97 protein-coding genes and 1 pseudogene (2 of these 98 running past the window's edge) are annotated in these 115,343 nt (G+C 53.3%); 62 read left to right on the forward strand and 36 right to left on the reverse strand.

Annotation, left to right across the window (positions count from 1 at the left end):
* From gltB to HG66A1_RS04540, 26 genes are all read left to right on the forward strand, one after another.
* Positions 1–2,146: the 3' end of a glutamate synthase large subunit gene (gltB, locus tag HG66A1_RS04415; protein WP_197996979.1), read on the forward strand. The gene continues 2,474 nt to the left of window position 1, outside the view; only the last 2,146 of its 4,620 coding nucleotides appear in the window; its start codon lies beyond the left edge, outside the window; it ends in the stop codon at positions 2,144–2,146.
* 110 nt (positions 2,147–2,256) lie between these two features.
* Entirely contained in the window at positions 2,257–3,765 is a 1,509-nt protein-coding gene (locus HG66A1_RS04420; RefSeq protein ID WP_145036975.1) for a glutamate synthase subunit beta, read from the forward strand.
* A gap of 529 nt (positions 3,766–4,294) precedes the next feature.
* A complete protein-coding gene (locus tag HG66A1_RS04425) occupies positions 4,295–4,939 on the forward strand; it encodes a macro domain-containing protein (protein ID WP_145181033.1) in 645 nt (214 codons plus the stop codon).
* Between the two features lie 97 nt (positions 4,940–5,036).
* Positions 5,037–5,423: a tetratricopeptide repeat protein gene (locus HG66A1_RS04430; RefSeq protein ID WP_145181034.1), complete on the forward strand. Its 387-nt coding sequence runs from the start codon at positions 5,037–5,039 to the stop codon at positions 5,421–5,423.
* A gap of 120 nt (positions 5,424–5,543) precedes the next feature.
* Positions 5,544–6,038: a hypothetical protein gene (locus tag HG66A1_RS04435; protein WP_145181035.1), complete on the forward strand. Its 495-nt coding sequence runs from the start codon at positions 5,544–5,546 to the stop codon at positions 6,036–6,038.
* Between the two features lie 72 nt (positions 6,039–6,110).
* On the forward strand, positions 6,111–6,764 hold the full coding sequence (locus HG66A1_RS04440) for a DUF4291 domain-containing protein (RefSeq protein WP_145181036.1): 654 nt from the start codon (positions 6,111–6,113) through the stop codon (positions 6,762–6,764).
* A gap of 76 nt (positions 6,765–6,840) precedes the next feature.
* Positions 6,841–7,170 (forward strand): hypothetical protein, encoded by a 330-nt coding sequence (locus tag HG66A1_RS04445; RefSeq protein ID WP_145181037.1) that lies wholly within the window; start codon positions 6,841–6,843, stop codon positions 7,168–7,170.
* Positions 7,171–7,204: 34 nt separating this feature from the next.
* On the forward strand, positions 7,205–7,648 hold the full coding sequence (locus HG66A1_RS04450) for a hypothetical protein (protein ID WP_145181038.1): 444 nt from the start codon (positions 7,205–7,207) through the stop codon (positions 7,646–7,648).
* A 95-nt stretch (positions 7,649–7,743) separates the two neighbouring features.
* Positions 7,744–8,283 carry a DUF5662 family protein gene (locus HG66A1_RS04455; RefSeq protein WP_232106751.1) on the forward strand — a complete coding sequence of 180 codons (540 nt, stop codon included), beginning with the start codon at positions 7,744–7,746 and terminating at the stop codon, positions 8,281–8,283.
* A complete protein-coding gene (locus HG66A1_RS04460) occupies positions 8,280–8,762 on the forward strand; it encodes a hypothetical protein (RefSeq protein WP_145181039.1) in 483 nt (160 codons plus the stop codon). Before HG66A1_RS04455 ends, HG66A1_RS04460 begins: the two co-directional genes overlap by 4 nt.
* A 51-nt stretch (positions 8,763–8,813) precedes the next feature.
* Complete coding sequence (locus tag HG66A1_RS04465) at positions 8,814–9,353, forward strand: hypothetical protein (RefSeq protein ID WP_145181040.1); 540 nt, start codon at positions 8,814–8,816, stop codon at positions 9,351–9,353.
* Positions 9,354–9,391: 38 nt separating this feature from the next.
* Positions 9,392–10,075 (forward strand): class I SAM-dependent methyltransferase, encoded by a 684-nt coding sequence (locus HG66A1_RS04470; RefSeq protein WP_145181041.1) that lies wholly within the window; start codon positions 9,392–9,394, stop codon positions 10,073–10,075.
* Positions 10,076–10,120: 45 nt separating this feature from the next.
* Entirely contained in the window at positions 10,121–10,837 is a 717-nt protein-coding gene (locus HG66A1_RS04475) for a dual specificity protein phosphatase family protein (RefSeq protein WP_145181042.1), read from the forward strand.
* Between the two features lie 85 nt (positions 10,838–10,922).
* A complete protein-coding gene (locus HG66A1_RS04480; protein WP_145181043.1) occupies positions 10,923–11,651 on the forward strand; it encodes a DUF4261 domain-containing protein in 729 nt (242 codons plus the stop codon).
* A gap of 33 nt (positions 11,652–11,684) precedes the next feature.
* Positions 11,685–13,076, forward strand: a complete 1,392-nt coding sequence (locus HG66A1_RS04485) for a DHA2 family efflux MFS transporter permease subunit (RefSeq protein WP_145181044.1) — start codon at positions 11,685–11,687, stop codon at positions 13,074–13,076.
* Positions 13,077–13,296: 220 nt separating this feature from the next.
* Positions 13,297–13,671, forward strand: a complete 375-nt coding sequence (locus tag HG66A1_RS04490; protein WP_145181045.1) for a hypothetical protein — start codon at positions 13,297–13,299, stop codon at positions 13,669–13,671.
* A 171-nt stretch (positions 13,672–13,842) separates the two neighbouring features.
* Positions 13,843–14,577, forward strand: coding sequence for an alpha/beta hydrolase (locus HG66A1_RS04495; RefSeq protein ID WP_145181046.1), 735 nt, complete (start codon positions 13,843–13,845; stop codon positions 14,575–14,577).
* Positions 14,578–14,616: 39 nt separating this feature from the next.
* Positions 14,617–15,012, forward strand: a complete 396-nt coding sequence (locus tag HG66A1_RS04500; RefSeq protein ID WP_145181047.1) for a hypothetical protein — start codon at positions 14,617–14,619, stop codon at positions 15,010–15,012.
* A 460-nt stretch (positions 15,013–15,472) separates the two neighbouring features.
* Positions 15,473–16,267, forward strand: a complete 795-nt coding sequence (locus tag HG66A1_RS04505; protein WP_197996980.1) for a DUF2314 domain-containing protein — start codon at positions 15,473–15,475, stop codon at positions 16,265–16,267.
* 17 nt (positions 16,268–16,284) lie between these two features.
* A complete protein-coding gene (locus HG66A1_RS04510; RefSeq protein ID WP_145181049.1) occupies positions 16,285–16,743 on the forward strand; it encodes an NUDIX hydrolase in 459 nt (152 codons plus the stop codon).
* Positions 16,744–16,835: 92 nt separating this feature from the next.
* Positions 16,836–17,129 carry a hypothetical protein gene (locus HG66A1_RS04515; protein WP_145181050.1) on the forward strand — a complete coding sequence of 98 codons (294 nt, stop codon included), beginning with the start codon at positions 16,836–16,838 and terminating at the stop codon, positions 17,127–17,129.
* Between the two features lie 66 nt (positions 17,130–17,195).
* On the forward strand, positions 17,196–17,627 hold the full coding sequence (locus HG66A1_RS04520; RefSeq protein ID WP_145181051.1) for an NUDIX domain-containing protein: 432 nt from the start codon (positions 17,196–17,198) through the stop codon (positions 17,625–17,627).
* Positions 17,628–17,679: 52 nt separating this feature from the next.
* A complete protein-coding gene (locus HG66A1_RS04525) occupies positions 17,680–18,120 on the forward strand; it encodes a hypothetical protein (protein ID WP_145181052.1) in 441 nt (146 codons plus the stop codon).
* 75 nt (positions 18,121–18,195) lie between these two features.
* Positions 18,196–18,783, forward strand: a complete 588-nt coding sequence (locus HG66A1_RS04530; protein ID WP_145181053.1) for a hypothetical protein — start codon at positions 18,196–18,198, stop codon at positions 18,781–18,783.
* 145 nt (positions 18,784–18,928) lie between these two features.
* The gene (locus HG66A1_RS04535) at positions 18,929–19,699 is read left to right on the forward strand and encodes a HEAT repeat domain-containing protein (RefSeq protein WP_145181054.1); all 771 of its coding nucleotides are present in this window, start codon (positions 18,929–18,931) and stop codon (positions 19,697–19,699) included.
* A gap of 131 nt (positions 19,700–19,830) precedes the next feature.
* Positions 19,831–20,628, forward strand: coding sequence for a phytanoyl-CoA dioxygenase family protein (locus HG66A1_RS04540; protein WP_145181055.1), 798 nt, complete (start codon positions 19,831–19,833; stop codon positions 20,626–20,628).
* Between the two features lie 908 nt (positions 20,629–21,536).
* Here HG66A1_RS04540 and HG66A1_RS04545 read toward each other — a convergent pair.
* The gene (locus HG66A1_RS04545; protein ID WP_145181056.1) at positions 21,537–24,005 is read right to left on the reverse strand and encodes an MMPL family transporter; all 2,469 of its coding nucleotides are present in this window, start codon (positions 24,003–24,005) and stop codon (positions 21,537–21,539) included.
* A 343-nt stretch (positions 24,006–24,348) separates the two neighbouring features.
* Between HG66A1_RS04545 and HG66A1_RS04550 the strand changes: the two genes are divergently transcribed.
* On the forward strand, positions 24,349–25,563 hold the full coding sequence (locus tag HG66A1_RS04550; protein WP_145181057.1) for a C45 family autoproteolytic acyltransferase/hydolase: 1,215 nt from the start codon (positions 24,349–24,351) through the stop codon (positions 25,561–25,563).
* Between the two features lie 86 nt (positions 25,564–25,649).
* Here the strand turns inward: HG66A1_RS04550 and HG66A1_RS04555 are convergent, their stop codons facing one another.
* Positions 25,650–26,531, reverse strand: coding sequence for an NAD(P)H-hydrate dehydratase (locus tag HG66A1_RS04555; protein WP_145181058.1), 882 nt, complete (start codon positions 26,529–26,531; stop codon positions 25,650–25,652).
* Between the two features lie 393 nt (positions 26,532–26,924).
* Here HG66A1_RS04555 and glgP point away from each other — a divergent pair, with 393 nt between their 5' ends.
* Positions 26,925–29,078 (forward strand): alpha-glucan family phosphorylase, encoded by a 2,154-nt coding sequence (gene glgP / locus HG66A1_RS04560; RefSeq protein ID WP_145181059.1) that lies wholly within the window; start codon positions 26,925–26,927, stop codon positions 29,076–29,078.
* Positions 29,079–29,387: 309 nt separating this feature from the next.
* Positions 29,388–30,260, forward strand: a complete 873-nt coding sequence (locus HG66A1_RS04565) for a sugar transferase (protein WP_145181060.1) — start codon at positions 29,388–29,390, stop codon at positions 30,258–30,260.
* On the opposite strand, the gene HG66A1_RS04570 is transcribed toward HG66A1_RS04565, so the two are convergent.
* From HG66A1_RS04570 to HG66A1_RS04580, 3 genes are all read right to left on the reverse strand, one after another.
* On the reverse strand, positions 30,217–30,705 hold the full coding sequence (locus HG66A1_RS04570) for a hypothetical protein (protein WP_145181061.1): 489 nt from the start codon (positions 30,703–30,705) through the stop codon (positions 30,217–30,219). The genes HG66A1_RS04565 and HG66A1_RS04570 overlap by 44 nt on opposite strands.
* A gap of 246 nt (positions 30,706–30,951) precedes the next feature.
* Positions 30,952–32,238, reverse strand: coding sequence for a Gfo/Idh/MocA family protein (locus tag HG66A1_RS04575; RefSeq protein WP_145181062.1), 1,287 nt, complete (start codon positions 32,236–32,238; stop codon positions 30,952–30,954).
* A 54-nt stretch (positions 32,239–32,292) separates the two neighbouring features.
* A complete protein-coding gene (locus HG66A1_RS04580) occupies positions 32,293–32,973 on the reverse strand; it encodes a DUF1080 domain-containing protein (protein WP_232102132.1) in 681 nt (226 codons plus the stop codon).
* 236 nt (positions 32,974–33,209) lie between these two features.
* On the opposite strand from HG66A1_RS04580, the gene mtnA reads away from it, so the two are divergent.
* Positions 33,210–34,298, forward strand: a complete 1,089-nt coding sequence (gene mtnA, locus HG66A1_RS04585; protein WP_145193697.1) for an S-methyl-5-thioribose-1-phosphate isomerase — start codon at positions 33,210–33,212, stop codon at positions 34,296–34,298.
* A gap of 21 nt (positions 34,299–34,319) precedes the next feature.
* Here mtnA and HG66A1_RS04590 read toward each other — a convergent pair whose 3' ends face one another.
* Complete coding sequence (locus HG66A1_RS04590) at positions 34,320–35,048, reverse strand: hypothetical protein (protein ID WP_145181063.1); 729 nt, start codon at positions 35,046–35,048, stop codon at positions 34,320–34,322.
* Positions 35,049–35,600: 552 nt separating this feature from the next.
* Here HG66A1_RS04590 and HG66A1_RS04595 point away from each other — a divergent pair.
* The 4 genes from HG66A1_RS04595 (at position 35,601) to HG66A1_RS04610 (ending at position 42,412) form a co-directional block, all read left to right on the forward strand.
* Positions 35,601–36,284 carry a hypothetical protein gene (locus tag HG66A1_RS04595; RefSeq protein WP_145181064.1) on the forward strand — a complete coding sequence of 228 codons (684 nt, stop codon included), beginning with the start codon at positions 35,601–35,603 and terminating at the stop codon, positions 36,282–36,284.
* Positions 36,285–36,738: 454 nt separating this feature from the next.
* Complete coding sequence (locus HG66A1_RS04600; protein WP_145181065.1) at positions 36,739–38,964, forward strand: type II and III secretion system protein family protein; 2,226 nt, start codon at positions 36,739–36,741, stop codon at positions 38,962–38,964.
* Positions 38,965–39,085: 121 nt separating this feature from the next.
* On the forward strand, positions 39,086–39,679 hold the full coding sequence (locus HG66A1_RS31840; RefSeq protein WP_197993819.1) for a hypothetical protein: 594 nt from the start codon (positions 39,086–39,088) through the stop codon (positions 39,677–39,679).
* 432 nt (positions 39,680–40,111) lie between these two features.
* Entirely contained in the window at positions 40,112–42,412 is a 2,301-nt protein-coding gene (locus HG66A1_RS04610; RefSeq protein ID WP_145181066.1) for a tetratricopeptide repeat protein, read from the forward strand.
* 26 nt (positions 42,413–42,438) lie between these two features.
* On the opposite strand, the gene dnaA is transcribed toward HG66A1_RS04610, so the two are convergent.
* The 4 genes from dnaA to HG66A1_RS04630 form a co-directional block, all read right to left on the reverse strand.
* Complete coding sequence (gene dnaA / locus HG66A1_RS04615) at positions 42,439–43,962, reverse strand: chromosomal replication initiator protein DnaA (protein WP_145181067.1); 1,524 nt, start codon at positions 43,960–43,962, stop codon at positions 42,439–42,441.
* 346 nt (positions 43,963–44,308) lie between these two features.
* On the reverse strand, positions 44,309–45,316 hold the full coding sequence (locus HG66A1_RS04620) for a GNAT family N-acetyltransferase (RefSeq protein ID WP_145181068.1): 1,008 nt from the start codon (positions 45,314–45,316) through the stop codon (positions 44,309–44,311).
* Positions 45,317–45,369: 53 nt separating this feature from the next.
* Positions 45,370–45,945, reverse strand: coding sequence for a hypothetical protein (locus HG66A1_RS04625; RefSeq protein ID WP_145037034.1), 576 nt, complete (start codon positions 45,943–45,945; stop codon positions 45,370–45,372).
* 6 nt (positions 45,946–45,951) lie between these two features.
* The gene (locus HG66A1_RS04630; RefSeq protein WP_145181069.1) at positions 45,952–46,584 is read right to left on the reverse strand and encodes an RNA polymerase sigma factor; all 633 of its coding nucleotides are present in this window, start codon (positions 46,582–46,584) and stop codon (positions 45,952–45,954) included.
* A gap of 588 nt (positions 46,585–47,172) precedes the next feature.
* Here HG66A1_RS04630 and HG66A1_RS04635 point away from each other — a divergent pair.
* Positions 47,173–48,360 (forward strand): aldose epimerase family protein, encoded by a 1,188-nt coding sequence (locus tag HG66A1_RS04635; protein WP_145181070.1) that lies wholly within the window; start codon positions 47,173–47,175, stop codon positions 48,358–48,360.
* Between the two features lie 39 nt (positions 48,361–48,399).
* Entirely contained in the window at positions 48,400–50,877 is a 2,478-nt protein-coding gene (locus HG66A1_RS04640; RefSeq protein WP_145181071.1) for a CehA/McbA family metallohydrolase, read from the forward strand.
* A 17-nt stretch (positions 50,878–50,894) separates the two neighbouring features.
* Here HG66A1_RS04640 and HG66A1_RS04645 read toward each other — a convergent pair whose 3' ends face one another.
* The 3 genes from HG66A1_RS04645 to HG66A1_RS04655 all read right to left on the reverse strand — a co-directional run bounded on the left by HG66A1_RS04645 (position 50,895) and on the right by HG66A1_RS04655 (position 54,022).
* Positions 50,895–51,152, reverse strand: coding sequence for a hypothetical protein (locus HG66A1_RS04645; protein ID WP_145181072.1), 258 nt, complete (start codon positions 51,150–51,152; stop codon positions 50,895–50,897).
* A 108-nt stretch (positions 51,153–51,260) separates the two neighbouring features.
* Complete coding sequence (locus HG66A1_RS04650) at positions 51,261–52,937, reverse strand: CehA/McbA family metallohydrolase (RefSeq protein ID WP_145181073.1); 1,677 nt, start codon at positions 52,935–52,937, stop codon at positions 51,261–51,263.
* Between the two features lie 182 nt (positions 52,938–53,119).
* Positions 53,120–54,022, reverse strand: coding sequence for a DUF1559 domain-containing protein (locus tag HG66A1_RS04655; protein ID WP_145181074.1), 903 nt, complete (start codon positions 54,020–54,022; stop codon positions 53,120–53,122).
* A gap of 449 nt (positions 54,023–54,471) precedes the next feature.
* On the opposite strand from HG66A1_RS04655, the gene HG66A1_RS04660 reads away from it, so the two are divergent.
* The gene (locus tag HG66A1_RS04660) at positions 54,472–55,368 is read left to right on the forward strand and encodes a phytoene/squalene synthase family protein (RefSeq protein ID WP_145181075.1); all 897 of its coding nucleotides are present in this window, start codon (positions 54,472–54,474) and stop codon (positions 55,366–55,368) included.
* 88 nt (positions 55,369–55,456) lie between these two features.
* Here HG66A1_RS04660 and HG66A1_RS04665 read toward each other — a convergent pair whose 3' ends face one another.
* Positions 55,457–57,376: a hypothetical protein gene (locus tag HG66A1_RS04665; protein ID WP_145181076.1), complete on the reverse strand. Its 1,920-nt coding sequence runs from the start codon at positions 57,374–57,376 to the stop codon at positions 55,457–55,459.
* A 437-nt stretch (positions 57,377–57,813) separates the two neighbouring features.
* On the opposite strand from HG66A1_RS04665, the gene sppA reads away from it, so the two are divergent.
* Complete coding sequence (gene sppA / locus HG66A1_RS04670) at positions 57,814–58,857, forward strand: signal peptide peptidase SppA (RefSeq protein ID WP_145181077.1); 1,044 nt, start codon at positions 57,814–57,816, stop codon at positions 58,855–58,857.
* Positions 58,858–58,897: 40 nt separating this feature from the next.
* On the forward strand, positions 58,898–59,731 hold the full coding sequence (locus HG66A1_RS31845; protein ID WP_197993820.1) for a tetratricopeptide repeat protein: 834 nt from the start codon (positions 58,898–58,900) through the stop codon (positions 59,729–59,731).
* A 24-nt stretch (positions 59,732–59,755) separates the two neighbouring features.
* Here the strand turns inward: HG66A1_RS31845 and HG66A1_RS04680 are convergent, their stop codons facing one another.
* Together HG66A1_RS04680 and HG66A1_RS04685 are read right to left on the reverse strand one after the other, a co-directional pair.
* Positions 59,756–60,688, reverse strand: coding sequence for an alpha/beta hydrolase (locus tag HG66A1_RS04680; RefSeq protein ID WP_145181078.1), 933 nt, complete (start codon positions 60,686–60,688; stop codon positions 59,756–59,758).
* Between the two features lie 122 nt (positions 60,689–60,810).
* Positions 60,811–62,640 (reverse strand): UbiD family decarboxylase, encoded by a 1,830-nt coding sequence (locus HG66A1_RS04685; RefSeq protein WP_145181079.1) that lies wholly within the window; start codon positions 62,638–62,640, stop codon positions 60,811–60,813.
* A gap of 351 nt (positions 62,641–62,991) precedes the next feature.
* Here HG66A1_RS04685 and HG66A1_RS04690 point away from each other — a divergent pair, with 351 nt between their 5' ends.
* Positions 62,992–64,062 (forward strand): hypothetical protein, encoded by a 1,071-nt coding sequence (locus HG66A1_RS04690; protein WP_145181080.1) that lies wholly within the window; start codon positions 62,992–62,994, stop codon positions 64,060–64,062.
* A gap of 335 nt (positions 64,063–64,397) precedes the next feature.
* Positions 64,398–64,610 (forward strand): hypothetical protein, encoded by a 213-nt coding sequence (locus HG66A1_RS04695; RefSeq protein ID WP_145181081.1) that lies wholly within the window; start codon positions 64,398–64,400, stop codon positions 64,608–64,610.
* 120 nt (positions 64,611–64,730) lie between these two features.
* Here the strand turns inward: HG66A1_RS04695 and HG66A1_RS04700 are convergent, their stop codons facing one another.
* Positions 64,731–64,934, reverse strand: coding sequence for a hypothetical protein (locus HG66A1_RS04700; protein WP_145181082.1), 204 nt, complete (start codon positions 64,932–64,934; stop codon positions 64,731–64,733).
* Positions 64,935–65,014: 80 nt separating this feature from the next.
* Here HG66A1_RS04700 and HG66A1_RS32770 point away from each other — a divergent pair.
* The 9 genes and pseudogenes from HG66A1_RS32770 to HG66A1_RS04740 form a co-directional block, all read left to right on the forward strand.
* A pseudogene (locus HG66A1_RS32770) lies at positions 65,015–65,209 on the forward strand (primase-helicase zinc-binding domain-containing protein); the annotation flags it as partial.
* 144 nt (positions 65,210–65,353) lie between these two features.
* Positions 65,354–67,693 carry a DUF3987 domain-containing protein gene (locus HG66A1_RS04705; RefSeq protein WP_232106753.1) on the forward strand — a complete coding sequence of 780 codons (2,340 nt, stop codon included), beginning with the start codon at positions 65,354–65,356 and terminating at the stop codon, positions 67,691–67,693.
* Between the two features lie 82 nt (positions 67,694–67,775).
* Entirely contained in the window at positions 67,776–68,201 is a 426-nt protein-coding gene (locus HG66A1_RS04710; RefSeq protein ID WP_145181084.1) for a hypothetical protein, read from the forward strand.
* Positions 68,202–68,340: 139 nt separating this feature from the next.
* Positions 68,341–68,565 (forward strand): hypothetical protein, encoded by a 225-nt coding sequence (locus tag HG66A1_RS04715; protein WP_145181085.1) that lies wholly within the window; start codon positions 68,341–68,343, stop codon positions 68,563–68,565.
* Positions 68,562–68,972, forward strand: coding sequence for a hypothetical protein (locus HG66A1_RS04720; RefSeq protein ID WP_145181086.1), 411 nt, complete (start codon positions 68,562–68,564; stop codon positions 68,970–68,972). Before HG66A1_RS04715 ends, HG66A1_RS04720 begins: the two co-directional genes overlap by 4 nt.
* Positions 68,973–69,379: 407 nt before the next feature.
* Positions 69,380–69,790: a hypothetical protein gene (locus HG66A1_RS04725; protein WP_145181087.1), complete on the forward strand. Its 411-nt coding sequence runs from the start codon at positions 69,380–69,382 to the stop codon at positions 69,788–69,790.
* 62 nt (positions 69,791–69,852) lie between these two features.
* A complete protein-coding gene (locus tag HG66A1_RS04730; RefSeq protein WP_145181088.1) occupies positions 69,853–70,221 on the forward strand; it encodes a hypothetical protein in 369 nt (122 codons plus the stop codon).
* Between the two features lie 89 nt (positions 70,222–70,310).
* Entirely contained in the window at positions 70,311–71,489 is a 1,179-nt protein-coding gene (locus HG66A1_RS04735) for a tyrosine-type recombinase/integrase (RefSeq protein WP_197996982.1), read from the forward strand.
* Between the two features lie 173 nt (positions 71,490–71,662).
* Positions 71,663–72,865, forward strand: coding sequence for a metallophosphoesterase (locus HG66A1_RS04740; protein ID WP_145181090.1), 1,203 nt, complete (start codon positions 71,663–71,665; stop codon positions 72,863–72,865).
* On the opposite strand, the gene HG66A1_RS04745 is transcribed toward HG66A1_RS04740, so the two are convergent.
* Entirely contained in the window at positions 72,862–73,893 is a 1,032-nt protein-coding gene (locus HG66A1_RS04745; protein ID WP_145181091.1) for an endonuclease/exonuclease/phosphatase family protein, read from the reverse strand. The genes HG66A1_RS04740 and HG66A1_RS04745 overlap by 4 nt on opposite strands.
* A 273-nt stretch (positions 73,894–74,166) precedes the next feature.
* On the opposite strand from HG66A1_RS04745, the gene HG66A1_RS04750 reads away from it, so the two are divergent.
* Positions 74,167–75,318, forward strand: coding sequence for a glycosyltransferase family 4 protein (locus HG66A1_RS04750; RefSeq protein WP_145181092.1), 1,152 nt, complete (start codon positions 74,167–74,169; stop codon positions 75,316–75,318).
* On the forward strand, positions 75,318–75,692 hold the full coding sequence (locus HG66A1_RS04755; protein ID WP_145181093.1) for a DNA polymerase ligase N-terminal domain-containing protein: 375 nt from the start codon (positions 75,318–75,320) through the stop codon (positions 75,690–75,692). The genes HG66A1_RS04750 and HG66A1_RS04755 overlap by 1 nt, the downstream gene beginning before the upstream one ends.
* A gap of 26 nt (positions 75,693–75,718) precedes the next feature.
* Here HG66A1_RS04755 and HG66A1_RS04760 read toward each other — a convergent pair whose 3' ends face one another.
* Positions 75,719–76,387, reverse strand: a complete 669-nt coding sequence (locus HG66A1_RS04760; protein WP_145181094.1) for a hypothetical protein — start codon at positions 76,385–76,387, stop codon at positions 75,719–75,721.
* A gap of 252 nt (positions 76,388–76,639) precedes the next feature.
* Here HG66A1_RS04760 and gltX point away from each other — a divergent pair, with 252 nt between their 5' ends.
* Positions 76,640–78,217 (forward strand): glutamate--tRNA ligase, encoded by a 1,578-nt coding sequence (gene gltX, locus HG66A1_RS04765; protein WP_145181095.1) that lies wholly within the window; start codon positions 76,640–76,642, stop codon positions 78,215–78,217.
* Positions 78,218–78,269: 52 nt separating this feature from the next.
* Entirely contained in the window at positions 78,270–79,961 is a 1,692-nt protein-coding gene (locus tag HG66A1_RS04770) for a glutamine--tRNA ligase/YqeY domain fusion protein (RefSeq protein WP_145181096.1), read from the forward strand.
* Positions 79,962–80,058: 97 nt separating this feature from the next.
* Here HG66A1_RS04770 and HG66A1_RS04775 read toward each other — a convergent pair whose 3' ends face one another.
* On the reverse strand, positions 80,059–81,210 hold the full coding sequence (locus HG66A1_RS04775; protein ID WP_145181097.1) for a hypothetical protein: 1,152 nt from the start codon (positions 81,208–81,210) through the stop codon (positions 80,059–80,061).
* Between the two features lie 600 nt (positions 81,211–81,810).
* On the opposite strand from HG66A1_RS04775, the gene HG66A1_RS04780 reads away from it, so the two are divergent.
* Positions 81,811–84,789: an MMPL family transporter gene (locus tag HG66A1_RS04780; RefSeq protein WP_145181098.1), complete on the forward strand. Its 2,979-nt coding sequence runs from the start codon at positions 81,811–81,813 to the stop codon at positions 84,787–84,789.
* Positions 84,790–84,795: 6 nt separating this feature from the next.
* Here the strand turns inward: HG66A1_RS04780 and mnmA are convergent, their stop codons facing one another.
* The 9 genes from mnmA to HG66A1_RS04825 form a co-directional block, all read right to left on the reverse strand.
* Positions 84,796–85,905, reverse strand: a complete 1,110-nt coding sequence (gene mnmA, locus HG66A1_RS04785) for a tRNA 2-thiouridine(34) synthase MnmA (protein ID WP_145181099.1) — start codon at positions 85,903–85,905, stop codon at positions 84,796–84,798.
* Between the two features lie 194 nt (positions 85,906–86,099).
* Positions 86,100–87,107, reverse strand: coding sequence for a cation diffusion facilitator family transporter (locus tag HG66A1_RS04790; RefSeq protein WP_145181100.1), 1,008 nt, complete (start codon positions 87,105–87,107; stop codon positions 86,100–86,102).
* 149 nt (positions 87,108–87,256) lie between these two features.
* Positions 87,257–89,314 (reverse strand): c-type cytochrome domain-containing protein, encoded by a 2,058-nt coding sequence (locus HG66A1_RS04795; protein ID WP_197996983.1) that lies wholly within the window; start codon positions 89,312–89,314, stop codon positions 87,257–87,259.
* 135 nt (positions 89,315–89,449) lie between these two features.
* The gene (locus HG66A1_RS04800) at positions 89,450–92,065 is read right to left on the reverse strand and encodes a DUF1549 and DUF1553 domain-containing protein (protein WP_145181102.1); all 2,616 of its coding nucleotides are present in this window, start codon (positions 92,063–92,065) and stop codon (positions 89,450–89,452) included.
* A gap of 100 nt (positions 92,066–92,165) precedes the next feature.
* Positions 92,166–94,616 carry a PPC domain-containing protein gene (locus tag HG66A1_RS04805; protein ID WP_145181103.1) on the reverse strand — a complete coding sequence of 817 codons (2,451 nt, stop codon included), beginning with the start codon at positions 94,614–94,616 and terminating at the stop codon, positions 92,166–92,168.
* Between the two features lie 123 nt (positions 94,617–94,739).
* Positions 94,740–96,038: a DUF1501 domain-containing protein gene (locus HG66A1_RS04810; protein WP_145181104.1), complete on the reverse strand. Its 1,299-nt coding sequence runs from the start codon at positions 96,036–96,038 to the stop codon at positions 94,740–94,742.
* Between the two features lie 426 nt (positions 96,039–96,464).
* The gene (locus HG66A1_RS04815) at positions 96,465–98,384 is read right to left on the reverse strand and encodes a CRTAC1 family protein (protein WP_145181105.1); all 1,920 of its coding nucleotides are present in this window, start codon (positions 98,382–98,384) and stop codon (positions 96,465–96,467) included.
* 38 nt (positions 98,385–98,422) lie between these two features.
* A complete protein-coding gene (locus HG66A1_RS04820) occupies positions 98,423–101,263 on the reverse strand; it encodes a tetratricopeptide repeat protein (protein ID WP_145181106.1) in 2,841 nt (946 codons plus the stop codon).
* A 157-nt stretch (positions 101,264–101,420) separates the two neighbouring features.
* Positions 101,421–101,831: a hypothetical protein gene (locus HG66A1_RS04825; RefSeq protein ID WP_145181107.1), complete on the reverse strand. Its 411-nt coding sequence runs from the start codon at positions 101,829–101,831 to the stop codon at positions 101,421–101,423.
* Between the two features lie 286 nt (positions 101,832–102,117).
* Between HG66A1_RS04825 and HG66A1_RS04830 the strand changes: the two genes are divergently transcribed.
* The 6 genes from HG66A1_RS04830 (at position 102,118) to HG66A1_RS04855 (ending at position 106,719) form a co-directional block, all read left to right on the forward strand.
* Positions 102,118–103,098, forward strand: a complete 981-nt coding sequence (locus HG66A1_RS04830; RefSeq protein ID WP_145037094.1) for a lysophospholipid acyltransferase family protein — start codon at positions 102,118–102,120, stop codon at positions 103,096–103,098.
* A 92-nt stretch (positions 103,099–103,190) separates the two neighbouring features.
* A complete protein-coding gene (locus HG66A1_RS04835) occupies positions 103,191–103,511 on the forward strand; it encodes a Rieske (2Fe-2S) protein (protein WP_145037096.1) in 321 nt (106 codons plus the stop codon).
* A gap of 27 nt (positions 103,512–103,538) precedes the next feature.
* A complete protein-coding gene (locus HG66A1_RS04840) occupies positions 103,539–104,198 on the forward strand; it encodes an HAD family hydrolase (protein ID WP_145181108.1) in 660 nt (219 codons plus the stop codon).
* 342 nt (positions 104,199–104,540) lie between these two features.
* Positions 104,541–104,759: a hypothetical protein gene (locus HG66A1_RS04845; RefSeq protein ID WP_145037101.1), complete on the forward strand. Its 219-nt coding sequence runs from the start codon at positions 104,541–104,543 to the stop codon at positions 104,757–104,759.
* A complete protein-coding gene (locus HG66A1_RS04850) occupies positions 104,759–105,316 on the forward strand; it encodes a hypothetical protein (RefSeq protein WP_145181109.1) in 558 nt (185 codons plus the stop codon). Before HG66A1_RS04845 ends, HG66A1_RS04850 begins: the two co-directional genes overlap by 1 nt.
* A gap of 44 nt (positions 105,317–105,360) precedes the next feature.
* Positions 105,361–106,719, forward strand: coding sequence for a glycerate kinase (locus HG66A1_RS04855; RefSeq protein ID WP_145181110.1), 1,359 nt, complete (start codon positions 105,361–105,363; stop codon positions 106,717–106,719).
* 4 nt (positions 106,720–106,723) lie between these two features.
* Here HG66A1_RS04855 and HG66A1_RS04860 read toward each other — a convergent pair whose 3' ends face one another.
* The 5 genes from HG66A1_RS04860 to ispF form a co-directional block, all read right to left on the reverse strand.
* Complete coding sequence (locus HG66A1_RS04860; protein WP_145181111.1) at positions 106,724–108,076, reverse strand: HD-GYP domain-containing protein; 1,353 nt, start codon at positions 108,074–108,076, stop codon at positions 106,724–106,726.
* A 250-nt stretch (positions 108,077–108,326) separates the two neighbouring features.
* Positions 108,327–108,947: a Holliday junction branch migration protein RuvA gene (gene ruvA, locus HG66A1_RS04865; RefSeq protein WP_145037109.1), complete on the reverse strand. Its 621-nt coding sequence runs from the start codon at positions 108,945–108,947 to the stop codon at positions 108,327–108,329.
* A 35-nt stretch (positions 108,948–108,982) separates the two neighbouring features.
* Entirely contained in the window at positions 108,983–109,513 is a 531-nt protein-coding gene (ruvC, locus tag HG66A1_RS04870; protein WP_232106754.1) for a crossover junction endodeoxyribonuclease RuvC, read from the reverse strand.
* A gap of 42 nt (positions 109,514–109,555) precedes the next feature.
* Positions 109,556–111,112, reverse strand: a complete 1,557-nt coding sequence (cysS, locus tag HG66A1_RS04875) for a cysteine--tRNA ligase (RefSeq protein WP_145037111.1) — start codon at positions 111,110–111,112, stop codon at positions 109,556–109,558.
* Positions 111,113–111,156: 44 nt separating this feature from the next.
* Positions 111,157–111,663, reverse strand: a complete 507-nt coding sequence (gene ispF / locus HG66A1_RS04880; protein ID WP_187782032.1) for a 2-C-methyl-D-erythritol 2,4-cyclodiphosphate synthase — start codon at positions 111,661–111,663, stop codon at positions 111,157–111,159.
* Positions 111,664–111,993: 330 nt separating this feature from the next.
* Here ispF and HG66A1_RS04885 point away from each other — a divergent pair, with 330 nt between their 5' ends.
* Positions 111,994–112,878, forward strand: a complete 885-nt coding sequence (locus HG66A1_RS04885) for a hypothetical protein (RefSeq protein WP_145181112.1) — start codon at positions 111,994–111,996, stop codon at positions 112,876–112,878.
* 84 nt (positions 112,879–112,962) lie between these two features.
* Here HG66A1_RS04885 and fbaA read toward each other — a convergent pair whose 3' ends face one another.
* Positions 112,963–113,994: a class II fructose-bisphosphate aldolase gene (gene fbaA / locus HG66A1_RS04890; protein ID WP_145037114.1), complete on the reverse strand. Its 1,032-nt coding sequence runs from the start codon at positions 113,992–113,994 to the stop codon at positions 112,963–112,965.
* Positions 113,995–114,410: 416 nt separating this feature from the next.
* Positions 114,411–115,343 carry the 3' portion of a hypothetical protein gene (locus HG66A1_RS04895; protein WP_145181113.1) on the reverse strand. Its footprint extends 1,944 nt past the window's final position, so 933 of the gene's 2,877 nt are visible here — the last part of the coding sequence; its start codon lies beyond the right edge, outside the window; it ends in the stop codon at positions 114,411–114,413.

Genomic DNA, 115,343 nt, shown 5'->3' on the forward strand with positions numbered 1-115,343 from the left:
GCCCGTTCTGCCTAACCCCGGTGTGTACCACTGGCGGGCCAACGGAGAAAAGCACTCCTGGTCACCGGAAAACATTGCCAACCTGCAGGCTGCTGCGAGCTCGGGCGACAAGAATGCTTACAAGCAGTTCGCGAAAGCTGTCAATGAAGAGACAACCCGGCAGTGTCACCTGCGTGGTCTGCTGGCCTTCAAAAAGCGGGAACCGATTCCGCTGGACGAAGTCGAACCGGTGACGGAAATCGTCAAGCGATTCTGTACCGGTGCGATGAGCTACGGTTCGATCTCGGCTGAATCTCACGAAGCCCTGGCGATCGCCATGAACCGCCTGGGTGGTAAGAGTAACACCGGTGAAGGGGGCGAAGATTATTCGCGCTTCAAGCCGCTGGATAACGGCGATTCCAAACGGTCGGCCATTAAGCAGATCGCTTCCGGGCGGTTTGGTGTGACCAGCTGGTATCTGACCAACGCTGACGAACTGCAGATCAAGATTTCTCAAGGTGCGAAGCCGGGAGAAGGGGGCGAACTGCCCGGGCATAAGGTCAATAAGATCATTGCTTCGGTACGTCACTCCACTCCGGGGGTCGGGCTGATCAGTCCTCCGCCGCACCACGATATTTACTCGATCGAAGACCTTTCGCAGCTGATTTACGACCTGAAGAACAGTAACCCCTCGGCCCGGATCAGCGTGAAGCTGGTATCGGAAGTCGGCGTGGGTACGATTGCTTCGGGTGTGGCCAAAGGTCATGCCGACAACATCCTGATCTCGGGAGCCTCCGGTGGTACCGGGGCCTCTCCGCTGACCAGTGTGAAGCACGCCGGTCTGCCCTGGGAACTGGGGATTTCGGAAACCCACCAGACGCTGGTGCTCAACGATCTCCGCAGCCGTGTGCGTCTGCAGACTGACGGTCAGCTGAAGACCGGTCGCGACATCATCATTGCGACTCTGTTGGGAGCCGAAGAGTACGGCTTCTCCACCGGGCCGCTGATTACCATGGGCTGTATCATGATGCGTAAGTGTCACCTGAATACCTGCCCGGTCGGGATTGCGACTCAGAATCCGGAACTGCGTAAGAAGTTCGCCGGTCAGCCCGAGCACGTGGTCAACTACTTCTTCCTGCTGGCAGAAGAGGCTCGTGAAATCATGGCTGAACTCGGATTCCGCACCATCAACGAGATGGTCGGACGCAGCGATGTACTGGAACTGGATGAAGGGGTTGCTCACTGGAAAGCGAAGCACCTGGACCTGACTCCAATTCTGCGACTGGCTGAAAAGCCACACGAAAACGTGGGTACTTATTGCACGATGGACCAGCAGCACGGTCTGGAAGTCGTGATTGACAACCTGCTGATCAGCGAGGCACAGCCTGCGATCCAGAATGGTGAGTCGGTCACCATCGATGTGAAACTCAAGAATACGGACCGGACCTTCGGTACGATGCTGAGCCACGAGGTTTCCAAGCATCATGGTGCAGAAGGTCTACCTGATGAAACGATTCACATCAACAGTAAGGGTTCCGCAGGACAGTCCCTGGGTGCCTGGCTGGCACACGGGATTACCATCGAGCACGAAGGCGATGCCAACGACTATGTTGGTAAAGGTCTCAGTGGGGGACGGATCATTATCTATCCGCCCGAGAATTCGACCTTCAAGCCGGAAGATAACATCATCGTCGGTAACGTGAACCTCTACGGAGCGACCGAAGGTGAAGTTTACATTCGCGGTCAGGCTGCAGAACGTTTCTGTGTGCGTAACTCCGGAGCGAAAGCGGTTGTGGAAGGAATCGGCGATCACGGTTGTGAATACATGACCGGCGGTCGGGCCGTTGTTCTCGGTGAGACCGGACGCAACTTTGCAGCCGGGATGTCGGGTGGTGTGGCTTATGTCTACGACCCCGAAGGTCATCTGCTGCAGAACAGCAATCTGGAGACCGTGGAACTGGAACGGCTGGAAGATGCCGAGGATATCGCCGAACTGAAAGAGCTGATTGACAATCATCGCAAGTTCACCGGTTCGACCGTGGCCAAAGCGATTCTGGATAACTGGGAAAACGAACTGGAACTGTTCAAGAAAGTCATGCCTGTGGATTACAAGCGGGCTTTGCTGGAAATGGCAGCTGAAGAAGCGGAAGCTGCCGCCAGCGTCTAGTGACAAACTGTGTTCCTGTCGCGTCTGAACCGCGTGACAGGAACGCCTTCCCAGGAGCATATTGCTTCTTCTGTATAAGAGCTAACACATTTTTAGAGTGAGATAGAACTATGGGTAAGCCAACCGGCTTCATGGAATTTGCACGAGAACTGGGTGCCGACAAAAAACCGGAACTGCGGATTCTGGACTGGAATGAGTTCCACGATCATCTGACCGATGAAGAGCTCAGCAACCAGGGCGCTCGCTGCATGGACTGTGGGATTCCCTTCTGCCACACCGGGAAAACCCTGGCAGGCATGGCCTCGGGTTGTCCGATTAACAACCTGATCCCCGAGTGGAACGACCACATCTACAACGGTCGCTGGCAGGATGCACTCGACAGTCTGCACAAGACAAATAACTTCCCGGAATTCACCGGTCGTGTCTGTCCCGCACCTTGTGAAGGGGCCTGCGTACTGGGGATTCACGAACCTCCGGTGACGATCAAGAACATCGAGAACTCGATTATCGATCACGCCTTCGATCAGGGTTGGGTCCAGCCGAGTCCTCCTAAAACACGTACCGGCAAGAAGGTTGCTGTCGTTGGTTCCGGTCCTGCCGGCCTGGCTGCCGCCGCTCAGCTGAATACCGCCGGTCACAGTGTAACCGTCTACGAACGCGACGACCGCATCGGTGGTCTGTTGATGTACGGCATTCCCAACATGAAGCTGGAGAAATGGATCGTACAGCGTCGTGTCGATCTGCTGGCTGACGAAGGGGTGGAATTCATCACCAATACTTCGATCGGCGTGGACATCACCGCGGATCAGCTGATGAAAGATTTCGACGCCGTCGTGCTCTGCACCGGTGCGACCAAGCCCCGCGATCTGCCCATTCCGGGCCGTGATCTGAAGGGTGTGCACTTCGCGATGGAATACCTGTCTAAGAACACGAAGAGCCTGCTGGAGTCCGGTCTGGAAAGCAAGCATTACGAGAACTCTCCGGTTGAGGGTTTCATCAACGCCGAAGGCAAGAAAGTTGTCGTGATCGGAGGTGGTGATACCGGTAACGACTGCCTGGGTACCGCGATGCGTCAGAACTGCGAAAGCCTGATCAACCTGGAAATCGTGCCTCAGCCTCCGATGGAGCGGGCCGCGAACAACCCCTGGCCTCAGTGGCCGAAGATCTTCCGCGTGGACTACGGTCACGAAGAAGCAGCTGCCGCGTTCGGTAAAGATCCGCGGATGTTCCAGATGTCGACCCTCGAATTCGTGGGCGACGGCAAAGGCAATCTGAAAGCGATCAAGATCTGCGAAGTCGACTGGTCCAAGCCGGTTGAGAACGGTCCTCCATTCAGCGTGGTTCCTGGTTCGGAACAGGAGCTCGAATGCGACCTGGTCTTCCTGGCACTTGGGTTCTTAGGCCCCGAGCATATCATCAGCGAGCAGCTGAGCCTGGAAACCGACGCCCGTTCGAACTTCAAAGCCGAGCATGAGCAGTACACGACGAACATCGACGGTGTCTTCGCCGCCGGCGACTGCCGACGTGGTCAGAGCCTGATCGTCTGGGCGATCAATGAAGGCCGCGGCGCCGCCCGTGAGTGCGATCGCTACCTGATGGGAGCCACCGAACTGCCGTAATGCTGTGGTGATAAACTGAAAAAAAGAAGCACTCCTGTTTGCGGACAGGAGTGCTTTTTTGTTGCGCCTGGGTGTATGGCGAACATGATTTTGGTTTCTGGTGTCCGTTAGGAACTGGCAATTCGACTACTGTGAATAAAAGGTGCCAGGGTGGCCTCGAATGCAATTCGAGGTTGTCGAAGACAACAGGAAACCGTCAGAGTATGCGTGTCGTTAAGGATCTGGGGCGATCCGTAGCGACTGTATCAGGCTTGTACAATTAAGAAATCGGAGTGCAACACGGTCAGTTTCCTGCTCGCTGCGCTCGGCCCGAATTGCATTCGGGCTCACCCATTATTTATTCGAAGTGAGCGGAATGGCGTCAGGTAGCGGTTTCTGATGTCAGCGTTGACCTTTTTACCGGCGGATATCGTCTTGCCGCTCATGGTGGGGACGCGTTTATGAATTGCCAGGGAAGATTGCACCAGAAAGATTGTCGCCAGGCGGGAGGACACATGGGTCCTCCCCTACTTTTTGAGGATGATCGTTGATGAATTTACCTGTGTCTGATTCGTTTCGACTGCAGATTCGGCTGTCTGCCATTGATGAGCGGCTGTACGCGGCCTGGCAGCGGTGGTGTGGTGATCTGCCGTTTGTTGAGGTGCAGCATGGTTCGATCTTCGAAGTCGCAGCGGATGCGATTGTGAGTCCGGCGAACAGTTTTGGTTTCATGGATGGCGGCATTGATCGGCTCTACCTGGAACGCTTTGGAACACAACTGCAGGATCGGGTGCAGGCACAGATTCGCATCGACCATGCCGGGGAACTGCTGGTGGGGGCCGCGACGCTGGTGGAGACCGGTGATGCAGAGATCCCCTGGCTGATTGCTGCTCCCACGATGCGGGTGCCGCTGCCGGTGGAATCGACGATCAATGCTTATCTGGCGGCACGGGCGATCTTTCTCTTGATTCGAGAAGGGTTGATTCCCGCGGGTGACTATGCAGGACAGCCGGTGCGCGAGCAGGTCAAAACGGTGTCGATCCCCGGGCTGGGAACCGGCGTCGGCAGGATGGACCCGGTGCGGTGTGCGAAGCAGGTGCGTGCGGCACTGGAAGATGTCGTACTGGGTCGATTTGAGTTTCCCGGCAGTACTTCACAGATCCGTAAGCGACATGACCGGTTATTGGGAAAGTGAGTGGAAGCAGTTTCCTGATGAAACAGGAATCCAGATGTTGTAGGATGTGCTCAGTTGAATCATAGATCAATAACTTACGGGATGAGTCAGGTGTGAGATGAGTGCGATTCAAGACGAACTGGATCGAGGAATTGCTCTGTGTGATCAAGCCTGGAGCGATATGTCGCTGTACACAGCAAACTACCTTGAGGCGATCGAGTGTTTTCATAAAGTCCTGGCGCTTGATCCACTGAATACTGATGCCTTGGTTAACCTTGGTTCTGCATTGTCGGATCTGGGTAATCAGCAGGAAGCATTGAAATACTACCATCGTGCTGAGGAAGCAGGCTCTGTTGATCGGAACCTGTTTTATAATATCGGGGTGGCGATGATGAATATCGATCAGTTTACCCGGCAGGAAGCACCGAAGTATTTCCAGCTGGCTGCCACCAAAGAGCCATCGAAAAATACACGGGAAGCGTATTTTGATCCGCACGCACATTGAAGCTCGCTGGTGTTGTGCAGATTTTCGAGTGGGGCTGATCACAGCAACCTGCTAATATCATTGCTGAAGTCGCATCACTAAAGACTCGGTAATTCATGTGAGGATTAACCAGATCAGATCATGGGACAATACTTTTTAATTGCCAATCAGAACAAACAGCAGTTCATTGATCCTTTCAGATTACCGGTAAGCGAAAAAATTTCAGCGCTGTTAAACAGTGATTTGATCAATACTCTGTTGCCCTATCTGATCGTTGGTTCGCAGAACAGACAGTATCTGAAGTTCAAAGAAGCCGGATATTATACACAGAAGTATCTGGGAGCCTGGTATGGTGATCCTGTCGATTTACTGGGAGATTATGATGAGGAAGAGCAGAGTTGGATTGTGCGGTCCGAGTATGAGAATATCAGTATAGAAATCTCAGCCATTGTATTTGAATTGAAACTGGATCTGATGTACCAGATTCTGGAAGAGACGGAATCAGGATCGAGATGCTGGCTGGAGTTAATTCGAGCGGTTGCGGATCTGGACCATCCTCCCGTTTCGTTATTACATGGGCTCAAAGAGCTCTTTGGTGGATCGTGGAAGGATGAGTTGTATCGCCGAATTGGATAATGCGTGGGAGGATCTTTGCACCATTATTATTCCCGTTCCGTTTTACGACCAAAGCCCAGGAAATGAAGACGAATGGTAAGTTTACCTACGGTCAGTTATCGGGAACAAATCAAAATCTGGCCGCAAAGCGGGAAACATATCTTAGCGCACTATGATGCGGAGACCATTGTGGTCTACCAGGCTTACAGCCCGGCGATTGGGAAGTTCGCCGCCCGGCGTGGATACTTCGGAGGGGATTTCAAGTACTCGCGGATGAGCTGGATTAAACCCAATTTCCTGTGGATGATGTACCGCAGTGCCTGGGGAACGTCACAGGGCCAGGAAGTGGTGCTGGGCATTCGTTTGAGGAAATCTTTTTTTGATGCGCTGCTGGACCAGGCGGTGGCTTCTTCCTTTCCCCGTGGAGACGGGCGATTCATAGATCAAACTGAATGGCAGCAGGCGGTGCAGCAGTCTGATGTGCGAATTCAATGGGACCCCGATCATGATCCTATCGGCAATAAGTGTGAGCGACGCGCGGTCCAACTGGGTCTCCGCGGCGCTGCTCTGGAAAATTATGGGAAACGGGAGGCACTGGAAATCATCGACCTGAGTGAGTTCGTAGCAGAGCAACGTCCCTTCGCAGCATCATGGGATCAGGGGGAGTTGCAGACGCCCGTCGAACAGGTTTACGTGCCGGAAGATCCAGAGATTGGGTTGAAGGTGGGAATTGAGTTGACGCGATAGGCTGTTTCTCTGAGTACTTCCTGTTCTGGTATTTATCAATGAGTTCACCCTGTTTTACTCGTTATAAGTTGAAATCATGAATGCTGAAGAAGCACGGGCTCTGATTTTGAGAGAAAGCACAGAAGGGATTGCTTATTCCACACGTTGGGGAAAGTATCCCGATCGCGCACATTTTTCTCAAATCATTGAGGCGATCCAGATTTTGCATCGGAACAATCGTGGTCAAAAACAGGTCGATCGGGAACTCTTTGCTGCCCTGTTTGTGATAGGAGATCAGGTGCAGGGAAATCTTGATGGTGCTATAAGTAAAAATATCGAAATACCCGCCTGGTTTCAGGAAGAGGGAATCGTCGAGTTAACCTCGGCACTGTATGCAATTTTTGAAGACCATGATGAATTGGAATAAATCTACACTCTGACAAGGAATGTATTACTCTCTGATGTCATATCAATTCAATGCGGTTTTTTCGTGTGAAGAATCTCTTATCAGTGAACAATATGAGAATGAGCAGTTCGTCATTCAAAATATCACCGATCATAAACTGAAAACCGGAATTCAATTCAAGCAGTATTTCGATCTGGAATTCAGGATGTCGATTGCTGTACTATCTCGGTTGGTTGGCTTGATTTCATGTTTTGAAATCACAGAGGGAGTATGGGTGCATCATGGTTCAACCCCTGATGGGAGACGAAGATTTATTGACGGAATGTTGTTTCGAGATTCTAACCTGCACCTTTCCACAAGGCAGTACTGCGAATCCGATGCGAGAAAAGTGAATCAAAGAGACGAGGTATGGTACTCACTCTTTGAATCATATGGTCTTTCTTTCAGTGATGTGTTCTCGTTCCCCGACATGTCCCGGGCGTTTTGGGGAAATCAGTGATTTTTAAAGTTGAATCGGACTGATTCTTTTTAATTACCTCTGAATCAAATTTTATTTTGAACGATTCCTGTTTCAATTAAAGTGAGGTAAGCACATTGCAAGAGCCGACGCCGGAGATGGTGACTTTCTATGAACGCCGGACGCGGGCGCATATTGAACGGGTGCGGCGGAATCTGGCGCTGCTGGCGGCGGAATGGGCGTGCGGGGAGGAACTGCTGGCGCGGGGTGAAGTGCATGATGCTTCCAAGTTTGAAGACGCGGAACGCGTGCCTTATATCTGGCTGACCGAATATCATCGCTGCCGGTGGCGGAACATTCCGTTTACTTATCCGGAGGGAATGGAAGCCCGCACGCAGGCGGCGGTGCGGCATCATGTGAGCCACAACCGGCATCATCCGGAATTCCACGACGATCCGAATGAGATGACCGACGTGGATCTGATCGAGATGGTCTGTGACTGGACGGCGATGTCAGAGGAGTTCGGTCAGGACGGCGGCAGTGCCCGGGGCTGGGCCATGAAGACCATCGGTGAGCGGGTCGCTTTTAATGATGAGAAGACGCGGTTCGTGTTTGAGGTGATCGAACAACTGGACCGGCTGCGGACTTGTCATGGTGCGGGGGATCTAAAGCGATGACGTCTCGGCCCAAATACAGTCAACTGGAGATCGAACGTCGCTGGCTGACCGATGAGCGGTTGCTGCCGGATCTGTCGACGTTGCCTGGGCGGCGGCTCATCACGGACAAATATCTGAGTCAGGGGCGTTTGCGATTGAGAAAGATCGAAGGGGGAGACGACGTTCAGTATAAGCTCTGTAAGAAATACGGGAAGTGCAGCGAGATTGTCGAGCCCATCACAAACCTGTATCTCACGGCAGAAGAGTATGAACTGCTTGCGGACCTCCCTGGTAGAATGCTGGTACGCCAGCGGTTTTTGTATCGTTACCAGGACGTTCCTTTCAGTATTAATGTTGTGGTTGGTAAAGACGTGCCAGTCATTGCAGAAGCGGAATTTGCCAGTGAAAGGGAGGCCAGAGAATGCGAGCCGCCTCCGTTTTGTACTGAGGATGTCAGTGGACGGATTGAATATGAGGCTGTCCGTATGGCTGTTGACTAGTCCCTTTCAGATTGAACCTGGGCTCATTGCGGTGTGAGGAATTTTACTTCGATGGACTTTGAAAAACTCTGGCCGGATTTAGAGTGGGTAATTGATGAACTGAAGGATGGCATGTCATTCTTTGAAGGGTACGTGACTTCGATTGCTCCGAACCGAATTGCAGCAGGGGTGTCAAAAATCGATGAGGCAGCAGTGCGTTGCGACTATCATCAGCATCTCTGGTCAAGTGTTGTCGTTCAAGCTGATCAAGTACAGGAATATTCGCCTGAGGAGTATGAGAAACGATTTCGCGAAGAGCAGATCGTTCTGTTTTATGTCGACTATGAGAAGAAGATCACAGGGAATACCTTTAACTTCAAACTTGTGATAGAGGAAAACGACGCTCCGTCGAGTACATCGCTGGAAATTCTCTGTTATGGAGAAGCTGTGCTCAATAGCCGTTCCCCTAAAGCTGCCGTCGAAAAAGTAATCCTGGAATGTTGCGATCTGTGTGAGTTATTCGAAGGTGATGCGCTCTTCATTGGACCTGATACGATTCATTATCCCCGAAGTAAAGATGACAAGCTGCAGGAGTGGACGCGGATTATATAGCTGGCTCCTGCTGATATTTAAATAGATACGAAAGATTTATGGCATTTACTCTGGAGCAGGTGGTTCCCTGGGGGCGTTCGTTTGAGGAATATCGGGCGATGTTTGACCTGGGGGAGGCGGATCTTGCGCAGCGGATTCTGGGTTGCGGGGACGGGCCGGCCAGTTTTAATGCGACGCTGACGCGGCAGGGGGGCGCGGTGGTCTCGGTGGATCCGTTGTATGCGTTCTCTGCCGGGGAGATCGGTCAGCGGATTGACGAGACATTCGTGACCGTATTGCAACAGACGCGGGAGAATGCGGGTGAGTTTGTCTGGGAACAGATTCGCTCGGTCGAAGAACTGGGAGAGATCCGCAGGGCTGCAATGCAGGAGTTTCTGGCTGACTATCCGACGGGGAAGGCGCAGGGGCGCTACCGGGAGGCGGCGTTGCCTGTGTTGCCGTTTGAGGAGGCTGCCTTTGATCTGGCGGTCTGCTCACACTTTCTGTTTTTGTACAGCGCGCACTTTTCCCTTGAGTTTCATCTGGCTTCCCTCAGGGAGTTATGCAGGGTGGCTCGCGAGGTGCGTGTGTTTCCGTTGCTGGAACTGGGGGCGAGACCGTCCCGGTATCGCGAACCGGTCGTGGCAGAACTGTCCGCGGAGGGTTATGATGTGCAGATCAGACGCGTGACTTACGAGTTTCAGAAACAGGGAAACGAAATGCTGGTGATTTCGGTTCCTTAATACTGAGAACCCGCCCGACAATCTTACTGTTTCAAGTTGCCCTGTATGAGAATTGGTTTTCTACTGCTGCTGATTGCGGTGCTGCTGGTGCTGGCTGCCGGGATGCACCAGGGGCTGTGGTGGCTGCTGCTCTGGCCTGCGTTCAGCTTTGCGCTGGTGGCGGCGGGGTATTTTGGTCTCGGTCCCCGGGTGTTTAACAAATCGGAAGCGGGGCTGGTGCCGTTGTTCAATCGGTGTCTGTTGTTTCCCTACCTGCTGTATCTGAACGGGGTCTGGCATGTGTCGCGGCTGTTGAGACCGGAGCCGCCTTTGAATCAGTTGACGGAGAACCTGTTTGTCAGTCGGCGTCTGTTGTCCCATGAGCTGCCGGCGGAGATTGTGCATGTGATTGATCTCACGTGTGAGCAGAGTGAACCACGGGAGCAGCGTTTGCGTGGCTATCACTGCTTCCCTATTCTGGACCGAGAAGCACCGTCGGTTGAAGCGTTATCTGAATGGATTTCCCAAGTCGCAGCGTTGCAGGAACCTGTATTGATCCACTGCGCTGAGGGCCATGGTCGGACGGGGCTGTTTACTGCGGCGCTGCTGTTGTATACCCGGCAGTGTGGGAGTGTGGAAGAATCGCTGCGTTTTATTCAGAGCCGGAGACCACTGGTGCGCTTGAGCGGAGCACAGCGTCGCGTGTTACAGACTTTTTATGAAGGGCTGGAAACCGCGGCACCATTACCGGTTGCAGACGAGTCGCGGAGTGACGATGATTGAACTCGCAGAGTAAATATTCCGGCTGAATATCTGTCTTAGCGCGAGGCAGCCGGGCAGAGGAGTTTTATCAGAGAGGAGTCAAGCGGTGGATACCATCGTCTGTATTCCGATGTCAATCAAAGGGCCGGAGGAACTGCTGCCGCTGGTTATGAATGAGACCGGGGGCAAGTACCTTTATGCCGGTTCCATTTTGATGTCGGTCGAACATAAATTCTCGGCGCATTGTGAATTTGGTGAGCACGATGACCAGATTTCCGTTGCCTTTCAACTGGGAGGGCAGGGCAGCATCAGCGGTGAAGATATCGCGACGCTGGATACGCATCAGTGTGTGCTGTACCTGATCTGGCCCAATGCGGGGCTGAATGAGTTGTACCGGCTGCATGCCTTGATCAATGTCTGCCTGGATTGTGGCGGGCTGGGTGTCAAATTCGAAAATTCGGGAGTCGCCCATTCAGCGGCTGACTGGCGGGCGAAAAACTTTGCTGAAGATACGCTGGACCTGTTGCAGTCGCATGTGATGCTGGTGGGCTGTGAGACGCATTTTTACAGCACCGGCATGCACATCTTCGGGATGCCCGATGCCGCGGTGCCTGCGAGTGTGGAGAATCGTGAGGCCGCTTTCCTGTTGACCGAGTTCAATCACTACCAGATGTGCGAGTCGCCTGTGTTTGAAGAGGGGCATACGTTTTCGACGAGTGCAGACGCGCCTTATTATCGCATCTCTCGAAAAGATGACTGGATCAATGCGGACGAAGAATGCTTTGCTAATCCATTCGGCAGGTATCTGCTGGAGCCACTGGACCTCCCGGCCTGAGACTGGAAAACTGTTGCTGATCCCATGAGTAAGATGACGACCACAGTTCCACGGATTCCTGTACTGACGTGGAAAATCTCCGCGGTGACTGGTGCCGGGGCCTTTATGGCGATGCTGGATTCTACAGTGGCGAATCTGGCAATCGAATCGATTCGGTCCGACCTGCAGTCAACACTGACTCTGGTGCAGTGGGTGGCGACCGGCTATCTGTGTGCCCTGGCAGTCTCACTGCCGACAGTAGGCTGGCTGGGCAAACGCTTCGGATATGGACGCACCTGGGCGGGGAGTCTGATTGCGTTTGTGCTCGCTTCTGCCTTTTGTGCGCTGTCTCCGGGACCGGTGAGCCTGATTATTGCGCGGGTACTGCAGGGCCTGGCGGGAGGCATTATGGTGCCTGCGGGGCAGGCGATCATTGGTTCGACGGCGGGAAAGAAAGAGCTGGGTCGAATTATGGGGCTTTTGGGACTGGTGATTGCGCTGGGGCCTGCCATCGGTCCCGCGGTGGGTGGTGTCTTGCTCGAAACGACTTCGTGGCGGTGGCTGTTCTGGATCAATGTACCACTGGGAATTATCACTCTGCTGGCAGCCCGTAATCTGGTGCCAGCTGGCGAATTGAATGAGGGACAGCGTCTGGACCGCTGGGGGTTTCTGTTGCTCAGTCTGGGACTGCCGCTTTTGCTGTATGGGAGTACCGAGACCGGCGTTTCCGGCGGTACGGTGTTAACCGTAGGAGCGATGCTGGGAGGTGTGGTGCTCTCAATGGCGTTTACGTTGCATGCCTTTCGCGCGGCGGATCCGTTGATCGACTTGCGTCTGCTGCGGAACAAGACGTTTACAACCGCCACGCTGACGACCGGATTGACCGGAGCGAATATGTACGGCGCGCTGCTTCTGCTGCCCTTGTATTTTCAGATTGAACTCGATCAGAGTCTGACGCGAACGGGACTGCTCCTGCTGGTAATGGGACTGGCCAGTGCGCTGGTACTGCCGGTGGGGGGGACCCTGACCGACCGCTACAGTGCCGGGCAGGTTTCCCTGTGGGGAGCGGTGCTTCTGTTCTGTTCGAGTCTGCCGTTTCTATATTCAGAGATACTGTCGCCACCGATTCTGTTTATCGCGCTGGCGATGCGGGGAGCCGGAATTGCACTGGCGCAGATGCCTGCGATGACAGCCGCTTATACGGCAGTGACAGCGGAACAGATGGGAGATGCGGCGACGCTGGTGAATATCACACAGCGGATCGGCGGGGCGGTAGGGGCGATCTGTATTGTGATTATGCTGCAACACATGGGACGGCAGACTGATTTGAGCCCCCATGTCTGGGCCAGCGGTGTGTTGACCGCGATTTCATTGCTGGTGGTGATCACGGCTTTCCGATTAAATCAGAATTTCTCCAATAAAGCCGAAGTCGAATCGAATAGCTAGCACTCCAGTCTGCGCTGATTCTGATCTGCGAGGTTTAGAATGTGTTGCAGGCCGTTTATCTCTCAATGATGAAAAGGTTTATGATAAGTCTGTGGGGGTGGATCGGTTGTGAAAGCGGAGCAGATCCGACTGAGGGGATTGTGCCTGTAATCTGATTGACCCCGGTCTAACGGGCGGGTACGATTTGAATCCGTAAATTTGTTCACATTAAAGGGTCGCTATGACAGAGCAGGCTGGAACCAGTTCCTGGTTGAAACGGATCAGAATATTTACGGGCTTACTGCTGATGGCACTGGCCGTCGGTGGGGCAGTGATGCTGGCGACCGCTGGTGGTATGAGTAGCGGCACGCTGGCCAGCGGGCGTTCGGTAACCGCACAGTCTGACAGCTGGAAATTAGATGCTACTTACTCGGGTGATACGGCGACCATCAAAACCGCGGGGTTTAACATTGAGGTGACCCCCGATCGACTGAATGTGGATCGGCAGCGGATCGCGTTTATCGACTCCAGGGCGAAATCGGTGGGAGTGAAAGTGAAAGCAAATGAAATTATCTTTCATGCGGATGGGAAGTGGGTGGCCACTTATCGCCGGTAAGGGTTCTGCAGTGACCTGACTGAGTGCCTCGTGGCTGGTGCCAAATACTATTGCAAATCCGGGAAGTTCTGTCATGATAATCAGACAGTTATCCGCCCGTGCTTCAGCCGCTCTGTCGTTTTTGTAACAGGCAGGTTGGTGTGAAGCGGATCCCGTTGAAAGAGCAGTACCGTGACTCCTGCGCCTCAGGTCATGACTTCCGCTGCTGGTGATTATTCCCGAAACCTCTGGCTGGTGCCGGGACCGCAGGACAGCGTGCATCCACTCTGTCTGTTTCTGGACGCCGAACATTATCTCCGTGATATGGACTGTCTGCCGCTGATCAGCAAGTTGATGGCGGGAGGGCAGATTCCTCCCCTGACGCTGGCGTTCGTTTCTCATGTCAGCAGCGAAGATCGCCAGCGGGATTATCTCTGGAACCCGCGTTACTCGCAATTTCTCGCGCAGGAAGTCGTTCCCTGGGTATGTGCCCGTTCCCATGCGCAGGCTGAGGGGAATCTCATCTGTGGTCTGAGCCTGAGCGGTCTGGCTGCGGCGCATGTCGCGTTTCAGTATCCCGGGCTGTTCAGCCAGGTATTGTGCCAGTCGGGTTCGTTCTGGTGGCTCGCACAGCAGGAACCGGAGCTGCCTGTGAATCATGCGCGGTTCTGGTTGAGCGTGGGGGATCAGGAGACCGAGACCGAGGTAACGCATCCCCCGTCAGGCCTGTACCAGGAAATTTCGCAGATCGAAGGCGTGGAGTGGGCAGCAACCGCGTTTCAGGATCAGGGGGCCACGGTGCAGTATCAGCAGTACAAAGGGGGGCATGCGATTGCACCCTGGCGGGCCGAGTTGCCTGCGGCGCTCTGCTGGTTGCTGGCGGCGCAGCAGGTGGATAACGGCGTACATTCGCAGGGGATTTCCTGAAACAGGAGGCCGAATCACTGAAACCGTCGCTGGATCAATATGAGTCGAGATAAAACAGCCCGCTGCCTGGAAGAGATGCTCGCTTTTTTTCTGCGGCATTGTGAGGATAGAGGTACGCTGGGAGAGCTGTATCTGATGAGTCGCGATTCCGAGAGCTGGTGCCGGGGGCATGAACTGCATCGCCGGATTCGCGAAAAGACACAGTCTGCAGAACGCAGCGGTGATCTCTTGGGAGAGGCGCAGTACACGTTTGAAGAATGTTGCGCGAAGACGTTTTATAATCTCTCTGATGCGATGGTGCCGTTTTCAGAGGACACGCCATTCTGGATTATTCCGCAGGGATTTCGCCTGGCACGGCGGCTGGAGCTGGAGAATCCGTACGCGTTTACCTCGCTGCTGAGTTCGGAACATGAGCTGGGGACGAAGTTCATGTGAGGGAATTCTGTGGATCTTGTGTATTGTGATCAGTTGCTCTGAGTATTGATTATTGTAGGGGCCGCCCTGTGTGGCGGCCCGCGGTGTCGATGTCGTGTGAGTGGAGCCGTTCGAAAGTGGTGTCTGGGTCCAATCGATGTCTGCTTCAGTTCAGAATGTCACCAGGCGGGCGGGCACGCAGGCGCCGCCCCTACGGATTTCCCTGCAGCGATGTCTGTTTCTACCAGCATGTATTCTCTGACAGTTTCCTGTTCGCTGCGCTCACCCCGAATTACATTCGGGGCCATCTATTGTGTTATCGATTGTTTGGTGGTCAGGCCGGTTTTCAGGAGATTTTCTTGCTTTGACGGTGAAATCGTGTCAGGATTGGTTTCATGACTGGCGGCACATGTTGATTTCGCTGTTCCCGAATCAGAAAAAGCGAGGGTGATCTGCGATGGGGCTTGAAGACAGAATTGCAATGAGCAAAGGCGATGATCCGGAGATGCTGGCTGCGAGTCAGCAGGCGCGGAAGACATTCAAGTATTTCTGGCGGGAGCTTTCGTGGGAACGGCGGCGGATCTTACCCGCGCTGGATTTCGCGGCGGTGAAAGTGGGTTTTGCCGATGAGGGGATGTCCCCCGACGATCCCGAGCTGGAACACATGTGGGTGAGTGATGTGGAGTGTAATGGTCGCGAGATTATGGGCACACTGAATAATGACCCCGAGTGGGTGACCAGTGTCAAAGCCGGGGATCCGATCTGCGAGCCGCTGTCAGCACTTTCGGACTGGATCTATTCCATCCGGGGGCGGGCTTATGGCGGGTTTACCGTCAACCTGATCCGTTCGCGGCTGCCTGCCAGTCAGCGACGTGCGCACGACAAAGCGTGGGGCATGGAGTTCAGCGAGCCCGATGAGATCGAGGTAGTGTATGTGCCCACCGAGCCGGTTGGTTTTCTGGGACGACTGCTGGGTAAGAAGCCGGTGATCGACCCGGAAGAGCGGAAGTTGAATATGCTGGAGCATCCAATGTGCATCAACATGGGAGATTCTCTGCGGGAAGCCTTGCAGCAATCCAAAGAGATGGTGTATGAAACCGATGACGAGGGCTGGACGATGCTGCACCGCGAAGCGCTGGCCGGCAATGGTCTGGTTGTCCAAATTCTGCTGGAAGCAGGTGCCGACCCGACTTTAAAAACCCCCGAAGGCGATACACCATTCACGCTGGCCAAACGCTTTGGCTGGCGACATGTGATGAAACTGCTGGAGAAGTGAGTCAGAAATAAATTCTCATGACCGATATTACACTGGATTTGAATAACTACCGCGTGAATCTGCGGGTGGCGGCGATTGTGCGTCGGGAGGATGAGGTGCTGTTGTGTCGGCCCGTGGATCGGCAGTGGTGGTATCTGCCGGGGGGGCGGATCAAGACGAATGAAGATTCACTGACCGCCATGCATCGGGAGTTGACCGAAGAGATTGGTCCGGGGTTTGAAGTGCTGCGTCCGGTGATCGCGGCGGAGAACTTCTTCGAACTGGAAGGACGGAACTTTCACGAACTGAGTACCTATTACGAAGTCGCCTGGCACGGCGAGGAACTGGCGGGGACAGAAGAGAACGAACTCGAAGTCTTTGAATGGTGTCCGCTGTCTAAAATCTCTGGCCTGACGCTTAAACCGGATTTTGTGATCCCGCGAATTCTGGAGCCGCGCACTGAACTGGAGTTGATTGTGCACAGGGAAAACCAATGAAAGTGACGGATCGCGAATGATTCCGCTTTCATTAGATTCTGACTGCAGCATCGTTTGATAAATGCATCAGGTGGGGAAAACAGGGACAGCGCATGAAAACACTGGCGGATATGACGTTTGAATATATCTGGCTCATGATGTTTGGGGACGAAGACCAAATTGCGCCGGACTATGCAGTTCAGCTGCAAGAATCACTCAGCCTGTACTTCAACGAAATGACGAGTGCTGAAAAATCAGCCCTCAGTCAAGCAGCGGAACGGGCCAGGGATTTTCTGTTAGCAGATCCAGACGAAAATGGTTTTACACCACAGGCACTCGTTAGTAATGAGCAAAGAGAGATGTTGGATGCGTTTATTTCAGGAGAAGCTTTTGAATCATTCCTTTAATTGATTCAGCAATCCAATGAAATGGCACGCTTCTGGTTTCACTTATATTTCAACTGTGTGTGAAAAATGAATTACCGCGATCGCGTGTTTACGTATATCACCTGTGAAGACGCGCTGCTGGTATTCGATCATGTTGCGGTGCCGGAGGCGGGAACGCAGATTCCGGGAGGCACCATTGAGGCGGGTGAAGAACCTGCCGCCGCGGCGCTGCGCGAAGCCCGGGAAGAGACAGGGCTGGATGCGTTTTCCACACCTCAGCTGATCGCCCGCCAGACCATTGATCTGAAACCGTTCGGAAAACGGGAAATAATTGATGCATGGTATTACCATGTGCAGTATGCTGGGGAGCGGACAGATCGCTGGCGGCATTGGGAACAGACGCCCGGAGATGGCAGTCGGCAGCCGATTCTGTTCGAGTTGTACTGGCTCCCGCTGGACGGGGAGATCAAACTGCACGGTGCGGACGGCTGGTACCTGGAACTGGTGCGAAGCAGCTAAGTGATCTCCGCTTGTATTCTTTGATGTCTGTCTATGAGAGGTCGTGATCTGGATGGATAAAGAACGAAAGAAGCTGCTCAAGAAACTGTGCAAAGCAGAAGTGGAGCGAAGGTCACAAGAGTTAAAGGATCAATTAAAGGCTGCCAATCCGGCTGACTTAAGTGATGCTGATGCCTGGATGGCGAACTACAAGACCGGAACCAGACGAGAGCAATGGCTCAGGAAAAAACTGCCCACGCTACACAAAAAACGCCTTGAAGAGCTCTTTGTTGTGCATCCCTGCAACAGTTCCGGATGGTTTTCTGCAGAAGGAAATTATCTTCAATGTGAGGACTGTGGTTCGGCAGTCCCTTCGGTTAGTCGTGCCAGATTGATTAAGTACACGGGATGCCGCTGCAGGAATATCATCTATTGGCGTTTTTTTCGCTGGCATTGTTGGAAAATCAGACGACGAGAGCGCGTGATCACAGTCAAATTAATTGGCCGGGGCTGAGCGCTGAATCTAATCCAGGGGACAGCAAGTCAATGGTTGAATTGCTGATCCGGTAATAGAAAAGGTATCTGAATCGTGGGTATGCATGTTGGTCTGATTGCAACAAAATCATCTGTTGCTGATTTTTTGAAAGTGTTTCCGCGGGTGTTTCCTCACCTGGAGATCGTGGATGCGGCGGGTGATTTCCCTGATACTGATTCTATCTGGGAATGGAAAGACACGCACGAGGAGTTTGTCCCCTCCAGTGAGTGGCGCAAAGACAACCCGGGAAAAACGGTGTATCTCCTCTGGCAGGATGGTCCCTGGACGTTATTGTTCGATCCCTCTTACCTTCTGCCATCCGCTAATAAGGAGCTGGCAGTATTGAGCAACGAGATGGGGCAGGTGCTCTCTTTCATTATCGAAACGACGGGTGGCTGTGCGTTTTTCTCGTGTTTTGAAAACGGAGAGTTGCGGCGTGAGGTGATCTATAATGATGCCACAATACAGGAGCAGGGAACGCCCCTCCCTCAAGAGGCTGGGATTGATATGTCTCAGTATTACATGGATGAGACAGAAGCGCTCTGGTCGGCATGGGGAATTTCGCCTGCAGAGAGACTGGCATCACCGCTTGGTTGTCAGGCGATCTGTGTCATCGATCATACGGATTACAGTGATCTGTAACGATGGGGAAGTCCGAGGAGGGCTGATCACCGATTGATGGTAGAAGTAATTTCTGCCGGGTTGGATGCTGCTGAAATCAAACGCACGGTACCGGGCGAAGTGGGGAAGCCCCACTGACTGAACTCTGAATCAACAAAGGTGTTGTATGGCTACTCGTTATATTATCGCATTGGTGGTCTTGCTCGCAGTGATTGTGGGCCTACAGATGTCAGGCGTCTTTCGATTTGCAGGGAATATTTATCGCGAATGGTCTCTGAAGAACGTTGAGCGCGGTGATGTGAAGGCACTCAAATGGAGTCGGGAGTATCTCGATTCCGATGAGATACAAATCCGCGCCGCGGCGGCATCGAGTATCGGAAGGATTGGTCAGGCAGATCAGGCAACACTTACTGACTTGATTAAGAAAGTCGAAAACGACGTCGCCCGGGTCGCCAGCTCTGCTGCCTGGTCATTGGGGCACATCGAACTCATGGAACCTGAAGGAAATCGTACCGCGTACCAGTCGGAAGTTGTAGCTGCGCTGATTCGCGGGTTGTCGCATCAGGATAAAAAAGTGCGGAGAAGTGCAGCGTACGCACTTTCCAATTATGGTATGCGGGGAATTGACGCGAGCCCGGCGATACCGGCCCTGGTGGCGAAACTCAAAGATAAAGGGGTGGGATATATGGCAACACGAGCCCTGGGTGAAATGGGAGCCAGGGAGTCATCCGCTGATATCGCTGTACTGCTGGAAGGTGAAAACGAAACTTATCAATATGAGGCAGGTGTCGCGCTGGCGAAACTGCAGCCGTTGCCCGAGGAGATCCAGGCACAGTTGGATAGGTTACTGAAGGCGCATGATGATATCCGCAGGGCGGTCGAGATAGAAGTTCCTGATTATCAGACTGCCGGTACAAAGCAGCCGGTAAAAAAATGAGAATGAGATAACTTAATTTCACTACTTTAATTTTCCAAATCGGAATTGTATGATAACGGCATGAGCCGGGCCGGATCTGGCGTGATTGATCCGGTGGCCGGTGCGTGTCTTTATGATCAGAGTTGGAAACCATGGCATCACCATCACAGTCCCTGTCCCAGGAGCGGCTGTCTGCGGAAGAAGTTGAGAAATTCGAGCAGGACGGCTACCTGATTTTTCGGAATCTCTGTCCCGAATCGCTGCGGCAGGAGATGCTGGCGGCGACGCAAGAGGGGCTGGCGCAGGTTGTGGAGCCGGTCGAGTATGAGGCGGACGTGGAGTATCCCGGTTCGCCCGCGTCGCGGCAGGTGATTGGCGGGGAGACCGTGCGGCGGCTGAAACAGGCGCACAGCCGGGGGATGAGTTTTACCGATCTGGTGAACCACCCGGCGATTGTCAATCGTCTGACACCACTCCTGGGGGACGACTACGTGATGCCGCTGGCGCACCATAACTGCATCATGACCAAGCAGCCGCAGTTCAGCAGCGATACGCTGTGGCACCAGGATATCCGTTTCTGGTCGTTCGAGCGGAAAGAGCTGATCAGTGTCTGGGTGGCACTGGGTGAAGAGAACCGGGAGAACGGTTGTCTGAAAGTGATTCCCGGAACTCACCGGATGGAATTCGGTCCCGAGCGTCTGGACGAGCGGATCTTTCTGCGTCCGGACCTGCCGGAGAATCAGGCTCTGATTGAGACCGGTGTATTGGCAGAACTGCATCCCGGGGATGTGTTGTTTTTCCACTGCCGAACCTTTCATGCAGCGACACGGAACTTTACCGATCAGCCCAAGTTCTCGGCCGTGTTTACGTTCCGGCCAGCTGATAATCCGCCGGTGCCTGGTTCGCGGTCGGCGGCGCTGCCGGAGTTGATTATTCATACGCCTCGCTGAGGCGCTGGCTGGTTCTGGTTTGGGCGTCTTGCTGCGCCCCTTCTTCTTTTCACTGGTGGTTGATGTGCGCTGGTGATGCTTCCTCTATGCGCGTTGACGCCGATCGGTATGATTTCCTGCGCTGTTTTCGATTCTGTGAGGGTCGAAGGAGTTGTTGCGCGGAGAAAGGCTGACGCTGGTTCTGGTACCGGCGGCTGGTTCCGTACCGCTCAGGGTAGGTGGGCGGACTGTGCTTCCCTTGGGACGTTGATATTGGTGGCAGGTCGCCAGGCGGGCGGACACATGGGTACCGCCCCTTGTATCTACTCTTGACTGTCTGCAGTTCTTTGATTTGATCGGCTGATTGTGTTGAATGGCAGCGGGGAGTCAAGACAGAATTTTGTCCCGATGTGGCCGGATTTTGTCCTGGTGTGTCGTGGATTTTGTCCTGGTGTGGCCGGGGTTTGTCCTGGTGTGCCGTGAACAAAGTGGGGAGAACATTTCGCATGGGTTCATATTGTTCCAGTGGAAACAGAGTGAAAAGCGGCGTTGTTTCAGGTGGAAACGGGGCACTGGTGTTGAATGTTCCAGTGCTCGCCAACCTGCCTCGCGCGCGAGCCAGAGGGAGTAGCATACGATTCGGGAGAGGCGAATCAAGGGGAGTCTGTTCAGCGGTGAGTGCGGGAGGTTCAGTGGTGATGTTATCAGGTCAGGGAGGGAGAGGTTGTGGAAACGCCCGTGATTTTATGCTGTGGGTTTCCAGGTCGCTGCGTGCGGTGCGAATTGTATTTGGGGGCTCCCGGTTTTGGGGGCGGTTTCTGGATCTTCGTCAACCGTGGTTACCGGCGGCTGGTGCCTTGCTGCTCAGGGGGATGTGTCATTTGAAACGCCGTCACGGGTTATCTTGTTTGGATTATCGCTCGGCGAAATTATTTGGTGTGGGAGGTATCGAGTTCGGGGCGGGGCTTGGTTTCCAGGAACTGGGCGGCGCCGAGGTACTTGCCCCAGGAGCCGAAGTAGCCTCGATAGAGCATGATCAGGTAAGCGGGAACGATGATGGGGCGGATGATGAAGGTATCAAGCAGAACGCCGAAGGCGAGGGCGAAGCCCAGCTGCTGCATCCCGACCAGGGTACCTGCCATCAGCGAGGAGAAGGTTCCGGCCATGATGATCCCGCAACTGGAAATGATTCCGCCGGTACTCTTGAGGGCGGAGATGACGCCTTCGACGGGGTCGAGGCGTTTCTGTTCTTCATCGATGCGGGTGATGAGGTAGATATTATAGTCTTCGCCGACCGCGATGAGGATCGTGAAGAGGAACATAGGCACTTTCCAGTCGAGACCGGCAAAGTTCTGCGGATCGAGTGCCCAGAAGACGGCGAAGGTAATGCCGAGTGTGACGAGGTAGCTGAAGAAGACACTCACGATGAGGTATGCGGAAATCGCAGGTCGTCTGAGCAGGATGACCAGGATGATAAACACGCTGGCGAGCACGAGGACATCGATGCGGGCCTGGTCCTGGTCGGTCACATTTTTCAGGTCGCTGATACTGGCGGTGGCACCGATGTAATACAGGTCGGTATTCCCTTTGAGTTTATCGGGGAGCCCTTTGTTGACGGCGGTCTTCACGCGTTCGAGCTGTTTCATGCTGTCGTGCGAGAAGGGATCTTTCTCGAGGATCAGGTCCATGCGGGTGACATGATGTTCGAGCTCGGGTTCCGAACTGACGTAATAATTTTTGATGAGCTTGATCCGGCTCAGGGCGCCGATCTTTTTGAGGCCAGTGAGGTTCCTGGCCTTCTCCATTTCGTCGGCGGCACCGATGCCGAACGGTTTGGTCATGTTGCGGATGTCAGCGATACCGAGCTCGTCTTTCTGATCGAGCAGGGAAGCGGTGAGCTTCTCGATGGCATCGCGGCCTTCCGCGTCGGAGAAGTTGATGTCGGGATTCTCGAACAGCAGGGTCAAAGGTCCGGTGGCACCGGCGGGGTAGTGTCCCTGGACGGCCTTGGTGCCGATGACGCTGGGGTCTTCACTGGGCAGTTCCGAAAGCAGACCGTAGCTCAGGTTGCCATAACAGGCGAGGCTGATCAATGCGAAGGGGAACAGGACCAGGAAGGTGGAGAGCCAGATTTTGCCGGGATTCTTAAGCAGTCCCTGCGAGACCGTTTCCCAGACAGAGCCGGCCCAGTTGCGCTGCATAAGCCGGGCCATAACGCTGGAGGGGGTGAGCCAGCCTGCGGAAATGGCGACGCGTTCATTGAAGCTTTGAGGCCAGTAAGCGAAGCGTCCCGCCAGGCAGAGCAGGGCAGGCGTGAGGGTCAGGGAGGCCATCAGAACGAAGGACAGGCTGAGGGCCATGGCGACACCGGCCTGCTGAAATTTACCGAACTGGGCGAAGACCATCATGCCGATACCGCACATGGTGGTACCTGCACTGGCGGCGAGAGCCGCACCGACGGTGGCAATCGAGTTAGAGATCGCTTCTTTAAATGTACATTCTTTTTCGAGTTCCTCGCGATGGCGGGCAATGAGGAACAGACAATAATCGACGCCGGCCCCGTAGAGGATGACGGTCACGTAGACTTCAATGCCGGAGAAGAGTCCGACCCAGCCCCAGTCTCCCAGGATCGCCAGTACGGAGAGGGCGATCTGTACGGAGACGAAGACGGTAAACAGCGGGATGAGTGCCAGGATCGGTGCGCGATAGATGATGATCAGGAGCAGGATCACGAGCAGCACGGTCCAGAGTTCGGTGGCTTCGGCGCTCTGGTTGGCAGCGCGGATCATATCGCGTCCAACGGTGGCGATACCGCTCAGCGAGATATCGAGTCCGGGCTCGATTGTCTGTTTGAATACTTCGTCATTCTGAATCAGGTTTTCGATACTCTCGACGGTCTGCGCGTTGCTCTGATCGAGAAATTCGGTCGAGAGTTCCACAATGACCAGCGAGGCTTTGTTGTCTTCACTCTGCAGCAGGTCGCCGATCGATTTATCGGTGTAGGTGCGGATACGGGAGATGTTCGATGTCAGGGTCTGACTGTTGTTGTCTTTGCGTTCGGTGGCAAAGCCGCCCTGTTCTTCCGCAATTTCTTCAAGCCGGGGTTTGAGTGTATCCTCAATGAATTTCAGGTCTTTGGGGCGGAGTCCCTGGTCGCCATGTTCGCGACGGACAACGAGCACGATGCTGCTGGCCAGGAGGTCATCGGGAAAGGCGCGTTTAAAGAGTTTCTCACCCTGCAGACTGGGCGAGTCAGCGGGCATGAACGCAAATTCCCCATTTTGCACAACGCTGGACCACTCGGGCGCAACGTAAGAGACACCGGCGACTGCCAGAATCCAGAAGACAAGAAAGACTTGCCAGTAGCGGACAACGGTGTTACCCAGAACTCGAAACATAGGGATTGCTAACAAGGGAGCTTAGGATGAGACGTAAATCAAGCCCGACAGCGACTCAGCTGTTGCTGAGGAGTTTTTGAAACCCCAGCCTGAACTGTAAGGTATAAACGGTAACTTACAGGGCTTTGTGTGGGTTAATCTTCACACATTCCGGTAGCCGTTTGCAAGTCCAAGGGGCTTTGATTTGTGATCAAGGCCTGAAAACTGAGTTTATGTTCATTTTTTAGTTGAGTTGGGAAAATAGATTTTGTAAGACTGAGTGATTCTGGCATAATGAGGCAGACCGGAATTCACTTCTTATCAACCACTTCCGATCGTTGTGACAAGAGCAAAGGATCTTCTCATGCTTCGTAATCCGCGCCGTTTAACAGGTATCAGTTTTCTTCTGTTTCTAGCCCTGATCTGTCTGTCAGCGCGACCCGCTGCGGCTCAGACGATTGCCCGCTGTGGTGATGGCTGGCTGGAAAAAGTGGATGGCTACCTGGTGTTGCATCTCAAAGGGACGCATTACGAAATGGGTTACCAGCAGGGAGTTCTGCTGAAGGAGCACATCCGCAAGAACATGTATAACCTGTTGAATGAGAAGGGGGATACGACGCTTGTGGATTTTGGTCTGGTGAAACTCAAACCCCGCCAGGCGATTGAAACGGTGATTCAGATCCAGAAACCGTATACGCCGCAGAAGTATGTCGACGAGATGCAGGGGCTGGCTGCGGGGGCGGAAATCGCTTACGAGGATGTACGGGCGACGAACTTTATCCCTGAGATGTTCCACTGCAGCGGATTTTCTCTGGCGAACACTGCGACGAAGGATGGCACCCTGTATCACGGTCGTGTGCTGGATTACGCGTGTGACTGGGGACTGCAGGATCATGCAGTGCTGGTCGTCGCAGAGCCGAAAGGAGGCATTCCATTTGTGAATGTGACCTATGCGGGATTCATCGGTTCGGTCACCGGAATGAATATGAAGTCAGTTTCGATTGGTGAGATGGGTGGTCGTGGACTCGGACACTGGGCCGGAGTGCCGATGGCGTTTCTGGTTCGCGAAGTTCTGGAGACAGCCAAAGATCTGGACGAAGCGATTGCGGTCTTCAAAGACAACTATCGCACGTGTGAATATTATTACGTGATCGCGGATGGCAAAACGAATCGCTCGGTCGGGATGGCGACCAGCTGGGAGAAAATGCAGGTGATTCAACCTGGCGAATTTCATCCGCTGCTGCCGAACCCCGTTAAAGATTCCGCACTGCTGTCTGCGGGAGACCGCTACCAGGAACTCTCGAAGCGGGTGAAGAATGGCTATGGCAAATTCACCGCTGAGTCCGCAATCGAGCTGATGAGCCGTCCGGTGGCGATGAAGTCGAATCTGCACAACGTTCTGTTTGAGCCGAAATCGACGAAGCTGTGGGTCGCGAATGCCAGCACCGATGGTCAGCCGGCTGCGAATCAGAAGTATTTCAGCTTCCAGTTATCGGAACTGCTGAAACGGAAGCCGGACGCGAATTCGCCCCAGTATCCGATGCCGGTTGCCCAGGAAGTCTCACAGAAGACGAAATAGGCCCGGTGCGTGTTTACTGGTGCCCGATGTTTCGCTTTTCGATTTCGTGTCGATCTGTATGATGCGCGGTGGCCGACGGCAATCGCTCACTCACTTGGCTGATTGGCGAGGAGTTCGTGCCAGGCATCGGGGAGGTAGTCGATCAGGTCAGCGGCGATCATGGCGGGTTGCGTCAGATCGTCAGCAGCCAGGTCACCGGCGAGGCCGTGCAGGTACGCTCCCAGTTGGGCGGCGTCAAAAGGGGGCAGTCCCTGACCGGCAAGGGAGGTGGTCAATCCGGTGAGGACATCGCCTGTGCCTCCGGTCGCCATGCCTGCGTTACCGGTTGGATTCACGGCGATGCGGGAGCCATCGGTGATGATGGTGCCTGCGCCTTTGAGGAGCAGGATGACCTTGTGCTGTCGGGCGAATTCCAGCGCATGTGATTCCCGGTCAGCGGTGATCTCTTTGATAGTGACTTTAGTGAGTCGCGAAAATTCGCCGGGGTGTGGCGTCAGAATTCGGGGGCCGGCCGGATCGGGGAGAGGTGAGTCTGCTGCGGCGAGTGAGTTCAAGCCGTCGGCATCGACAATTAATGGTTGTGTGAGTTTCTCATACAGGTGCAGCGTCAAATCGCGGACCCAGGGACGTTGACCACAGCCGGGACCGATGGCGACGGCGTCGAAACCGGACAACTGGTCGAGCAGATTTGAGCGGGACTCGGGAGTGAGTTGATCTTCGGAGTCCATCTCGAGCGGAATAGTGAGGTAACAGGGATTGACTGAGGCCACAATGGATTGAACCGAAACAGGAGTCGCGATGAAGACCAGCCCCGAGCCGCCCCGCAGCGCACCCATGCCGGACAGACAGGCCGCACCACTCATGCCGGGACTGCCGGCAATGATCAGAACTTTGCCGAAGGTCCCTTTATGTGAGTCAGTCATGCGTTGTGGCAGAGAGGGCAGGTCTGTGATGCGCTGAATATTCATATTAAAATCTTTCAAATCCGGCGGACCTGATTACAATGTGTTCGCTTTTCGTCAGCCTGAAACGATTCGAAATATGATCCAGGGCTGATATTGAAAGCATTGTAGCAAACCGGAAATCGGGGTGCAGGGGTTAGTCTGGGTTGGCTGGGAGAGACAGGTTGAGGCTCTTCATTTTCAGATCGCGTTAACCTGTTGAAAGATTGGTTGTTAAGGCTCCCAGACGACGTTGAGATCATTATACTTTGAATACCTTTTTTGAACGGACTACTTTATCTATCATAATCCAGAGATCGCAGTTACGCGATGACTCCGGGGGCAGCAGTCAATCAGTCCCGGGATCGTTCTGGAGGATGACGGACTCGCATAAATCGAAATCGATTGGATGGATCTTCAATGCCAAGCAAGAAAACTGTGTATGAGAAGCTATGTGACCTGGCCGGTAACCTGTGGTGGAGTTGGCAGCCTGACGTTACTCAGATTTTTCATCTGATTGACCCGGATCGATGGGCGGATTTAAACCATAACCCGGTGCTGCTGCTGGAAGAATACAGTCCTGAGCAACTGGAAAAGAAACTGAGCAGCCTGAGTCTGCACTCCCGCGTGAACGTGGCTTATCGTCGCTGGCGGGAGTATATGGAGCGTTCGGAGACCTGGGGTTCGACCAACGCGACCATTCTGGGGCACCGCTGTGCGGCTTATTTTTCCGCGGAATTCGGGATTCATGAATCGCTGCATATCTACTCCGGCGGTCTGGGTGTGCTCGCTGGTGACCATCTGAAAAGCTGCTCTGACCTGGGACTGCCCCTGGTTGCTGTCGGCTTGTTCTACGGCGAAGGTTATTTTTCACAGCACATCGACAAAGAGGGCTGGCAGCAGGAATCGTACACGGAAGCCAAGACCAAAAATCTGCCGATCTCTCCCGCTTACACTCCTGATGGTAAGCCGGTGATGATTTCCGTGGCGACCCGTTCGGGTGAGATTTTTGCGAAGGTCTGGCGAATTGACGTCGGTCGTATCAAGCTGTATCTGCTGGATACCGATGTGCCGGAAAACAGTGAAGAGGATCGGAACCTGACCGCGCGTCTGTATGGCGGCGATCAGCGGACGCGTATCCGTCAGGAAATCATGCTGGGTATCGGCGGTGTACGGGCCCTGGCAGCGATTGGAATCAGTCCGAGTGTGATTCACATGAATGAAGGTCACTCCGCTTTTGCACCGCTGGAGCGGATCCGTGGTCGGATGCACGAAGATGGTTTCTCATTCGACGATGCTTTGCGTGATGTCGCGGCTTCCTGCGTCTTCACCACCCATACTCCCGTACCAGCCGGACACGACCGGTTTGATGCAGGCCTGGTGGAAGAACATGTGGGACCGCTGGGAGATCAGCTGGGTCTCGACCATCATGCGTTGATGGGACTGGGACGCGTCGATCCACAGAATGAAGGTGAGACCTTCTGTATGACCGTGCTCGCGTTCAAGTTGAGCCGACTGGCCAATGCGGTTTCGAACCTGCACGGAGTGGTGAGCCGCCGGATGTGGGCATCACTCTGGCCGTGGCGGAGTGAAGAAGAAATTCCCATTGGACATATCACCAACGGGGTGCACATGCCGACCTGGCTGGCAGCTCCCATGCGTGTGATTTACGACCGTGTCTTGCCGACCAAGTGGTACTATCGAACCGGCGAAGCCAGCGTCTGGGCGGGTATTGAAGAGATTACCCCCGGGGATTTGTGGGAGACGCATCAGGCGTTGAAAAATCGTCTGATCATTTACGCCCGCGATCAGCTGGAAATCCAGGCACGGCGGCGTGGGACTTCGGAAGAAGAAGTAGGCCATCTGCGAAATGCACTGAACCCGGACGCGCTGCTGATCGGTTTTGCCCGTCGGTTCGCGCCTTATAAACGTGCGGACCTGGTGATGAAGGACATGGAAAACTTCCTGAAGATCATCGAAGATTCCGAGCGGCCTGTGCAGTTCATCTTTGCCGGTAAAGCACACCCCGCCGATGAACGGGGTAAGCAGATCATTCAGCGGATCTTCAAGCTGACCCAGGAACCACCGTTCCGTGGTAAGATCGTGCTGCTGGAAGATTATGACATCAACCTGGGACGTCACCTGGTACAGGGGGTTGACGTCTGGTTGAATAACCCGCGGCGTCCTCTGGAAGCATCGGGTACCAGTGGTCAGAAGGTGGTGTTGAACGGTGGCTTAAACTGTTCCATCCTGGATGGCTGGTGGGCGGAAGCCTTCGATGGCAGCAACGGTTTTGCGATCGGCGAAGGTCGGACACACGTCAACCAGGAGATTCAGGACGACCGCGACGGTGTGAACCTGATGCGGGTGCTGCGTGATGAAGTCATTCCGTTGTACTATGATCGGAACTACGATGACCTGCCTTTAGGCTGGATTCACCGCATGAAACGGGCGATCCGGACACTGGGCTGGCGGTTCAATGCGGACCGGATGGTGATGGACTATGCAGAGAAAATGTATCTGCCCGCCGCTGGTGGTCTGTCCAGCCAGATCAAGGGAGATTCCTCTCTGTAGACGGAACTGATCAATTCCACAGCCATAAAAATCGCTACAACGGTCACAGGAGAGATGATTATAATTTCTCCTGTGACCGTTTTTTTATTAGGATCTGACAAAGCTGAAAGTGAAAGGGGATGGACTCGTAAAATCTGTACTTCCCGGGAAACATGGGGGGCAATCGGGAGCTAATTTTAAAGTGAATCTAGTAATTCACGAACGGGCCGACGGCGAAAGCACGGGCAGGAAGTCAAAGCCAGCCAGTTGCTTATGAGGTAACAAGCCACGGCCTGCTCAAAATCTCCCGGTAGCAGAAAGCGTTTCCCCATGAGTTCAGTGCTGGCAAATCAATCAAAAACTCCGGTCAAAGGTACGATCCCACCCGGAGAACTTTCGGATCTGGTCAAGGGCTATCTGGATGTGGAACTGTGGCGTTCCACGGGATGGCTGACCCGGCTGCATCTGGAAGAGCCGCGCGTGGATGTACGGTGTCTGTCAGAGCGAACTCGGCTGATCAAGCGGCTGTTGGACATCTTCGTATCAGCGACGATGCTGGTGATCCTGTCGCCGTTACTGGTCACGCTGATTGTGCTGGTCAAGTTGTCTTCACCGGGTCCCGCCATCTTCAAACAGACCCGCGTTGGTCTGAATTACCGGAAGAAAAACAAAAACGATCGACGACAGGAACAGGTTGATCTGTCAGATCTGAACCTGTCCCGGGACCGTCGTGTTGCCGGCAATGACCGTCGCGATGAGCGCGGTTACGGGATGCCGTTCACGTTGTACAAGTTCCGTACGATGAGTGTGGATGCGGAAAAGAACGGCGCACAGTTCGCCGTCAAAGGAGATCCACGCGTGACGAAGCTGGGACGCTTCATGCGAAAGACGCGGCTTGATGAACTGCCACAACTCTGGAACGTACTCAAAGGTGAGATGTCACTGGTGGGGCCACGGCCGGAACGGCCTGAGTTCATCGAAGGCTTGAACAAAGAGATTCCAGGCTACATCGATCGGCTGGGCCTGAAGCCCGGGTTGACCGGAGTCGCTCAGATCGTCAACGGCTACGACAACAACGTGGAGAGCTTCCGCAGAAAGGTTTCTCTGGACCTGATGTATCTACAGAACTGCTGCATCTGGAATGACATCAAGATCCTCTTTAAGACGATCCGTGTGATTCTGACGGGGAGCGGGGCGCTGTAAGCGCAGCGGAATCTTTTCCATTCAGCGAATTCAGGAATCGACCTATTTCAGGCCAGTAGAGGAAGAGGAACGCACCGAGGAGCATGCCGAACGTCTGTCGGTTTAACTGTTCCCGGATGACTTCTGCTGGAAGGAGCCCCTGTTGCGTTGCCGTGGGGCTGAAACTATAAGCCGGGCCTGCAAGTAAAGAAAAGATAAACCAGCCGACTGTGATACCGATCAGCGAGAGCCAGAGTGAAGTTCGTTCTTTCCAACTGGCTACGAGAGTGGCGAGCAGAGCACTGGCGTAAATCACCCAGAAGCAGATGCTTTGATGACGGGTATCGATAACCGGCTTCTCTTGCCACTCTTGCAGGTGGTTCGTCCAATACTCGTGCGCGAGAAAGCAGCCCAGACCGGTGCCGAGAAGAATGCAGAGAGAGATCATGATTTTAGAGCGAAACATGCCGATCTGCTTTCATTAAAATCCTCTTTCATTTTAATGAATCGTTGTTTCGACTCCCAGTAAATTCATGCTGAGTACCGGATCTTCCCCCCGTTTTCTAAATGAACAGTGCAGCAACTTCAGCTTGAGCCGCTGGTGCCTTCGCGTAGAATGCGATGCGTTTTAAAATTGTGACGCGGCATTCAGCAAATAAAAAACGCCCTGTTGCCAGGGCGTGGGTGAAATCCAGTATCGCTGTGGCAGCGATCAGGTGGTTTCCGGGAAGTGGCTGAGTTCCAGAGTATTGGCGGGAGCCATCTTTTCGTTTTCGGTATCCCAGCCCATCATCTGTCCGGACCGCCATGATTCGTTGGCCATGTTGACGGCGACAACACCAGCCAGTCCGAGTTCAGTCGGGCAGTTGAGTGGTTCGCCATTGCGCAGATGGTTTTGCAGGTTCGTATGATGCAGCTTCGTATCTTCTGCACCCGACTTTTTGTGTTCCGCAAGGACTTTGCCGTCTTTATCTTTGGCGACCCAGCCTTCACGGGTGAAGTAGAGTGTGCCGCGATAACCGCGGATCAGGTGATCGATGCCCACCCGGTTGCTCATGGTACCCAGCACGTAAACGGTCATGCCCCGCGGGTACTCGCAGATCATCTCGAAATTGTCCGGCAGGTTGCGACCATCGTTCCACTGCCAGATTCCGCCCATCCCAACGACACGTCGTGGATAGAGCAGGTTACAGGCCTTCATGATGCGGGTGATGCGGTGAATGAACAGGTCGGTGCAGATACCGCCCGAATACTGACCATAGTTCCTCCACTCGAAGTAGTGGTGCGGGTTCCAGTCGATCTTCGGCGCTTTACCAAGCCAGGCATTCCAGTCGAGATCGGCCGGTTTGGGTTCATTGTCTTTCAGGCCGGGACGACGCCAGGGACCCTGATCGCCGTAACGACGCACGTATTCGATCTGGGCCTGCACAACCTGACCGAGCACTCCCTCTTCGATGGCCTTAGCCGCGGAAGAGTAAGAATCGTCAGACATGCCCTGCACACCAACCTGGATCGGCAGCTTCGTTTCTTTCTGCTTTTTGATGACAGCCTGAGCTTCGGGGATGCTGTGCGTCATCGGTTTTTCACAGTAGACGGCTTTGCCGGCGTCGAGGGCATCGATGGTCATCTGGGAGTGCCAGTGTTCCGGCGTCGCGATCGTGACATAGTCGATGTCCTTGATCTCGAGCACTTTCTGGTAGTCACCAAATGCGTGTTGTGCGCCGGTTTTGGTTTTGCCTTCTTCTGCCCGGGTTTGCCAGCAGTCTGCAACGGCGATCGCTTCGAGATTGTTCTTATCTTTGATCGCGTTGAACGTATTCATGTGGGCGTTGGCCATACCGCCCGCACCGATAAATCCGATGCGAATTCGATCATTGGCGCCCAGAATGCTGGCATAACTTTTTGCGGTCCAGGCCAGACCGGCGGCTGCGGCACCGCCGGTGCGGAGGAAACTTCTGCGCGTGACTTCGCTGGAAGCCGGTTGCTGTTCAGAGCTCATACGTACTTTTCCTGTTGTCGTGGGGGGAAGAATCAGGTTCCGTCTGGAGAGCGACTACTTGAGTTCTTTGATCCGGAAATCTTTGAACTCGATTTCGGCGCCATGGCCGCACAGACAGATATAGCCTTTGTCCCGTTTGAGACCGGGGTGATCTTTGTGATCAATCGTGCCATTCTTCTTGGCGTCTCCCATGTCGTAGTCCAGAATAACAGTGCCGTTGAGGGTCACTTTGACATGGTTGCCATTCACGAGAACTTCCTGGGTGTTCCATTCTCCCACAGGATTCAGATAGCCACGCTTGGCAGCAGCTGTTCCGTAGAGCGAACCGTGGTACTGATAGTCCTGCAGCTTGGCATATTTTTCGGCGGTGTTGTCCAGAATCTGGAGTTCTTTACCGGCATAGGCAGGGCTGGTTTTGGGTTTCAGGGGAACGTGGAAACCGATCCCGTTGTTGGCACCGGCGTCGAGTTTGAAATCAAAACGCAGTACGAAGTTGGTGTATTCTTTGTCGGTGAAGAGGTTACCGCCACTTTCTTTCTTGCTGATCAGCATGCCGTCTTTGACGAAATACCCGTCGGTCGCACCTTGCCAGCCATCCAGATTCTTACCGTTGAAGATGCTGACGAAATCGCTTTCGCAGTGTTCTTCAGCGCTCAGAGGTGTTGTCACGGAAACCATCAGACCGGCGATGGTCAGCAGAGAGAGGGTAAAGATTTTACGGGCAGTCAGAAGCATAGCGTTGATTCCTTGAATTCAGCTGTTATTCAGTTAAGCAGGAAGGAAAAATCCTGTGATATTTAAGGATCTTTAAAAAGGAGAGTGTTTTGAGCATACCAGAGACAGATTACCAGAATCAATGGAAAAGCTCGTGAAACCACAGGGTTTTTTGTTTGAGGTGATTTCGATTAGAATGCACTTCAGACGCTGCCTTTACGAATTAATTTCTCACATCTAATAGAAGACGAATGAATATGAATACCGAGCACGAGGCCGCTTCCGATGTCGCCACACTTCACTGGGTGGGTGGAACAGATGGATATCTGAAGATGATCGATCAGACCCTGTTACCGACCGAGTACAAAGAGATTGAATGTCACGATGTCGAAACGGTATGGGAGGCGATTAAAAGGTTGAGTGTACGCGGCGCACCAGCGATCGGGATCGCAGCCGCCTATGGTGTCGTCGTAGGTTTGCAGACGGACGCAGGCACCTCGCGTGCGGAATTTGATCAACGACTGAAAACCGTTGCTGACTATCTGGCAGGAAGTCGGCCGACGGCGGTGAACCTGTTCTGGGCACTTGATCGCTTGCAGAAGCTGGCTGCGGATTCAGCGGATCTGGACAGCGGTGACATGCATGCGCTGCTGCTGGAAGAAGCACGGCGGATTGAGGTCGAAGACTTGGAGATGTGTCATAAAATCGGTGAAGTAGGAGCGGCGCTGCTCTCTCCCGGTGATGGTGTGTTGACACACTGCAATGCCGGCGGCTTGGCGACTTCGGGTGGAGGGACGGCCCTGGCGGTCTTCTTCGAAGCGGCCAGGCAGGGGAAGGGAATTCACGTTTACGCGGACGAGACCCGTCCGTTATTACAGGGCGCGCGACTGACGACCTGGGAACTGATGCAGCGGAATGTTCCCGTGACTCTCATCAGTGACTCGATGGCGGGCTGGGTCATGAAAGAAGGCAAGATCCAGGCCGTGGTGACCGGAGCAGACCGGATCGCCGCCAATGGTGATTCCGCAAATAAGATCGGCACGTATTCCGTCGCACTGCTGGCAAGTCTGCACGATATCCCTTTTTATATCGCCGCGCCGTCAAGTACGTTCGACTTAAGCCTGGAAAGCGGTGCCGAGATTCCGATTGAAGAACGGCAACCGGAGGAGATCACCAACGGATTTGGCAAACAGACTGCGCCAGAAGGTGTTGATGTTTACAACCCTGCGTTTGATGTGACACCGGCAAAGTTCATTCGGGGCATCATCACCGAACGGGGACTGATTCAGCCTGTCACAACAGAGCAGGTGCTGCGTGTACTCAATTCAGAACCAGTACAGAGTTGAACCCGGGGTTGAAGTCTCTGATCAGCGATTAATGTAAACCGGGTTCTGGTTGTAGCCGGGAGCATTCGCTGGATACTGCGGCTGCATCTGCTGAGGCTGTTGCTGATATTGTTGTTGCTGGTACTGCTGCTGTGGGTACTGAGATTGCTCGTACTGCGGCTGCTGATACTGAGAAGACGACTGCGGGAAGTTGCGCGGTTGAGGCTGATATCCGTTCTGCGGCTGATAGTTGTTACTTTGCTGCTGGTACTGCACCGGCACCATGCCCCGCTGTGGTTGATAGTAGGATGAAGAGCTCTTCTCATCGATACGCTTTTCCTGGAACTCGCGTTTGCGTTTCTGGATTTCTTCGATGTCTTCCTCGCGAGGAGGCAGAGCGTAGTTCTTCCAGGCTGCCTGCTCATGGTATCGATTCCAGAAGTGCTGCGAGTAAGCCAGCTGTGGGGTAATTCCCCAGCCGTTAGCTGTCTGGGTCTGAGAAAGGACGTGCCGGTAGTTATAAGGCTTGAAGTAGTGATAACCACTGTAGGGGGAAATTTCCTGGAAGTAACCGTGCTGCCAGGGGTATTGCGAATCGAAGGGATAAAGTGGATCCCCAAAAATGCCGCCCGTGACTCCGGCGCTGGTCATAGGGGTACCTTCATTGTAGGGAACTTCAGTCATACCGTAAGCACCATAGGTCTGGTTGGGGAGCGATGGGTCACCGCCGACTGCGGCCGCGATTGCCAGAGCGAGAAAAGTGGTCGACATATTTGAAATTCCTCTGTGTGAAAAACAGAGTCCCTGTTTATCTGAAACCGTAATAATTGGGTGATTTCGTCAGCGCAAACTGATGGCGCTGGTATCTACTTTATCGGATATCGTAGCGGGCATACCTTCAGGTTCATCACAAAATTCACAGCGGGCAGATCACATACGCGCGCTACAACCTGAATATTTTCAAATCGGGTTAGAGTATCCAGTCAAACTGAACCGGCAGATTCTGCCGAAACCGGGGCGGGAACTCCTCAATTAATAGAGATTCCCGTTCAGGCATCAAAAAATGGTGTAGGTTTGAGTGTCATCGCGAAAAGCTCCCCGCTGGTGGGTTGCGCCACAATCAATCGAGCGGACTTGGAATGTTGTTCAGTTTCAGTGTGAATTTCTCAACCGGGATTTTTGGGAATGAACTGGAGTTTTTGGTGCTCATTCATAAATTGAATATAGATCTTTCAGGCACGTCTATTCGCAGGCGTGCCTGCTGACGAGCGATCATCATCATTGATGGTGTTTTTAATTACATACATGAGGTAGAAGAGACTTATGAAACCACATGCGAAAATATCATCTCTGATGTTGATGATCTGCATTTGCGCCAGCCCCTTATTTGCAGATGATGCACTTATTCCCGGCGCCGATCTGGGGAAAGCAGGGACTCTGCCACCACCACCTCCTCCGCGGGGAGTCGCTCCGCAGCCCGATCCGGCCGCGAATGTGCCCTCTCCTTATAATGCGCCCGCTCCCTATCACAATCTGCCACAACAACAGCAGCCTCAGGTACCTCCCCAGGTACAGCAGCAACAGCAGGGGAATTATCCCCCCGCAGATCCGGATGCGTTGACTCATCCCGTGCCAGGATATTCGGGAGGTCCCTACGTTAAAGGAGGCAATCAGTACTGGTTGCCCAACAACCAGGTGCCTCAGGTGGGGAGTCCTTATTACTATAGTGCGACACAGGGAGCCGGTGGAACCTATGGGATGACGAGCCCTCAGGTGGGAATTCAGGCCGGTCAGACGTGGTATGGTGGTCATGGCGAAGTGAACACAGGTCAGCAGAATCAGGCGTTGATGGGCAGTGGGGGGGATCCGTACACGCGGCACTTCGGCCCCGGTTTCTACCGCTCGAATGAATACGGCCACTACTACTTTCCGTCATACAGCTACCGTCGCCCCTGGTACAACCCGGGAGCACCCACTTACAACCGCGATACCAATTACCGTTGGTAAGTCTCTACTCAACGACAATTTAGAGTAACTGATTATGTTTTGATATCAGGCCCGGGTGGCGAATCCCGGGCCTTTTTTTATGGACTGTGATCTAAGGGTTTTCACTCAAACTTTCTGTGAGATCAGGAAATTTAACAGGAACCGTTCTAATCCCAATTTCATGATCAGCCGATACAAACAATACAATCTGGACTCTATCCACCCGAATTGCGTCTGCTGATACGTTAATTGGCAGTCCAAAATCACGTATTCTCGGAAGAGCGTGAGACGGTGGAATAGAGTGTAAATCATAAGCAGAAAGTAAGTTAAGGATAACTTGCTGGATAAAGATAAAGTTCTTACTGATTCTTCAACCTGGTTACAAGAACTCGCAGGTAATTAATTCCGGGCCGAGAAGTCACGTAAAACGCAAATACCTTTTTCCTCTTTGCAGGCAATAGGGGAGCGACTGCGGATGTACAAACAGAATTGCCATGGATCGGCATTTCGAAATAATGAAAAGCGACGTGCTCAGCTTGTTATGAACTGGGTTGCGTTGTTCTTCATCACTTTTTCGTCGATCGCTCATACTGCGTTTGCCCAGGGGCCATCCATGCGTCCGCTGCCACCCAGGCAGCCCGTAAATCAGTATGCTCCCGCAAATCAATATCAGCCTGCGAATCAATATGGTCCTGCTCCCATGCAGGTTTCCGCTCCCCCTGCTCAATCGTATCAACAACCGTCGTATCCACAACAGGTACCCGTTGCCCAGCAACCACAGGGTGTGATTTCGATTCAGGATGCGCATGCACCCAATGCTGGTCCACAGATTCAGATGGTGCAGGATACCGGGCGCATTACCCGCAAGCCGCTGCCGACTCAGATCCGTTCCACTCCCGGCATCTTCGACGAGATGGAAATCATCATTCGTCGCAGCCAGTTGATTATCACAAATTCGCGCATTCGTCGTTACGCAATTGCTGATCCTTCGATCATTGAATTCGTGACTTATTCCCCGACTGAAGTTTCGATCGTGGGTCTGGAGTTGGGAACAACCACTCTGACTCTCTGGTTCGAAAATGATGAAACGCCGATCACTTACCTGGTTCACACGATTCAGGATCCCAGCCTGGAAGGACAGCGACGGATCGACTACGGTAAGCTGGAACGCAAAATTGCCGTGTTGTTCCCCAACAGTAAGGTTTATCTGATTCCCCTGTCACGTAAGATCATCGTAAAGGGTCAGGCTTCTGATCCCACCGAAGCGGCGAATATCATGAATGTGATTCGTGGTGAAGTCATCAACTACGAAGGAAACCTGGGCGGGCCACAGCCTGCCGGTGTGGGAGCGGGTTATTATGGGGGAGGGGGTTATGGCGACGCACTTAACAGTTACGGCAATAACCTCTATGGATCTTCGCTGATTGTGAACATGCTGGAGATTCCCGGTGAGTTCCAGGTCATGATTCATGTGACCATTGCCCAGATCAATCGTACAATGATGCGGCAGTTGGGTGTTGACCTGAGTGTCCTGTTCGACGGTGGTCGTCAGTTTCTGGGATCAACGATGGGCGGGGTCCCTTCTACGCTGACTGGTATCTTTGAAGCCGGCGAGGTCAATGTATTGATCAACGCTCTGGCCGAGAATGGTACGACCAAGATTATGGCCCGACCGACGCTGACTGTTTTAAGCGGTCACTCTGCCAGCTTCCTGGCTGGGGGTGAATTTGCAGTGCCGACCATTGTCGGGGTCGGGGGAGCACAGGGAACATCAACGACCTTCCGCGGTTTTGGTACCTCAATCGTCGTCACACCGATCGTACTCGATAAGGACCTGATCCGGATGCGGATTGTACCTGAATACAGTCAGGTGAATGATAACAACTCGGTACAGGGGATTCCTGGACTGAACTCACGTCGCGCACAGACCACAGTCGAACTCCGTGAAGGCCAGACCATCGTACTGGCTGGTCTGTTTGGTCACGACACTACCACCGGTGTAACACGAATTCCCTGGCTGGGCGAAATTCCCCTGGTTGGAGCGTACCTCTTCAGTTCCAAGAAGTCGACTCAGGGTGAGTCTGAGCTCTTGATTACCGTAACGCCACAACTGGTACATCCGATGGAAGAGGATGAGGTTCCTCCCTATCCCGGGCATGAAGTTACCGTTCCCCACGACAAAGAATTCTATAAATATAACATGACCGAAGGTGCTCCCGATCGTGCCGTCTATCAGTTGCAGCCCTACGGTCGAGGAGCCGGACAGGGAATTGAGGTTGGTTACCAGCCATTCAATCCGTCTCCTGCTTCTCCTTACTATCCGCCGGAACAGACAGGCACCTATCAGCAGGGACCTGTGACACAACCGATTCCGCAACGGGGCGGTGGTTTTCCCACCCAGCCTCAGCAACCGGCTCAGTCACCAGGTCCGATCCAGTCGCATCAGCCTTTACCGCCACCACCGGCTCCCGGTGTCAGCGGGCCACAGGCACAGTCGACCGGGTTTTCAAGAAGAAACCAGGGACAACAACCGGGACAGCGTCGGTTCACACAAATGATCAAGGATCGCTTCCAGAATTCGGCTCCCGAGATGGACAGCCAGATTCAGCCAACCGGTTACATTGATACCCGCATGAGACAGCAGTCCGCAGAACCGCAGGGCAGCCGATCCGGATTTCCCTGGATTGGTCAGGGAAAATAAATTTCAGGTGAATGGGCAGGCACGTTTACCAGCAGCAAATCAGCCTGCAACATAATGATGGACCGTCAGCATTCATTGTTGTCGTTCATCACCAGATATTAAGTCGTAAGTACCGAGGGACATGATGGCCCGTTTCACGATAATACAAAAATGGATCCTTACTACCAGCTGTCTGATGCTGGTAGCTGGTTGCTGCCGCTGGGGTGGAGGCGGCAACTGGGGATTCCATAAACGCTCCCTGGCGATTCCGGAGGTCTATCCTCTGGGAAGCGTCAACCGTGCGCATTACCACACCATGGAATCGAATGCCGAAGCGGTTGACTTCATAATCAACCGGAACGAATTCGTCGAAAACAGTGCCGAACTGACCACGAATGGTAAAGATCATATTCTGGAAATTGGTGCCCGCATGCGCAGCACCCCGTACCCGGTTATTGTGGAACGCAGTGATAATAACTACGCACCAGAGCTGGATGCTTATCGTCGCCAGCTGGTCGCGCGGATCCTGACCGATCTCGGAAACCAGGACGCCGATCAACGTACGGTTGTCGCGACTCCTTATTCCCGTTCGCTAAACTCACGAGAAGCGGAAATCGACTACTATCGTTTCATCTCTACCCGCGGTGGTTTTGGTGGAGGATTCGGTGGCGGTGGTGGTGGATTCGGCGGCGGCGGCGGTTTTGGCGGCGGCGGTGGTGGACTCGGTGGTTTCTAAAATCCACACCTGCTGAGAATCCTGTAATCTCATATGCACTTGTTAAAACGCCACAAATCAATCTGGATTGTGGCGTTTTAACTTTCTATATCATAGTACTTTACGTGAAACAGGTGTCTGCTGTTTTTCCTGTCATCGATTTCGAAAATGTGGGGATATTCGTATCGACACGTTTTTGATTTCCTCTTAGAATCCGCGCCTGATATTCGAAAAGAGTCCTTTCTCTCATACTTGACCTCCCTGTCACAAATACTCATTTCATAACTGTTCCACCAGTCTCTGGTGCCTGGCTTCAGTCAGCGCATTGTTTTCGGACGATTGAACTCACTCAATGCCGAAGAGGAGATCTGGTGAATCGCAGTCTATTTTCATTCTATCTTGAATTGAACGAGACAAAGCGATCTGCACTCGCGGAAACAAGGTTGATCTCCGATGAAAACTCGAATGTTTCAACAGATTCTCACACTTACGTGCATGGGCTTCCTGTGGACGGGCTGCCAGTCTGGTCCGTTCGCCAGTCGTTCAGATTCTCCTCGTAAAGCGCTCGTCGAACGCTCTCCGGAAAAGGAAGAGGAATCTGCCATGCAGAAGAAGCTGAGAGAAGCGATGGCGCAAGAACGTTCCAAAGCACGGAGACATCGACTGCGTGATGAACTGAAATCGGAAGTGTCGCCGGAACAACTGGCTGCGCTGAAAGGTTCTGAGCAGCAGATCGTACAGACCGCCGCTAAAGTAGAAGCCCAGGCATTACCACTCAGCGATCTTCAGGCTGCAGCTTCTCAGTCCGCAGCACCGCAAACCGATGCATCGAGTCTGCAGCGGGAATTGAATCAGGCCTATGAAGCAGATCGTTCTGGCAACCTGGAAAAGGCGCAAGGCTATTACCAACGTGTTCTGGCCATCAATCCCGAGCATTTTGAAGCCCTGCATCGACTGGCGATCATCGAAGACAAAAAACAGAACTTTCCTGCGGCGGAAGCCTACTATCTGCAGGCTTTGAAGCTGGATCCCTCCAACGCAGACCTGCTGAGTGATATCGGCTATTCCTATATGCTGCAGGGACGCGACGATTATGGCGAAAAGTATCTGGAAGAAGCGCTGAAGTATCAGCCAGCACATGCCCGGTCACTCGATCATTTGGGCTGGTATTACGGACGCACCGGACGCTACGACCAGGCACTGGCCATGTTTCGTAAGACCAGTGGAGAAGCCCAGGCGCGGGAGAAATTTGCCCGCTTGTTCCCCGGGGTGAATCCAGGGTCAGCCACCGGTGGACAAAATCCAGTCCCACAGTATCCAGATCAACTTTCGCAGTATCCCGGTAATCAGCAGAGTGCAGAACGTAATCACGCAGGAATTCAAACTGTCGGACAGATGCAGTCCACTCCCGGGCAGCCCGTTCAATATGCGAACAATGGCAATCCGGAACAGCAGCCTTTGAGCTCCCCCGATGCCGCTGCGATGAATCCCACACATCAGATTGCAGAGATGATGCGACGCGAACGCGAAAAGGCGATTCAGGCACGACAGTCTACCCAGCAGCTGCCTGCGATCAGTCCGAATCCTGCGATGACACAGATGCGTCAGGTAACGGGATCGCATGCACCAGCAGCGCCCCTGCAGAACTCTCAGCTGCAGATGCCCCAGATGCAGTCACCCCAGATGCAGTCTCCACAGTTCCAGACCGCTCAAACTCAGATGCCTCAGCAGCAACCCGTTGATGCACCTCAGCCGGTCAACCAGTATGCGAATCAACCAGCCGTCGAGCCAGGGCAGATTCAGGCATGGCCCCCCGCCAATGATCCGACTTTGAGCCAGGCAGCAGAAGCCTCACAGTACTGGGCCGAAAAAGAGCAGCAGCAACTGCAGAATCGTCAACAGCCACAGCAGCAGATGGCTGCCAGACCATACTCCAATCAGTCCTTACCTCAACAGAACTATCAGGGGTATCCTCCTAATCAGTTGCAGGGACAGTACCGGAATGTACCCCCCGGCTATCAGCCAATGCAGTCAGCGCCTCAACAGATGATGCCCGTTCGTGGTCCCCAGCCGGGACAACAGCTGTACGGGAATCAGTATCAGTCAACTCCAGGTCAGTTTCCCGATTACCGTTCGACACAGAGCGGCGCTCAGGAAGCCGGACAGAATCCTCCACAGAACGATCAGGACCTGATGCGGGAAGTGGCCCGCACGGGCATGAACATGGGCCCCGGCCAGATGTTTCCCATGAGCGATGCCGCCCCGGGACAGCTGCAGGGAAATAACTCTCCCCTGATGAGTTCTCAGATGGGATCCGGAGGCGTCATTCCTGCTTCAGCCCAGGTTCCTTTCCAGAATGCCTACGGAACGAATGGCCCGAACGGACTCCAGCCACAAATGGGGCAGGGCATGCCACAGGGGGGTGTCAGTCAGGCCGGTTATCAATATTCGGGTCAGCCTGCCGGGCAGGGCAATGTCTATCATGCTTCGATGCCGCAACGTTTTCCTGCACAGGAACAACCGATGTCCTCGGCTCTGCCACAATCGGCGATGTTCTCCAACAACCCGGTGGCGGCTCCGGCAAACGTGCGTTTCCAGAACGCATCAGGAACGGCCGCTGATCTGCGGACTGGCTATCAGGGGAGCCTGAATGGATCTCAAAATCTCAATGAGCAGTCGGCTTCGCCCTTCCAGTGGGGAAGTCAGCCGACAAACTCTCAATATCAGTTCTCAGATCCACAGAGACAATATTAAGTTCACTCTGAGCTCGCCTTGCTGAATCAGCTGGCGAGTAACTGTTGTTCCAGTGATTCGATGATCTCTTCGGTTGGCCATTCCTGGAGAGCAACCTGAATAGAAGAGTGGCTCTCCAGCCATTTGCGAACCTGCTTCTCGGCGGACATGACAGTGCTGTGATTGCGTCCGCCGAAGTAGTCACCAATTTCGCTGTAAGCCGCCTGCGTCAGTTTGCGAGCCAGGAACATGGCCAGCATCCGGGGCTGGCTGATATTTCGGGCGCGACGTGACGATTTCAGGTCTGCCTCAGAAACCCCAAATGTGGAACAGACAATCTGGTTGATGTCATCCAGCTTGATGATGCGAATGCAATCCCGCTCCAGGTCCGCCAATACCTGACGGGCCATGCTGGTGGTCACTTTCTGGCCAGTCATCAGGTGGCAGGTCTGCAGACAGTTGACCGCACCTTCTAGTTCCCGGACATTGCTGGTGAAGCGGCGGGCCACGTAGGCGAGTGCCCCTTCGGTAATCGGCGTCTTCAGTTTATGAGCCCGCTGACGGGCGATTTCCAGACGGAGTTCCTTCTCGGGAGCTTCAATGCGACAGACCAGTCCGGACAGGAAGCGAGTCGTCAGTTCTTCACTCATCTTGGTCAGCAGTCGGGGGTGACGGTCTGAAGAGAAGACCAGTTGTCGCCCATGGCTTTCCAGATGTTTGATCGTGTGCAGTAACTCTTCCTGAAAGTTCCGTTTCGATTCGAAGAAGTCGATGTCATCAATAATCAAAACATCGACATTACGGAACCGCTGACGAAAGCCGGGCAGCGAGCGTTCCTGCAGTGCCTTGGAGAAATAGTTACCGAACGCTTCCGCCGTCAGGTAAACCACATTCAGCGCGGGATACAGCTGACGGACTCTGCGATAGAAACCTTCCAGCAGATGCGTTTTACCAATGCCGACGCCGCCATGAATGAACAGCGGATTGTAAAGTGCACCCGGTTCATCGCTGGCCTGGGTTGCTGCAATGTAAGCCAGTTGGTTCGACTTACCTTTGATGAAGGTAGACAGGTCCGCGAAGCGTCTGCCGCGAAACGGGTTTGACTGCCGTGCCGCTGGGTTCTTATTCGAGGAACTCAGGGATGGAGCGGATGCCTTCCGCTCAACAAACGGAACGTTAGCAGTTGACGTCCCCTTGCTGGCAGATTTCTGCTGGCTCTCTTCTGCAGAACTGGTCAGGGCAGCCAGTTCCGGATCGACTTCCAGCCGGTATTCAGCAGAAGGTCCCACGCAGGCAATCGCGGTGGCATAGATTTTCGAGGCGAATTTTTTCTGCATCCAGGTGAGCAGAAACGGACTGGCAACGCCGACAATCAGCAGATTGCCATCCAGTTTGAGTCTGACTTTTCCTGCGAACCAGTTCTGGAAACCACGTTCACCGACTTGTTGTGCGAGCAACCGATAAATTGATTGCTCCTCTGACCCGGTTGTTGCTGGCCCCAGCTTGGCTTCCGTTGGTCGATTTGCAGAATCGCAAAACGTACCCTCCACTGCCAAAGACGTGGGTTGCATCTTGCACCCTCCCCCCGCGCGCACCGTCTCCGTCCATAATGGTAGAAAGAGCCAAATCCTGCTCTCTCAAAGTCGTGTATGGTAGTGAGGTTTATTTGGAAATGATGCGCTATAAAGCTCCATTGTTAACAGCATCGTAAAGTTCTCAGGCATTGACTTCGGCGACACTGCGTTTACTCATTCAGTGGTTCTGATACTAGCCTGAATTGCTGGAGAGTCAAACGGAAACAGCGCGGAATTTTTTGAGAATTTTCAGACCGAAATCAAACACTGTTTTACCAGTAGAAAATGACATCCCGCGTAGAAAATATTTTTGGAAGCCCCGCTTCGCGCTGTCGAAAACGTGTTAATTAAATTTTGGTTTTTTTCCCGGGAATTGGGAACGAAGTCGCGCGTGGACGCTTAATGTGTTTTGTCTGACAAAACCCAACTCTTCATAAATCTTTATCGCATAGGAATTTTTGTGATCCACGGCGAGAGTTAACGCAGACTGATTGTGTGCTCGTGCCTGCTCCAGTCCGAATTGGATCATCGCGGAACCTGTACCCTGTCCCCGCTGGTTCGGAGCGACCCCCATGTAAACGACTTCCCAACTCAAATCGGACTGATGTTCAGACAGGAGTAAAATGCCCAGGTCGGTTTCTCCCCTTTGAAACAGGTACCAGTGAGCCTGGTCCGAGTCCCCTGAACTGCGGTGCGATTCCAGCGATTCCTCGGCCGTGCGCACCTGATTCAGGGCAGGGCAGTCGTGAGATTCCTGGTGCGTCAATTCCAGCATATCCAGAAATCGCTGACGGTTCTGCACGGCATCGAAACGGACCGGTTCAATCTGTTTCTCTTTCAGCGACTCTGTCGACGGCAGGTTGCTCAGCGGGTGCCGCATGAACTGAAGATTAGTGAGGTGCGGAAACCCGTTTCGTGTCAGCAGGCGACGGGTGTGGAGTTGTGCCGGATCGATCAGCACCTGGCCGATACTGACCCCGGAATCATCGATTCGTCGGGCCATTTCCTGCAGGATCTCATCGGCACAGTCCCTTCGTGAGGTAAAGGGGGGCCAGAGACAGGAAGTGGCGGGATCGGAAAACACCAGAATCCCGACCCCGAGCAGCAGTCCAGCTTCATGGGCCAGTAGAACCTGGTTCTGTCCTTCCTGCCCAGCCGAAATGGTTTTCTGAAACTCCTGGATCTGTATTTCACGCTCGGTCTCCGGAGCATCGGCAAAGATAAAGGCGGAGGCTTCGGGAAGCGCTTCCGTTGAGGCAAGTGAGACCGTGATCGACATGGGAGGTGTAGATATCCGAAACTGATTGAAGTCACCCGTCAGCCGCAGTTCAGCAGCTAGTCTGGATATCATAAAAAAAAGGCTGGTCGATTGACCAGCCTGAGTTCATTAAAGATGAGTCGAAGTTAGAATTTCACGGAGTGCAGCTGATAAGGACTTGAGCTGTCGTGTTTCAGCCGTGGTAAATTATAACCGTAGGGATTGTTGCTGTTGTCGATGGTCTGATTCGACGCGCCCCACTGTTGATCGTGGAAATCCCGGATCGGGTTATCGACCGGGCTTAAGTGCGAGTCGTTACCCATCCACCCTACCGGTGCTGACGGATGAATCGATTCTGCAGCATCGTGCGGACCGAGATCATAACGGGGTTGTCCCGTGACCAGCAGCAGTGCCAGACAGCAGGCTACGGTTGTCAGCGTCGGAAGTAGAAAGTTAAACCGGGTTGGTCGGTTTCTCCTCCGTCGTGCTGCAATTTTGGCCGAAACCTGGGGCCAGACACTGTCCTGGAGTGAAGGGACTGGTGCACTGTCTAACTGTTGCTGCAGTGCAGAATAACTTTTCTGTAGCTCTTCATATTGTGCGCGGCACTGGTCACAGTTTTTCAGCTGCTTTTCCAGAAGCTCCAACTCTTCGCCCGACAGGTCGTTGCCGACTGCCAGAGCGACGCGCGATTTCAGACCGTTACATTGTGTGCAATACATGTCTTATTATTCCTTGCCCGACATGGAATTTTCAACGTTTTGCCGATGAGACCATAATTTCTGAAAACGATTTCTGGCTTCTGCCAGCCGCCAGCGGATGGTTGCTTCTTTCCGGTCCAGAATGGCAGCAATCTCAGAAGTGGAGAAATTCTCCAGATCTCGCAGTACGAGCACGGTACGGTACTTTTCGGGAATCTCTTCCAGGATGGCTTGAACTTCCTGGTTGATGTCGATCTTGTTCCTGGGGTCAGGAACAGAAGGATCGAACGGAGTATCTGAGGGGCTGTCACTGAATAACAACCACCAGCCTCTCCGTTTTTGTTTACGCAGATAGTCCAATGCCTGATTGACTCCAATTCGGAACAACCAGGGACCAAATCTCCTGGATGTATCGAACTGATCAAGCCGCTCGTAGCTCTTCAGAAACGTATCTTGAGCCAGATCTTCAGCCAGCTCGGGGCTTTTGACAAACTGAATCAGTACACGAATCAGTCGGCGTTCATAGCGCAAGACCAGTTCGCCGAATGCGCTGTCATCGCCTTTACGAGCAGCTTCTACGAGGCGTGCGTCACTGATGACACCGCCCGAAGCCAGAGATTCTCGTTGCTCTATTTTCTTATCGACCATTTGTAACTGCATGTCTACCTCCCCTCTCCGCGTTAAATGACACGCTTTGTTCTTATTACGTCAGAGGGAGGAGGATTGATGGAATTTACTAAAGATTTTGTAACGGAATCCAAAGTTTTCCCAGAACAACGCGCCTGTCTTTAATTATACCTGTCAAATCCCTATTTTGGGGAGGAATCAGATCTTTCAGGAGATTATTCCCTAAGTTATTAAATAATATTGGGTTATGGTGCCCGTTAACTGTAGTGTCTTGAATTATTAACCTAATTTTAGTGTCCAGTTGCTAATACGTAACATCCTTTAAAATTCCGCTGTCTGTTGAGCGGGAATGAACAATTTTTTTTCTGCAAGACATCCCAGATCCAAGGTCCCTCTGAAAAGGAAGTATCAGGCCTGACTGGTTGGCAGCAGATGGTGTGCTGCTGACTCTCCTTTGCGAGTCGCCCTTCATCCATCTGAACTCCATTCAGTCGATCAGGGACCAGGCGAACAAATCCTGTTTCTGCATTACATTTACGCATGGATTTGTTATTCTGGTCTGGAGTAATTGAGCAGGATTAAACTGGTCCAGATAACCGGGTCTGAGGAGAGAACACAGTGATGAATCGATGGAAATGCTGCAGCGGACTGTTGAGTGCCCTGATTCTGCTGGCGGGTTGTGCCGGCGAGAAAACTCCGCCTGCTGACCCTTCTCAAACTGCTGCAGATCAAGAACAAACTAAGGATGCCGAAATGAATACCGGAAGTAATTTTCAACTGGGAGTGCAGGCTGAACCTTACGGGACCACCGCCGACGGTCAGGATATTACCCAGTTTCTGCTCTCCAATAATAAAGGGACGAGCGTCAGCATCATCAATCTTGGTGCGATTGTGACCGCCATCTATCTGCCGGACCGGGACGGCAAAACGGAAAACATCACACTCGGCTTTGATTCCCTGGACGGATATGAAAAGAAAGGTCCTTACTTCGGTGCCATCTGTGGCCGCTATGCAAACCGGATTAAAGACGGCAAATTCGAACTGGATGGCAAAACATATCAGCTCGCCCAGAACAACCCACCCAGTCACCTGCACGGCGGCGAATCAGGATTCGATAAAAAGGTCTGGGCTGCCGAAATGTTTTCCGAGAAAGACGCGGTAGGCGTTCGTTTGAGCCTGGTCAGTCCGGATGGTGAAGAGGGGTATCCGGGCAAACTGACTTTGAAAGTCGTCTATACCCTCAACAACGAAAATGAGCTCAAGATCGACTACACGGCGACGACAGACAAAGCCACTCCTATTAATGTGACCAATCACTGCTACTGGAATCTGTCGGGAGCCGGTGACGGAACGGTTTTGGATCACGAACTGATGTTGAACTGTGACAAGTATCTGCCCGTGACAGACGAAGCGATTCCCACCGGCGAACTGGCTCCGGTCAAGGGGACGCCGATGGACTTTACTTCCACTCACAGGATCGGCGAACGCATTGACCAGGTCGAGGGGGGCTATGACCATTGCTGGGTCGTTAATCCGGCCGAAAAACAGCCTGCTCTGACCGCTCGGGCAAAAGATCCAGTATCGGGACGCGTGATGGAAGTTTATACGACAGAACCAGGCGTGCAGTTTTACACCGGGAATTTTCTGGATGGTACTCCGGCCAGCGGCGGCTTTCCCAAGCATGGCGGCTTCTGTTTGGAAACACAGCATTTCCCGAACTCTCCTAATCAGCCTGAGTTTCCCAATACGATCCTCAAACCGGGTGAAGTCTACGAACAGACGACCATCCATAAATTCTCAGTCGAATAAGCTTCGAGAGCGGACTTTCAAACTCGAGAAAGGGCCATCATGGTTTTGCGATTGCTGCCTGCTGCGCTGCTGACTGTTTTGTTGCTGGTTATACCAGCCAAGAATTCCCTGCTGGCAGCCGAATCCGTGGAGGTGGTTGACGTCGAAGGTCAGCCGCTGGGGGCCAATGTTAAACGACTGATTTCTGCCCTGGATTATCTGGGAGCCCCACTGTCTGACGAGCTGGTGCAAAAACTGACTGTCGCCAGCGAACAGCGCAACGCGCGACAGATTCAGAAACTGCTCGACCCCGAAGTCCTGTGTGTGGTCTCGCTGAATCCCGAAGTCCGAACCAAAGTCGCTCGGGGACCTGCACAAGCAGTGCTCCAGCAGGGGGGCTTCACGCCTTTTCTGATCAAAGTGATCAATCAGAGTACGGTGACCCGTCAGTTACAGATCTCCAGTCCGCAGGCAGGTGCCGTCTATTCGGGAGCTGCGTTGAACAGTCTGAAACGGCAGGCGCAAACCGAACTCAATCAGAACGAGAATAAACAGTCGGCCTCGGATCGCTTTCTGGAAGTCGAACTGTTCCAGGCCAGTCCCATGACGGTTCGTCTGAGTGGGCTGGAATGCGAATATGTACTCGCTTTGATTTATTGCCATGAATCGGGCAAACGGGAAGCAACCCTCGGCTTTGATGTCGGGGCCGGCACTCAGGACATCGGATTTCGCGGGGAAGTTCCGATTCTGTTTACCGTGAAAAAGGCAATTCCCGTGAAACTCGCGATCCGGGATTTCGATGGCAAACCGACTGCAGCGCGACTGCAGTTCCGCGATCAACAGAAGCGGGTTTACCCACTACAGGCCAAACGACTGGCTCCCGATTTTTTCTTTCAGCCACAAATTTATCGACAGGACGGCGAAACCGTTCTCTTGCCAGCCGGTGAATTGGAAATGGAATATAGCCGCGGTCCCGAATACCAGCGACTGACTCGAAAGATTTCTGTTTCTGCCTCAGAACCGCAGACCGTAGAAGTCAATCTGCAGCGCTGGTTGAATCCGCGCGATTATGGATTCTATTCCGGGGATCATCATATTCACGCAGCTGGTTGTGCCCACTACGATAATCCGACCAAGGGTGTCACTCCGTTGGATATGTTCAAGCAGGTCAAAGGGGAAGGGCTGAACGTCGGCTGCGTGCTGACCTGGGGGCCCTGCTTTGATGTGCAAAGACAGTTTTTTTCATCCTCAGCCGATCGTGTCAGTGAGCCATTGACGATTTTGAAATATGATCTGGAGATCAGCGGCTTCGGATCGGCCGCCCTGGGTCATGTCTGTCTCTTGAATCTGCAGAATCAGACCTATCCCGGCACCCTCGGAACGGTCAAAGGCTGGCCCAGTTGGACGGTGCCTGTCCTAAGGTGGTGTAAGGAGCAGGGGGGCGTCACCGGCTACCCCCATTCGGCACTGCGGGTGAATCCACCCCAGGCGGCGATCAGAATGATCAATGATCTGGATCGGGATCAGTCTGAATCGATCAACGCGGATGAAGCCGGCCAGGGCCTGTTACCAAAAACGTTCGCATCGATTGACGAAGACGGTGATGGCCAGCTCAATGAACAGGAACTGACACGCGCACTGGAACAGTCTGCTGATGAATTACCGAACCTGGCAGTACCCGAGATGAACGGGGGAGGTGCCATGGAAATCTGTGTCAGCACTGCTGAAGGTGTCTGCGACTTCGTGAGTGCCATGGATACCGAACGGATTCCGGAGTGGAATACCTGGTACCACATTTTGAATTGTGGTTATCCCCTCAAAGTCAGCGGAGAAACCGACTTTCCCTGTATGAGCAGTCGGCGGGTCGGCCAGGGACGCGTCTACGTAAATCTGGGGGATGTCGATGAAGTCGATTTTCCGGAGTGGTGTCGGGGAATTCAACAGGGGCGGTCCTATGTTTCAGACGGCTATGCGCACGCACTGGAATTTCAGGTCGGTGGCCAGTCCCCCGGCTTTGAGGAAGTCCAGCTGAAAGAACCGGGGAAGGTAGAAGTCACTGCGAAGGTCGCGTTTGCCTCAGAGACTCCCCGAGCGGTCGCCTATGGTCTGCTGGATCCCCCCGAGGGAAAACGGGCTGTGGGAGACACGCGTGTCCTGCACGCACCGCGTAATTCCGAATACGTCACCGGGGGCGAGCGGCTGGTAGAGATCGTGAGGAACGGCGAAGTGGTCGCGCGAAAGAAAGTGCCCGCCGACGGTCAGGTGCATGACCTGAAGTTCACGGTTCCCGTGTCACAGAGTAGCTGGATTGCGTTGCGCCAGTTTCCCCAGTTGCATACCAATCCAGTGAATGTGATTGTGGATCAACGTCCGATTCGCGCATCACGGGAAAGTGCACTCTGGTGTGCGGAAACAATCAAATTACTCTGGAAGAACCGTCATCAGAAAATCGCAGAGCGCGAACGACCCGCAGCTGAAGAAACCTATCAGCGGGCCATCCAGAGTTATCTCAAACGGGCGCAGGAAGCGACCCCGTAAAGCGGAATCGATCTGACTTACTTAGAGAGGTCGGTAGAGCGAACAGCCTTCTGCTTCTGGATGCGTGAACGCTGCACTACTTTTTTACCGATCACCACAGCGGCGGCGAACAGGGCGATCGCTGCAAAGGGGACCAGGTGAACCGGCTCTGTGAGGTAATGCAGAATGCCATGCGGATTGGCAGGCTGGCTGGTGCCATGGCCCGGATGTGCAAAAACCTGGGAACTGTGAGCCACGGTAATGATCATCGCCAGAGCGAGATTGAATCGATTCATATCTAAAACACTTTCTAAAGCTGAAGCAGCAGGTGAGAGTACGATTCCTGCCAGATTGCCTATTCTAAAAAAAATAGCTGGCTGGCTCAAGCGATGTTGGGGATGAGTTTAGGGGGAATTGAGTCTGTTTTGCAGTCCCTCGATGGCGTCCGAATACACATCCAGCACAGCCGCCCGTTCCTGCGGATCAGCGAAAAGAAACTGACTGGCGATTTTTTTCCGGTTCTGCTGCATCTCTGTCAGAAACGCTCTGGCCTGTGTCAGATCAAAGTGTGCTTGTCCGTTCCATTTCAGATAAATCGGGCTGGTATGGGCAAACAGCTCTCGCCCATATTCATTGAGGGGCGTCTGTTGTTGCCGCTGAGGATCCTGGGGAACAGAGGGGGAAGGAGTACGAACTGCGATCCACCCCGGTTCGTCAATTTCCAGATTCAAGTCGAGGCGTGCCTCGAAGTGTTTTCCAACGGGTTTTGTACTCTGGGTCTGGATGACTTTGCCGTTGTGAATCAGTTCCAGCTTCTGGAAATCAAGCCGTCCCCGTCCCGTGGCCTGAATTGTCACACGATTCTGTCCCGGTGAGAGTTCAAGCTGATCGCCGACCGATTTCCCGTTGATATGCAGATCGAGCAGGGGGCCATTGGTAATGAAGGTTCGCCCTGACCTCAGGCTCTCCAGCCACGAGGCCGGAGTGACAGGCTCCTGCAGGCGAGCGTAGACGCGTGAGAAATCATATTGGAACCAGTCCGTGCCGGTGGAAAAAGGAACCTGGCAGCCTGCGTTCAGATAGCGATAGAAGCTGTCTTCGTAGGTACTGCGTGTCCCTCCATCAAAGATGTTGAGTGCATGCACGCGGCCTGCCAGGAAATTCGGCGTCGATTCCAGTCCCCAGGCATTATGGCACCAGACAACGGTCGCCTGGTCAGCCAGTGCCGAGCGAATTCCCCGTGCCAGCGGAATGCCATCCGTCCCCTGTTTCATAATCCCGGGACCAATACTCACGGGCTGAATCAACCGCTGGATATCGAGCAGCATCACGTGCCCGTATCCCTCGTCGTAGCCGGTGCTGTTGTGACGATGCTCCTCTCCCCAGCCAAACTGCACTCCGGCTGACCGGGATAATTCCTGCAGATCCTGTTGGGAGTAGCGATTTGAAATGTAGGTCTTGTCGGCAATCGCGCGTTCCAGATAGGAGACGAATACGAGGTCCAGTCGATCCGCAGCGGGGATCTGCTGCAGATAGCGGTCGCACTCCTCGCGGCTGAGCTTCATCAGGTGCAGATGAGTGTTGGCCGTTTTCCATTCCGGGGAAAGATTCGCGAATCGCTTCAGTTTGAGAGTGATTTCCGCGGATGACTTCCCTGCGAGATCGATTTCCGTTCGAGTGAGTTCTGTGGCGAGACCGGAGAAGGCTTCCAGCGTCAGTCGGGAACGAGGGACGGATAACTGACCTGCGCCGGGGATCACGGACCAGCTGTGAATCCCGGCTCGTTCAGATTCCGGGCGGGAGTTCACTCCGGTTCCCCGATTCAGCAGCTCCGGGAGCGGAATCAGATTTCCTTGAGCGTCCCGAATTCGCAGCATGCCTGCTATGACCTGCTGCTGACCTGACGGGGTTTCGGTAAGTTTCAGTGTGATCTGGCAGATTTCTGAGTTCTCTGTTGCTGATGCAGCGGAAGCTGCTTTATCCGGAATCTGCAGCAGGGCCAGATCCGCATTCGCGGGGCTGTACCACCAACAGAGCAGCAGGATCAGAGTGCACGCAAGCGGGGTTCGAAGCAGTCGCATCACGCAATCCTCCCGGGGAGAAGTCTTGGCTCATAGTCTGTATCTGACTTCTCAAGGGTAGTCGGGAGACACGTTCACTGCAAAGGAGACTGGCTTGATCATCAAAATAAAAAACGGTCTGACAGGGAAAGTCCTGTCAGACCGTTCAGTTCGCACACTGTCATGTATGGTTTCAACCAGACTTATTCGTAGTTGGTGATCTCACCGCCGCGGATGCTGGAGAGTGATCGATAGACGCCTTCATCGATATTTTCTGAGATGAAGCGTACGCGGCCGTCTCCAAACAGGAACTGGGCTCCGCCTGTGTGATGGCTGCTGAAATCGTCAAAGTGGGCTGCAGGATCATTCGGGGGATGGTCGGTGGCTCCCAGCGGACGGGCAAAGGTCTCTTCACCCTCGGGAACGACGCCTACCCAGGTGGAGTACCAGCCCTGATCGGCATCCGTTTTGCGTTCGCCGACAAACACGGTCTGCGAAGTCCCGTCAGTGATGTCGCGGAAGCGGGTATTACTGTTCTGATAGAATACGCCTGTGCTTTTACAGGTGGAACCAGCGGGAACAGAGTCGCAGCTGTCGAGTTCCTCATCACCAAAGACACCGATGTAGTTTCCCGTAGCGAGTGTTGCGAGCACAGTCCCGGGACTGCCTTCTTCCTCCAGTTCGAAAGTTTGCGGGGCGGGATCAGAGGGACAGCGATAGACAGAGAGTGAGATATCAATGACGCCAGGGGTTTGAGCGGGATCGTTAATCGCCAGATTAAAGTTAATCTGATTATACAGCGGGCTTTGATCGAGATAAGGCAGGATCATTGTCCCCCAGCCCCAGCCACTGCCATATTCGACATTGGGGCCCACCCCAGGCTGAACTCCAATCCAGCCGGAAGGAAACAGTCCATGGGTTTCGTGATAATTGTGCAGGGCCAGTCCGATCTGCTTCAGATTATTCTTACACTGGCTGCGGCGGGCCGCTTCGCGGGCCTGTTGCACAGCAGGGAGAAGCAGGGCGATCAGGATGGCAATAATGGCGATCACCACCAGCAGTTCAATCAAGGTAAAGCCGCGGCGGGTGTTACTGGCTTTTCGCATGTGAGGACTCCAGAGCGTAATATAAAGATAACACTTGATGAAACAATACGATCATTGTTGCAAATGTTTTGCAGAAGTCAATGTTAATTGCAAGTAAATTGCATTAACTTTCTGTGTGCATCACTTTGTGTATAAGTGACTGAACAAAAGATACAGGGCGGACGCTCGGGAGTAAGAGGGGAACCGCAGGCTCTGTTTGTCTATTTTTCGCGGGGTTACGGCAAAATCAAGAGGATTTCTTTTGGAAAGACTGAGAATCGGTTGTCGAGGGTGGCTGCTGGTTTTCCCCATTTTCCGTTTCTTCAGCTGATAATCTCGAACTGCTGCATTCTGATGTATTAGACAATCTCGCATCAGGGCGTCGCCGATTTGAATTTGACGGGGTGGCGGTTATGATGTCGATTCGATCCCGGACTCACTGAAATCAAGATATCGGTCGCTGAGGCGTCATGACGACTACCCTGGAAAATTCCTATGCCTACTGCCAGCAACTGGCAAAACAGACAGCGGGGAATTTCTATTATTCGTTTCTGGCGCTTCGCAAAGAACAGTTCCAGGCGATGTGTGTCTTGTACGCCTATATGCGGCTGGTCGATGATCTGGGCGACAGTCCGGAACTCTCGCTCGAAGAACGAGGAGCCGCTCTGACACATTGGCGTCAGGAATTACAACGTGCATTGGATCCGCAGCCACAGGATCAGAGTGAGGAGTTTCATCCCTGCCTGCCAGCTGTCGTCGACATGATCCAGCGGTATGAGATTCCCGTCCACTATTTTTTTGACGTGATCACAGGCGTGGAATCCGATCTGCAACCGGTTACTTTCCAGACCTTTGATGATCTGGCGGATTACTGTTATCACGTGGCGGGAGTCGTCGGATTGTGCTGTATTCACATCTGGGGATTTCACGATGATCGTGCTGTGGAGGCCAGCATCGATTGTGGTCTGGCATTTCAGTTGACCAATATTCTCAGAGACCTTGCGGAAGATGCTGACCTGGGACGTGTCTATCTGCCTCAGGAAGATCTGCACCGCTTCGCTTACAGTCAGTCTGATATTCAGGCCCGTGTGTATGACCAGCGTTTTCGCGAGCTGATGCAGTTCGAGGTGGATCGGGCCCGCCTTTATTATCAGAATTCAGAACGACTGTTTGAATATATTTCACCCGAGGGACGACGCATTCTCAAAGCCATGCATCAGATCTACGGTGGCATTCTCAACGAAATTGAGAGACTCGATTATCAGGTCTATACCACCCGGGCCGGGCTTCCCCGCTGGAGGAAGCTGCTGATCGCCGGCGAAGCACTGATCGCGTCCCGCTGGTTCTCCGGACGGGCGGCTCGCTGAATTGTCTGGCCTCTCAACAAAGAAAGCCCCCGATAATCGGAAAGATTATCGGAGGCTTACCAGGAGCAGCAGGAACAAAGCTCACTTTTTATTCGACACCAACATACAGAGCTGGTGTTTTCATAAACACATCCATATTCTTCTGGCTACTGAAGAGGTAGAGTCGGCCCTTGTACCAGGATGCAAAATCCAGCGTTCCCTCTTTGTCATCCTGATTGTCGACCAGGAGAACAATGTCACTTCCGCCGGCAGCCGGTGCGTACTTAGCAGGCTCCCGGTCGAACTTCAGTTTGTTCTCGAGTGAGGCGAACTGATAGTTCATGGATTTGTATGAGGAACTGAATTCCGGACGGGCATCGACGAGCAGTCGGTTGTCTCGCAGGGCGACTGGACAGAAGCCTTTCAACCCTTTGATATTTCCCCGGCTGGCGATCATAGCCATTTTCTTTTCCACAGTGCTGTCCTGCTCAGTCTTGGCGACCTGTTTTTCAGGTTGCGGAGCAGGCGTTTCCAGTTTGGGTTCTGGTTCTGCTTTAAAGGGATTGTCTTCTACCTGAGGAGTCTTCGGCTGTGCTGCTTTTTCAGTCTCCGCGATCTGGGGAGCAGGCACTGCAAACGGATTCTTCTCTTCAGTTTTCGTTTCCGGAGCAGCAGGCTGTGGCTGAGGCTCGAAGGGATTCACCTCTTTAGCAGGTGTTTCCTGGGCCACTTCAGCTGCATTCTCCATCACAGGCTCGGTCTTGGTTTCAGCCTTTTCCGGAGCCACTTCTTTATTGTTTTCTTCCAGAACCAGACCACTGAATGGGGTCTGTGGTGTAGAAGTTTTCTCGACCGGCTTCTTCATACCGTCTGCTTCTTCTTCCGACATTTCGGGAAACAGATTGTTGAAATCATCTTCCGGGTTTTTAGCAACTTTTTCTTCTACCACTTCTACCGTTTTCTCTTCTACGATGAGAGGCAGTTCAGCGGCTTTTTCTTTCAGCATCTTTTCTGCCTTTTCAGCAGCGATTTTCTGCTCTTCCAGACGTTCGGCTGCTTCCTCTGCTGCTTCTTCCAACTCTTCGCGAGCTTCTTCATCCAGTTCTTCCTGTGAAGGAACCATGGATTTGGTGAACTTCGCTTCATCGTCTGCAGTCGGTGTGGTTACGACAGACTCAGGGGCCGGTGCGGGAGGCAGCTCAGGAGCTGCTGAGGTTTGAACTTCTTCGACAGCCGGTGAATCGACGGGTGCTTTTTTAGCAACCTGATTCGATTGAGGCAGTCGTTTAGGAGTCTGCTTGGTTTTGCCAGGCAGAAACTTGTCATACCATTTCCGCTCTTCGGGAGCCGGTGGTACCTGCTGTTGAGGCATGACGACTACGTTCTGAGGAGTGGCGGATGTCTGAGCTGGAGCCGATTGAGCTGGTGTGCTCTGAGCCTGAGCTGCAGGTTGATTGACGGTTCCCCGACCTGCGGCAGATCCACTGTTTGCGGTTTTGGGAAGAGACTGCACCGACATCGGAGGCATCTGTCGACCATCACGACGGTACAAAGCTTCCAACTGACGCTGGATCTCACTCTGTCCCGGCTTGGCTGTGGCCTGTGGAACGGCTGTCTTGTACTGAGGAGCGGAAGGTTGTCCGCTACCCGGCACAACGATCTGTCGTTTCTGTTCGGGCTTCTGCTGTTCCTTGCTGCTACTCTTTTTCTGGAATAACGAACGAGGATCCAAAGTGAATCCGACCTGTTGAATTTCACCAGGCTGGTGATTCACCTTCTGAATTGTTGTGTTCTTCTGCGGGAAACGAACCTGTGGCTCGCTCACGTGACGTGCAGAGTGTATTTCACGTTGAATCGCATTTTTGAGTGTCTTTTGTGGGTTCCGCTCTGTTCTGGCGCTGCGCGGCTTAAAAGAATTGATCTGAACGGCGGTGTCGTCCGCAGTCAGTAAATTCGAATTCGTCAGCACTAAGCCAGAAATCGCGCTGAAAATCAATACGCGAGCGGAGAAGCGAGTTCCTGCTTTCATCTCCTGAAATCTCCTGGTTCCTGAGTTTTGAACTCCGGGGCGACTAAGGTCGCTGGCGGGTGTTCAATAAAGTTTCCGGTTGAATGAATTCCTGAATCGACAAGACTTCATTAATCGGAATATTGCTTTCAAATGGTTGGTTCCGCATAATCGACACAATCATGCAGAATAATCCCTGCTGCGTGTTTCTATCGTCGTTAAGCTGCTCCGGTTTTGATGCCTATGGCGATTGTAGAATCAGATTCTGGCGGGATCTTCGCGACAACCCGGATGACCGTTTTTATCGACAAGCTCATTGCAGTCTTGCTATGGTCTGCAGGTTTGCTATTTTGACAGCGGGGCAATTCAGTGATTTTCACCTGAATTTAGAGTAATTCAGCGAGGATCCTGTACTGTGTCTCGGCAGCAAACCACATGAAATCAAGGAGTTAGATCAAATGACAGACCCAAAGCCCACAGGAGAGGCTCCCCGGCCGGAATCCGATCCGCATCAGGGGCCTCCACCACCGCCTAAACCTCCCCGCAGGAATTGGCTGGCTCGGATTCTGTTGCTGCTGTTACTGGTGTCCGTCCTGTTTAACCTGGGTTTCTACGCCATGTACCAGGAGTTCTTCGCCTCCAGCGATGGACCTTCTGAGCAGTTTGAGAGCGGCGATCAGTTCGCTGAGCAGAAAATCGCCATCATTTCCATTTCGGGGACGATCATGCCGCCGTTCACGGAACGGATTCTCAGAGCAATCGAACAGGCTGACAAAGACGACCAGGTCAAAGCCGTGCTGCTTGAAGTCGACAGCCCCGGCGGTCTGGTCGCAGACAGCCATCAGATTTATCATCGCCTGGTCGAACTGCGCGAAAAGAAGCCGATTGCGGTTTCGATGAAACGGATGGCTGCTTCCGGTGGATATTATGTCTCCATGGGGGCCGGAACCGACGGAGTAATTTTTGCCGAGCCGACCACCTGGACGGGATCTTTAGGTGTGATCATTCCCCGCTTCGATTTAAGTGGCCTGGCAGATAAGGTAGGCATCGTTTCCGATCCGCTGAAAACGGGAGAGTTCAAAGATGCGTTGAATCCGTTCCGGAACATGACCAAACGGGAACGGGAAGTCTGGGATCATATTCTGGATGAGTCGTATCAGCGATTCATCAACATCATTGCCGACAACCGTAAAGATCTGGATTATGACCAGGTTAAGAAACTCGCGACCGGGCAGATTTATACCGCCACCGATGCCAAAGCGAATGGCCTGATCGATGAAATCGGCTATCAGGAAGATGCGATTGCCTATTTGCAGAAAAAAACGGGATTCGAGAAAGTTCGTGTGATACGATACACGCATCCGGCTTCGCTGGCAGATATTCTGCTCAGCACTGCTGAAGCGGGGCAGGTGGAAAACCGTAAACAGGCGCTGCTCGAATCCACCGTACCCCGGGCGATGTATTATACCTCCTGGCTCGGAGATGTACCGGGGCTGCAGTAAGCCGGATTTCCAGAGATACAACATAAAATAAAGCGTGCCGATGTTTGCCCAACAAGAACCTGTATCCACACCTCCACCGGACCCCTATCTAAACGATCCGGCTTTGTATGGAGCTCCTTCGCCTCTCTGGTCATTCATGGAGAGCGTGATTGGCATCGTTGTAATGGTGTTCTGGATCTGGATGCTGATCGACTGTCTGCGCAAGGATCCGGATCGGTTCTTGTGGTTCTGGGTGATCCTGTTCTTTCCCCCTTTTGGCGCACTGATCTATTTCTTCCTGCGCTGGTTACCTTCAAATCAGTTCCAGCTGCCGGAATTTGCCCGGCCTTTTTTTCGGCAACGACGGCTGAATGAACTGGAAACGGCTGCCATGCAGATTGGGAACCCGTACCAGTTTGTCCGCTGGGGGGACGCCCTGAAAGACGCTGGCATCAACCAAAAAAGTCTGGAAGCCTATCAACAGGCACTCGCAAAAGAACCCGATAACCTGCAGGCTTTGTGGGGCGCAGCACAAATCGAGATGAAGTTCAAAGAATTCGAAACAGCCCAGCAGCGCTGTAAACAGATTCTGGAGGCGGACCCCGAATACAAGTTCGGCGATGTCTCGCTCATGTACTGTAAAACCGTTTGTGAGCTGGACTCTGCAGAGCAGGCACGTGAGGAACTGGCCCGACATGCCAAACGCTGGCGTCAGCCTGAGGCACTTTATCTGCTGGCTACACTTGAAGCAGAAGCCGGCGATCATCAGGCCGCCCGCAAGACACTGCAGGGCATGCTGCTGGATATTAATGCCAGTCCCCGCGGTATCGCACGGAAATTTGTCCGCTGGAAAAGTAAGGCCCGCCGCCTGCTCAAACGCCTGCCGCGATCTTGAAAGCTGACTGCAGTCAGTTCCGGTTCAGGACTTCTGCTGTGCTGCCTGACGAAAATTCTCCGCATGGAACTGCATCAGTTTCAGACCTTCCTTCTGATAGATCTGCTGCGCACTGTGAGGAACGTCAGGTACGATCAATGTCTCGAACGGGATCTTGAGCGATTTTAGAAATTCCATGTAGGCGAGATTATTCTCGTAATTGAAGCCCTTTGTACCAACGTGAATCAAAATTCGCAGTGGGGGCTGAGGATCCTTTGCATATTTACGGGCCAGATCATAAGTGTTATCCCCAGGGACAAAGATCAGGTTCTCACTTTCGCGCCCATTGTTCTCTGAGATCCGTTTTTCCGTCGCCTGGCCAGCACCGCCCGGTGCTGCGGAACAGAAGAGTTCCGGATGTTTGAACATGATACGTGTCGTTCCCCGGCCTCCCTGGGAAAATCCTTCAATCGCACGGCCTTTGCGATCGGCAATGGTGCGATAGGTGGCATCGATATGCGGAATCAGTTCTTTGACGAAGACGTCTGCCCCCATGGCGTGCTTACGGTCTGGCAGGTTGTAATGACTCACCGGTCCCCCGTTAACGAAGACATAGATCATGGGATCGACCTTGCCTGCAGAGATTTGCTTATCGATATACTGAGCCAGTTTCACGCTTTTGATTTCACTACCAGGACGACCACCATGCAGATAGTAGACTACGGGAAAACGTTTCATTTTATTTTCGGCGTTCCGGTACTGCGGAGGCAGGTAGATGCAGTAGCCAACGTCCACATTCATCGACGGGCTGCGAAACGTGGCATGCTTGACCCCGGGGATTTCCTGTTTCAGTTCATTCACCCATTGGAAGGGTTTTCGTTTCTTTTTCTGTTGTTGTCCCTGGACGGGAATCGAGAACAGGATGACGGAAACAAGAGCTGCCAGGCTGGTGCGCAGAATATGGTTCGGGTACATCATGGAAATGGTTCACTCCGGTGCAGGAAACTGGTGAATCAAAGGACTGATCAGAAATTGTAAACGTTCGCCTGTGTTCCTGTCGAAACCGTTTCCGTGTTCCACTGCAATATTTCCGAAAACGTTTAGATGATTCCGTGCAGCGGACCGTCGGGCGCTCCCAACTGATCGACGCGCCGGGTGATCTCGGGATCTTCGATCAGGGGAGGGGCATGATGCGGTTTAATACGGGCATCAATGACGAGCGCACCTCGACATCCCCAGTGCTTCTGCTCGGTGAAGGCGTCAATCCCATCAATATCAGATGCAGGATTGGAGCGGGTGAAGACGGTCCACAGGAAATTATTCAGACTGGCTGCAGTGAAATCGCTGTCATCGACAAGCACAACCAGCGGGAAGCGGTTCAACGGATGGGAGGCATCCAGAGCTGCACAGAACTGTCTCAGGTCCTGGTTCCCTTCTACAAAACGGGGGGCATGAACCGCCAGAATTCCGGGATGACACAGACGTGGTGCGGTAAACCCGTCCGGCAGGGAGAAGTCTCCGGGAATTTCGGTAGCCAGTTCACGCGACACAGGTCCTGCCGCAGCCATGACGACCTTGGAGCCCATGTTAAAGCCGGTGCCGGAATAATCGAGCGTGTCGATGGTGGTGCAGGTCTGGAAATGCAGATCCCTCCGCCAGTCAATCCGCTCCAGCAGATGCGAGAGGAAGTCGTCAATCTCTTCCGCATCCAGTTCCGGATTGTCTTCGCGGGCGACGATCATCAGGTATTTCGCCAGGCTCAATTGCCCCTGTCCCAGAATCGCATTGGCGTTCGTCAGAATTTCCTGGGGTTTGCGCTGTTGATCGTAGGGGGTATAGCGTTCGCTGCCCACCGCGAGTAACAGGGGATGCACGCCGGCCGCATCTACAGCGTGTACCTGATGCACACCCGGAATCACCGAGGGTATTGCTGGCCCGGTGATTTCATGAATGATCGCGCCAAAAGCAGTATCTTCCTGGGGAGGACGACCCACCACAGTGAAAGGCCAGATCGCGTCTTTACGATGATAGACTGCTTCTACATTCATCACCGGAAAAGGATGCTTGAGACTATAGTAACCCAGGTGGTCTCCAAATGGACCTTCGGGCAGCAACTGTTCGGGATCGACCCAGCCGGAAATACAGAAATCAGCGTCCGCATAAATTGGTAGTCCCCCCGGATTACGGACCATGCGAATCGCCCGTTTACTCAGGGCGCCGGCAAAGGTAAGCTCGGAGAGTCCTTCGGGTAAAGGCATGACAGCAGAGAGTGTCATTGCAGGAGCACCGCCGACAAATACATTCACTTTGAGGGGCTCACCTTTCTCGATCGCCTCCGCATGATGCACGCCGATGCTGCGATGAATCTGGTAATGCAGGCCGATCTGACGGTTCGGTTGATAGTCATTTCCGGCCAGTTGAATACGGTACATGCCGAGGTTGGAATTCATCAGTCCACCGCGACGCGGGGATTCTGTATAAACCTGGGGCAGAGTGACAAACGGGCCACCGTCATCAGGCCAGCTTTTGAGTTGCGGCAGGTCTTCAAGTTGAATCCGGTTCTGCATGATCGGGCCTCGCGAACAACTGCGAGGCAGCATATGCAGCAAGGAAAAGGGAACGTCACGATATCGCCATGGATGTTTCCAGAACTGGGTGGGGTCGACCTTGAGTTCGACCAGATGATTCACGGCGCGGAGTGCATCGCGAAAAATATAGCGGGTGCGATCAATGGTACCAAACAGATTGCTGACCATCGGGAAACGGCAGCCGCGCACATTTGCAAAGTAAACCGCAGGTCCACCTGCCTGGTAAACGCGGCGCTGGATTTCCGCTGCTTCCAGGTTGGCATCGATTTCCTGCTCGATTCGAATCAGTTGCCCCGTCCGTTCGAGGTCATTGACGCATTCACGCAGTCCGCGGTATCCCATCGGGGCACGTTTCCATTCATCCAGTATTAAAGCTTGTTCAGATTCCAGTCAGCAGATTAACGGTTGCCAGTGAATTATACCACGCATAACACACCGGAACACTGGATTGCTGTTCCGTTCAACCCCTATGGGCACCATGAGAGCGGCACTTGATCAGCGAAAACTGACCAGATACAAACCGCTTGAATTGTGCTATAATGGACTGCGGTCAGCCTGCGGAGGCTTGATAGTGTGGCAAGTTACGTAACAGTGCTTCCGGGTGTGGAGTAGCTCTCCCGTGGCTGTCTCTGGTGTGAAAGATCATCCGTCATTCCAGAGATGGCCAGCCCGGGCTTTAGGGATGATGACAAGATGAGCAATTTCTACAATCGACCGAATCGCAAAGGCGGGTTTGTCCACTTGGAATCGTGGTTCAATGATGCACTAGACCTGCTTGGTGTCCTCAGTCTCAAGGTGAGGCGGACACTAGCCGATACCCGTGATATTGTTAAGTGTGTCTCACTCAGGGAAACGCTTGACCAATTTTCAAATGGTTCTGATTCATTCGTAAGAGTGCAGCGCCTGAAAGAGAATTACGATAACGCTGGATTCTCACAGACACTGGAAGACATCAAAACAGCGTGTGGCACTGAGATATTAGCAGAGACCTGTCTAATTAGCCTGAATGGCCGGGAGTTTCTTACTGCTGCAGAAGCGCTTTACAGCCTGCTTGTATCAATCATGCAGGTGCGAACAACCCTTGACTATGCCGTTAAAGATTACGAAGAGACTCGACGTGCTTTTCTGGAAGAGGGTGAACCGGAAGACTGGGACCAGGAATGGTACGGCTCTGTTTTGTTTCAGGTTGGCGAATTATCAACTTGTGGTCTGAACGATGAGGCACTGAATCAGATTAGGAAGCTGTTCGACCGTCAGAAGTATGGATACAAAAACTGGCTGAGTAGTGACGCGGTGGTACAGCAGAGAGGAGTTTATAAGGATCCAAGACAGCGGTTCCATGAACAGGGGAGAGAGTTGCGACAGCGTTCCCGTGAGTTTGGGCGTATCACTCGCAGCAAGTCAGACCAGACACCAGACCAGCCACAGCCGGACACGGTCACTACAGGGGACGAAAAACAGAGGCAGCCACAGGGAAAAACCAAGAATCAAAAACCAGCTAAAAAGAGTGGGCGCCCCCCAAAAGATCAGCAACAAAAATGGCTTGGTGAGGCATTGCTCATACTGGCGGACAATCCCGACTGGACTAATGTTAAAATTGCCAAAGCGGTGGGGGTCACCCCGTCTACCCTTGGCAGGAATCAAGTATGGAAAAACGCCAGAAAGGCAAACGCGGGGGACGGACCGACAAAAGGACATGTGAGCAATGATAGAAATGGTTCCCCTTATGTAGACGGGGAATATTACGACCACAACGAGGACTAAAATCATTGAAATGCAATCGTAAATGCAAAATCAAAAAAACTTTCAGCCCTGAATAACAGTCTGAAACGGCTTTTCAGAGCAGAAACAATGCAATGCAAATGCAAAACGGCGTGTACCTGTAGAGGTATGCGTCGTTTTTTTTATGGAGCATTCGAAATGAACACGAAGCAGATTAAACAAACAGAGGAGGACATTGCAGCCAGCCTGATCAATTCTTTCGCCGGTCTAGTGCATGCCAGACTGCGGGGGCTGTTCTCCAAGGCTGTAATGTATGAGTGCGAGCTTAGAGAGTCGGGAGTCAATGTCAGTTTTACCAGTGAAAAAGGAGGTGAGTCATGCAGCAATCAGGCTCTGTAGTTGTCGGTGAGGTCGAGCCTGACAAGCTCTACACATTGGAGTCGTTTAAAAAGGCCACTGGTCTGAAGGATTGGGCGCTGAGAACTGCCCGAAAGGCTGGGCTGAAAATGCATCAGGCAGGAAATCGGAAATTCGTGAAAGGACAGGACTTTATTGACTATCTCGAATCGTTGGACACTGCAACCAAGTAACAGAACAACCCCCAAAGCTGGACGGGCTCAGGGGGTTGCAAGTGTTCCCATTAAGGCAAGCAAATAGGAAGCAATCAAGGTAACTCAATTATGTTGAATATTTCAGCGAACACAACCCCATTACGAAAAAGTAAATTCAATTTCCACTCCATCCATCTGACGAGCACAGATCCTGCGGAGGTGTCCGTCAGTCTCACCATTCCCGGCATTCTCTTCACCATCAATTCCACTATGGCCGGTAGTCAGTTTTACTCCTATCCCCAGTTTCAGACGGTCGTTTCCCTGGAACACGGTGTAATCCCGTACGTTCCAGAGATCGAGCAAGAGCAGTGCATTCCCACTCGATCACGAATATGGCGTGAGCTGATCCTTGCTAATGCCTCAGAGCTGGTCGGGGGTGCTAAATGATAACGAAACACCACGATAAGGAGATCGTTTCAGGGCAACTCAGGGGGAATGAGGTTCCCTTTCTGGTCAGCCTTGGGATACCTGCTGACTGTCTGGACGGGAGGCACCATCCCTGCCCCAAGTGTGGGGGTTCAGATCGTTTTCGGTTCGATCCGGTTAAAGGATTCGCAATCTGTAACCAGTGTTTCAGCCAAGGCAACGGGGATGCAATCTCTATTGCTCAATGGTGGAACGGGATACCGTTTCCAGATGCTGTGAATCTGGCCGGTGAATACCTGAATGTTTCCAACTCCCAGCCAGTGAAGCGGGAGAAGCCAGCACCAAAGAAACCAGCGGTGCCTGTATCAGATCAGATTGAACGACTGGAAGCCGATCAGGGCAGGTTCGATGCATGGGCTGAAACCAAACCCCCGATAACGGGGGCAGCGGTTGCCAAGTCGGGCGCGTTGCTCTGCCTCTGGCCGAAGAGAGCACCACAGGGCAAGCAGATCGAGTGCATTGCGTTCCCTGCCTATCGTGATGGCTCAGAGCCTGCGGGAATTATTCTCTATCGGTCGAACGGGGAAAACTTCCCAGAGATCGAGAACGGACCAGGAGAGCGCAAGACGCATCTTTTAAAGGGCTCTCAGGATGGCTGGGTGATATCTGGCGATCTGGACGCAGCGGAAACCATTATCAAGGTTGAGGGGGTTCCTGATTGGCTGGTACTCGCTCCCCACGTTCCAGACGGCTATGCAGTTGTGACCAATACCCATGGCGCGGGATCTGCTGCCAAGAATTGCCCACTCGATCCGTTTAACGGGAAACGGGTAATCATCATCGGGGATGCCGACGAGAGCGGCGTGAGTGGTGCTAATGGGCTGGCCCGGGAGGTTTCCCCGTATGCACTGGAAGTCAAGGTAATCATCCCAGACGGTGAGATTGCCGAGAGGGGCGGAAAGGATTTAAGAGACGTTATGAATGAGAATCTGCAGTCTGGCTACTCCCTGCAGGATACCGTCAGAGGGATCTTGAAAAAGGCAGAACAGCAAGAGCCATTTCAGCCGGTTGAAGATGAACCAGCACGGGATGAGACGGACGACGGACCAGGCATAGAGCACAAAGAGCCGGAGCAATACGAGTCGATACCCGTTGACTGCTTCCCCTCTGTTCTGGCCAAGTATGGAAAGGAAGCTGCGGACTGTATCGGCTGTGATCCATGCTTTGTGATGCTGCCTTTGCTGGTGGCGACTGGCTCACTTCTGGGTGGTAAGCGGTGCCTGTTCTTTAACTCGAAATATCAGATTCCCTCTAACCTCTGGGGCGCTGTAGTGGCTCCCAGTGGGACAGGTAAATCCCCGGGATTCAATGCTGCCCTATCTCCCATGTTCAAGCTACAGGCTTTTATTGAGGAAAAGAACCGGGAGGCGTTCGACCAGCACGACAAAGACAGGCTCACTTATGAGTCAGAATTGAAGGACTGGAAGCAGAAAGCGCGGAAGGCAGACACAATCCCCCCTGATGAACCGGAGAAGCCAGAACCACCAGCGGTGAAGGCGTACACAATCGACGATTCGACATCAGAGGCAACGGTACTGTTGCTGAAAGATAATCCGAACGGGTTTCTGCAGCAAAAGGACGAGCTGTCAGGGCTGTTTGCAGATCATGATAAATACACGAAAGCAAAGGGCTCGGATGCTGCGATGTATCTGAAAGCCTTTGACGGAACACCACTGCAGAACCACAGGAAGGGGGACAGGAAGCCAATCTACATCCCCAGACCGTTAATCAGTCTGGCCGGCGGTATTCAGCCAGCAATCCTGAAGGTGTCGATTCCGCATACTTACCGGCAAAACGGAATGATGGGGCGTTTCGTGTTCGTATATCCCCCAGAGAAGCCGTTACCGCTTCCCTCTACCAAAGGTGTGTCCGAAAAGACAGAGAGAGAAATTGACCAGCTGTATCAAACCCTCTGCGATCTGGCACCATACAAGACCCTGGACAACGGCGGGTACGTCCCCCAGAGGGTCTATCTGTCTGATGATGCCATGAGAGCCTATGAACGGTTCTTTAATCAGAATCGGGATGAGTGGTTCTTTAAGGGCGATCTGGTGCGGTCCGCATGGTCTAAATTCAATCAGATCGTGCTGAGAATCGCGCTAATATTCCAGTGTGTCGAGAATGCCACCAGTGGCGACGATGGGCAGCGGGTGAGCCTGCAGACGATGCAGAACGCAATCCGCCTGACTGAGTTCTTTAAAAAGGAAACTCTGCGGGTGTATCGAATTTTTGATTCCGAGGATGAGCCAGAAGAAACCCCAGAGCAGAAGCAGTACAGACGCCTGTTTGAGTTTGTGAAGGACAAAGGCGGTACTGTCTCAGTCCGTGAGACTCAGCAGGGTGTGAGGTTCAAGACTGCGGATGAGACGGAAAAGGCACTTGGCGAGCTGGTTAAAACCGGGGCTGCAGAGTGGGTAGACATCCCCACAAAAAAGAAAGGCAGACCATCCCGGGGGATCAGTTTGAAAAACATGAAACAGTGTAACAGTGTAACACAACAGCAAAAACCGCTTGTTTTAAGCGGTAGTGTTACAGGAGAGGGTGAGTTTTCAGGCTTTGAACCATTCCAAGAGCCGGAACAGGCCGAAGCCACAGCGCCGGATGATCTGGGGGATTTCATGGAATATCTGGACTAACAACGAGCGTTTCCGGTGCCCTGCTTCTGTCATGGCCGGGCGCCTCATTTTCCCAAGGCAAGCAGATAGGAGAGTTCTACAGATGGTGAGCAAGACATTCAAAATTGAATTAGAGGGCGTCAACGATTGGATTACGACTGAAGGGGCAGAGGGGAAACTCAAGCGGATTGCGGGTGCCTGCGGATTGCGGGTTCTGTCTCTCCAGCCCCTTGACGAACAGGAAGACCCAGACGCCAGTATGCAGGCCCGGTTAATTGACTGGATCCGGGACCAGGGCGGCACTAGCTCAGTAGGGGACGTGGTGAAGGCGTTTGGTTTCCGGTCTGCAGAGGATGCGTTTCAGATGATGCGAAGACTGACTGATTCCGGCGCGGGGTGCTGGCTCAGTCTGCCTCTTGAGGCTGCTGGTGTCCCGCTTGCGGTGGTTGAACTATTCGACTCTGGCCGGAGCGTCCTATCTGGGCTTCAGACTGCATCAGGTGCCCCACAGGAGACAGGAGTAATATAACGAGCGTTATTCCATCTGCGGCGAGTGGGGGACGTCAGCGGGGCTTGTGGGTCCTCTGGATCGACTCCACCAGCTGCAGACCTACGAGCAGTAACGGCGTCACAGGTAAGTTTACGAACGCACTGAAAAGGATTGTGAGATGAAAGCAGAGCTGAGAGTGGAAGCAGAGACGGTCAGTGATGGCGCGTGTTTGGAAGAGTTTGAAAAGGCAATAGCACAGGCGGCGGGTTCCTGCGGAATGCGGGTGGTCTCAATCCATGGCGGGGATTCACTGGCAGAGCGGATAGCTGAGGCCGGAATGATCGACGCGGCAAAGCGTGGTTTCTTCGATGGTGAAGGACAGACACCGGAGCAGAACCGATGACAGTGATACCCGGAAGGAAGAAACGGAAAGAGTTTCTCAAGGAACTGAATCGGCATCTCGACAAAGGCAATACAAAGGGCCGTAAGCGTGCCTATGTTGCGATTCCGATTGATCGACCGGAGGCAAAGCAACTGCAGCCAGAGCCACAGGAGCAGCCTCAGACGGTGCCTGCTGATGATCTACCGGAAGTATTCGAAATCCTACCATCACAGCGGACATTTAACGTGAATCCTGATTGTGGGGATGAGGTGTTCATCCATGTGATTAACACCTCTGATCCGGTCAAAGCTCAGCAGAAAGCAGAGAGCTATCTCAAGCGACACGCGCAGGACTTGCTAGAAGCCGGTCAGTTGGACACCAGACAGCATGAGCAGAACTGTACCTGCTCGAATGAATGGTTGAATTGATCCGCCTGTATCCCGTCTCTGTCTGGCATGGAAGCCGGGCCGGGGTGGGGCCTGCGGGCTTGGGTCCTCCTGACGGATTCAACGCGCGCTACTGGGAACACTGCGACCAAAACCCGCACATAATATTTTTTTAAGAGTGTCCGTCGGTCCTATTATGAAGCACCAACACAATAAAAACAGGTCATGTTATGGGGTGGTGAAGGACTCGCATACGACACGGGCGGCGGTTAATAAAGTGGGTCCCTCTGGGATGGGGTATAGCGCGTCAGTTTCCCACTATGGAAATCTTGGGCGTGAAATGTTTTTCAGGGCTGCATCATCATCACCACTATGGCCGGAACAGGTGCTGTAATCTCAGCAGAATGAGTGGGGCGGTGAGTGATGCACACAAATTGAAAGGAATGGAAATGGTAGTTACGAAAGAGCGAGTAGAGACGGTTACAGACTTGGCGGTACAGCTGGAGGTAAGCCGCCGAACTATTCAGGACTGGAAAAAGAAACCAGGGTTCCCAGTAGAGCGGGATGGTTCGTTCATCCCGTCCAAGGTTGCGGAGTGGAGAAAGCGAACATTCACAGAGAGACATGATTTTAAAGACCGTCTAAGGGGCAACCGGGTAACAGATCAGGTTCAGACACTGCTTGAAGAGTTGCGGGAACTGCCAGACGAAATGGCGAAGATGTTGCCAGAGGACTACCGGCAGGACTGTTCGCGGTGGTTTGAGCTGTCTCTTGAAGAGGCAATCAGGAGGGCGTTTGACGGTGGTCAGTGGGGCCTGATGTACGAAAAGGGAGAGCTGAGAGCCACAGGGCAGCGGTGATTGCGATAAATCAACAGAATGAGAATTGATGTTTTACTTATTATTTAACAGGACACAAGGCAATGATCAAAGATGAGGACTTCCCGAACGAAGGCGAAACCATAACAGCCAAATACGAAGACTATTTCACAATCATGATTGAGGGACATGAAGACCCTGATTTGTGTTATGTCGCAATACACTGGCTCCCATCCAAGACGTTAATTGCTTTCAAGGATCCAATCGGAAAAGACCGTTCACACTGGGCAATCTCTGCGATTTTCGCACAGTATCCGGGCACAGAGTTTGAAGTTGAAAAGAAGGCGGCAGTCTCAGACAGCAAAAACAACATAAATCAAAGTTATGAATTTGCAATGTCTGGCGGCGGTCATACAGCAGAATACAAAGTCTTGGACGAGATGCGAGAGGCAGCCCACTTGAAGGGTTATTGAGCGATAGTTTTTTCAGAAGTAACAGAAAAGGAGCTGAAACAATGATCAATGTGTATCTATGCAAGCGGAAGACTAGCAGCAACTATTACATGCGGTGGACTGATCCTGAATCTGGCCGGGATATCTGGCAGAGCACTAAGACCAGGATCAAACGAGATGCCGAACGCCTACAGCGGTCAACAGAGCGCGAGTTAAACGAGGGGACATTCTGCAAGCTCTCCCCGATCAGCTGGGTAGAGTTCCGTGATCGGTACGAGACAGAGCAGGCGGTATCATTGGCTGCCCGGACGCAGAACAAAATCAATACCGTGATGAACTATGTGGAAAGACACCTGAACCCTAAGAAGCTCAGGGAACTGAACGAAACGAAGATCAGCAAGCTGGTTAAGAAGCTCAGGGAGCAGGGGCTTGAAGAGATCACGATTAAGTACAGTCTCGGACACCTGCGGTCTATGCTCAACTGGGCAAAGACGCAGAAGCTGATAGCACAGGTTCCCGAGTTCCCGAAACTCAAGCGGGCCAGAGGTAAAAAGGTAATGCGTGGTCGACCGATCACACTTGAAGAGTTCGAGCGTATCATTAAGGCAATCCCGGCGGTGATGAAACCACTCGGGCAGACACCAGCCAGCATGGAGCGACACAGGCAGGTTGTCCAGTCGTGGGAGTTCTATCTCTGGGGCTTGTGGTATTCCGGTCTGAGGCTCACAGAGTCCCTACAACTGCACTGGGAACGCGAGGATGGTCTATTCGTCGATCTGGACGGAGAGTTCCCCATAATGCGAATCAGGGCCGAAGCTGAGAAAGGGAACAAAGACCGACTCTTGCCGATCACCCCAGACTTTGCAGAGTTCCTGCAGGCAGTACCAGAGGACCAGAGAACCGGGCCAGTGTTTAAGCCACTCCCGAACCGATGCCACGATACGGAACTGATCAGGGAATCAATCTCGAGACTGGTTGCCAAGATGGGAGAGAAAGCGGGTGTGATCGTCGGTGATAAAGGGAACATCGACAAGGTAACCGGGGAGCGAAAACCCCGCTACGCGTCTGCTCATGATTTCCGTAGGGCGTTCGGTGTCCGATGGTCCCGCAAAATGCAGGTGTTCGAGCTGAAAGAGCTAATGCGACACCAGAGCATTAAAACGACTGAGGAATTCTATCTGGAACAACATACGCAGGATACCGCGCGGTCGATCTGGGCAGCCTGTAAGGTCGATCAACGGGATAATTCACGTAACAGTTCAGGGAGTGCCGACCATGCGAAGCAGTAACAGTGCGTTATATACTGTATTTGTAGTGTTTGCGGGCTCTCTATTTATGACTGGCTCTAATGCTACTGGATTGCTGTTCCGTAAGCATTTGCATTCCGGTATCGATTCTCTATGATTCGCATGCGCATTCGTATTTATTTTGGGGCCCGCATTGAGCGAACAGTGAACGCAACATGGACGTAATCACTAATGGATTGATCTTGCTGATGCTGTCGATCGGACATGCTGAGCTCTGGACTTCGGTCATCAATCGCACGCATGCGATGAAGATACACGAGGTTCATCTCAAACGCTTGCGGCACGTGCTGGAAGTGCTCATCGTCCTGTTCCCGATTGTCCTGTTTTTTACAGTGGGACTTTCAGATCCCGGTGTCTTGGGCGGAGAAGAATGGAGTCAGTTGCCTGGCTTGTGGAAGCCTATATTGATTCCCTGTGCTCTGGGGTTCGCAGGCCTGATGTATTCTGCGGTTCGCCACCAGTTCTATCGGCCACCCCGACAACAGACAGCCCAGTCATCGGAACTGATTCAGATGCGCGAGCGGTTGCAGGATGATCTGATCGGTGAGGGGCCTTATCATTACCTGGCGGGACTACCATTCAATGAAATCTTCAGTGTGGAGTTCACGCGGAAAACATTTCAGCTGCCTCGTCTGCCTCAATCGTGGGATGGTTTGAAGATCCTGCATCTCAGTGATTTGCATTATTCAGGCACATTGAAACGCGAATACTTTATCGAGCTCTGCCATATCGGCCAGGAAGCCCAACCCGATCTGATTATTTTTTCCGGCGATCTACTGGATGAAATGATCTGTCTCGACTGGCTGCAGGAGACGCTGGGGTCCCTGCAGGCACCTCTGGGTTGTTTCTTCATTCTTGGAAATCATGACTGGAATCAGGACAGTCAGCAGATTCGACAGTCATTGACGGAACTGGGCTGGGTTGATTTGACTCTCGAACCGGTGTGTTTGCAGCACGCGGGGCATTCGCTTTATATGACAGGAACCGAAGCCCCCTGGATGGGGGGATTGCCTGCTTTAAAGCGGTCCGCTGATGGAGCAGGCATCGACGTTGAGTCCGACTTTACACTGTTAGTCAGTCACACGCCTGACAATTATCACTGGGCGGCCCGCCAGGAATACGATCTGGTGCTCTCGGGGCACACACATGGGGGACAGGTTCGCATTCCGCCCCTCGGACCGATCTTTGCGCCCAGTCTGCATGGAACCCGCTATACCAGTGGAACCTTTTTTCGTGGTTCAACGCTCCTGCACGTCAGTCGCGGCGTTTCGGGCATACACCCTTTGCGCTGGTTCTGCCGCCCCGAGATCAGCCTGTTAACTCTGCAGGCACCAACGGAGCATGCTGCATCCGTTTAACGAGGCTGCATACCCTGAACACCAGCCTGACGGATTCCCCCTTTTTCGGTGACCTGGAACTCGGCCCAGACTGGAAGATGATCAGAAACCAGCAGTGCTTCTTCCTCGGTGAGTTTGAAGCGGGTTTTGAAATCATACACACCCGAAATGCCGGTGAATTCCTGCGAGCGGTGCTGGCTGAACAGGATATTGTCATACTGCTTTGACTGCCGGGTGTTGGTGGGGGTTTTCGAGACGGTCCACATCAGGTCTCCGACCCGTCCCAGTTCACCCAGGTTCTGGTCATCCACATTCAGGTCCCCCAGCAGGATCACATCGTCCTCCTGGCTGCCGTCGTTGGCCACGACCCGGTACACATCGTCGAGAACATTCAGTTCCTGGTCGGTTTCATCCGGATCGGTGTGAATGTTGATCAGTGTAAAAGTAAAAGGATTTTCACTCGAAGGACTCAAGGTCTGGAAGTGGGCCACATAGGGAGGGCGATGCAGTTTGTCATATTTATCGATCACGGTGTACGTCCATTTGTGATTCACCATGACCCGGGCGGTATCGTAGAAGTAGGCGTACTGTTCTTTGCTGATGGTTCTTCCCTGCGGCGCGCCAATGATATAAGCGTAACGCCGCTCTCCTGAATTCAGAATCGCCAGGAATTCATCCAGAAAGGAGAGATCCTTGGAGCGGATTTCCTGAACCGCCACGACATCGAATTGCTGAATGATCCGGGCCAGGATCTGGGGGACCTGGGGTTTTGACATCTTACTGACGCCAAAGACCTGAATATTGAAACTGGCAATCCGGATGGTGTCGTTCGAACGGGGCAGATCAATCTCAGTCGAGTTCCAGTCAGCCGGTGTGGAGCTGGAAGCTGTGGTCGAGATAATCTGTTTGACCCACTTTGTCAGCTGGGCGGGCTTGACGACGTCGAAGTGAAATGCACCACCGCCGAGCAGACCGATCAGCAGTAACGCCAGGCCACGTAATTTCCAGGATTTGACGAACGAAGTTTTCTTTTTGGATTTGGAAGCCATAGTACCATCCGTGGTATTGCGTATGACGGGAAATCGAAGGGAGAAAGGAGAGTGCCGTTGCGAAGCAGAGCCTCGGAGGCAGAGAGGAGCCGGAATTTAGCAGATATCGGCTATCAGGTGTAGATCAATTCTGTGTAGACTGGACTGGGAGCATAAGTGCCGCTTGCCGCAACTGAAGAGATGCGATAGTCTGCAGTGCACGCTGATTTCCATTGTCATTTTCTTACGTATCTTTCTTTCTGCCAGCACCTTAGATGAAAGGCGAATTCTGCATTGTCTCGACGGATCACCATCACGATTCCTTCGCTCAGTCTGGGCGGTGCAGAGGGGGTGGCTGCGATGATGGCCAATCATTGGGCTGCAGAGGGAGATCAGGTCACTCTGTTGACCCTCGATTCCGCAGAGACCGATACCTTTCAGCTCGCACCGGAAGTGCATCGCATTGCGCTGGGACTGATGCGTGATTCGGGAAATCTCCTGCAGGCATTAGTGAATAATCGTCAACGGGTTCAAAAACTTCGCGCTGAAATTGCCCGATCCAGGCCCGATGTGGTCATCAGCCTGACGGACCGGATGAACGTGCTGACGCTGTTGGCAGCCGGGAAAGCAGCTTATCCCGTGATTGTCTCCGAACGCTCGGACCCACGCTATCATCTGATGGGCCGCGTCTGGTCATACCTGCGTAAGAAAACATATCCTCGTGCAGCAGCCGTCGTGGTACAGACTCAGGGGGTGGCCGACTTTTGTCGCTCCTGGCTCCCTTCAACCCGTATTGAAGTCATTCCAAACGCAGTGCCTGCGCCACGCTCGTCAGGAATTCCCGTGGTGACGGAAGAGATTGTCAAAGCGCGGCCAGCCTCACATGTGGTACTGGGCATGGGCCGGCTCTCTCATGAAAAAGGCTTTGATATGTTGATTGATGCCTTTTCCAATCTGGCAGATGATTTTCCGGATTGGAAATTACGCATTCTGGGAGAAGGTCCCCTGCGTGAGACGCTGCAAGCCACGATTGATCAGCGGGGTCTGCAGGAGCAGATCGAACTGCCCGGCTGGGTGGCCGATCCCGAACTGGCCCTCGATCAGGGGGATCTGTTCGTGCTCCCCTCCCGTTACGAAGGTTTTCCCAATGCACTCTTGCAGGCAATGTCGCGCGGGTTACCCTGCATCGGATTTGACTGTCAGGGAAGTCTGGCTGATCTTTCCATGCGTGAACTAAAAGCGTTACTTCTACCTACGAAAAATCAACGTGAATTGACTTCCATTCACGCGCTCGAAGATCTGATGAGATCGCTCATGGCGGATGAAAAATCGCTAAAAGAGCTTGCTCTTATGAGTCTTCAGGCAAGCGAGAAGTTTTCCATCCCCCGCTATTTTGCATCGTGGGATCAGCTAATCAAAGAGTCTCTGACCGGAAGAGATAAATAATGCAGCAGTACGTGATTCTGAGACACGATCATCCCGAATTGCACTGGGATCTGATGCTGGAAGAAGGGGATGTGCTCAAAACCTGGCGTCTCCCCCAGCCGCCGGAGATTGACCCGGCTTCGGATGAAACCTCACTCGATTTGACAGCAGAGGCGTTGCCCGATCATCGACTGGTTTATCTGGAATACGAGGGACCCGTCAGTGGAGACCGCGGGGAGGTCAGCCGCTGGGACCGGGGAACTTTCACTCTGCTGGAACGGAGCGAAGATCAACTGGTGGCTCTGCTCACCGGTGAGGAACTGGCAGGACGGCTCACTCTGAAAAAACAGGATTCAGAAAACAGGTGGAGTCTGAACTATACCGCTTTTTTTTGATCGCGATGCAGTAACGGCTCACACGCTCATTGCTTCTGTACGTCGTTTGCTTTACCGGCGATTTGAAACAACCCCGGTTCGACCTTGAGAACCGTCAGGTCGGGGAGATCGGAATCCTGTCGGTCCAGATGTACGATCAAAACGTCATGCTCATTCATCTGGCTCCATTCAATCTGCCAGCCTTCGGCACGGGCTTCCTGAATCAGTTTGGTAATCGCTTCATCAATGGGGATTGGCAGCAGACCCGCCCGGGCCTGCTCCAGTTCGAGTACCAGACGATTTTCTTTCATTAGCCAGGGTTTGAATTTGAGGCTGATAATTCCAGACCATTTTTTTAAGGTCAGATGGAAGCCAACGATGACCTGGTCCTGTTCGAAGTGGACCCGTGGATCGGTGATGCCTTCCGGCACCCATTCGTTGTATTTCTGATGCAGTTCTTCAGCCAGCCAGGCGTTGACTTCCTGTTCGCTGAACTCCTGCGACCAGAGTGGTTCCTGGTTGCGGACGTCATTCACGATTTGCATCGAGTGCTGGACAAAATCCTTGGCTTCCTGCTGCCGGATTTCCGGGGCCACCTGTTGCTGAAGAGCCGCCTGGTAGAACTCCGGTACCTGGGCAGAAGACCAATACAGGCCCCCGGCGGTCCCACCCAGGATCAGCAGCAGCAATAAAAGGAAGAGCAGAAAGCGTTTCATGCAGAAATGCTAGGTCGCCGGGGAAGTACCGTCAAGACCGTTCAAGGAACCCGGAATCACCAGAAAACGTGAAATTGCGCTAAGTTGACTCTTCGAATATACTTGTCGAATGCATGTGGGTGTTTTATGATCAGCCGGACCCAGTCAGGACTGTTACCTGCCATCTTCCGGCTGTGTCCTTGTCCAGCAGCGGGAACGCTGGAATTCCCGTCGGTCACCCCGTCAGTTTGATAGAGAAATAAGAGCCCGTTTATGAGTACCGTACGAACCCGTTTTGCACCCAGTCCCACCGGTTATATGCACATTGGTGGGATGCGTACGGCCCTGTTCAACTGGCTCTGGGCCCGGCATAACGGCGGTCAGTTTATTCTACGAATTGACGATACCGACCAGGAGCGCAACATCGCAGCCGCGCTGGATCCGATTCTGCAGGCGTTCAAGTGGCTGGGCCTCAACTGGGATGAAGGTCCGGAAGTCGGTGGTGACTTTGGTCCTTACTTCCAGTCCGAGCGAAATGATCTGTATCGGGCTGCCGTCGATCAGTTACTGGCTGACGGAAAGGCTTACTATTGTTACGACACTCCTGAGCAGATTCAGGCCGATCGGGAAGCCGCACAGAGTGAAAAACGCAACTATCTGAATATCCGCAGATCACTGGAACTGACAGCCAGCCAGAAGGAACAGTTCGCCGCTGAAGGGCGTCCTGCCGTTGTACGTCTGCTGGTTCCCCGGGATCAGAAAATCCAGATTGATGATGCAGTTCGCGGACATGTCGAATTCGACGCCGGTCTGATGCCCGACCCGGTCATACTGCGAGCCAATGGTACGCCCCTGTATAACCTGGCAACGGTGGTCGATGATGCCCAGATGCAGATCACACATGTGATTCGCGCCGAGGAGCATCTCTCCAACACGCCGGTGCAGGTGCTGATTTATCAGGCGCTGGGTTATGAACTGCCTCAGTTCGCACACATTCCGTTCGTAGCGGCGCCTGGTGGAAAAGAGAAACTCAGCAAACGCAAACTGGACAAATATCGTAAGAGTCCCCAGTTCAAAAAGATGTTCGACAAAGCAGACTCGGTCTTTCCCCGCATCGGTCTGGCTAATGCGGAAGGGCTGGATCCCGTCATGGTCGAGTATTACGAAAAGATCGGCTACCTGCCGGAAGCAATCCTGAACGCGCTGGCCCGACTCGGCTGGTCTTTGGATGATAAAACAGAAATCATGTCTCTCGATACGATTGTAGAGAACTTCACATTGGACCGGGTGGTCAAGGCGGCAGCGGGACTCGATCCGGATAAGCTGCTCAGCTTTCAGTCACACTGGATGAATCAGCTGTCGCTGGATGAAAAGGTTGCGATGTGCAGTCCCTACCTGGTGAAAGCCGGGCTGGTACAGGATGCGGACGACGAGACAACAAAACAAAAAATTGGTCAGGTCATTGCCGGTATGGAAGACCGCCTCAAAATTGCCAGCGATATTCTGGATTTCGATGAGTTCTTTGTCGCCGACGATCAAATGGAGTACGATTCCAAAGCGTTCAAGAAACGGATTCAGAATTCGGATCAGGCGGTCGAACTGCTGGGGAAAATCAAAAACCAGCTCGCAGCAGCGGAAGACTTCAATGCGGATGGTCTGGATAAGCTGCTGCACGATTTTGTGGAAGCGGAAGGGATCGGCATGGGGCAGATTATTCACGCCCTGCGGGTCGCCGTCAGTGGAAAAGCAACCGGGATCGGCATGTTTGACTGCCTGTCGATTCTCGGAAAAGAGAGTTGTGTCAGACGCATCGACCGGGCGATGGCGCTCGCTCAGAGTGACGAAAACTGAAAATAGTAACAGGCTGGTCCTGTGATTGATGCAATCATTTAAGGAGTAGGGGATGTCAACTCCCGAAGAAAAAACGCCAACGGATTTTATTCGTACGATCATTCAGGAAGATAACAAATCGGGCAAGCACGATGGTCGCGTCCATACGCGATTCCCCCCCGAGCCGAACGGCTACCTGCACATTGGTCATGCCAAGTCGATTTGTCTTAACTTCGGTATCGCCAATGAAAACCCGGGCGGTAAATGTAACCTGCGGTTTGATGATACGAACCCTGAGAAAGAGGATGTGGAATACGTCGACTCGATCAAGGAAGACGTGCGCTGGCTCGGCTTCGACTGGGACGATCGCGAATTTTACGCCTCTGATTACTTCGATCAGCTTTATGATTTTGCAGTCACCCTGATCAAGAAGGGGAAGGCCTACGCCTGTGATCTGCCCGCAGATAAGATGCGCGAATATCGCGGAACCGCGACCGAGCCCGGCAAACCCAGTCCTGGACGTTCCCGCTCCGTTGAAGAAAACCTGGATCTGTTCGAACGGATGAAGAATGGCGAGTTCAAAGAAGGCGAGTATGTGCTCCGTGCGAAAATTGATCTCGCTTCGCCTAACTTCCACATGCGGGACCCCGTGATTTACCGGGTTCGTCATGTGCACCATCATCGGACCGGGGATAAATGGTGTATTTATCCGATGTATGACTATACGCACTGTATCTCGGATTCAATCGAAAAAATCACACATTCAATCTGCACGCTCGAGTTCGAAGATCACCGTCCGCTCTATGACTGGATCCTGGATGAACTGGAAGTCTTTCATCCACAGCAGATCGAGTTCGCCCGCCTCAACATGACCTATACCGTGATGAGCAAACGCAAACTGCTCGAACTGGTACAGGGCAAATACGTTTCCGGATGGGATGACCCCCGGATGCCCACCATTTGCGGGATGCGGCGTCGCGGCGTCACCCCAGAAGCGTTGCGTGAGTTCTGTAAAACAATCGGGGTAACCAAGTACAACTCGATGACCGATAAGGTTGTTCTGGAAAACTGCATGCGGGATCACCTGAATCAGGTCGCCCCCCGTGTGATGGGAGTTTTGAAACCTTTGCGCGTTGTGATCGACAATTATCCGGATGATACGTCCGAAGAACTGGATGCGATCAACAATCCGAATGATGAATCAGCGGGAACCCGCAAAGTACCGTTCTCGAAGGTGATTTACATCGAGCGTGACGACTTCATGGAAGACCCGCCGAAGAAGTTCTTCCGCCTGTCACCGGGTAAAGAGGTTCGCCTGCGATACGCCTACTTTGTGACCTGCACTGATGTCATCAAAGATGACGATGGTGAAGTGGTTGAACTTCGTTGTACCTACGATCCGGCAACCAGAGGCGGTGATGCTCCTGACGGCCGGAAAGTCAAAGCGACGATTCACTGGGTCTCAGAAGCGCATGCCCTGGATGCAGAAGTCAGACTGTATGACCACCTGTTCGATCAGCCCGATCCGGAAGATCTGCCCGAAGGAGTCGACTACAAGTCGAACCTGAATCCCCGCTCTTTACAGGTTCTGTCAGGTTGCAAGCTCGAACCAGGGCTGAAAGAAGCAGAACCGGGCAGTCGTTTCCAGTTTGAACGGCTGGGTTATTTCTGTGTCGATACAAAAGATTCAGCGCCCGGAAAACCGGTCTTCAATCGTACCGTCACTCTGCGTGATACGTGGGCTAAAGTCGGGAAACAGCAGTAAGCGAACTTCTTTGGGGCGCATAAAAAAACACTCGTCGAACGAAGTTCGACGAGTGAGCCCATGCACTTCAAAGTGCTCATGTCTTTCCAACTTTGAGTTAGGGTGTCCGCTGTGCGACAGAGATGTCGCTGCCTGGTGCTACAGGAGCTGTCTGCACCGGACGAGCGACCCGGCGGGTCCAGCCGCTGGCACGCACGATCGAAGGCAGTGGTCTGTCGGAAGTATCAGGTTCATAACCAGCCCGGCGTGTGGGGGGGAATGCCGGGGCGGTAGATTCCTGTGGTACCTGGTAAGAAGAGCGACGTAAGGACGAATCGTTGTCCAGGCTCGACCGGCGAGGATCGGAAGCAGGATCACGCTCGTACTTGTCTCCGTTTGCTTTGAACGAATCATCGTACTTCTTTTTGTTCTCGGCAGAACGTTGGTGAATTGTCTGAGGTGCTTCTGCAGACATGTAAGGATCGGCACTGGGCAGCAGTGCGGTCGCAGTGCCACCAAATCCATCACTGGATGGATAGACATAAGCCGTCCGAGTGGTTGGGATGGATCGCATTACGGTTACTGGTTTCATTGCAGTTACAGTGGTTTTCACGTAGCGAGTAGAGTTCACAGCGACTTTCCGGGTCGTTGTGTAAGGCACCATTCGAGCGACGTTATAAGTCACTTTGCGAGTCTGCTGTACGGCAACCTGACGGGTAACCGGTACATTTTGAGTCACGACGTTCGGTACGTAGTGACGGGTGGTTCGATATTGGGGTGTGAATGCCATTCGCATGGAATACCCGGTACGGTTCATCCAGCCCATGAGGTTGGGGCGGTTGTCGTACTCGCAGGGAGCGACTTTGGGGATACACTGACGCTGAGTCACCCAGCGACCCATGTCTTTTTGGACCTGCTGGCACTCAGTGACATTCTGATAAGACGTGTAAGGTACGTCGACCGTCCGAGGTTCCAGAACCTGGCGATAGGCGGTGACCTGTTGATCCACGTACTTGGTTTCCACCACAGGTTTCATTACGGTCTGCTGAACAGGCCGATACTCTGTGACCGGAACCTGACGGTAGGTGGTCTGGGTCACCGGGATCGGACACTGGACCACAGGCTGTGGACAGCAGTTCTGAACCACCGGCGGCGGTGCACAAGAATTACAATTGTTGAAAGGCAGCCATTGCGCCTGGGCGGAACCAGCGGCCATCGAGAACAATGTAACTCCCACAACGGGAATTGAACGAATAACGCGTTTTAACATGAGCTTGTCCTACAAAGAGAGTCTTTGAGAGGGGTATTGGAAAGAGTCATTGAAGTGAACAACGTCTGACAGCCAAGGCGAGCCGCCAGAACATTGCGATGGGGCAGGTTTTTTATGAAAAATCGAAAATGGGGTCAAGTGGGATTCAGCAAAATGCCGATAAGCCTGCTCCCCAGATTCAAGAGACCGCAGCTAATTCACCATTTTAATTAGACTTGCGCTTTTTGTTTCTTTTTCTGGGTTTCCAGATCTTGTGAAAAAATCAGCCGGGAAGCCTCGGATTCGCCGAGAATGTTGATCTTTGAAAGACCAGATTGCCGATGAACTTCCTGTTATCGGGCAAAATATCGTGTTCAAACCGGGAGGTCCCTCCCTGATCCACATTATTGCGACCCGAAATCCTGATGGGATTAAAGTTTGGTTATCTATTAACTTACAACCTCAAATCAGGATATATTCAGGTTGTCGGCAATACGGAGATTGCTGTAAAATCGATAGCTTCATAATACGATCAACGCTCTCAATTAATCGATCCCTTCACTTCTGCCCGGTTGTTTAGATCGAACGAGAGATCGACTTAAGTGCACACGGAAGTGTTCTGTGGATAATCTCTCCCCTGAAAATCAGGAACGCTCATTCCTCGGCGAGGCGCTGGCTGCGACAACCCAGTTTGTGGTGACGCACGCCCGGCTCAGTCTGGCTTTGGCCCTGGTTGTGTCAGTCGGCTGTATCCTGCTGACCGTCTTCAGGTTGGAATTTAAAACCGACCGGGCTGATCTGATCGATCCGACGGCAGCCTTCCATCAGAAATGGATGAATTACACCGAGAGTTTCGGCAGTTCATCGGATCTGGTCTGTGTCGTCGAAGCAGAGAATCCCGAATCGATTAAATTTGTCCTGCGGACGCTGGGGCAGCGAATCGAGCAGCATCCTGAACTGTTTGAGAATCCGCTCTATCAGATTAACCCAGGCGATTTACCTTCTAAAGGACTGCAATATTTAACACCGCGACAGCTGCAGGCTGGTCTGAATCGGCTGGATGAATACGGTCCGATTTACCGCAATGGGCGCTGGGATCTGACCCAGGTCGATCTGCTGTATGATCGCCTGCGTTACCAGATCCAATCCCGGTCTGCCAGCTATCGAGGCACCGAACGCGATCAGTCCCTTGAGCCTCTGTTTACCCACGCTGCGATTCTGACATCCAGCATGGCACGCTACCTGTCAGACCAGAATGACTTTCAGTCTCCCTGGCCTTCGATTGTCGCTGTGAACGAACGGATGCGCGAACGGTCCCGTGAAATCATTTACCTGTTGAATGAATCCGGCACGATGGGCTTTCTCAAGGTCTTTCCTGTGCATAAGGAAGCAGGCTTTGACGGCGCCACGCAGGCTATCGAACAGATGCGGACCATTATCGGCGAAGTCGCTGCTGAGAATCCGGAAGCCAAAATCAGTCTGACTGGAATTCCGGTTCTGGAAAATGACGAAATGCGTAAGTCGCAGTCCGATATGATCAATGCATCGATCATTTCCTGTTTCGGCGTGGGACTGCTGCTGTTTTTCGGTTTTCGTGGTATCCGTCATCCCCTGCTGACTCTGCTCATGCTGGCAGCAGGGATGGCCTGGGCCTTCGGTTATACGACGCTCACCATCGGTCATCTGAATATTCTCTCGGTTTCCTTTGCCGTGATTCTGATCGGGCTGGGGATCGATTTTGGTATCCATTACCTCGCCCGCTATATTGAATTGCGACATAAAGGGGAAGATCTGGAACCGGCTCTGCTCAAAACATCGCGCACAGTGGGGACCGGGATTGTGGCTGCTGCTGTGACGACCGCTCTGGCCTTCTACTGTGCCGGACTGACTCCCTTCCTGGGAATCGCGGAACTCGGTTTCATTGGCGGTGGTGGAATTATCTTATGTGCTATCGCCACCTTCCTGGTGCTGCCGGCACTGCTTTCACAGGCAGATAAAAATGTAGAAGTCAAACAGATGCCCACTCCCTTCCAGGGAAAGTGGTTACAGAAAATGATTACGCGGTTTCCCCGCATGGTAGCGTTAAGCTCCCTGGCCCTGGTGGCATTCTGTGCCAGCCAGCTGGTTCAAAAATCGGATCAGGGATGGGAATCGCGTGTTGTTTATGACTACAACCTGTTGAACCTGCAGGCAGCGGGACTGGAGTCTGTCGAAGTCCAGAAGCGGATTTTCAATGATGCTCAGAACTCGCTGCTCTTCGCGGTCTCCGTAGCGAATAGTCCGGAAGAGGCTCGAGAGCTGCGTAAGAAGTTCGAGGCTCTGCCCTCCGTGCATCATGTGGAGGAACTGGCCTCACGCGTCCCTGCACATTCTTCGCAGGAAACCAATCTACTGGTGCAGTCGTATCGGGCACAGCTGTCACGACTGCCAAATAATGTGCCTCCCGTGAATCGTCTCAATCCTTCGACGATCGGACGGAAACTCGAACAGTTTTATGTGTTACTCTCAAACTACCAGAGTCCAACAGCGCAGCAGACTGCCCGCATGCTGGATCAGTTTCTCAACCGCTTTGAATCTTTGACGCTAGCCCAGCAGTCCCGCTTCCTGGATGAATTTCAGTACCGGACTACTGCGTCACTGCTCGGTCAGTTCCGCGCCATCCGTGGTGCTTCCGATTCTTCGCCGGTCCGTTTTTCCGATCTACCCCGTTCGTTGACTTCACGCTTCGTGAGTCCCGAAGGAAAATGGCTGATCCAGATTTATCCCCGCGATCACATTTGGGAAATCGAACCGCTGGAGGAGTTTGTTAAAGAGGTACGCTCTGTCGATCCGGATGTGACGGGAACCCCGCTGCAGAATTACGAAGCGGCTCAACAGATCAAAGTCAGTTATAAGACCGCTTCGATTTACGCTCTGGCAGTCATCTGTGTCGTTTTACTGATCGATTATCTGAGCCGTCGTCATGCAACAATGGCGCTGGTGCCTCCGGCGATTCTGGCTCTCTGTACCTGGTTCATTCTCTATAACCGTGGGACGCCGGTCAGTGTTGAAGCTGCCATCGGCATGTTTCTGATTATGTGCTTCAGTGTGGCCTTTGTGCTGGAACGCAGCAGTGTGCTGCATATGCTGTTGACCATGATTCCCCCGGTCGTCGGTGGCCTGGTCATGTTCGGGATTCTGGCGATGACTTCAATCGACCTGAATCCGGCCAACCTGATCGTGCTGCCCCTGATTCTCGGCATCGGCGTCGATGACGGCGTGCACGTGGTCCATGATTTCCGGATGAAACAGGGGCCCTATAAAACATCTCCCAGTACGATCAACGCAATTGTGATGACCTCACTGACTTCGATGATCGGTTTCGGCAGTATGATGGTGGCCACGCACCGTGGGCTTTACAGCGTCGGTCTGGTATTGGTGATTGGTGTAGGCTGCTGTCTGTTCATTTCACTGGTAACCCTACCGGCCCTGCTGACCTGGATTTCCAATCGGGAAGAAGCCGCTGATTCAGTCAGCATGGAAGATTCCGACGAACATTCCAGCAGCCGGAAGAAAAAGCGGCAGAACCGTGAGCGGATGGAAGCGGAAGCCGCTGCCTGATCCGGGTTACATGATCCAGCCGCCACCAATCACGCGGTCTGCATCATACAGCACAACCGCCTGACCCGGGGCGACACCGTATTCCGGGTTATCGAAGGTGACCCGAAACCGTTCTTCATCCAGAATCTGTACCGTGCATTCAGCTTCTTTATGCTGATAACGAATCTGGGCCTGACAGCGGAGCTCGGAACCGGGACTGTCAATCAGCCAGTTACTGCGATTGGCTTCCAATGATTTCCGAGCCAGGTCGTCGCGCGTACCGATTACGACTCGTTTTGTCTCAGGCTCGATTTTGATGACATAACGGGGCGAACCAAAGGCGACGCCCAATCGCTTCCGCTGACCAATGGTATAATTTTCATAGCCGGTATGCTGGCCGACGACGTTCCCCGCGGTGTCAACCATTTCGCCTGCCGTTTCCTGCTTGCCACGGTACCGGTTCAGGAAGCCGAAATAATCGTTGTCGGGAATGAAACAAATTTCCTGACTGTCAGGCTTATTGGCTGTCCTCAAGCCCGCTTCACCTGCCATCTCCCGGATTTCCGGTTTGACGAAGCCACCTACGGGAAAGATGATTTTGTCGAGCAGATCACGATTGATACCGAACAGAACGTAGGACTGGTCCTTAGAGCGGTCAAGACCGCGCACCAGGGCCGGATGTTCTTCTCCCGGGACAGACTTCAACTGTGCATAATGCCCGGTCGAAATGTAGGAAGCGCCCACTGATTCTGCGAATTCCCAGAGTTTGCCAAACTTGAGCCAGTTGTTGCACATTACACATGGATTGGGAGTGCGGCCGGCCAGGTATTCATCAGCGAAGTAATCTTTGATGCGCCCAAACGCATCTTTGAAGTTCAGCGCATGAAACGGAATGTCGAGCATATCAGCTACCCGGCGGGCATCTGCAGCATCACTGGCGGAACAGCAGCCCTGCTTGTGTGCTTTCGTGTTCAGAACGGGAAGACTATGGGGATCCTCGATCGCGCAGGCCGTCTCTTCGGTGGCACCGGACCGCATGAACAGACCGATCACCTCATAACCCTGTTCCAGTAAAAGATGGGCGGCTGCGGAGCTGTCAACTCCACCACTCATCGCCAGGACAACACGCTCAGACATCAATCAATACTCAAACAAAAATTCAGACGAAAAAAGGGGTAACACTGACCTATTATAGGCGCCTCTGAAACTGATCACAGGCTTGGGACTCAGGCCGAGGGATGAAATCGCCCGAAAACGGAGGTTTTTCTTCTTCGCTGCCGACAAAACGCGATTTACTGGCTTCGTTCCGTCACGAACGGGAGGCGGGCTGCTTAATTGGCTTCCAGATCGAGGTGTTTGGCCTCAGGGACCTGTCGCTGGATTTCCGCTTCGATCTTATCGATTTCCTCAGCCAGGGTATCGAGGATATCCCGTGTATACTTCTGACAAAACTCCTCGAAGTCCTGTTCGCTCTGAATTTGAGGATAGGCGGCAAGTGCTTTCTTTTTCAGACGTTTCGACAATTCTTCGGGATCAAAACTCAGGTCGACCTTAATGCGGTAGTTATCGATTGAGAGGATTCTGGATCGCAGGTCCAGCACATCGTCAATCAGCGGATTGTTCTTCAGGATGCGTTGTACCTGTTCTCTCGTCTCTGGTGGGATACTGGGACCGACCAGCAGTTCCTGGTTCCGGATAATCAACCAGACGGCAATCCCTCCCAGCAGAACACCAATTCCGATAGAGCCGATGGCATCCCAGTAGGGGGATCCGGTCATCTTGGCAAGCAGGATTGAAATCAGTGCGATCATCACCCCCAGGCAGGCAGCACCATCTTCGAGAATGACGGCGACGGAGGCCGGGTCTGCTTCCTTGCGCAGGTACTGATGAAACGCCTTTTTCTCCTTCTGAGCGTTTTTCCATTCCGTCTTGAGTGCGAGAAAGAAAACGACACCGTCGATGACCAGGGCAAACAGAAGCGCCGCGATGGCCCATTTCATTTCGCCAAAGTCGAGTTCTGGTGGATGAAACAGCGACTGCACACCGTGGTACACCGTCACGCCACAGCCCAGGAAAAAAATCCCGACTGCGGAAATCAATGCCCAGACATACCGTTCACCCGCGTAGCCATACTCATAACGACGGTCTGGCATCCGGTCAGCACGAACCAGACCGATGAGCAGCAGTAACTGATTCAGAAAGTCAGCCACTGAGTGAATTGTCTCGGACAGCATGGCTCCCGAACCGGTGATCAGAAACGTTGTTCCTTTGGCAATCGTGATCAGTGCGTTTCCTGTCAGGGCGGCTATAACCGCGAATCGGGAATTACTTTGAGCCATACCGGGATGCTCCTCGTGTTCTGCTGGAAGTTCAGTCACTATGTTATCGACTGACCAAAATAACAGAAGCTGTGAGGGAGTTCCAATCGGACTGACGTAAAAAAAGCCCTTCAACCTCTGGATTGAAGGGCTGGGATCAAATCCGGATTTTACTTGGCAGCACTGGCCTGGGCGTTATTGAGTTTCTTGGAGAACTCGATTTCTGCCTGCCAGTGTTTGACTTCATTCTGAGCAGCAGCCAAAGCACTGGCAGCGGAGTTCGCTGCATTCTGAGAAGCGGTCGCTTTATCAGTCGCCGGTTTCAATGAATTCTGCAGGGCGACTACTTTGGCTTTGGCCGCATTCAGCGCATCTGTTGTCTGTTTGATTTGCGGCGTGTACTGAGCAACCTTCTGCTGATTATCTTTGACAGCTGCCTGGTGCGTAGCCAGCGTTTTCTGCTCGGCTGCGATGGCTGCGGTGCGATTATCGACGGCCGCTTTCAATTTGGCAGCAGCTTCGGCAAGCTCTTTGTCGCCAGCAGCCTGTTTGCTCACAGCATCAGCCTTTGCATGTGCTTCCTTGATAGCCGGCAGTGGTTTTCCAATTTCGGTAATCTTGTTTGTGGAAGCAGTCGCACCGGCCTGTGCACCTGCCAGAGCTTTCTGGGCGGCTGCCAGATTGCCATTCAGGCTGTTTAACTGATTCTGCAGATCGGTCTGCTGTTTTTGAGAAGCAGCGATGTCTGCATTAATCTTAGTCACTGCAGCCTGGTCTGCCTGGGCGGCCGCTGCCAGCTTCTGATGATTGGCTTGCGCTGCACTGAGGCTGGCTGTGGCTTTCGACAGTCGCTCGGATAAGGGAAGAGGATTGGCTGTCAATTCACCAATTTCTTTTCCATCGGCAGCGTTCCAGACTTTGATCTTACCAGTCCAGTCAGAAGAGATGACCTGGTTGGTTTCATCACAGATCGTGACACAGACGCCGATATCTCCGAAAGCGGGGAAGGCACGCAGCTGCTTTCCGGCCTGATCCCAGAGTTTGGTTACTTTATCTCGGCCGGTGGTAACCAGACGTCCGTCGCGGGCGAATTCCACACTGGAAGTTCCGCCACCATGGGCGTTCCAGGATTTAATGTTATTCCCGTTTTGAACTTCCCAGAGTTTGACGGACTGATCTTCACTACTGGTGGCGACCAGGTTGGAGTCGGATCGCCAGGTGATCCCGGTGATTCCACCTTTATGTCCCTTGAGTGTCAGATATTCATTTCCCGTAGCTGCTTCCCAGACGAACGCGCCACCGTTCCGGTCTCCGGAACAGAGCAGGACGGAATCGGGGCTGAAGGCCAGCGAGGTCATCCAGTCGGTGTGTTTACGGATTTCGTAAGCGAGTTCACCTGTGCTGGTGGAATAAACGCGAATGACTTTGCTGGGGCTGCCCAGGGCGATAAAACGCTGATCGGAGCTGATGTCAGCACAGAGCACAGCGTCCAGTTCGTCGCCTACTTCAAAGAGACGCTTTCCGGTTTTGACATCCCAGACCACAACGCGGCCACTGGCAGCAGCATGTCCGCCGCCGGCCAGTAAGAGACTGCCGTTCCGGCTGAATTTCAGGACATGAGGTACGCCTTCGGGGAAGGGGAGTACCCCCAGAAGTTCCAGGGTTTTGGTGTTATAGAGCAGAACCTGTTTCTGACCGGCAACAGCGGCCAGGGGGGACCAGGGGTTGGTGGCCATAGCCGTGATGGCGGTAGGCAGGCTGCTGTGCACGACCGGGTCCAGGTTCAAGTGTGGCGGCATGGGAGGCGGTCCATCCGGTTTTCCGGAAGATGCACCCTGCAATGAAAAATCAAACTTTGGTTTCTTGATGCTGACCTTACTCCCGGCGTTTTCCGGAGCACCGATGTTGATCCATTCCTGAATCAATGCCAGCTCTTTATCGGGAAGCTTGTCCGATTTGGGAGGCATGAAGGGTTCGGAATCGTGGGTGACCAGCATATACAGGTAACTGCCTTCGGCATCGCCGGGCGCAATTGATTCACCTGCGGCACCACCCTGCATCAGACCGGTGTAGTTGGTCAGGTCCAGGCCGGAAGCTTTCTTGTCGGTATTATGACAGGCAAAACACTTCGCCCGAAAAATCGGTTTGATGTGTTCGTCATAGGTGACTTTCGGCTTCTTGTCCTTGTCATCCTTCTTTTTGTCTTCCGCAGACAGGGGAGATGACATCAGGGAGACAGTCAATCCAGCTGCAAGCAGAGTGTTACAGATCTGGCGGCACCGGTTTGCAGTAATTAAGTTTTTCATAATTTCAGCCATATAATAAATCGGGCTTAAAGGTCTCAGTCTGGAAGCGGGAGGGGTTTAGTGATTAAAGATGAATTCACGCGAATTCAACAATGACCAGAAAATGTCATTCAACGCGTTCTGTTCGTCTTTTTTGTTTTCATCCAGGACCTGAACCAGGGTGGAGTATTCCTTGTCGGTCGGTTTACGTGTCAGGCAGGAAATATACATTTCATCCACAATTTCCAGTGGCTTCTTGCCGGCTTTGATTCGGGATTCTACAAATTTACCCTGCACGATCTTACTGTTGACGGTATCGCCGTTGAGCAGGTGGAGTGCCTGTGACAGACTGGGTTCCATCCGGACTTCACATGAACAGACAGTGTCACGCTTGGCGCGACCAAAGGTGGTCAGGAAGTAGTTGGTTGTGTTTCCGTCGGCGATCTGCACCGCCCGAGCTCCCAGCGGTAAGCCGCGGAATTTATTGGGGGCACTCGTGACCTGGGAAATGCAGTCCAGCAGAACTTCAGCACGCAGACGACGTGGATGTGCGTGTGAGAAGTTTGTCAGATCGTTTTCATTAGATGGATTGGTCTGTGTGGCAAGCTGGTAAGTTCTCGAAGTACAGATATCGCGAACCAGCTTCTTGAAGTCGTAATTATAATCAGTGAACCGTTTGGCGAGTTCATCCAGCAGTTCCGGGTTAACCGGAGGGTTACTGATGCGGACGTCATCCACTTCATTGATAATGCCTTTACCGAAGAAGTGTGCCCAGACGATGTTACTCAGATTCGTTGCGAAGTAAGGATTTTCATTGGATGCCAGCCAGCTGGCCAGCACGACGCGACGGTCTTTGCCTTTGACTTCAGGCTGTGCACCACCCAGGAATTTGGGCTGCATGACACGGTTGTCGACCATGTGGCGGACTTCGCCGCTGCCCCGGTTGTAAATAATGGATTCGCGGGGGTCTTCACTGCCTTTGCGCCCGACCTGGGAGAAGAAGGCAGCAAAGCTGTAGTAATCATCCATCGTCCAGCGGTCGAAGGGATGATTGTGACACTGGGCACATTGAATCCGCATGCCCATGAATACCTGGGCCACGTTTTCAGCAACTTTGAGAGTGTCACGTTCATTTTCGTAATAGTTGGTCGCAGCATTAGCAAAGGTACCGCCGGTCGAACCGAGCAGTTCCTGCACCATCTTATCGAGGGGCACGTTGCTGGCGATCCGTTCCTGCAGCCAGTTGTAATACAGCAATGCTGACTTGTAACTGATGCGGTTATTGACTGTGCGGATCTGCAAAAGCTCAGACCACTTCATCACCCACATCTCGACAAACTCTTTACGGTTGAGTAACTGGTCAACCAGTTTCTCCCGTTTCTTGGGATCTTTGTCAGCGACGAAAGTGTTGAATTCTTCAATGGTGGGCATCACGCCGCAGATATCGAGGCTGGCACGACGCAGAAATTCTGCATCGGAACAGACTTCAGAGGGGATAACCCGCAGCTTTTTCAGCTTGTTATGAATCAGGGTATCTACATAGTTGTATTCCGGAACATTGGGCCATTCGAAGTCCAGGCCCTTGGGGAGTACTACAAAGTGAGATCCGACGGTGTGTGTGTCGAAGCGGGCCATAATGAAGGCTTCGCCCCGATTGCTTGCGGTGATCTTACCATCTTTGGTAATGGTGGCTGAGTTATCGTTGTTGGATGAGAAGGCTGACAGAGTCGTTACGTCACGGGTCGTACCATCAGAATAGTAGGCCAGAACGGACACCTGCTGTGTGGTGCCTTTCCCGTCCATTACCCCACCTTTGGGATAGATTTCAACCTTATCAACGGTGGGGATTGCGCCCGCGTCGTAAGGAGCACCTGCCTGCAGCCAGCGTAAAGACGCGTTATAATATTCCGAGTCTTTTTCGTAGAGTTTACCACCGGTGTGAGGGACAGCGCCGATGGCTTTTTCAAGCAGCAGGCTTTCCTGAGGCATACTCAGGTTAATTCGACGACCGCTGAGTTCACGGGTTAAACGATGATAGTCTCCCTTGGGGTCAAAGCCGAACAGTGAGAGGCGGAAGCCGTCTTTACCGCGAGCTGCACCGTGGCAACTACCAGTGTTACAGCCCGCCCGCATGAATGTAGGCATAACGTCCAGTGTGAAACTGATGGGACGATCTTCTTTTGCTTTAGTAACCTTGGAGTGCAGCTTGACGCTCGCACCGCCGAAGCTGGCGACTACATCGGTCTCACCATCGCCGGCCGGGTAAATCATATTGTTTTCGATACGCACGATGCCTTCTTGGGCTGGCTTGAACTGAAGTTTCGTAGTGACGTCTTCGGTCAGACCGTTGTCATAAACTGCCTGTCCAATCACCGACTGCCGGTCCCGGCTGGTTGTCAGCTGGATATCCTGAGGATAAACATTCAGTTGAACCATCTTGGGGGCTGGTTTGGGGGGAGCCGGTTTAGGAGCGGCAGGCTGCGCGGGGGCCGGCTTTGGTTCCGCTGGCTTGGTTTCTGCGGGCTTGGCTGCCTCAGCTTTCGGTGCTGGAGCCGGAGTCGGTTTTGCTTCAGCAGGCTTGGGAGGCTCTGCTTTGACCGGTTCCGTTTTGTCTGCAGCAGTTGCGAGAGAGATTCCACCCACCAGGAAGGCCAGGGCAAGAAAACTGCGAGTGATTGTTTGATGACGCCACATAATCGAAAACCTTTTCTGGTCAACAGGACTTAGTTGATCAAGGTGATATAAACATAATTCTCTGAATCTGATTCAGAGTTTGAGCGATTGAAGTTGAAGACTACTTGGTACCTTCTTCCAGTCGTTTTTTAGCCTCGAGACGGAGCTGCTCCAGTCGAGTCAAACGCTTGGGTTCTTCCTTTTTGGGTTCTTCTTTTTTCGCTACAGTTTTGGGTTTCGCCGGTTCGTCTTTCTTCGGAGGAAGCGGCTTGTCAATCCGCAGCTCGGTGCGGCCGGCGGTATGTACGACGGTTTCGCCGTTCACAGGAACTTCGACCTGACAGAACAGGCTCTTATGTCGTCCCTGGGGAGAAGCCGGATCCGTTTTCACTTTGAAGATCAGCTCCTTGCTCTCTTTGTTGAAAGTGATGTCTTCTGTGGTCACTTTCGGAGGCAGACCGACCAGTTTGACTTTGGCATCTCCATCGAAGGGAGTCTTGAGGTCAACCTTACAGATGATCTCAGTCTCTTTACCCTGTTCGACGGCTGTACGTGCCAGATCCAGGTCAACATAGGAATCTGCCACTTCCAGATTTGCCAGCTGTGAGGAAACCCAGGCATTGCCACCCACGTTGGCAGAGCCAATAACGAAGACCTTCCATTTTTTAATCTCGGCTTTGCTGTTAGCGTTGATGGGATAGAAGGCTTCATTTTTGCCCTTGGGGATCGTAACCCGGCTGGAAGCACCCACTCCCGGTGGACGGAAGGGGAATTGCAGGGTGATCGCTTCGTCGAAACCTTCTTTTCGAGTAGCGACAACTTTAAGTTGCAATGAGCCGTTGCGTGCCAGCGGGGCTTTAGGTTCAACGATATCGAGTTTGAAAGGAACTTCCTCGACAACCGCGACTGGTATCTGGGCGACGTCTTTCATCCACAACAGCTGGTTGTTCCGCACGCGAACCAGGTCGGCCCGGTTGGTGAAGACCCCCGAGATATTCTGCTTGGGATCAACATGATGTCCCTTGAGTTCAATGAGTTCTCCTTCAACAGGAGCATCTGCGGCTGCCTCGAATACCACGGGCATTGTTGTCAGATTTGCTGCCATTGGTTCGGCGACTACTTTAACTCCCTTAGGGAAGTTCGAAGAATCGAGAGCGATTTCGCCACCAAAGTTAGAACGGCTGGCACTGATGACTGCTGCAAAGCGGTTGCCCCGGGGGACTACAATCTGCTGTCGCTCTTGGGAGTAACGGGCGTTGCGGGGAATACCCAGTTCAAGACCCGGAGAAACCGGCAACATTTCGATGCGGTAGACAAAATCAGCTCCACCGCGCGAAAGATGGTCCGTAATGGAGATGTAGTAATCTCCATCAGCGGGAAACTTGTAACGGAAGTAACTGTCGGGACCACGTGAGTCGTCGTTGCCGGCAACGCGACCGAATTTGGCGTTATACAGGTTCACAACCGCATCCAGTGGAGAACGGATGCGACGGGCGTAGCATTCGATTTCCAGGGTCTGGTCTTTCTTGCCCTGAAATTTGAAGTAATCGATATCGCCGTCGGTTTCGATGATCCCGTTAAATGCATTGGGCAGTGCTGCGGCAGATGCCGTTTTAAAGTCGTTATTAGGCTCCTGTTCCATGCAGTTACCATGAGGAAACAGGCGGAATACGTTTCCGGAAGGAGCGGTTCCCCCGGCATCGCTGGCGAACAGTTCGAACTCAGCATCGGGCTTATCCGGGAGCTGGAATTCCTGAACCAGGTTATCGACGGTATTGCCTTTGAAGGTGACTTTCTGTTTGGTTCCCAGTTGTCCGCCAGCGGGATAAACGGCTGTCGGACGAGGATAAGTACCGACGTGCAGACGGTAGAATGCAGCACCGTTTCCGCCGTATGAACTGTCACGAACCAGGATCGTGTATTTGCCATCAGCGGGGGCAATTACCGAGACCGCGGCATCATTTCTCAGCAGGGGGAGATCGTCTTCGGCTTTGAGCTCAAAACGTTTTTCGTCCAGGATGGCGATGTAGGGATCGAACAGAGTGGTCGCCAGACGAATACCTTCGATTTCTGCAGAGATGCGATCGCCTTTTTTGGCTGTGACGACATAGTGATCAACGTCTTCATTCTGAACGACACCACTTACGGTGTGGTTCATTTCAATGGGCTGAGGCGTTTCGAATTCGCTGTTAGGTTCTTTTTCGGCGATTTCGGGGAACGGTCCGACCCAGAATGTTTTGTATTCGGAGACACCCGTTTTCGTGCGAACCTGGAAGGTATGCTCACCCAGGGCACAGTCAGGGGCGATTTTGACGATCGCGGTGCAGACGTTCGCGTTTTTGGGATTCGCTTTGATGTCTTTGAATTCGAATCCTTTTTTGTAGGACAGAATTTCGACTGCATCAGAGAGACGGGCACCAATGAAGGTGAGTTCCAACTCGGTACCCCGTTGTCCCCCTCGAGGACGGACATAGTTCAGACTGGGATCTGTGGCCCAGGCGGAGTCTACGAGTAGTACGCTGAGTGCGAGTGTCAAAATGCCGGTGCAGACAGACTTGAAATTCTGCAGCATCACGGTTCCCCCCTTGGAATGTGAATGTTCGAGAATCAGTTTTTATTTCCGCTGGAACGAGAATGTTAGCACGGGTCAGACCCGTGCTAACAGACTGTTCTTTTAATTCCGGTTAGATTGCTCTCAGACGAGCAACTCTTTGACGACTTTGCCGCCATCAACGATTTCGATGGGACGATCGCCGGGAGCCATCAGTTCTTTGTCTGAGACAATCCCCATGCAGTGGTAAATGGTGGAAGCCCAATCCATAACGGACAGTGGTTTGTCTTCCGGTTCACTGGCAATGGCATCAGACGAACCATAAACCTGACCGCCTTTGATACCGCCACCAGCCATGACCAGACTGAATACTTTTGGCCAGTGGTCGCGGCCGGCAGTACCATTGATTTTCGGAGTACGACCAAATTCACTGCAGACGCAGACCAGGGTGCTGTCCAGCAGTCCGCGGTCGTAGAGGTCTGTGATCAGTGTCGAGAATGCCTGGTCGAAGGAAGGCAGATTCCGTTCGATTCCGGTTTGAATCCGGTCGTGCATGTCCCAGCCACCATAGGTCATGGTCACAAAGCGGGCACCTGCTTCAACCAGACGACGGGACAGCAGCATGCGGGCACCAGCCTGGTTTCGGCCGTAGGCGTCACGCACTTTGGCATCTTCTTTGTCGAGGTCGAAGGCTTCCTGTGAAGCTTTCGATGAGACCATGTCGTAGGCCTGCTTGTAAAAGGTATCAACGGCATCCAGAGAGTCTGCTTTTTCTTTGCTAACAAAGTGATCGTTGACAGCGTCCAGCAGAGAGCGACGGCGGGTGAACCGCTTGTCGTCTACACCACCGGGCAGGTTCAGGTCACGCACTTTGAAACCATTGGAGGCGGGGTCAGCTCCGACGCTGAAAGGAGCGAAGGAAGAGCTGAGGTATCCGGTTCCGGCGAATTCGTTCGGCTGATTCGGGATACAGACATACTGAGGCATGCTGTTCCGGGGACCGAACTCGTGGGTGACGACACTTCCCATGCTGGGGAACTGCAGAGCCGGGCTGGGACGATAGCCGGTGAACATATTATGCGTTCCGCGCTCGTGAGCCGCTTCGCCGTGTGACATGGAACGGCAGACGGTCAGCTTATCCATGATTTTGGCAGTCTTGGCCAGTTTCTCATTGAAACGAACGCCTGCGACGTTGGTTTCGATGGAACCCATCGGTCCACGGTATTCAACGGGAGCGTAAGGTTTGGGATCCCAGGTTTCCTGGTGTGCTGCACCACCTGGGAGATAAATGAAGATCACAGATTTGGCTGTGCCTTCCTTGGTCTCATAATATTTTTGTTCTGCCTGAGCGCTTTTAATACGCAGAAACTCAGGTAGAGTCAGCCCGATTCCACCCGCAAAACCAACGTGTAAAAAGTCACGACGTGATTGTTTGAAGCTCATTGGGTCATCTCCATTTCCGAATGGGGGGATAATTTGTGTCCGGTTATTGGCTCACGGGGCCAGAGGCTAAACGCTTGCAACAGGGTATGAGCACTTAATTCTTATCAGGTTGGAATATAGCCAGTTTAACCTGGCGGATGGCTCTGATCGTCACGGAACGAAACAGAGTTTATCATCAGGCGATTCCGACGAAGCATGCTTCTTGTCATGCATCCGCCAGTGGGGGAAGGAAACTTTTTAATCACCCGAATGCGTATTATGCCAAATTCGGTCTCAGTAATTCAAGGACAATTTCAAATTCGCACCTTCTTGTGCACACCTTGATACCCTATATATCAAACAAAGTTGATGCGAAGATGTCAAGGATTTCCATTTGAAATCCGCTAAGTCCAGAAAAATAGGAGCACGGATCAGAGACCTTTGTTGCTATTTGTCAACAAGACCATCCTGTTCAGAAATCTGGTATAATTTGTCCGCTTTGAGATTTTCCAGAGTCGTCACTTTTCCAGACGGCCATTGGATGTTCACGGACTGAATTTCTGTTTCCGTGCCGAGCCCAAACGTAACGGGCAGCTCCGTTTGTGAGATATAGCTCCGGGTGGGCATCAGCAGACGGCTCTGAGTACCTGTCTTCGTTTTAATTCTGACTTCGGCTCCCAGAGCATCATGATTGGAGACAAGCTGGTTCGGTTTCTGGTCTCCAGCGGGCGCACTGGTCAACCGGAAGCGAACCCAGTGATTGCCCGTTGCCTGCTCATTACGGAGCAGGCGTGGCTTATTTCCAGTGGTCATAATGAGCAGATCCAGATCGCCGTCTGCATCGATGTCGGCAAAGGTTGCACCGCGACCGACCAGTGGTTTCACAAAATCGGAACCAACGAGCGCTTCTCCCAGCGGCAGGAATTCCGTGGCGTGTTGTGCTCCGCAGTTCCAGAACAGCTGTGGTGACTGTTCATAATGCTGGCGTTCCTGGACGATGTTGATGTCTTCCTCCAGGTGACCGTTGGCCGAGAATAGATCGAGCCTGCCATCCAGGTCGGCATCGAAGAAGAAGACACCAAACGTGAGTGCCATGCGGGTTTGTGGTCCCAGACCGTTCGAGACCGCTTCGTCAATGAACTGCATCTCTTTTCCGGGGGAAGTGTAGAGGGCCGTCATTTCGTTGGCGAAGTTCCCGATGGCAATGCCGAGGGTTTCGTCATTGCGGAAGGTTGCGATATCGACGCCCATGGCACCACGGGCATTGCCGTCCATATCAAAGGCGACACCCGAGAGTGCAGCGATTTCTTTGAAGGTGCCATCCTGTTGATTGTGAAACAGCAGGTTCTGGACGGTGTCGTTCGTGATCAATACATCCAGGTAACCATCCTGATCAAAATCATAGAAATGCAGGCCCAGAGATTTTGCCAGTGGGACTCCCGTGCCGGGAGAAATGATTTTGAGTCCCGCCTGGTCAGTCTGATCCCGAAAGGTGCCGTTCCCCAGGTTCTCGTAGAGCAGGGGATTTACGCCGTTAAAGTTCTGGGGACGACCATAAGCGCGGATTCCCCCTTTCAGGGTAAAGTTCTGAGCGCGGTCGTAGGCGGGGGTCCAGTCAACGTAGTTGCAGACCAGCAGGTCGAGGTCGCCATCCCGGTCATAGTCAAACCAGCCACAACTGGTGCTCCACAGTTTATCGGGACCGCCGACACCTGCCTGACTCGTCACATCGACAAATCGGTTGCCTTCATTTTTAAACAGATAGTTGGATTCCAGGCAGGAGACGAACAGATCCACCAGGCCATCGTTGTTATAGTCTCCACAGGCGACGCCCATGCCATACATCGAAATATCCAGCCCCATGTCTTCAGTGACATCTTTGAATTTACCTGTGCCATCATTCTGGTAGAGTGCCAGCGATGATGCATCGGGTTTTACTTTCCTCGAAGAGTCGGTCCAGGGCCAGTCGGTAGAACCAACGAGCAGCAGGTCCTGATCGCCGTCGTTATCATAGTCAAAGAAGGCCGCACCGCCCCCCATGGTTTCCGGCAGCAGTTTTTCGCCGGCAGCACCATTGTTGTGGACAAAAGCGATGCCTGCTTCCTCGGTAATGTCTTTAAACGGAATCTTGGGAAGGATGATTTCTTCCACTTCCCGTTTTTCAGGCAGAGAGAGTGGCGTCTCCTTGACCACGGTTTCCGGTTCGTTGAGCCGGTTTACCAGAAAGACGGTACCGCCGATGACCGCCAGGACCAGCATCACGGAGAGTGAATACCAGAAGGCGCGGCCGATCGACTCGTCGTTCTGTTCGGTCTCTTCTTCGAGATTCGGACCAAGTTCCAGATCGGTATTGTTCTGATCTGTCATGGGAAAATCCTTGAGCTGTTTATCAGTCACCGCAGGCGTCAGTCCTTGAGGGCTGTCGCATTCGGTTTGGTTTCAGTCTTACGATGTAACGAGTAAATCACAGGTTGTTCTGCAGCGTGGTTAGCTGCAGGGTACTTCTCACGGGCCTTGCGTTCGGCAAAACCGCGTGCGGTATCGTCCACTTTATACTTCAGGTGCAGCTTACGATGCTCCTCGGACAGTTCCTGTTTTCCCAACTGGTCGTAGATCAGCGACAGGTTGTAGTGCGCTGTCACGTTTTCCGGATCGAGGACCAATGTTTTCTGGAACTGGTCCACCGCCTGATTGAGTAACTGGTCCCGTTGATCCCGATTGGCTTCGGTACGGAACCGTTTGGCCTGATCGAACAGGTTTTGTCCCAGGTCGTTGATGACCACGTAATCTTTGCTGAAATCAAAGCCACGACTGGTGCGTTCTTCGGTCTGGTCTTCCAGGACACTGCGATAGTTCTTCTCGGCTTCCTCCAGGTGTCCCTGTTGCTGGTTCACCTTGCCGCTCAACCAGGCGAGCGTCCACGGCGGGGCGGGGGGATCGGTGAAGGTCGAGGCTTTCTGCAGGGCCTCGACGGCGTCCTGCAGTCGTCCTTCGCGGAAGTAGACCCGCGCCAGGTTCAGAGAACCATCATAGCGGCCCAGTTGATCAACGTGGCTGAACGCCTCGGCGGCCTGACGCAGTTCGGCTTTTCCTTTGAGGAACAGCCCGATGCCATAATCGTTCCAGCGCTGCCATTCCGGGATCTCTACTTTTTTGTTTTCAACTTTCGCTTCCACACCCTCCACGGGGAAGGTAATCGTGTCGGAGGCGATGGTGGTGATGGGCAGCGTATTCACATAAGGTACTCCCGGTTCTTTCCAGGAGAGCTTCTGTCCTTTCTCTTCCAGGGAAGAGGCGACGTACTGCATGTAATGCGTATCGAATTTGCGATACTGCAGTTTCGCTTCGACGGTTACCGGTTCGGTCAGGTCGTCGGGCAGGTTGAGTTCGTAATGCACGGTCTGGCCGGCACCGGGGGGCATCTGATTGTTATACAGGGCCACGAAGATGTCCTGGGCATTACGCCGGTCGATGCGATTGCCTTCTCGGTCAATCACAAACGCATTCACGAAATGCGACCAGGGATCCACGGTGCCATCCGCTTCCTGGGAACCGCTGCGGCCGATAATCCGGTCGCCACTTTTGACGGTGACATCCAGCCAGATTTCGTTGGAGTCGGCTGTTCCCTGGGTGAAGTGGTGGCCGACTTTCAATGTACGCAGCACCGTTTCCAGGAGATACTTGTGCCCCGGTTTCAATGTGGGTACTTCCGGTCGCAGTGGTGCAGTCAGCTTGCCTTCGATACTGCCTTCCTCGCGGATGCCGAAGAAGTCGACGCGGAGGTTGTCTTTCAGGAATTCCTGATGGACGGCCACGGTTTCCTGATCACCCCGCAGGGCGGCGATACCTGTGTTCGCGGCGGGGAACAGGTGGTTGTGCACGCTGAGTTCCTTCGCGCCGTAGAAGTGACGGGCACCGAAGTCGTTCGACTCTTTCGCGGGCATGTGGCACTTGTTGCAGTTTTCCTGTGCCTTGGGGGGATAATAGAAACTCCGCGCTCCATGGCCGGAGACCCCACTCAGCAGGAAGGAATCATAATGGTTCTGTCCGCGCAGGAATTTGTATTGATTGAGTTCCTCGGGCAGATGCACCTTGTGACAGGTACCACAGAATTCGGTCGATTTATGGAAGTCTTTCAGGAAGGTCTTCTTATGGAATTCCGGCTTCGCTTTGACCAGCTGATTGTTGACCCATTGCAGGAACGGATTGTCGCTGTAGGCGAAGGGGTAATGGATCGGTTCTTCGATCGTGTAGTCACTGTTGCCGCGGACACTGTTAACGTGCGTAATCGCATGGCAGGTCGTGCAGGTGATGCCGGCCTGGGCGGTGATGTGATTGATGTCGTCAAAGTTCGGATCATCAAAGGCGCCACTGAAGAACGGAACCGGATCGTGGCAACCCGCACAGAAGCGGGAGGCCTGCAGGTTGCCGTCACGTTCGAATGCGACCTTCCGTGTTTCGCGTACCGAGGCCAGGTAGGTCGGGTTATTAAATGAACTGAAACGGTGAACGCTCTTAGACCAGTCTTTATGAGTATCGGGATGACACTTCTTACAGTAGTCATCCATCATCAGTGCTTTGGAGGGGATGAAGTCCCCCGTGGAGGTGCGGGCCAGGGAGGGGAAGAAGTATTTCTCACCCGATTCCGGTCCGACGACATTCCATTTACGGGGATCGGCGGAATGGAACATCAGCATGCCGATGACCATGGCCGTAATCACTCCCATATAAGACAATCCGGCTTTCCAACGAATCTTGGGACCTACCAGCCGGTGTAACCAGTAGAGCCAGAGCGCAAATATGGGAGCGATCACGTGGCACCAATACGTGATGGATCGGGCAGTGGGATTCTTTAAATCAAAGGAACCGATACGTAGCAGCAGCAGTCCGGAAATCAGTACCAGGCAGGAGATAATAAACAGGCCGTACCCCACGCGTACCGCGCGGCGGTTGAGCCGATTTTTTGTGTTATAAATGTGAACAATGCCGAACAGAATGAATGGCGCCAGGAGCAGCAGCCCCAGAATCAGGTGCGCCAGAAACATGTACTGATAGAACCAGTTTTCCAGAGTCTCGCCACTCAGCCAGTCATAGGTAGTGATACTGACCAGGTAGATCGAGTTCGCCCCTAACAGCGCAACCAGGAAAAATAACAGATATAAAACTTTGCGCAACTTTGGTCCGACGGCACGGCGGACGATGCGACGGGGCCGTGATTCATTCACGGACGTATCAGTGGTAGCCATGGTTAAAAGAAATCCTGCACAAACTGTCTGTGAGGGGAATCGGCTGAGTTTAGAATTCCAGCAGCGCGCAGTCGCGAGTCTGTTGTATCAGACGCGGAGCGGCGCAAGCAGATTCCCTGAAACACAACAGAGACATTGTCCCTGTGACGATCGCGTTTCAGACAGCAGAAGTGCGGGGAGGACGATCAATGCGCGTGCGGCAGGCATTCGTGTAGTGCCGATTCTGACCCAAAATGGCAGCGGTCAGCGGCGCTCCTGATTTCAGCTCAACCCGGGCGAAGGCACAGGCGGGCTTTGAGACCGTTAACACGATAACTGGTGATTCAGGAGCCGGATCGGGCAGATGGTTCTGGCACTCGGGACCGGAGCAGGGCTGCTGGGCCGGCACAGGCTGGGCATGCGTCAGCTGATCGGTATCTACCTTAGCTGGTTCCGGAGAGCCTGCATGATGTAGATAATCGCCGCAGGTCGCGTGGGCAGACGAGAGCGAGGTCAGCGTCAATACGTAGACCGCCCCTGCTGTCAGCAGGTAACGCAAAACGGATTGCCAGTGAAATCGATCAGACATGTCACACACGAAATGTACGGTGAAGCGATACTTACAGGTAGAACCTGAGCCCCGATACAGAGCTCTCTCCTTATATATTACTGCGGCATCCACTTAAATCCGAGTAAAAATCGGAGAAGTTATCGGAATCAAGCCGGTTTTTTACTGCTCCCGTATGCCTGTTCAGGCCCTGGATCCTCAATTGGGGGTTGACGAATTTTTGTATTCCGAAGACACTTTCCCCGCTTTGTGCCCGAGTGGGGGCTCAGTCTGGCCAAAGAAGCAGGAAGCGAAAAGGGATACGGACATGATTAATTGGCGCATGATGCGATACCGACTGGAATATCTGGTATTTCAGACCCTGGTCTGTGTGGTTCGATCATTACCGCTCAGGGAGTCGGTGAAACTGGCTAAAGGGCTGGCGTTTGTCATCCACCGTTGTCTGCCGCGTAAGATGACCCGGTATCATGTCGCTGCTGAAAACCTGCGGACTGCCTTTGGTGAAGAACTTTCAGAAAAAGAAATCGACGAGACGATCTATCAGATGTGGACGCATCTGTTTCGTATGATCGTCGAGATTATTCAACTACCTCGCAAACTGCACCGGGGTAATATCTTTGATGTACTCGACTTCGATTATCCCCCCGAACTGATTACCGCCCTCTGTTCCGGGCGACCGGTGATTCTGCTCAGTGGTCATTATGGTAACTGGGAGATTGCAGTCTCGGTATTCGGTCTGTTTGGCTTTCCCATGGGTGTTGTGGCACGGGAACTGGATAATCCTTACCTGAATAAATGGTTCGCGCAGTTCCGTCAGCACACCGGCCACAGGGCGATGGCGAAAAGTGGTGGTTACGATGACATGGTCGCCACGATCGAACGACGGGGCCATTTGGCGCTGCTGGGCGATCAGGATGCCGGCAAGCGGGGACTGTTTGTGAACTTCTTTGGCAAACCGGCTTCGACATTCAAGTCGATTGCCCTGCTGGCACTCGAGTACCGGGCCTATATCTGTGTGGGTTATGCCCGCCGTTTGCCTGATGACTTCGAACAGAATCAGTGGATCAAATTTGAGATGGGTTGTGAAGAGTTGATCGACGCTACCAAATGTGTCTCCAAAGACCCGGTTGGCGAACTTACGCAACAGTTTACCTCGTCGCTGGAAAAGGCAATCCGCAAATCACCCGAACAGTATTTCTGGGTCCATCGCCGCTGGAAGAGTCAGCCACGTGTGCGTGAGAAAAAGAAACGCCAGGCAGAGCCGATTGCGGAAAAAAGAGCCGCCTGAATTGATTCCCGCCCGCGTCTCCACTACAACCTGATTGAGGAAGAGCCGGCGTCAGTGAACCCGGAAACGCGAATATCAGTCTGGAGTGATGAATGGGAAACAAAGTGCGGATCGCCGATGTAGATCAGGTTCCGGAAGGGACCGCTGCCGAGTTTGTGGCGGAAGATCGCATTATCGCCCTGTTCCACGTTGATGATCAATATTATGCAATGGACGGTGTCTGTCCCCACGCGGGGGGACCACTGGGTGAGGGCGCTTTGACGGGCACGGTGGTGACCTGTCCCTGGCATGGCTGGCAATTCGATGTGACTACCGGCCAGCATTGCCTGAATGAGCGGCTCTGCCATCCGACTTATCCTGTGACTGTTGAAGCAGACGGAATTTATGTTGAGCTGCCAGACGCAAATCCCTGATTATTTATTGAGTCTCGAAACAGCGATATGAAGTATCAAGCGGTTATTTTTGATTGCGACGGTGTACTGGTCGACAGCGAAACCCTGGGAAACCGGGTACTGGCGGAGATGATTACCGACATTGGTTTTCCGCTGTCTCCTGAAGATGCGGTGCAGCAGTTCAAGGGGGGCAAGCTCGCGGATTGCCTAGCGGTGGTCGAATCACAAATGGGACAGAAGCTACCGGCAGATTTTGCCACTCAGGTAAGGGCACAAATGGCGGTGGTATTTCAGTCCGAGCTCCAGCCGATCCTGGGAGTTCGAGAAGCGTTGGAAGCGATTCCCGTACAGAAGTGCGTCGCTTCAAACGGTCCCGAAGAAAAAATGGCACTCACGCTCAAAATCACCGATCTGGCCCGCTTCTTTGACGGCCGGATTTATTCGGCTTATACGGTGGGAGTCTGGAAACCCGAACCGGACCTTTACCTGTATGCAGCTTCCCAGATGGGCGTCCGTCCGGAAGACTGTGTGGTCATTGAAGACAGTCATCTGGGAGTCCAGGCAGCGGTCGCAGCGGGCATCCCGGTACTGGGTTATGCCGACCATAGTTCACCTGCCGAACTCGAAGCATTGGGAGCACAAACCTTCCGATCCATGCAGGAACTGCCGGAGTTGCTTGGGTTTACTGCCCCACATTCCGGCAACTGAACGCTGGTCGTTGATTTTCGCTCGGCAATCTTTGCTGTTTCAATATTCTACAGGCGGTCTCAATGCGCGAAAATCGCCGATCGTCTGGTAATTCTTACATTGCCGATTTCAAATTAGAGAAACTGGCGAGATCTTACAGCCGCTATTTTCAGAAAAAACTGAACTTTTTCTTTCAAGAAGCCAAATTGCTGAAGCCGATAAATACTATGAGGTCGGGTCAAACCCGGTCTCTTGTTTGTTCAGCTCAATGGTTTTGATGATTGTCTGCGGGGTGTTTCCCCTGCCCGAGAGCGGAGTCTGTCGGTCAATTCATCAGCGAGTTCGAAATAGGAAGGATCCGCCATGCAACATCGGCTTCGTATATTCACGGGTGAAGAAGATACTCTCGATCAGGCAGAAAGCCTGGTGAATGTTCGCTTTGGTGAAATTGCTGACGCTCTGGCTGAGGCAGTCTATTACCGCCGCACCTGGGTCTCTGATTTCTCAGAAGACGAAGTGAAAATTCCCGCAGATCTCTATGCAATTCTGACTGCATACAGTCATCTCCGTCCGGGCGCCTGATGGTCTCCCGACCTCTTTCCCAAAAGTTTCTGATCAGTGCGCTGGTGGTCTCAGGACTCTATCTGATCATTCTGGGAGCCCAGCGTTTTTATGAGCATTATCAGGTAAGGCAGATTGCGCTTGAGTTTGTGTCCGCCCTGGAAACAGGCAACCAGGCACGAATTCGCGCTCTGCTGACCCCTGATAAAGCCGATCTGGCCGACCAGCTCAAACAGGAATCTCAGGACAGCACGGCCCCGCTGGATTGTCGGGTACTGGATGTGAAAATCGAGGGTGGTGCAGCCCAGGTTCGCATTCAGATTCAAAAAGAGGGCTATGCCATCAAGCCTGACATTCATCTCTTAAAAAGTCAGACCGGAGTCTGGAAAGTCGCCTCCATCTCACAGGCAAAAGTCGACCCGCTCTGGTATGATCAGGAAAACCGGAAGTACCGGGAGGAACTGATCAAAGAGGGGGTTCCGCCTCAGGAAGTTCAAGGACGCGTGCTGGCAAAGGAACTGGCTCGTGCCCTGGATACGAGTGTGGAAGACCCTGCTCAAGATTCGGCCACTCCCTGAAAATACAATAAGCTTGCCCGCCTGTTTACCCTGATGAGGTAGCCATGTCTGAGATGACCTCTCTCGCCAAACGTGCTCTGCAGATCTGGAAGAGCGGTGTCCGGGCCGTTGATTCCCAGTGCCTGGTCCGCCAGGCGATCCAGGTTTCGGACCAGGAACTCTCGATCTGTGGTCATAACTTTCCACTCGCAGGACACGAAAATCTGGTTGTCGTGGGAGCCGGTAAAGCGGGGTCCGGGATGGCGGCCGGAGTCGAAGCAGCTCTGGCCGGCTCTCCTCTGCTGGAACGTTGTCGCGGCTGGGTGAATGTTCCCGCTGACTGTGTCAGAAAACTCAGCAAAATCAATCTCTATCCCGCACGCCCTGCCAGTCTGAATGAGCCTACGCCGGAAGGCGTCTATGGATCGCGGCAGATTCTGAAAATGATCTCTCAGCTTCAACCGGATGATCTCTGCCTGGTGTTAATCTCGGGGGGCGGCAGTGCATTGTTGCCCGCTCCACTTCCGCCGGTGACACTGGAAGACAAACAGGCCGTCACGCGGCTGCTGATGTCGTCTGGAGCTACGATTCAGGAACTCAACTGTGTCCGCAAACAGATCTCCCAGGTGAAAGGAGGCCGTCTGGCGCAGGCTGCCACCTCCGGGACGGTGATCGCACTGATTATCTCTGATGTCGTGGGAGATCCGCTGGATATCATTGCCTCGGGACCGACTGTAACAGACCCTGCAACCCCGGAAGAAGCGATCTGGGTTCTGGAACATTATGCCACGGATCTGAACCTGGTTCCGAAGTCGGTCTGGCAGGTATTACGCGCGAACGAGGATGAACCCGAAGCGCGCAGGGCACAGCCACAGGCAAACGTCATCAACCAAATAATCGGCAGCAATGCGACTGCCCTGTCGGCTGCTGAGAACGCGGCCCGTAGTCTGGGTTATGAAGTCTACTCGCTGGGTTCGACGAATGAAGGGGTTGCTTCAGAAGTGGGTATCGATCTGGCCGAACTCTGTCTGAAGATTCGCAGTGGTCAGGGACCGGTAACGCGGCCTGCCTGTATTTTGAGTGGCGGTGAGCCAGTGGTCGATCTTTCCTCCACTCCGCGTCCCGGTAAAGGGGGACGCAATCAGGAAGTCGTTCTGGCTGCACTTCAAAGGCTCTGGGAAGAAGATTTGACAGACGTCTGTCTGCTTTCAGGGGGCACCGATGGTGAAGATGGTCCGACCGATGCGGCCGGTGGAATCATTGATGCCCGTACCCAAAAGAAGGCGCAGGAGCTAGGGATGAACGTCGACGACTATCTGCAGACGCACAATGCCTATCCCTGCCTGTCGCAAATCGGGGGCTTGATCAAGACCGGAGCGACACAGACCAACGTCATGGATTTACGGGTCGCACTCATCGGTTAAGGAGTTACACCGGCTGGCAAATGATACCTGCCTCAGAAGTTTCCGCAGCAGGCTGCAGATCATTCCGGGAGAGAGCACGCACGACGGTGAGATCATCGTGTGCCAGCAGATTGAGAATCGTCTCATTGTTGCTACCATCCAGCAGCTTGACGATCGGTGTGCCGTAGTGCTGTCGATTGGTACGTATCACCTGGGCCCGTTGACCGTTATTCAACTCGACCAGTGATCCGACCGGATAGAGTGAAATGGACTGCAGTAAAGCGCGAACTGCCTGGACGTCAAGTTTGCCGTGGGCGGCGTCGAAAATCAGCTGTTCCGCAGCCTGGTAGGGCAGTAACCCTGGAGACAGTGCATGGTCCGAAACGAGATTGATGTATTCATCGGCAACGGCGGCAATTTTGGACAGAGGATGAATCTGATTCCCCTGCTGCCCGCGCGGATAACCCGATCCATCACAGCGTTCGTGAATCTGGTAAGCCACCATCCGGGAGACCATCGGAATTTCATGCAGCTGATTGAGCAGGTCGTAGGTGAGAATCGGATGTTTTTTCACTTCCAGTCGTTCGAGCTGGCTGGCAGGCTCGTGGCTCAGCGAAGTGCAGGCTGTGATTTTCTGCATGCCCACATCATGTAACAGGCAGCCGATGGAGAGCTGCGATAATGTATCGCGGTCCAGTCCCAACTGTGTGCCCATCGCCAGGGCCAGGCTCGACATCTGCAAGCCGTGTCTGCAGAGATTTCCATCCTCTACAGGTGCCGTCCCTTCCAGCACAAACAGGTCCAGATCATCAGACAGTTGTGCGAGAGAAACATCAGTCATGTTATTGAGCTGTGACATGCTGACACTGGTTGTGATCAGCAGCTGTTTGTAGATCTCCCCGGTCGCTTTGGTCAGTACTCGGAATTGTTCGTGGTATTTCGATTGCAGGGCAGGGACGTAGTCCGTGGTTTGAACCGGACTGACCTGGTGCAGGAAAGAACTGGTCTGAATCTGCCAGGGGGATCCTGCCTGTCGGGTTTCAGGCGCCTGACGCTTTCTGCTGGAAACGCTGGTGCGCAGTTGAGTCCGTCGGCGTTTGAGTCTTCGCGCCGACCCTGGTTCTGACTGCTGGCTTTCCCCTTCGGGAAGCATCAGATTGGACAGGTCCCGTTCGTGGACCCGCACGCTGCGGATACCACGCTTTTTCAGGCTTTCAATATATGCCTGAGTGATTTTCTTACCGCGGGCCAGCAGCAGGATGTTTTTTTCGGCTTCCGCCTCATAAATGGGAGCCTGCAGGGTAACCCCGATACGCAGGCGGTCAATATCCAGCGCGGTGTAAGGACTGTTTTTCTTGTCAGCAGCTTTTGAAACCATAGGATTGAGACGCTGTTCTGATGCTTTCAGGTCAGGGGGGCTACGATCACAGTCGTGGCATGCGGAATGGCTGTCTGCGCATTCCTCCCCGTAGGGTCGCTAGCTTCATCAAAGCTATGTCAGGCGCAGCGAAGGACAAACGGGAAGATGCGAACAGGTACCAGATGCAGGCAGTTCGGCGTCAAAGATGAGGACTGTAGCAGTTGCAACGATTGATCAGCGGCGTTGAAACGACACTGAGGGCCCGATTTCAGTTGCGTTCCTGCTGGTAGAGTGCGGTGAGGAACTCCTCGATGCTTTTGAACTTCTGGCCATCCTCGGCCATGGTCTCTACCTTGTCGCGGGCTTCGTTTGCGGAATATCCCAGACTGAGTAGCGCCTCGTAGGCTTCGCCGAAGACATCGGTCTGTGCTTCATCGGCAGGGAATTCCTTGGCGACAATCAGGGCAAACTTGGCCATCTTGCGGCGGAGCTTGGCGACGATCCGTTCTGCCACCGCGGGGCCGATGCCGGGGAGTGTCGTGAGTTGCTTGATGTCTTTTTCTTCGATCGCGGTGGCGACCTCTTTCACGGGACGCACCATGGCCCTTAGCGTTTTCTTGACGCCCACGCCATCCACCGAGCAGACCAGTTCAAAGAACTCCCGCTCCGCATGGCTCATGAAACCGATCATCCGCGGAGTCAGTCGCCCTTTCTGCGGGTTCCCCTCGATGTATTCGATGGTTTTGAGACTGACCTCTTTACCGATCAGAGGTTGCAGCTGACGACGGACAAACTCGGGGATAAACACTTCATAGTCAAAGGCCCCCACCGAGATGATCGCCTCGGTCAGACTCAGTTCGCTCAATTGGCCACGGATATTTGTAATCATGGGAATGCTGTTCTCAGGGGATAAGAGTGTTTAATTCAGAAGCAGGCCACACGAATCGTATGGTAGTGACACAGCGCTGCTGCGAAGGCATCGGCGACGTCGTTCGGTTCCAGGATGGTTTTTAATCCGAGTTCGTTTTTGATCGCATGCTGCATCTGTTCTTTCGATGCACGGCCACTGCCCGTAATCAGGCGTTTGATCTGCGTGGGAGTGTAATGCACCACGGGGACGCCGGCGTCGTGGGCGGCAAACAGGATAGCGCCGCGCGCATGCGCCATGATGATCGAACTTTTGGGAAATTTGGGAGTCGTAAACACCTGCTCGATGACCATCACGTCAGGGCGATACTCGGCAATCACTTCCCGGATTCCCGAGGCAATTTCATGCACCCGCGCCGCGAGGTTCATCTCCTGGTTCGAACGGATGATGCCTCCCTCGCACAGCACCGGACCCCGGGCCGACTGTTCCAGCAGGGCGTAACCCGTGCGGTTCAGGCCCGGGTCAATTCCCAGATACCGTGTGGCAGGTGTCAACTCTTCATCATCCATTGTCGAGTTTGCCTTCATATGTGCTCAAACGACTCCGTTCGAAACAGGTGCCCGGCGGAATTACCCCCGCCGCCACAAACTGCCTTCGGGACGGTCTTCCACAGTGATCTGGCAGGCAGCCAGTCCATCGCGGATTTTGTCGGCAATGTCCCAATTCTTGTTGGTGCGGGCATCCTTGCGGATATCGATGATCAGCTCCATCAACTGGTTGACCAGACCATCGTCGGCTCCCTGTTCTTTCACGGGGGCTTTGCGGAAGACGCCCAGCAGATTGGAGAGCTCTTTCAACAGGCAGGCACCTGTTTTGAGAGCGGCAACCATCTGCTCGTTATCTTTGCCGGGACCGTCCAGTTTCTGTTCGTGGATCAACGCGTTTAATGCGGAACGCAGTTCAAACAGGACGCCGATTGCACCGCTGGTGTTGAAATCGTCGTCCATCGCTTCCCAGAACCGCTGGCGGAGTTCAGCCAGCTGCTGGAAGTATTCGCCCGGCTCCCCTTCCAGCGTGACAGATTCGTCCCGCTTCTGGGCAGTTGCCAGGTCATAGAAGCTTTCGCCAGTGATTCGCTCAAATGTTTCAAAGAACCGATAAAAGCCTTCCATGCCCTTGCCGGTTTCACTGATGTTTTCATCGCTGAAGGCAATCGGGCTGCGGTAATGCGTGGAGAGCAGGAACAGACGCACGATTTCGGGGGGATGCACCGCGAACAGTTCTTTCACGGAAGCGGCTCCCTTGGAACCGGAGAGCTTATCGGCTTCCTGTGCCTGCTGATCGACGACCACGTCTCCGTGACGATCGTGCTGACCACCGACTTTGCCGGCTGCATCGCTGGCCTGCATCAGACCATTGTGCACCCAGTAACGCACGTACGTCTTACCGGTGCAGCATTCGGACTGGGCTCGTTCGTTTTCATGATGGGGAAACATCAGGTCCAGACCGCCGCCATGAATGTCGAAAGAATCACCCAGCAGTTTGCGGCTCATCGCGGAACATTCGATGTGCCAGCCGGGGCGACCGGGACCCCAGGGGCTGTCCCACGCCGGTTCACCCGGACGCGATTTCTTCCACAGAGCGAAGTCAGCCGGATTCTTTTTCTTGTCGTTGGCTTCCACACGGGTGCCGGCAATCATCTCTTCGATCTTCCGACCACTCAGGCATCCGTAGTTGTTGTCTGACTCCGCTGAAAAATAGACATCGCCGTCCAGCGGGTAAGCGTTCCCCTGGTCGATCAGCGTCTGGATGATTTCCAGCATCGCGTCGATGTAGTCGGTTGCTTTGGGGAAATCGGTGATGGTATCAATGCCCATTGTTTCCAGGTTATCGAAGTAATCCTGGGTCATCTCGGCCGCCAGCTTTTCAACCGAAATGTTCTTTTCGGCTGCCCGATTGATCAGCTTGTCATCAATGTCCGTGATGTTGTTGACGAACTTGACTTCATAACCGTTGTACTTCAGGTAACGGGCGATGGTGTCGATGATCACCGGGCCGACCATGTGACCGATGTGCGAATGCTTGTAAACCGTGGGGCCGCAGAGATAAATGCCGACCTTCCCTGGTTTGATCGTCTGGAAATCTTCTTTTTTGCGACTCAGCGTGTTGTAAATTCTTAGCGTCATATTCCTGGATACCTGAATTTCTTCCTGTTCTCAAAAAACGAGTTCTAACGTCGCAGCAGAACGACAGCGTCGGCGGTCATTGCTTCCTGTCTTCCGACCGGTCCGACCCGTTCTCCCGTTTTGGCTTTAATGTTGACCTGTTGTGTGTCGAGCTGCAGTGTCTCTGCAACCGACTGGCGTATTTGTGGCTTATAGCTGGCTAGTTTAGGACGTTCCGCCGAAATTGTGCAATCCAGGTTTATGATTTGCCAGCCGGCCTGCTGAACTTCTGCAAAGGCAGCCTGCAACAGTTTCCGGGAATCGGCGCCTTTCCACTGGGGATCGGTATTGGGGAACATCTCGCCGATATCCCCCAGACCGGCTGCTCCCAACAGGGCATCGGTGATTGCATGCAGCAGAACATCCGCATCACTGTGTCCAACCAGACCCAGTTCAAAATCAATTTCCACCCCTCCCAGGATCAGCGGATATTCCGCCTGCAGACGATGACAGTCCTGGCCATAACCGACACGCAGGTCGGGCAGCTGTTCCTTAAGAGATTGAGTAGCCATGAGTTTTGTTCGCAGTTCTGGTTAGAAATCGAACCGGTTTCACCAAATAAACTGTTCGGTTGAATATCGTTTTCGGTTCGAGGCGTGAAAGCACGCAGATCATAGCTGGAGCTGTCAAACAAGGCAATATGAGCCGGTGCTGAGAAAGACTTCCTGCTGTATTGTCCCTAGGAAAAAAACGTTTTTCGTCATCTGAGCAGCCACAGACAGCATTCTCCAATTTCAAATTGACATAAATCCTGAATAGTAATAGACTCCCCATCCCTTCCCGTCCATCGGACAACAGCATCTCTGCGTTCTTCGCTCTCAACCAGATCTCTGACCCTTTCCATGAAGTTAGTATCCCTTAAATTCTGTTTACTGTTTCTCACACTGGCCTGGCTGGCTCTGTTGATTACCGGCTGCGCGCTGATGCGTGAAGGGGCCGTACTGGGATTGGGTAAGTATACGGAAACGAACACCGTCAACAAGCTCCCATCCATACCCGTCTCACAGGACGCGATGCAGGTGGAAATTGTGTTCGTCGAACGTCCGGTGACCGATCCGCTGCTCGGGTCTGCCCTCTGGAACGAAGTCGATGAAATCGGTGCGATTCAACTGACCGACCAGGAAAAACTGAACCAGAACGGTTTGCGGGTCGGCCACGTAAGCTCGGTGCCTCCGATGGCACTGCAGACGCTCTTGGGATTGAAATCACATTTCGGCGGTATCAAGAAGGAAGAAGAATCGCTGCTGCTCTCCGGTAGACGGCTGATGCTGCGATCCGGGGTACCCACTGATATTCAGACCAGCGAGCTGTTTGACAAGTGCACGCTGAATCTGATCACAGACGACGATGAAGAGCCCCTCGAGGTCAAAGAATTCGAACAGGCCCGCTGTGTGTTCCGCGTCAAAGCACATAAAATGCAGGATGGCTGGGCCCGGTTGGAGTTTACACCCGAGGTCCACTACGGTGCGCAACAGCTCAGGCGCACCGCTACCAATATTGGCTGGCAGCTGGAAAACCGACAGAATACCAGCCCACTCTATAATCAGAAGTTCGAAGTCACACTGAATGTCGGCGAAATGGCCATCATTACTGCCACCGACGATGTTCCCGCCAACTCAGCCGGCCGACTCTTCTTCCGTGGCGAAGGATCAAAGGAAGACATCCAGAAAATCCTCGTAGTCCGCCTGGCCAACATGTCCAAAATGGATGTGACCCGCTCTAAATAACTTCTGCGGCGATAAAAAAAGTGAGCTGCCCCGCCTGGAGACAGCTCACTTGATATCAGCATTTTACGCTTTCGGCTTGTAGGATTAGACCTTGCCGAAGATCGTTTTGCCTGAGGAGTAGAGGTCGTCGCAGGCTTCGCCCATACGTTCGACAACACCCATTTCGGCAGCTTTCAGGTAGCTACGTGGATCGTAGACTTTCTTGTTACCGACTTCGCCGTCGATCTTCAGCACACCATCGTAGTTCTTCATGATGTGATCAACGACAGGACGGGTGAAGGCGTACTGGGTGTCGGTGTCGATGTTCATTTTCACAACGCCGTATTCCAGAGTTTCACGCAGCTGGTCTTCGGGAGTTCCTGAACCGCCGTGGAATACGAGGTCGAATTCGGCTTCTTTGCCGTACTTCGCCATGACAGCTTCCTGACCGGCTTTCAGAATTTCCGGACGCAGTTTGACAGCACCCGGTTTGTAGCTGCCATGTACGTTACCAAAGGTGGCAGCGAACATGTAACGACCCAGACCGTTCAGAGCTTCGTATACGGCAACCATGTCTTCGGGAGTCGTGTAGAGCTTGTCGGCGGGCTGATCGGAGTTATCGACGCCGTCTTCTTCACCACCAACAACACCCGCTTCCACTTCCAGAATGATTTCATTCTCGGCACACAGTTTCAGCAGGTCGACTGACAGTTCCAGGTTTTCTTTTAAGGGCAGTTCTGAAGCGTCCAGCATGTGAGACTGGAACAGGTTCGGCAGGCCAGCTTCCCGGCGACGGGCGGTTTCTGCGATCAGCGGCTTCAGGAAGGAATCGACCTTGCCGGGCTGACAGTGGTCGGTATGCAATGCGATCAGCACATCGTATTTTTCTGCCAGACGATGCGTGGCCTCTGCCAGAATGATTGCACCCAGAACCGCATCCTTCGGGTCCAGACCGGAAGCGAACTGGCCACCACCGGTGGAGACCTGAATAATTCCGTCTGATTTTTTATCGGCAAATGCTTTGAGGGCTCCGTTGATGGTCGGCAGTGAAGTCACGTTCATCGCGGGATAGGCATAGCTGCCCTCTTGAGCGGCATCCAGCATCGCGGCGTATTGAGCTGGGGTGGCAATCGGCATTGGTTTGTTCCTGTTCAGTAAAAAGTTGAAAATATGATAATTCTGAATGCATCCGGTCAGGCCGAAGTCGCCCTCAGCTTGACCCTGATCAGTCTGTAACGCTCTCCCGGAATTAGCGAGAGGTTGTTTCCATCACGTCAGACGAGCAGCAGAGTACCGGAAGGAGTTTAGAGAGAATGGAATCAGGCTTCCGGCCATTCAGAACGTGTTACCCAGAGTATTCAAACATTGAGACAGCTTTTCACTCTGTTTCTATACTGTTTATTATCAAGTTCTGCCCGCACCTTCAAGTGTCCCGCGCTGCCTCAGACACGATTGTCTGTGGATGTTCGGACGGCCTCCCGCATAGTCTGCCTATCATCTGACAGTGAAAGAAGTTAGTTTCAGAACTTTCTTCAGTAAATGCAGCGCGCCCCTCAGGGACTCAGGGGGGAATTCGAAGGAGATTCACTCCCGCTGGTCTGCTGGTAGAGCCTGGGTTCGGGTGTATAGGCAATCACCCGCAGATCATCAAACAGGATTGCCCCCAGCCCATACAGGTACATCGACAGCGTGAAGGTTCCGCTTCGGGGGACTTCCCGGATGACGTCGATCTTCTGCCAGCTGCTCTGCGCATTCCAGTGCAACGCCCCTCCCGGACCCATAATGCTGTCTTCCAGCGTGGCCCCTTCGGTGTGACCGATGATCGGGGAGCTCACTTTCACCCAGCCTGTGATATGCACGATCTGGCCGCTGCGGACCTCCAGGGGAGGCGTGGTCACTTTGACCAGCGGATCCTCGATATACGCAGGCACTTCACCCCGGTTGATCGGAGCAGCCAGCAGTCGCAGGCTGAAGTTTCCGGATTTCCGGTCGCGGGGATACAGCTCCGCGATCGCCTGAGTTCCAGTAATCGGGTTCTGTTTATGCTTCCAGCCTTCCGCTGTCATGGTGTCGATGTCTTCGAAATCACCGGAACGCAGCAGGTTCGACTGAATCTTACCGGAACTGCGGCCGATCTGTTCGATCATCCGCCAATGGTCGGGCAGGGTACTGTAGGCAATCGTGTAAGGGCTGGTGACTGCGGAATCAAAATTGTGGGTCGCTTCCCGCCACTGACTTCTTTGCAGAATTCGCAGCAGCTGCATCGCATCGCGGGCCTGAACTCGCGCGCGGTGATAATCTTTGCTCGCCAGGGTTTGTTCTGCCTGGGCAGACAGTTTGCGGGAACGTTCCAGGATCGCCGGCCCATCCAGGCGGGCAATCTGGCTGACTCCCATATTCACCAGTAACGCATTCGTCTGTTCGCAGCGTTTCAGCTTGGCACTGCTCATCTGCACGCAGGCCTCTGCGGATTGAGCACTGATCCC

The sequence above is a fragment of the Gimesia chilikensis genome, from assembly GCF_007744075.1.
Classification (GTDB): Bacteria; Planctomycetota; Planctomycetia; order Planctomycetales; family Planctomycetaceae; genus Gimesia; species Gimesia chilikensis_A.

Bases quoted from the DNA above. Each gene is read 5' to 3' on its own strand.
- HG66A1_RS04740 (WP_145181090.1), top strand. From the start codon at position 71,663: ATGGACGTAATCACTAATGGATTGATCTTGCTGATGCTGTCGATCGGA.
- HG66A1_RS04855 (WP_145181110.1), top strand. From the start codon at position 105,361: ATGTCTGAGATGACCTCTCTCGCCAAACGTGCTCTGCAGATCTGGAAG.
- HG66A1_RS04790 (WP_145181100.1), bottom strand. From the start codon at position 87,107: ATGGCTCAAAGTAATTCCCGATTCGCGGTTATAGCCGCCCTGACAGGA.
- HG66A1_RS04795 (WP_197996983.1), bottom strand. From the start codon at position 89,314: ATGTCATCTCCCCTGTCTGCGGAAGACAAAAAGAAGGATGACAAGGAC.
- HG66A1_RS04510 (WP_145181049.1), top strand. From the start codon at position 16,285: ATGACCGATATTACACTGGATTTGAATAACTACCGCGTGAATCTGCGG.
- HG66A1_RS04720 (WP_145181086.1), top strand. From the start codon at position 68,562: ATGACAGTGATACCCGGAAGGAAGAAACGGAAAGAGTTTCTCAAGGAA.
- HG66A1_RS04760 (WP_145181094.1), bottom strand. From the start codon at position 76,387: ATGAAACGCTTTCTGCTCTTCCTTTTATTGCTGCTGCTGATCCTGGGT.
- HG66A1_RS04660 (WP_145181075.1), top strand. From the start codon at position 54,472: ATGACGACTACCCTGGAAAATTCCTATGCCTACTGCCAGCAACTGGCA.
- HG66A1_RS04815 (WP_145181105.1), bottom strand. From the start codon at position 98,384: ATGACAGATCAGAACAATACCGATCTGGAACTTGGTCCGAATCTCGAA.
- HG66A1_RS04610 (WP_145181066.1), top strand. From the start codon at position 40,112: ATGAAAACTCGAATGTTTCAACAGATTCTCACACTTACGTGCATGGGC.
- ruvC (WP_232106754.1), bottom strand. From the start codon at position 109,513: ATGAAGGCAAACTCGACAATGGATGATGAAGAGTTGACACCTGCCACA.
- HG66A1_RS04460 (WP_145181039.1), top strand. From the start codon at position 8,280: ATGACGTCTCGGCCCAAATACAGTCAACTGGAGATCGAACGTCGCTGG.
- HG66A1_RS04885 (WP_145181112.1), top strand. From the start codon at position 111,994: ATGAAGTTAGTATCCCTTAAATTCTGTTTACTGTTTCTCACACTGGCC.
- cysS (WP_145037111.1), bottom strand. From the start codon at position 111,112: ATGACGCTAAGAATTTACAACACGCTGAGTCGCAAAAAAGAAGATTTC.
- HG66A1_RS04600 (WP_145181065.1), top strand. From the start codon at position 36,739: ATGTACAAACAGAATTGCCATGGATCGGCATTTCGAAATAATGAAAAG.
- HG66A1_RS04445 (WP_145181037.1), top strand. From the start codon at position 6,841: ATGAATGCTGAAGAAGCACGGGCTCTGATTTTGAGAGAAAGCACAGAA.
- HG66A1_RS04470 (WP_145181041.1), top strand. From the start codon at position 9,392: ATGGCATTTACTCTGGAGCAGGTGGTTCCCTGGGGGCGTTCGTTTGAG.
- HG66A1_RS04825 (WP_145181107.1), bottom strand. From the start codon at position 101,831: ATGTCTGATCGATTTCACTGGCAATCCGTTTTGCGTTACCTGCTGACA.
- HG66A1_RS04595 (WP_145181064.1), top strand. From the start codon at position 35,601: ATGAAACCACATGCGAAAATATCATCTCTGATGTTGATGATCTGCATT.
- HG66A1_RS04565 (WP_145181060.1), top strand. From the start codon at position 29,388: ATGAGTTCAGTGCTGGCAAATCAATCAAAAACTCCGGTCAAAGGTACG.
- HG66A1_RS04435 (WP_145181035.1), top strand. From the start codon at position 5,544: ATGGGACAATACTTTTTAATTGCCAATCAGAACAAACAGCAGTTCATT.
- HG66A1_RS04625 (WP_145037034.1), bottom strand. From the start codon at position 45,945: ATGTATTGCACACAATGTAACGGTCTGAAATCGCGCGTCGCTCTGGCA.
- HG66A1_RS04420 (WP_145036975.1), top strand. From the start codon at position 2,257: ATGGGTAAGCCAACCGGCTTCATGGAATTTGCACGAGAACTGGGTGCC.
- HG66A1_RS04635 (WP_145181070.1), top strand. From the start codon at position 47,173: ATGAATCGATGGAAATGCTGCAGCGGACTGTTGAGTGCCCTGATTCTG.
- HG66A1_RS04575 (WP_145181062.1), bottom strand. From the start codon at position 32,238: ATGAGCTCTGAACAGCAACCGGCTTCCAGCGAAGTCACGCGCAGAAGT.
- ruvA (WP_145037109.1), bottom strand. From the start codon at position 108,947: ATGATTACAAATATCCGTGGCCAATTGAGCGAACTGAGTCTGACCGAG.
- HG66A1_RS04860 (WP_145181111.1), bottom strand. From the start codon at position 108,076: ATGGTTTCAAAAGCTGCTGACAAGAAAAACAGTCCTTACACCGCGCTG.
- HG66A1_RS04475 (WP_145181042.1), top strand. From the start codon at position 10,121: ATGAGAATTGGTTTTCTACTGCTGCTGATTGCGGTGCTGCTGGTGCTG.
- HG66A1_RS04665 (WP_145181076.1), bottom strand. From the start codon at position 57,376: ATGAAAGCAGGAACTCGCTTCTCCGCTCGCGTATTGATTTTCAGCGCG.
- glgP (WP_145181059.1), top strand. From the start codon at position 26,925: ATGCCAAGCAAGAAAACTGTGTATGAGAAGCTATGTGACCTGGCCGGT.
- HG66A1_RS04425 (WP_145181033.1), top strand. From the start codon at position 4,295: ATGAATTTACCTGTGTCTGATTCGTTTCGACTGCAGATTCGGCTGTCT.
- HG66A1_RS04830 (WP_145037094.1), top strand. From the start codon at position 102,118: ATGATTAATTGGCGCATGATGCGATACCGACTGGAATATCTGGTATTT.
- HG66A1_RS04620 (WP_145181068.1), bottom strand. From the start codon at position 45,316: ATGATATCCAGACTAGCTGCTGAACTGCGGCTGACGGGTGACTTCAAT.
- HG66A1_RS04630 (WP_145181069.1), bottom strand. From the start codon at position 46,584: ATGCAGTTACAAATGGTCGATAAGAAAATAGAGCAACGAGAATCTCTG.
- HG66A1_RS04535 (WP_145181054.1), top strand. From the start codon at position 18,929: ATGGCTACTCGTTATATTATCGCATTGGTGGTCTTGCTCGCAGTGATT.
- HG66A1_RS04525 (WP_145181052.1), top strand. From the start codon at position 17,680: ATGGATAAAGAACGAAAGAAGCTGCTCAAGAAACTGTGCAAAGCAGAA.
- HG66A1_RS04850 (WP_145181109.1), top strand. From the start codon at position 104,759: ATGGTCTCCCGACCTCTTTCCCAAAAGTTTCTGATCAGTGCGCTGGTG.
- HG66A1_RS04725 (WP_145181087.1), top strand. From the start codon at position 69,380: ATGGTAGTTACGAAAGAGCGAGTAGAGACGGTTACAGACTTGGCGGTA.
- mtnA (WP_145193697.1), top strand. From the start codon at position 33,210: ATGAATACCGAGCACGAGGCCGCTTCCGATGTCGCCACACTTCACTGG.
- HG66A1_RS31845 (WP_197993820.1), top strand. From the start codon at position 58,898: ATGTTTGCCCAACAAGAACCTGTATCCACACCTCCACCGGACCCCTAT.
- HG66A1_RS04775 (WP_145181097.1), bottom strand. From the start codon at position 81,210: ATGTTAAAACGCGTTATTCGTTCAATTCCCGTTGTGGGAGTTACATTG.
- HG66A1_RS04505 (WP_197996980.1), top strand. From the start codon at position 15,473: ATGAGCAAAGGCGATGATCCGGAGATGCTGGCTGCGAGTCAGCAGGCG.
- HG66A1_RS04430 (WP_145181034.1), top strand. From the start codon at position 5,037: ATGAGTGCGATTCAAGACGAACTGGATCGAGGAATTGCTCTGTGTGAT.
- HG66A1_RS04520 (WP_145181051.1), top strand. From the start codon at position 17,196: ATGAATTACCGCGATCGCGTGTTTACGTATATCACCTGTGAAGACGCG.
- HG66A1_RS04770 (WP_145181096.1), top strand. From the start codon at position 78,270: ATGTCAACTCCCGAAGAAAAAACGCCAACGGATTTTATTCGTACGATC.
- HG66A1_RS04735 (WP_197996982.1), top strand. From the start codon at position 70,311: ATGCGGTGGACTGATCCTGAATCTGGCCGGGATATCTGGCAGAGCACT.
- HG66A1_RS04450 (WP_145181038.1), top strand. From the start codon at position 7,205: ATGTCATATCAATTCAATGCGGTTTTTTCGTGTGAAGAATCTCTTATC.
- HG66A1_RS04695 (WP_145181081.1), top strand. From the start codon at position 64,398: ATGCAGCAATCAGGCTCTGTAGTTGTCGGTGAGGTCGAGCCTGACAAG.
- dnaA (WP_145181067.1), bottom strand. From the start codon at position 43,962: ATGCAACCCACGTCTTTGGCAGTGGAGGGTACGTTTTGCGATTCTGCA.
- HG66A1_RS04570 (WP_145181061.1), bottom strand. From the start codon at position 30,705: ATGTTTCGCTCTAAAATCATGATCTCTCTCTGCATTCTTCTCGGCACC.
- HG66A1_RS04840 (WP_145181108.1), top strand. From the start codon at position 103,539: ATGAAGTATCAAGCGGTTATTTTTGATTGCGACGGTGTACTGGTCGAC.
- HG66A1_RS04650 (WP_145181073.1), bottom strand. From the start codon at position 52,937: ATGCGACTGCTTCGAACCCCGCTTGCGTGCACTCTGATCCTGCTGCTC.
- HG66A1_RS04465 (WP_145181040.1), top strand. From the start codon at position 8,814: ATGGACTTTGAAAAACTCTGGCCGGATTTAGAGTGGGTAATTGATGAA.
- HG66A1_RS04805 (WP_145181103.1), bottom strand. From the start codon at position 94,616: ATGCTGCAGAATTTCAAGTCTGTCTGCACCGGCATTTTGACACTCGCA.
- HG66A1_RS04655 (WP_145181074.1), bottom strand. From the start codon at position 54,022: ATGCGAAAAGCCAGTAACACCCGCCGCGGCTTTACCTTGATTGAACTG.
- ispF (WP_187782032.1), bottom strand. From the start codon at position 111,663: ATGGCTACTCAATCTCTTAAGGAACAGCTGCCCGACCTGCGTGTCGGT.
- HG66A1_RS04690 (WP_145181080.1), top strand. From the start codon at position 62,992: ATGAGCAATTTCTACAATCGACCGAATCGCAAAGGCGGGTTTGTCCAC.
- mnmA (WP_145181099.1), bottom strand. From the start codon at position 85,905: ATGTCTGAGCGTGTTGTCCTGGCGATGAGTGGTGGAGTTGACAGCTCC.
- HG66A1_RS04745 (WP_145181091.1), bottom strand. From the start codon at position 73,893: ATGGCTTCCAAATCCAAAAAGAAAACTTCGTTCGTCAAATCCTGGAAA.
- HG66A1_RS04515 (WP_145181050.1), top strand. From the start codon at position 16,836: ATGAAAACACTGGCGGATATGACGTTTGAATATATCTGGCTCATGATG.
- HG66A1_RS04710 (WP_145181084.1), top strand. From the start codon at position 67,776: ATGGTGAGCAAGACATTCAAAATTGAATTAGAGGGCGTCAACGATTGG.
- HG66A1_RS04715 (WP_145181085.1), top strand. From the start codon at position 68,341: ATGAAAGCAGAGCTGAGAGTGGAAGCAGAGACGGTCAGTGATGGCGCG.
- HG66A1_RS04640 (WP_145181071.1), top strand. From the start codon at position 48,400: ATGGTTTTGCGATTGCTGCCTGCTGCGCTGCTGACTGTTTTGTTGCTG.
- HG66A1_RS04820 (WP_145181106.1), bottom strand. From the start codon at position 101,263: ATGGCTACCACTGATACGTCCGTGAATGAATCACGGCCCCGTCGCATC.
- HG66A1_RS04555 (WP_145181058.1), bottom strand. From the start codon at position 26,531: ATGAATATTCAGCGCATCACAGACCTGCCCTCTCTGCCACAACGCATG.
- HG66A1_RS04545 (WP_145181056.1), bottom strand. From the start codon at position 24,005: ATGTTTCGAGTTCTGGGTAACACCGTTGTCCGCTACTGGCAAGTCTTT.
- HG66A1_RS04440 (WP_145181036.1), top strand. From the start codon at position 6,111: ATGGTAAGTTTACCTACGGTCAGTTATCGGGAACAAATCAAAATCTGG.
- HG66A1_RS04645 (WP_145181072.1), bottom strand. From the start codon at position 51,152: ATGAATCGATTCAATCTCGCTCTGGCGATGATCATTACCGTGGCTCAC.
- fbaA (WP_145037114.1), bottom strand. From the start codon at position 113,994: ATGCCGATTGCCACCCCAGCTCAATACGCCGCGATGCTGGATGCCGCT.
- HG66A1_RS31840 (WP_197993819.1), top strand. From the start codon at position 39,086: ATGATGGCCCGTTTCACGATAATACAAAAATGGATCCTTACTACCAGC.
- HG66A1_RS04680 (WP_145181078.1), bottom strand. From the start codon at position 60,688: ATGATGTACCCGAACCATATTCTGCGCACCAGCCTGGCAGCTCTTGTT.
- HG66A1_RS04835 (WP_145037096.1), top strand. From the start codon at position 103,191: ATGGGAAACAAAGTGCGGATCGCCGATGTAGATCAGGTTCCGGAAGGG.
- HG66A1_RS04590 (WP_145181063.1), bottom strand. From the start codon at position 35,048: ATGTCGACCACTTTTCTCGCTCTGGCAATCGCGGCCGCAGTCGGCGGT.
- HG66A1_RS04755 (WP_145181093.1), top strand. From the start codon at position 75,318: ATGCAGCAGTACGTGATTCTGAGACACGATCATCCCGAATTGCACTGG.
- HG66A1_RS04685 (WP_145181079.1), bottom strand. From the start codon at position 62,640: ATGGGATACCGCGGACTGCGTGAATGCGTCAATGACCTCGAACGGACG.
- HG66A1_RS04810 (WP_145181104.1), bottom strand. From the start codon at position 96,038: ATGAGCTTCAAACAATCACGTCGTGACTTTTTACACGTTGGTTTTGCG.
- HG66A1_RS04540 (WP_145181055.1), top strand. From the start codon at position 19,831: ATGGCATCACCATCACAGTCCCTGTCCCAGGAGCGGCTGTCTGCGGAA.
- gltX (WP_145181095.1), top strand. From the start codon at position 76,640: ATGAGTACCGTACGAACCCGTTTTGCACCCAGTCCCACCGGTTATATG.
- HG66A1_RS04580 (WP_232102132.1), bottom strand. From the start codon at position 32,973: ATGCTTCTGACTGCCCGTAAAATCTTTACCCTCTCTCTGCTGACCATC.
- sppA (WP_145181077.1), top strand. From the start codon at position 57,814: ATGACAGACCCAAAGCCCACAGGAGAGGCTCCCCGGCCGGAATCCGAT.
- HG66A1_RS04490 (WP_145181045.1), top strand. From the start codon at position 13,297: ATGACAGAGCAGGCTGGAACCAGTTCCTGGTTGAAACGGATCAGAATA.
- HG66A1_RS04845 (WP_145037101.1), top strand. From the start codon at position 104,541: ATGCAACATCGGCTTCGTATATTCACGGGTGAAGAAGATACTCTCGAT.
- HG66A1_RS04550 (WP_145181057.1), top strand. From the start codon at position 24,349: ATGCTTCGTAATCCGCGCCGTTTAACAGGTATCAGTTTTCTTCTGTTT.
- HG66A1_RS04485 (WP_145181044.1), top strand. From the start codon at position 11,685: ATGACGACCACAGTTCCACGGATTCCTGTACTGACGTGGAAAATCTCC.
- HG66A1_RS04730 (WP_145181088.1), top strand. From the start codon at position 69,853: ATGATCAAAGATGAGGACTTCCCGAACGAAGGCGAAACCATAACAGCC.
- HG66A1_RS04800 (WP_145181102.1), bottom strand. From the start codon at position 92,065: ATGTGGCGTCATCAAACAATCACTCGCAGTTTTCTTGCCCTGGCCTTC.
- HG66A1_RS04500 (WP_145181047.1), top strand. From the start codon at position 14,617: ATGAGTCGAGATAAAACAGCCCGCTGCCTGGAAGAGATGCTCGCTTTT.